Origin of the sequence: Vulcaniibacterium gelatinicum (assembly GCF_008033445.1) — a bacterium.
GTDB lineage: Bacteria > Pseudomonadota > Gammaproteobacteria > Xanthomonadales > Xanthomonadaceae > Vulcaniibacterium_B > Vulcaniibacterium_B gelatinicum.
The window spans coordinates 56,043-167,638 of sequence record NZ_VNKO01000004.1 but is presented as its reverse complement, the minus strand read 5'-3'; the positions used below and the strand labels follow the sequence as shown (position 1 = coordinate 167,638).

Annotated in this window: 106 protein-coding genes, 3 tRNA genes and 1 pseudogene; 71 read left to right on the top strand and 39 right to left on the bottom strand. The window is 71.7% G+C overall.

Annotated features, from left to right (window positions below; translation table 11 throughout):
* The first annotated feature begins 51 nt into the window (after positions 1-51).
* The 3 genes from FPV26_RS04195 to FPV26_RS04185 are packed head-to-tail and all read left to right on the top strand — an operon-like array spanning position 52 to position 4,135.
* Complete coding sequence (locus FPV26_RS04195) at positions 52-1,215, top strand: acyl-CoA dehydrogenase family protein (RefSeq protein WP_147652461.1); 1,164 nt, start codon at positions 52-54, stop codon at positions 1,213-1,215.
* Positions 1,216-1,251: 36 nt separating this feature from the next.
* Positions 1,252-1,812 (top strand): GNAT family N-acetyltransferase, encoded by a 561-nt coding sequence (locus FPV26_RS04190; RefSeq protein ID WP_147652460.1) that lies wholly within the window; start codon positions 1,252-1,254, stop codon positions 1,810-1,812.
* 49 nt (positions 1,813-1,861) lie between these two features.
* Complete coding sequence (locus FPV26_RS04185) at positions 1,862-4,135, top strand: thiamine pyrophosphate-dependent enzyme (RefSeq protein ID WP_147652459.1); 2,274 nt, start codon at positions 1,862-1,864, stop codon at positions 4,133-4,135.
* A gap of 18 nt (positions 4,136-4,153) precedes the next feature.
* Here the strand turns inward: FPV26_RS04185 and FPV26_RS04180 are convergent, their stop codons facing one another.
* The 3 genes from FPV26_RS04180 to ygfZ all read right to left on the bottom strand — a co-directional run bounded on the left by FPV26_RS04180 (position 4,154) and on the right by ygfZ (position 7,622).
* The gene (locus FPV26_RS04180) at positions 4,154-5,599 is read right to left on the bottom strand and encodes an XVIPCD domain-containing protein (protein WP_147652458.1); all 1,446 of its coding nucleotides are present in this window, start codon (positions 5,597-5,599) and stop codon (positions 4,154-4,156) included.
* A gap of 186 nt (positions 5,600-5,785) precedes the next feature.
* Positions 5,786-6,574 carry a hypothetical protein gene (locus FPV26_RS04175; protein WP_147652457.1) on the bottom strand — a complete coding sequence of 263 codons (789 nt, stop codon included), beginning with the start codon at positions 6,572-6,574 and terminating at the stop codon, positions 5,786-5,788.
* Positions 6,575-6,743: 169 nt separating this feature from the next.
* The gene (ygfZ, locus tag FPV26_RS04170; RefSeq protein ID WP_147652456.1) at positions 6,744-7,622 is read right to left on the bottom strand and encodes a CAF17-like 4Fe-4S cluster assembly/insertion protein YgfZ; all 879 of its coding nucleotides are present in this window, start codon (positions 7,620-7,622) and stop codon (positions 6,744-6,746) included.
* Positions 7,623-7,650: 28 nt separating this feature from the next.
* Here ygfZ and FPV26_RS04165 point away from each other — a divergent pair, with 28 nt between their 5' ends.
* The 15 genes from FPV26_RS04165 (at position 7,651) to kdsB (ending at position 20,942) form a co-directional block, all read left to right on the top strand.
* Positions 7,651-7,827 carry a DUF1674 domain-containing protein gene (locus FPV26_RS04165; protein WP_246109199.1) on the top strand — a complete coding sequence of 59 codons (177 nt, stop codon included), beginning with the start codon at positions 7,651-7,653 and terminating at the stop codon, positions 7,825-7,827.
* 72 nt (positions 7,828-7,899) lie between these two features.
* The gene (gene sdhC, locus FPV26_RS04160; RefSeq protein ID WP_147652455.1) at positions 7,900-8,289 is read left to right on the top strand and encodes a succinate dehydrogenase, cytochrome b556 subunit; all 390 of its coding nucleotides are present in this window, start codon (positions 7,900-7,902) and stop codon (positions 8,287-8,289) included.
* Positions 8,286-8,669, top strand: a complete 384-nt coding sequence (gene sdhD, locus FPV26_RS04155; protein WP_147652454.1) for a succinate dehydrogenase, hydrophobic membrane anchor protein — start codon at positions 8,286-8,288, stop codon at positions 8,667-8,669. The genes sdhC and sdhD overlap by 4 nt, the downstream gene beginning before the upstream one ends.
* 4 nt (positions 8,670-8,673) lie before the next feature.
* Complete coding sequence (gene sdhA / locus FPV26_RS04150; protein ID WP_147652453.1) at positions 8,674-10,464, top strand: succinate dehydrogenase flavoprotein subunit; 1,791 nt, start codon at positions 8,674-8,676, stop codon at positions 10,462-10,464.
* Between the two features lie 9 nt (positions 10,465-10,473).
* On the top strand, positions 10,474-11,259 hold the full coding sequence (locus FPV26_RS04145; protein WP_147652452.1) for a succinate dehydrogenase iron-sulfur subunit: 786 nt from the start codon (positions 10,474-10,476) through the stop codon (positions 11,257-11,259).
* Positions 11,260-11,290: 31 nt separating this feature from the next.
* Positions 11,291-11,539 carry an FAD assembly factor SdhE gene (locus tag FPV26_RS04140; RefSeq protein ID WP_147652451.1) on the top strand — a complete coding sequence of 83 codons (249 nt, stop codon included), beginning with the start codon at positions 11,291-11,293 and terminating at the stop codon, positions 11,537-11,539.
* Positions 11,490-11,939: a hypothetical protein gene (locus FPV26_RS04135; RefSeq protein WP_147652450.1), complete on the top strand. Its 450-nt coding sequence runs from the start codon at positions 11,490-11,492 to the stop codon at positions 11,937-11,939. The genes FPV26_RS04140 and FPV26_RS04135 overlap by 50 nt, the downstream gene beginning before the upstream one ends.
* 5 nt (positions 11,940-11,944) lie before the next feature.
* The gene (locus FPV26_RS04130) at positions 11,945-13,186 is read left to right on the top strand and encodes a lipoprotein-releasing ABC transporter permease subunit (protein WP_147652449.1); all 1,242 of its coding nucleotides are present in this window, start codon (positions 11,945-11,947) and stop codon (positions 13,184-13,186) included.
* Positions 13,179-13,889 (top strand): lipoprotein-releasing ABC transporter ATP-binding protein LolD, encoded by a 711-nt coding sequence (lolD, locus tag FPV26_RS04125; protein WP_147652448.1) that lies wholly within the window; start codon positions 13,179-13,181, stop codon positions 13,887-13,889. Before FPV26_RS04130 ends, lolD begins: the two co-directional genes overlap by 8 nt.
* A gap of 1 nt (position 13,890) precedes the next feature.
* On the top strand, positions 13,891-16,272 hold the full coding sequence (locus FPV26_RS04120; protein ID WP_147652447.1) for a DNA internalization-related competence protein ComEC/Rec2: 2,382 nt from the start codon (positions 13,891-13,893) through the stop codon (positions 16,270-16,272).
* 4 nt (positions 16,273-16,276) lie between these two features.
* Positions 16,277-16,981: a MotA/TolQ/ExbB proton channel family protein gene (locus tag FPV26_RS04115; RefSeq protein ID WP_181952547.1), complete on the top strand. Its 705-nt coding sequence runs from the start codon at positions 16,277-16,279 to the stop codon at positions 16,979-16,981.
* Between the two features lie 4 nt (positions 16,982-16,985).
* Positions 16,986-17,423 (top strand): ExbD/TolR family protein, encoded by a 438-nt coding sequence (locus tag FPV26_RS04110; protein ID WP_147652445.1) that lies wholly within the window; start codon positions 16,986-16,988, stop codon positions 17,421-17,423.
* Positions 17,420-19,168, top strand: a complete 1,749-nt coding sequence (msbA, locus tag FPV26_RS04105; RefSeq protein ID WP_147652444.1) for a lipid A export permease/ATP-binding protein MsbA — start codon at positions 17,420-17,422, stop codon at positions 19,166-19,168. Before FPV26_RS04110 ends, msbA begins: the two co-directional genes overlap by 4 nt.
* Positions 19,165-20,181, top strand: coding sequence for a tetraacyldisaccharide 4'-kinase (gene lpxK / locus FPV26_RS04100; protein WP_147652443.1), 1,017 nt, complete (start codon positions 19,165-19,167; stop codon positions 20,179-20,181). The genes msbA and lpxK overlap by 4 nt, the downstream gene beginning before the upstream one ends.
* A complete protein-coding gene (kdsB, locus tag FPV26_RS04095; RefSeq protein ID WP_147652442.1) occupies positions 20,178-20,942 on the top strand; it encodes a 3-deoxy-manno-octulosonate cytidylyltransferase in 765 nt (254 codons plus the stop codon). Before lpxK ends, kdsB begins: the two co-directional genes overlap by 4 nt.
* 48 nt (positions 20,943-20,990) lie before the next feature.
* Here kdsB and asd read toward each other — a convergent pair whose 3' ends face one another.
* Entirely contained in the window at positions 20,991-21,869 is an 879-nt protein-coding gene (gene asd, locus FPV26_RS04090; RefSeq protein WP_147652441.1) for an archaetidylserine decarboxylase, read from the bottom strand.
* Complete coding sequence (locus tag FPV26_RS04085; protein ID WP_147652440.1) at positions 21,866-22,513, bottom strand: SCO family protein; 648 nt, start codon at positions 22,511-22,513, stop codon at positions 21,866-21,868. The genes asd and FPV26_RS04085 overlap by 4 nt, the downstream gene beginning before the upstream one ends.
* Positions 22,514-22,592: 79 nt before the next feature.
* Between FPV26_RS04085 and prmB the strand changes: the two genes are divergently transcribed.
* From prmB to pnp, 36 genes are all read left to right on the top strand, one after another.
* Positions 22,593-23,525: a 50S ribosomal protein L3 N(5)-glutamine methyltransferase gene (gene prmB / locus FPV26_RS04080; RefSeq protein ID WP_147652439.1), complete on the top strand. Its 933-nt coding sequence runs from the start codon at positions 22,593-22,595 to the stop codon at positions 23,523-23,525.
* A gap of 1 nt (position 23,526) precedes the next feature.
* Positions 23,527-24,627 (top strand): chorismate synthase, encoded by a 1,101-nt coding sequence (gene aroC / locus FPV26_RS04075; protein ID WP_147652438.1) that lies wholly within the window; start codon positions 23,527-23,529, stop codon positions 24,625-24,627.
* Between the two features lie 154 nt (positions 24,628-24,781).
* Positions 24,782-25,798 carry an aspartate-semialdehyde dehydrogenase gene (locus FPV26_RS04070; protein ID WP_147652437.1) on the top strand — a complete coding sequence of 339 codons (1,017 nt, stop codon included), beginning with the start codon at positions 24,782-24,784 and terminating at the stop codon, positions 25,796-25,798.
* Between the two features lie 61 nt (positions 25,799-25,859).
* Complete coding sequence (locus FPV26_RS04065) at positions 25,860-27,725, top strand: type IV pilus assembly protein FimV (RefSeq protein ID WP_147652436.1); 1,866 nt, start codon at positions 25,860-25,862, stop codon at positions 27,723-27,725.
* A 14-nt stretch (positions 27,726-27,739) separates the two neighbouring features.
* A complete protein-coding gene (gene truA, locus FPV26_RS04060) occupies positions 27,740-28,522 on the top strand; it encodes a tRNA pseudouridine(38-40) synthase TruA (RefSeq protein WP_147652435.1) in 783 nt (260 codons plus the stop codon).
* On the top strand, positions 28,519-29,172 hold the full coding sequence (locus tag FPV26_RS04055; RefSeq protein ID WP_147652434.1) for a phosphoribosylanthranilate isomerase: 654 nt from the start codon (positions 28,519-28,521) through the stop codon (positions 29,170-29,172). The genes truA and FPV26_RS04055 overlap by 4 nt, the downstream gene beginning before the upstream one ends.
* A complete protein-coding gene (trpB, locus tag FPV26_RS04050) occupies positions 29,150-30,385 on the top strand; it encodes a tryptophan synthase subunit beta (protein WP_147652433.1) in 1,236 nt (411 codons plus the stop codon). Before FPV26_RS04055 ends, trpB begins: the two co-directional genes overlap by 23 nt.
* A gap of 130 nt (positions 30,386-30,515) precedes the next feature.
* Positions 30,516-31,319, top strand: a complete 804-nt coding sequence (trpA, locus tag FPV26_RS04045) for a tryptophan synthase subunit alpha (RefSeq protein WP_147652432.1) — start codon at positions 30,516-30,518, stop codon at positions 31,317-31,319.
* Between the two features lie 47 nt (positions 31,320-31,366).
* A complete protein-coding gene (gene accD / locus FPV26_RS04040) occupies positions 31,367-32,245 on the top strand; it encodes an acetyl-CoA carboxylase, carboxyltransferase subunit beta (protein ID WP_147652431.1) in 879 nt (292 codons plus the stop codon).
* Positions 32,242-33,600 carry a phosphoglucosamine mutase gene (glmM, locus tag FPV26_RS04035; protein ID WP_147652430.1) on the top strand — a complete coding sequence of 453 codons (1,359 nt, stop codon included), beginning with the start codon at positions 32,242-32,244 and terminating at the stop codon, positions 33,598-33,600. Before accD ends, glmM begins: the two co-directional genes overlap by 4 nt.
* A 22-nt stretch (positions 33,601-33,622) precedes the next feature.
* A complete protein-coding gene (locus tag FPV26_RS04030) occupies positions 33,623-34,576 on the top strand; it encodes an isopenicillin N synthase family dioxygenase (RefSeq protein WP_147652429.1) in 954 nt (317 codons plus the stop codon).
* A gap of 66 nt (positions 34,577-34,642) precedes the next feature.
* Entirely contained in the window at positions 34,643-35,398 is a 756-nt protein-coding gene (gene tpiA, locus FPV26_RS04025) for a triose-phosphate isomerase (RefSeq protein WP_147652428.1), read from the top strand.
* Positions 35,399-35,414: 16 nt separating this feature from the next.
* Entirely contained in the window at positions 35,415-35,867 is a 453-nt protein-coding gene (secG, locus tag FPV26_RS04020) for a preprotein translocase subunit SecG (protein ID WP_147652427.1), read from the top strand.
* 48 nt (positions 35,868-35,915) lie between these two features.
* Positions 35,916-36,000, top strand: a tRNA-Leu gene (locus FPV26_RS04015).
* Positions 36,001-36,095: 95 nt separating this feature from the next.
* A complete protein-coding gene (locus tag FPV26_RS04010; protein WP_147652426.1) occupies positions 36,096-36,452 on the top strand; it encodes an NADH-quinone oxidoreductase subunit A in 357 nt (118 codons plus the stop codon).
* Positions 36,443-37,036 (top strand): NuoB/complex I 20 kDa subunit family protein, encoded by a 594-nt coding sequence (locus tag FPV26_RS04005; protein ID WP_147652425.1) that lies wholly within the window; start codon positions 36,443-36,445, stop codon positions 37,034-37,036. Before FPV26_RS04010 ends, FPV26_RS04005 begins: the two co-directional genes overlap by 10 nt.
* Positions 37,033-37,791 (top strand): NADH-quinone oxidoreductase subunit C, encoded by a 759-nt coding sequence (locus tag FPV26_RS04000; protein ID WP_147652424.1) that lies wholly within the window; start codon positions 37,033-37,035, stop codon positions 37,789-37,791. Before FPV26_RS04005 ends, FPV26_RS04000 begins: the two co-directional genes overlap by 4 nt.
* Complete coding sequence (locus tag FPV26_RS03995; protein ID WP_147652423.1) at positions 37,788-39,092, top strand: NADH-quinone oxidoreductase subunit D; 1,305 nt, start codon at positions 37,788-37,790, stop codon at positions 39,090-39,092. Before FPV26_RS04000 ends, FPV26_RS03995 begins: the two co-directional genes overlap by 4 nt.
* Positions 39,089-39,616, top strand: a complete 528-nt coding sequence (nuoE, locus tag FPV26_RS03990; protein WP_147652422.1) for an NADH-quinone oxidoreductase subunit NuoE — start codon at positions 39,089-39,091, stop codon at positions 39,614-39,616. The genes FPV26_RS03995 and nuoE overlap by 4 nt, the downstream gene beginning before the upstream one ends.
* Positions 39,617-39,626: 10 nt before the next feature.
* Positions 39,627-40,988: an NADH-quinone oxidoreductase subunit NuoF gene (gene nuoF / locus FPV26_RS03985; RefSeq protein WP_147652421.1), complete on the top strand. Its 1,362-nt coding sequence runs from the start codon at positions 39,627-39,629 to the stop codon at positions 40,986-40,988.
* Entirely contained in the window at positions 40,985-43,204 is a 2,220-nt protein-coding gene (gene nuoG, locus FPV26_RS03980) for an NADH-quinone oxidoreductase subunit NuoG (protein ID WP_147652420.1), read from the top strand. Before nuoF ends, nuoG begins: the two co-directional genes overlap by 4 nt.
* Positions 43,201-44,253 (top strand): NADH-quinone oxidoreductase subunit NuoH, encoded by a 1,053-nt coding sequence (gene nuoH / locus FPV26_RS03975; protein ID WP_147652419.1) that lies wholly within the window; start codon positions 43,201-43,203, stop codon positions 44,251-44,253. The genes nuoG and nuoH overlap by 4 nt, the downstream gene beginning before the upstream one ends.
* A 7-nt stretch (positions 44,254-44,260) precedes the next feature.
* Positions 44,261-44,749: an NADH-quinone oxidoreductase subunit NuoI gene (nuoI, locus tag FPV26_RS03970; protein ID WP_147652418.1), complete on the top strand. Its 489-nt coding sequence runs from the start codon at positions 44,261-44,263 to the stop codon at positions 44,747-44,749.
* Positions 44,750-44,759: 10 nt separating this feature from the next.
* Positions 44,760-45,410, top strand: a complete 651-nt coding sequence (locus tag FPV26_RS03965; protein WP_147652417.1) for an NADH-quinone oxidoreductase subunit J — start codon at positions 44,760-44,762, stop codon at positions 45,408-45,410.
* On the top strand, positions 45,410-45,721 hold the full coding sequence (gene nuoK / locus FPV26_RS03960; protein WP_425473050.1) for an NADH-quinone oxidoreductase subunit NuoK: 312 nt from the start codon (positions 45,410-45,412) through the stop codon (positions 45,719-45,721). The genes FPV26_RS03965 and nuoK overlap by 1 nt, the downstream gene beginning before the upstream one ends.
* Before the next feature lie 4 nt (positions 45,722-45,725).
* Complete coding sequence (gene nuoL, locus FPV26_RS03955) at positions 45,726-47,846, top strand: NADH-quinone oxidoreductase subunit L (RefSeq protein ID WP_147652416.1); 2,121 nt, start codon at positions 45,726-45,728, stop codon at positions 47,844-47,846.
* Positions 47,847-47,886: 40 nt separating this feature from the next.
* A complete protein-coding gene (locus tag FPV26_RS03950) occupies positions 47,887-49,404 on the top strand; it encodes an NADH-quinone oxidoreductase subunit M (protein ID WP_147652474.1) in 1,518 nt (505 codons plus the stop codon).
* A gap of 18 nt (positions 49,405-49,422) precedes the next feature.
* Positions 49,423-50,871: an NADH-quinone oxidoreductase subunit NuoN gene (gene nuoN, locus FPV26_RS03945; protein WP_147652415.1), complete on the top strand. Its 1,449-nt coding sequence runs from the start codon at positions 49,423-49,425 to the stop codon at positions 50,869-50,871.
* 61 nt (positions 50,872-50,932) lie between these two features.
* Positions 50,933-51,009 (top strand) — tRNA-Met (locus tag FPV26_RS03940).
* A gap of 184 nt (positions 51,010-51,193) precedes the next feature.
* The gene (rimP, locus tag FPV26_RS03935) at positions 51,194-51,751 is read left to right on the top strand and encodes a ribosome maturation factor RimP (RefSeq protein WP_147652414.1); all 558 of its coding nucleotides are present in this window, start codon (positions 51,194-51,196) and stop codon (positions 51,749-51,751) included.
* A gap of 81 nt (positions 51,752-51,832) precedes the next feature.
* Positions 51,833-53,320: a transcription termination factor NusA gene (gene nusA, locus FPV26_RS03930; protein WP_147652413.1), complete on the top strand. Its 1,488-nt coding sequence runs from the start codon at positions 51,833-51,835 to the stop codon at positions 53,318-53,320.
* Between the two features lie 122 nt (positions 53,321-53,442).
* Entirely contained in the window at positions 53,443-56,022 is a 2,580-nt protein-coding gene (gene infB, locus FPV26_RS03925; protein ID WP_147652412.1) for a translation initiation factor IF-2, read from the top strand.
* 7 nt (positions 56,023-56,029) lie between these two features.
* Positions 56,030-56,389, top strand: a complete 360-nt coding sequence (gene rbfA, locus FPV26_RS03920) for a 30S ribosome-binding factor RbfA (RefSeq protein WP_147652411.1) — start codon at positions 56,030-56,032, stop codon at positions 56,387-56,389.
* 4 nt (positions 56,390-56,393) lie between these two features.
* Positions 56,394-57,362, top strand: a complete 969-nt coding sequence (gene truB / locus FPV26_RS03915; RefSeq protein ID WP_425473047.1) for a tRNA pseudouridine(55) synthase TruB — start codon at positions 56,394-56,396, stop codon at positions 57,360-57,362.
* A 131-nt stretch (positions 57,363-57,493) separates the two neighbouring features.
* Positions 57,494-57,754, top strand: a complete 261-nt coding sequence (gene rpsO / locus FPV26_RS03910; RefSeq protein ID WP_147652409.1) for a 30S ribosomal protein S15 — start codon at positions 57,494-57,496, stop codon at positions 57,752-57,754.
* Positions 57,755-57,873: 119 nt separating this feature from the next.
* Positions 57,874-59,973, top strand: a complete 2,100-nt coding sequence (gene pnp / locus FPV26_RS03905) for a polyribonucleotide nucleotidyltransferase (RefSeq protein ID WP_147652408.1) — start codon at positions 57,874-57,876, stop codon at positions 59,971-59,973.
* A gap of 101 nt (positions 59,974-60,074) precedes the next feature.
* Here the strand turns inward: pnp and dinB are convergent, their stop codons facing one another.
* Together dinB and FPV26_RS03895 are read right to left on the bottom strand one after the other, a co-directional pair.
* The gene (dinB, locus tag FPV26_RS03900; protein ID WP_147652407.1) at positions 60,075-61,169 is read right to left on the bottom strand and encodes a DNA polymerase IV; all 1,095 of its coding nucleotides are present in this window, start codon (positions 61,167-61,169) and stop codon (positions 60,075-60,077) included.
* 57 nt (positions 61,170-61,226) lie between these two features.
* A complete protein-coding gene (locus tag FPV26_RS03895; protein WP_147652406.1) occupies positions 61,227-62,090 on the bottom strand; it encodes a pirin family protein in 864 nt (287 codons plus the stop codon).
* Between the two features lie 186 nt (positions 62,091-62,276).
* On the opposite strand from FPV26_RS03895, the gene phaE reads away from it, so the two are divergent.
* From phaE to FPV26_RS03880, 3 genes are read left to right on the top strand one after another with little or no spacing between them, the layout of a single operon-like run.
* The gene (gene phaE, locus FPV26_RS03890; protein WP_147652405.1) at positions 62,277-63,272 is read left to right on the top strand and encodes a class III poly(R)-hydroxyalkanoic acid synthase subunit PhaE; all 996 of its coding nucleotides are present in this window, start codon (positions 62,277-62,279) and stop codon (positions 63,270-63,272) included.
* A 1-nt stretch (position 63,273) separates the two neighbouring features.
* A complete protein-coding gene (locus FPV26_RS03885) occupies positions 63,274-64,344 on the top strand; it encodes a class III poly(R)-hydroxyalkanoic acid synthase subunit PhaC (RefSeq protein ID WP_147652404.1) in 1,071 nt (356 codons plus the stop codon).
* 44 nt (positions 64,345-64,388) lie between these two features.
* The gene (locus tag FPV26_RS03880) at positions 64,389-64,823 is read left to right on the top strand and encodes a hypothetical protein (protein ID WP_147652473.1); all 435 of its coding nucleotides are present in this window, start codon (positions 64,389-64,391) and stop codon (positions 64,821-64,823) included.
* Between the two features lie 235 nt (positions 64,824-65,058).
* On the opposite strand, the gene FPV26_RS12605 is transcribed toward FPV26_RS03880, so the two are convergent.
* The 17 genes and pseudogenes from FPV26_RS12605 to FPV26_RS03800 form a co-directional block, all read right to left on the bottom strand.
* Positions 65,059-65,235, bottom strand: a complete 177-nt coding sequence (locus tag FPV26_RS12605; RefSeq protein ID WP_181952546.1) for a hypothetical protein — start codon at positions 65,233-65,235, stop codon at positions 65,059-65,061.
* Positions 65,232-65,480: pseudogene (locus FPV26_RS12960) on the bottom strand (Txe/YoeB family addiction module toxin); the annotation flags it as partial. The pseudogene FPV26_RS12960 and the gene FPV26_RS12605, both read right to left, overlap by 4 nt.
* Before the next feature lie 45 nt (positions 65,481-65,525).
* Positions 65,526-65,819 carry a hypothetical protein gene (locus tag FPV26_RS03870; RefSeq protein WP_147652403.1) on the bottom strand — a complete coding sequence of 98 codons (294 nt, stop codon included), beginning with the start codon at positions 65,817-65,819 and terminating at the stop codon, positions 65,526-65,528.
* Between the two features lie 215 nt (positions 65,820-66,034).
* A tRNA-Leu gene (locus tag FPV26_RS03865) sits at positions 66,035-66,120 on the bottom strand.
* A 46-nt stretch (positions 66,121-66,166) separates the two neighbouring features.
* Entirely contained in the window at positions 66,167-66,619 is a 453-nt protein-coding gene (locus FPV26_RS03860) for a DUF2214 family protein (RefSeq protein WP_147652402.1), read from the bottom strand.
* A 91-nt stretch (positions 66,620-66,710) separates the two neighbouring features.
* Positions 66,711-67,316, bottom strand: a complete 606-nt coding sequence (locus FPV26_RS03855) for a cysteine dioxygenase family protein (RefSeq protein ID WP_147652401.1) — start codon at positions 67,314-67,316, stop codon at positions 66,711-66,713.
* Between the two features lie 169 nt (positions 67,317-67,485).
* Entirely contained in the window at positions 67,486-68,616 is a 1,131-nt protein-coding gene (gene metX / locus FPV26_RS03850) for a homoserine O-acetyltransferase MetX (RefSeq protein WP_147652400.1), read from the bottom strand.
* Positions 68,613-69,623, bottom strand: a complete 1,011-nt coding sequence (locus FPV26_RS03845; RefSeq protein ID WP_147652399.1) for a tetratricopeptide repeat protein — start codon at positions 69,621-69,623, stop codon at positions 68,613-68,615. Before FPV26_RS03845 ends, metX begins: the two co-directional genes overlap by 4 nt.
* Positions 69,623-70,069: a cytochrome c-type biogenesis protein gene (locus tag FPV26_RS03840; RefSeq protein WP_147652398.1), complete on the bottom strand. Its 447-nt coding sequence runs from the start codon at positions 70,067-70,069 to the stop codon at positions 69,623-69,625. The genes FPV26_RS03845 and FPV26_RS03840 overlap by 1 nt, the downstream gene beginning before the upstream one ends.
* Complete coding sequence (locus FPV26_RS03835) at positions 70,066-70,611, bottom strand: DsbE family thiol:disulfide interchange protein (protein WP_147652397.1); 546 nt, start codon at positions 70,609-70,611, stop codon at positions 70,066-70,068. The genes FPV26_RS03840 and FPV26_RS03835 overlap by 4 nt, the downstream gene beginning before the upstream one ends.
* Positions 70,608-72,590 (bottom strand): heme lyase CcmF/NrfE family subunit, encoded by a 1,983-nt coding sequence (locus tag FPV26_RS03830; protein WP_147652396.1) that lies wholly within the window; start codon positions 72,588-72,590, stop codon positions 70,608-70,610. Before FPV26_RS03830 ends, FPV26_RS03835 begins: the two co-directional genes overlap by 4 nt.
* Before the next feature lie 26 nt (positions 72,591-72,616).
* Positions 72,617-73,084 carry a cytochrome c maturation protein CcmE gene (gene ccmE, locus FPV26_RS03825; protein WP_147652395.1) on the bottom strand — a complete coding sequence of 156 codons (468 nt, stop codon included), beginning with the start codon at positions 73,082-73,084 and terminating at the stop codon, positions 72,617-72,619.
* A gap of 10 nt (positions 73,085-73,094) precedes the next feature.
* The gene (locus tag FPV26_RS03820) at positions 73,095-73,286 is read right to left on the bottom strand and encodes a heme exporter protein CcmD (protein ID WP_147652394.1); all 192 of its coding nucleotides are present in this window, start codon (positions 73,284-73,286) and stop codon (positions 73,095-73,097) included.
* Positions 73,283-74,032 carry a heme ABC transporter permease gene (locus FPV26_RS03815; protein WP_147652393.1) on the bottom strand — a complete coding sequence of 250 codons (750 nt, stop codon included), beginning with the start codon at positions 74,030-74,032 and terminating at the stop codon, positions 73,283-73,285. Before FPV26_RS03815 ends, FPV26_RS03820 begins: the two co-directional genes overlap by 4 nt.
* Positions 74,033-74,059: 27 nt before the next feature.
* Positions 74,060-74,731 (bottom strand): heme exporter protein CcmB, encoded by a 672-nt coding sequence (ccmB, locus tag FPV26_RS03810; RefSeq protein WP_147652392.1) that lies wholly within the window; start codon positions 74,729-74,731, stop codon positions 74,060-74,062.
* The gene (ccmA, locus tag FPV26_RS03805; protein ID WP_147652391.1) at positions 74,728-75,366 is read right to left on the bottom strand and encodes a heme ABC exporter ATP-binding protein CcmA; all 639 of its coding nucleotides are present in this window, start codon (positions 75,364-75,366) and stop codon (positions 74,728-74,730) included. The genes ccmB and ccmA overlap by 4 nt, the downstream gene beginning before the upstream one ends.
* Positions 75,366-75,848: a DUF3293 domain-containing protein gene (locus FPV26_RS03800; protein WP_147652390.1), complete on the bottom strand. Its 483-nt coding sequence runs from the start codon at positions 75,846-75,848 to the stop codon at positions 75,366-75,368. The genes ccmA and FPV26_RS03800 overlap by 1 nt, the downstream gene beginning before the upstream one ends.
* A 50-nt stretch (positions 75,849-75,898) precedes the next feature.
* On the opposite strand from FPV26_RS03800, the gene FPV26_RS03795 reads away from it, so the two are divergent.
* From FPV26_RS03795 to FPV26_RS03780, 4 genes are all read left to right on the top strand, one after another.
* Positions 75,899-77,068 (top strand): pyridoxal phosphate-dependent aminotransferase, encoded by a 1,170-nt coding sequence (locus FPV26_RS03795; protein ID WP_147652389.1) that lies wholly within the window; start codon positions 75,899-75,901, stop codon positions 77,066-77,068.
* Between the two features lie 61 nt (positions 77,069-77,129).
* Positions 77,130-77,927 carry an amidohydrolase gene (locus FPV26_RS03790; RefSeq protein WP_147652388.1) on the top strand — a complete coding sequence of 266 codons (798 nt, stop codon included), beginning with the start codon at positions 77,130-77,132 and terminating at the stop codon, positions 77,925-77,927.
* Between the two features lie 90 nt (positions 77,928-78,017).
* Complete coding sequence (locus tag FPV26_RS03785) at positions 78,018-79,442, top strand: NfeD family protein (protein ID WP_147652387.1); 1,425 nt, start codon at positions 78,018-78,020, stop codon at positions 79,440-79,442.
* Positions 79,439-80,188 carry a slipin family protein gene (locus FPV26_RS03780; protein ID WP_147652386.1) on the top strand — a complete coding sequence of 250 codons (750 nt, stop codon included), beginning with the start codon at positions 79,439-79,441 and terminating at the stop codon, positions 80,186-80,188. The genes FPV26_RS03785 and FPV26_RS03780 overlap by 4 nt, the downstream gene beginning before the upstream one ends.
* A gap of 16 nt (positions 80,189-80,204) precedes the next feature.
* Here FPV26_RS03780 and FPV26_RS03775 read toward each other — a convergent pair whose 3' ends face one another.
* From FPV26_RS03775 to FPV26_RS03725, 11 genes are all read right to left on the bottom strand, one after another.
* Positions 80,205-82,052, bottom strand: a complete 1,848-nt coding sequence (locus FPV26_RS03775; RefSeq protein ID WP_147652385.1) for a carboxypeptidase regulatory-like domain-containing protein — start codon at positions 82,050-82,052, stop codon at positions 80,205-80,207.
* On the bottom strand, positions 82,049-84,247 hold the full coding sequence (locus FPV26_RS03770) for a hypothetical protein (protein ID WP_246109197.1): 2,199 nt from the start codon (positions 84,245-84,247) through the stop codon (positions 82,049-82,051). The genes FPV26_RS03775 and FPV26_RS03770 overlap by 4 nt, the downstream gene beginning before the upstream one ends.
* Positions 84,244-85,413 carry a BatA domain-containing protein gene (locus tag FPV26_RS03765; RefSeq protein WP_147652383.1) on the bottom strand — a complete coding sequence of 390 codons (1,170 nt, stop codon included), beginning with the start codon at positions 85,411-85,413 and terminating at the stop codon, positions 84,244-84,246. Before FPV26_RS03765 ends, FPV26_RS03770 begins: the two co-directional genes overlap by 4 nt.
* On the bottom strand, positions 85,410-86,309 hold the full coding sequence (locus FPV26_RS03760; protein ID WP_147652382.1) for a DUF58 domain-containing protein: 900 nt from the start codon (positions 86,307-86,309) through the stop codon (positions 85,410-85,412). The genes FPV26_RS03765 and FPV26_RS03760 overlap by 4 nt, the downstream gene beginning before the upstream one ends.
* A 10-nt stretch (positions 86,310-86,319) precedes the next feature.
* The gene (locus FPV26_RS03755) at positions 86,320-87,327 is read right to left on the bottom strand and encodes an AAA family ATPase (protein ID WP_147652381.1); all 1,008 of its coding nucleotides are present in this window, start codon (positions 87,325-87,327) and stop codon (positions 86,320-86,322) included.
* A 37-nt stretch (positions 87,328-87,364) separates the two neighbouring features.
* The gene (locus FPV26_RS03750; RefSeq protein ID WP_147652380.1) at positions 87,365-88,072 is read right to left on the bottom strand and encodes a DUF4159 domain-containing protein; all 708 of its coding nucleotides are present in this window, start codon (positions 88,070-88,072) and stop codon (positions 87,365-87,367) included.
* 13 nt (positions 88,073-88,085) lie between these two features.
* A complete protein-coding gene (locus FPV26_RS03745; protein WP_147652379.1) occupies positions 88,086-89,420 on the bottom strand; it encodes a TldD/PmbA family protein in 1,335 nt (444 codons plus the stop codon).
* Between the two features lie 21 nt (positions 89,421-89,441).
* Positions 89,442-91,073 carry a TldD/PmbA family protein gene (locus tag FPV26_RS03740; RefSeq protein ID WP_147652378.1) on the bottom strand — a complete coding sequence of 544 codons (1,632 nt, stop codon included), beginning with the start codon at positions 91,071-91,073 and terminating at the stop codon, positions 89,442-89,444.
* 321 nt (positions 91,074-91,394) lie between these two features.
* Positions 91,395-92,858: a 23S rRNA pseudouridine(2605) synthase RluB gene (gene rluB, locus FPV26_RS03735; protein ID WP_147652377.1), complete on the bottom strand. Its 1,464-nt coding sequence runs from the start codon at positions 92,856-92,858 to the stop codon at positions 91,395-91,397.
* On the bottom strand, positions 92,855-93,634 hold the full coding sequence (gene scpB, locus FPV26_RS03730; protein ID WP_147652376.1) for an SMC-Scp complex subunit ScpB: 780 nt from the start codon (positions 93,632-93,634) through the stop codon (positions 92,855-92,857). The genes rluB and scpB overlap by 4 nt, the downstream gene beginning before the upstream one ends.
* A gap of 109 nt (positions 93,635-93,743) precedes the next feature.
* On the bottom strand, positions 93,744-94,685 hold the full coding sequence (locus tag FPV26_RS03725) for a segregation and condensation protein A (protein ID WP_147652375.1): 942 nt from the start codon (positions 94,683-94,685) through the stop codon (positions 93,744-93,746).
* A 402-nt stretch (positions 94,686-95,087) separates the two neighbouring features.
* On the opposite strand from FPV26_RS03725, the gene FPV26_RS03720 reads away from it, so the two are divergent.
* The 8 genes from FPV26_RS03720 (at position 95,088) to gyrA (ending at position 107,341) form a co-directional block, all read left to right on the top strand.
* Positions 95,088-95,387, top strand: a complete 300-nt coding sequence (locus FPV26_RS03720; RefSeq protein WP_147652374.1) for a YciI family protein — start codon at positions 95,088-95,090, stop codon at positions 95,385-95,387.
* Entirely contained in the window at positions 95,384-95,677 is a 294-nt protein-coding gene (locus tag FPV26_RS03715; RefSeq protein WP_147652373.1) for a BolA family protein, read from the top strand. Before FPV26_RS03720 ends, FPV26_RS03715 begins: the two co-directional genes overlap by 4 nt.
* Positions 95,678-95,861: 184 nt before the next feature.
* A complete protein-coding gene (gene smc, locus FPV26_RS03710) occupies positions 95,862-99,365 on the top strand; it encodes a chromosome segregation protein SMC (protein WP_147652372.1) in 3,504 nt (1,167 codons plus the stop codon).
* A gap of 34 nt (positions 99,366-99,399) precedes the next feature.
* On the top strand, positions 99,400-100,122 hold the full coding sequence (zipA, locus tag FPV26_RS03705) for a cell division protein ZipA (RefSeq protein ID WP_147652371.1): 723 nt from the start codon (positions 99,400-99,402) through the stop codon (positions 100,120-100,122).
* A gap of 3 nt (positions 100,123-100,125) precedes the next feature.
* Entirely contained in the window at positions 100,126-102,204 is a 2,079-nt protein-coding gene (ligA, locus tag FPV26_RS03700) for an NAD-dependent DNA ligase LigA (RefSeq protein WP_147652370.1), read from the top strand.
* Between the two features lie 124 nt (positions 102,205-102,328).
* A complete protein-coding gene (gene epmA, locus FPV26_RS03695; protein ID WP_147652369.1) occupies positions 102,329-103,300 on the top strand; it encodes an EF-P lysine aminoacylase EpmA in 972 nt (323 codons plus the stop codon).
* A gap of 62 nt (positions 103,301-103,362) precedes the next feature.
* On the top strand, positions 103,363-104,406 hold the full coding sequence (gene mtnA / locus FPV26_RS03690; protein WP_147652368.1) for an S-methyl-5-thioribose-1-phosphate isomerase: 1,044 nt from the start codon (positions 103,363-103,365) through the stop codon (positions 104,404-104,406).
* A 337-nt stretch (positions 104,407-104,743) separates the two neighbouring features.
* A complete protein-coding gene (gene gyrA / locus FPV26_RS03685; RefSeq protein ID WP_147652367.1) occupies positions 104,744-107,341 on the top strand; it encodes a DNA gyrase subunit A in 2,598 nt (865 codons plus the stop codon).
* A 76-nt stretch (positions 107,342-107,417) separates the two neighbouring features.
* On the opposite strand, the gene FPV26_RS03680 is transcribed toward gyrA, so the two are convergent.
* Entirely contained in the window at positions 107,418-107,897 is a 480-nt protein-coding gene (locus FPV26_RS03680; protein WP_147652366.1) for a peroxiredoxin, read from the bottom strand.
* Between the two features lie 222 nt (positions 107,898-108,119).
* On the opposite strand from FPV26_RS03680, the gene FPV26_RS03675 reads away from it, so the two are divergent.
* Both FPV26_RS03675 and FPV26_RS03670 read left to right on the top strand, forming a co-directional pair.
* Positions 108,120-108,563 (top strand): Hsp20/alpha crystallin family protein, encoded by a 444-nt coding sequence (locus FPV26_RS03675; RefSeq protein WP_425473049.1) that lies wholly within the window; start codon positions 108,120-108,122, stop codon positions 108,561-108,563.
* A gap of 87 nt (positions 108,564-108,650) precedes the next feature.
* On the top strand, positions 108,651-109,535 hold the full coding sequence (locus tag FPV26_RS03670; RefSeq protein WP_147652364.1) for a DnaJ C-terminal domain-containing protein: 885 nt from the start codon (positions 108,651-108,653) through the stop codon (positions 109,533-109,535).
* Positions 109,536-109,541: 6 nt separating this feature from the next.
* Here the strand turns inward: FPV26_RS03670 and pilH are convergent, their stop codons facing one another.
* From pilH to FPV26_RS03655, 3 genes are all read right to left on the bottom strand, one after another.
* Entirely contained in the window at positions 109,542-109,934 is a 393-nt protein-coding gene (gene pilH, locus FPV26_RS03665; protein ID WP_147652363.1) for a twitching motility response regulator PilH, read from the bottom strand.
* Positions 109,935-110,001: 67 nt separating this feature from the next.
* A complete protein-coding gene (locus FPV26_RS03660; RefSeq protein ID WP_147652362.1) occupies positions 110,002-110,997 on the bottom strand; it encodes a YhdH/YhfP family quinone oxidoreductase in 996 nt (331 codons plus the stop codon).
* Positions 110,994-111,587 (bottom strand): LOG family protein, encoded by a 594-nt coding sequence (locus tag FPV26_RS03655; RefSeq protein WP_147652361.1) that lies wholly within the window; start codon positions 111,585-111,587, stop codon positions 110,994-110,996. The genes FPV26_RS03660 and FPV26_RS03655 overlap by 4 nt, the downstream gene beginning before the upstream one ends.
* Positions 111,588-111,596: the final 9 nt, after the last annotated feature.

Genomic DNA, 111,596 nt, shown 5'->3' with positions numbered 1-111,596 from the left:
GTTCCGGGCCTCCGATAGAATGTCGGGCTTTCCTCCCGACCAGACCGCGCCATGGCCCTGCACCCCTACGACCTCTACGACGTCCGCTCCCTGCTGTCCGAAGAAGAGCGCGCGGTGCAGGACACCGTGGCCCGCTTCACCGACGAGCGGGTGCTGCCGATCATCGGCGACTGCTTCGACGAGGGCCGCTTCCCGAAGGAACTGATCCCGGAGATCGCCGAGCTCGGCCTGCTCGGTTCGTCGCTGCCGGAACAGTACGGCTGCGCCGGCCTCAACGCGGTCAGCTACGGCCTGATCTGCCAGGAGCTCGAGCGCGGCGACTCGGGCATCCGCAGCTTCGTCAGCGTGCAGTCCTCGCTGTGCATGTACCCGATCTACGCCTACGGCAGCGAGGAACAGCGCATGCGCTGGCTGCCGGACATGGCCAAGGGCAAGGTGATCGGCTGCTTCGGCCTGACCGAGCCGCACGGCGGTTCCGACCCGGCCAACATGAAGACCCACGCGCGCCGCGACGGCGGCGACTGGGTCCTCAACGGCGCCAAGATGTGGATCACCAACGGCAACCTGGCCGACATCGCCATCGTCTGGGCGCAGACCGACGAGGGCATCCAGGGCTTCGTGGTCGAGAAGGGCATGGCGGGCTTCGCCGCGCAGGAGATCAAGCACAAGATGAGCCTGCGCGCCTCGGTGACCAGCGCGCTGTACTTCGACAACGTACGCGTGCCGGAGGCCAACCGCCTGCCGAACGTGAAGGGCCTGAAGGGCCCGCTCGGCTGCCTGACCCAGGCCCGCTACGGCATCACCTGGGGCCCGATCGGTGCCGCGATCGCGTGCCTGGACGAGGCCCTGAACTATTCCAGGGAGCGCGTGCTGTTCGGGCGCCCGGTCGCCGCCACCCAGAGCGCGCAGATCAAGCTCGCCGACATGGCGCGCCGGATCACCCTGGCGCAGCTGCTCAGCCTCCAGCTCGGCCGCCTCAAGGACGCCGGCCGGATGCAGCCGCAGCAGGTCAGCCTGGCCAAGTGGAACAACTGCCGCATGGCCATCGACATCGCCCGCGAATGCCGCGACCTGCTCGGCGGCGCCGGCATCACCACCGAGCACGCCGCGATCCGCCACGCCCTGAACCTGGAGTCGGTGATCACCTACGAGGGCACCGAGACCGTGCACCAGCTAGTGATCGGCCGCGAGCTGACCGGGATCAACGCGTTCTGAGCGTCGCGCCCGCGCAGGCGGGCGCCAGGGTGGCCCATGAACGTTCCCGACGTGCAGCTCGAAACCGAGCGCCTGATCCTGCGCCTGCCGCGGATCGAGGATTTCGACCGCTACGCGGAGCTGTTCGCGCATGAAGGCTCGCACCACATCGGCGGCCCGCTCACGCGCGGCGACGCCTGGCGCCGGTTCCTGCAGATGCCGGGGGCCTGGATGCTGCAGGGCTTCGCCATGTTCTCGGTGGTCGAGAAGGCGAGCGGCCTGTGGGTGGGACAGGCCGGGCCGTGGTATCCGGACGGCTGGCCGGGCACGGAAGTGGGCTACGCCTTCCACCCCGACGCCTGGGGCAAGGGTTACGCCACCGAGGCCTGTGCGGCGGCGATGGACTGGGCCTTCGAGGTGCTGGGCTGGATCGAGGTGATCCATTCCATCGCCCCGGACAACCTCGCCTCGCAGGCGGTCGCGCGCCGGCTCGGTTCGCGCCTGCGCGGCCCGGGTCGGCTGCCGGCGCCGCTGGACTCGCACCCGATCGAGATCTGGGGCCAGACCCGCGAGGAATGGCGCGCGCGCCGGGTCCTCGGGGCGACCCGTTCCACCTGATCCACCTTCACCGCAGCCCTCTCCCGCGTCGGGAGAGGGGGAGACCACGATGTTCGCCACCGTTCCGAACCCGATCCCCGCCCGCATGAAGGGCGTCAACCGCGCCGAGATCTGCGACCAGAACTTCGTCGAGTTCGTGAAGGGCTGGAACGGCCCGCGCGACGTCCGTCCGGCCGCGCACGAACCGATCCTGGACGGCAGCGCGCTCGATGCGCAGGGCTTCCGCGAGCTGTTCGAGTCGCAGCTGATCTCGCGCCACCTCGACCTGATGGCGCGCGTGCTGCGGGTGCAGAACAAGGTCTTCTACACCATCGGTTCGAGCGGCCACGAAGGCAACGCGATGGTGGCGCGGCTCACCCGGCACACCGACCCGGCGTTCCTGCACTACCGCTCCGGCGGCTTCATGGCCGAGCGCTTCCGCAAGCTGCCGGGCATGGACCCGATCATGGATTCGGCGCTGAGCTTCGCCGCCAGCGCCGAGGATCCGGCCAGCGGCGGCCGGCACAAGGTGTGGGGCAGCAAGCCGCTGTGGGTGCTGCCGCAGACCTCCACCATCGCCTCGCACCTGCCCAAGGCGCTGGGCACCGCGGTCGCGATCGAGGCCGCGCCGCGCATCGGCCACACCTTGCCGGTGCCGCAGGACAGCATCGTGGTCTGCTCCTTCGGCGACGCCTCGGCCAACCACGCCACCGCCCAGACCGCGTTCAACGCCGCGGCCTGGACCGCGTACCAGAAGCTGCCGGCGCCGGTGCTGTTCGTGTGCGAGGACAACGGCATCGGCATCTCGGTGAAGACGCCCAGCGGCTGGATCGCCAACCGCTTCCGCGACATGGACGGGCTGGACTACTTCTACGCCGACGGCCTGGACCTCGCCGCCGGCTACGGCGACGTGCAGGCCGCGGTGGAGCACTGCCGGCGCACGCGCCGCCCGACCTTCCTGCACCTGCGCACCACCCGGATCATGGGCCACGCCGGCACCGACTTCGAGATCGAGTGGCGCTCGATCGAGGAACTGTGCGCGGTCGAGGCCACCGATCCGCTGCTGCGTTCTGCCGCGATCGCGCTCGAATCCGGGCTGATGTCGAAGGACGAGGTGCTGGCGCTGTACGAGGACATCCGCAAGCGCTGCTTCGCCGCCGCGGAGGAGGCCGACCGCCGGCCGAAGCTGCAGACGCTGGAGGAGGTGGTGGCGCCGCTGGCGCCGCACACGCCGGACGCGGTGGCTGCCGAGGCCGCCCGCGCCGATTACGCCGAGCGCCGGCAGCAGGCGTTCGGCGGCGAGGCGAAACTGCCGGAAAGGCAGCCGCCGCGGCACCTGGCCATCCAGATCAACAACGCCCTGCACGACCTGTTCTGCAAGTACCCCGAGGCGCTGCTGTTCGGCGAGGACGTGGCGCAGAAGGGCGGCGTGTACACGGTGACCAAGGGCCTGTACAAGGCCTTCGGCCCGCGTCGCGTGTTCAACACCCTGCTCGACGAGACCATGATCCTGGGCCTGGCGCAGGGCTACGCCAACATGGGGATGCTGCCGTTCCCCGAGATCCAGTACCTGGCCTACTTCCACAACGCCTGCGACCAGATCCGCGGCGAGGCCTGCTCGCTGCAGTTCTTCAGCAACGGCCAGTACCGCAATCCGATGGTGATGCGCATCGCCTCGCTGGGCTACCAGCGCGGGTTCGGCGGCCATTTCCACAACGACAACTCGATCACCGCGCTGCGCGACATCCCGGGCCTGGTCGTCGGCTGCCCCTCGCGCGGCGACGACGCGGCGCTGATGCTGCGCACGCTGGCGGCGATGGCGAAGGTGGACGGCCGCGTGTGCGCGTTCCTGGAGCCGATCGCGCTGTACATGACCAAGGACCTGTACGAGCCCGGCGACGGCCTGTGGCTGACCGAATACCCGGCGCCGGACCAGGCGATGCCGTACGGCGAGGGCCGGGTGTACGGCGAGGGCGACGACCTGGTGGTGTTCACCTTCGGCAACGGCGTGCCGATGAGCCTGCGCGCCGCGCGCGAGATCGAGCGCAAGCACGGCTGGAAGGTGCGGGTGGTGGACCTGCGCTGGCTGGTGCCGCTCAACGAGGCGTACATCCGCGAGCAGGCCAGCACCGCCAGGCGCATCCTGATCGTGGACGAGGGCCGCCGCAGCGCCGGCGTGGGCGAGGGCATCATCACCGCGATCGTCGAGGGCGGTTACGGTGCGCGTCCGTTCAAGCGCGTGGTCGGCGCCGACACCTACACCCCGCTGGCCGGCGCCGCGTTCCTGGTGATCCCGTCGGAAGCCGACATCGTCGCCGCGGCGGACGAGCTGGCGCGGGCCTGAGGGCGGAGGACTGCCCGGCTACATCCGCCGCCCGTGCCCGCCGCGGGCGAGCTCGTCGGATCCCGGTGCCTGCTGCCATGCCAGCGGCATGGTTTGGGCACGCGCCTGCGCGGCGTTGATGTCCTCGGCCTGCCGATAGCGCATGTCGGCCGGCTGCGACAAGGCCTCCGCCGTGGGCATCCGCGCAAGGTTGGCCGCCGGATCGGCACTGGCGTACGGGCCGGTGCGGGCCAGATGCAGGATCTCGCCGGCCGCGTACCGCTCCGTGGCCCGGTTGCAGGCCAGGTGCAGCTCGTCCCGCGCGGTGAAGCCCATCCGTTTGGCCATGACCAGGGCGCTGGCGGCCAGGCGGTCGCTGTACTCGTCCCAGCCCTTGCCGGCCTGCCGGTCCAGCGCACGCACGTGTACGCGCAGCGTCTCGAGTAGCGCGTGGTCCGGATGGCCGGGGTCGGCGGGGGTGCGCGGATCCACGCGCAGCAAGGTGGTGATTCGGCCGCCCTGGCCGGTCATGTGCAGCTCCACTACCCCGTCACGGGTCCGCACCGACTGCAGATCGTCGGGGTTGATGCGGCTCCACTGGCCGCTGATGTACGCATAGCCCTGCCCGTTCCGGTTCCAGTGCACGAAATCGTTGCCCGACACGTAGTAGCCGGCTTGGCGTCTGCCGTTGCGGATCTGAGGCTCGCCCTCGGACAGCGTGATGCCGCGGTCAAGTGCGCGGATGAAGCGGACGGATGCCTCTGGGGTGAGGAACAGCGAGCGCACCATGTCGTACTCGAAACCGAGGTTCGGGTTCGACTGGTTGGGCATGTGCGCCGCAACCGGTCCGACCAATGGGTTCGCGACCACATTGGCCCATGCCCGTGACAGCGGATTCCTCGGCACCGTATTGCGCAGTGCATTGAACACGTCAATGCCGCGCAGCGCGTTGTCTGCGCCGCTCTGGATGTAATCCGGGCGGCCATTGCGTTGGTTGGGCAACAGGGCATCGATCGCAGCCTTGACCTGATCCACGGATGTCAGCTTTCCGGTCTCGACGCGGCGCATGATGCTGGGCCAGTAGCCGTTGCCGGCCTGGTTCTGCAGCTTCATGAACATGCCGGCGAGCCGCGCCTGATCGTCGTTTGAGGCATTGCGGTAGAGGTCGGTGCGCTGCAGGCGTTCGATGGCGGAATCGCCGTTGCCGCGCGCCGCGTCAACTGCAGTCATTCTGTTGACGTGCTGCGTGTCCAGCCCGTGGACGAAGGTCCGTCCCGCATCGGACGCGAGGAAGCGGTCGAGATTGGTGCGGTCGATGTCAACCGCGCCGGCCGCGCGCATCTCGCGGCCGGTGCGCTGCAGCGCCGTGAGCATGTTGTCGTATGCACCGGGCGCCAGTTCCAGTACGGCGCGATCTGGCTGTTTCGCCGCCCAGTGCCGGTAGCTGTCGAGCGCGCGCCACTTCGGGATGCTGGCCCAGGTCAATCTGCAGCGTTCCGAACGAATATCCGCTGTTGCCCACCGGATCCATGCGCCCGCCGGCCAGCACGTTGCCGGAGAAGCTCAGGCGGTAGGACACGTCGAGGCCGCCGATGCTGCCCTCGGACGTCACGCCGACAGCGAAGTATGCTGCAGCCTTCAGATCTTCCTCTGTCAACGGGGTCGGATTGGTCATGGCACCTCTGCCTGTTCGTTGCCTGCCAGGCAGGCTTGCATCCATGGCGCTTCGGACAGCGCATGCATGTCCGTCGCAGCGTCTTCCGCCCGTTCGAAATCGGCGAAGCACGCACCGTCCTCGCCGTCGAGATCACCGAGTTTCCCGTCGCAAAGACGCAAGGGCCTGTCGATGGCTTCCCACCCCGCCTCGCAGGCAGTGCGGGTTTCGCTGCCAGGGCGGCCGCAAATTCGCGTGCGCCGGGCCTCGGTCGTCGAGAGAGCGCGCCCTACGATCCTGCCTTGGTACAGAGCGCCAGATGCGAAGTAGGACCAGATTCCACAGATGCGTTCGCCGCGTTGCTGCAGCACGTAGCGGCTGCATTGCTCCGGCATCGAGGTATCGTCGCAGGCCTGCCAGACGCCAGCGAACGGGCCGGATGCGTCGGGGAATGGGGCGTCTGTGGCCACCGGCTCTGCGCCAGCCCGGGCTGCCTCGGCCGCAGGCGCGGCGATTCGAAGTTCAGACGCCGGAGGCGAGCTTGCGCACGCGGCAAGTGCCAGTGCAGCGATCATGCTCAAGCTGCACAGCTGCGCCTTCGTTCGTGGGATTGCCGCCAGGGCCACCGCACTGGCGGCGACATCGTAGGCGGTGCCATTCTCGTCCAACGGCTCAGTCGATCCAACTTGCATTTCGGTGACGGGTTCCTCCCTGGAAAGTTGGCCGGAAGACGTCGGCATGGGCGCATGTGCGCAGCCGCCCAGCGCGAGCGAAACGAGAAGAAGGGGAGTATTCCGGGCAGGCATGCGTGTCGTCCTTGCGGCATGGATGGTCTGCGCAGGACTATACAACCCGGGCTCGCGAGGGCTTTGCGTGCGTGCCGGTTTGGCGGCGTGGTCCTCCTGCGGTGGTCCCGTGCGACCGTTCGGCACGGTCTTCCCCGGTTTCGCCCGCAGGCCGTATTCCGACAGTGCGCTAGCGGGCCAGGCCGTCGAACAGCGGGCGTTCGCGCACGGGCACCTCGCCGGCGCGCAGCGCGAGGCCGGGCTCGCGCTCCAGCGGCAGCACCGCCAGGGCGACGGCGTGCGCGTCGGTCTCGACCGCGCTGACCAGGGTACCCAGCGAGCGCTCGCCGTCATGCACCTGTTCGCCGGCGCGCAGCGGCGCGTCGGCCTCGAACAGGACCAGGCCGCGCTTGGCCTGGCCGAGGAAGTGGGTGCGGGCGACGATCTCCTGGCCCGGGTAGCAGCCCTTCTTCACGCTGTAGGCGCGCAGCCGCTCCAGTGAAAGCATCTGTGGCGTCCACTCCTCCGCCTGCGAGGTGGGCAGGCGGGGCAGGCCATGGCGCAGGTCGAACGCGGCCCAGCGCGCGACGGCCTCGGCCGACGGCGGCAGCGCCGGGGCGTCCCCGGTGCGGATCTCGAGCGTGCGCATCCCGCCTTCGGCGGAGAGGTCGAGTTCGACGCCGGCATCGTCGCCGTGCAGTGTCGCCCCCTGCGCCCGCGCGGGCGCGGCGAAGCGGCCGGACACCAGGCAGTCGGTGCGCGGCCGCAACGCGACCTTGCTGCGGAACACGTAGCGCTGCAGCTTCGCCGCCAGCTCCTGCGGATCGGTGTCGGGCAGCAGCAGCCACAGGCGTTCCGGCGCCAGCTTGAGCAGGGCGAACAGCGCGATCACCCGTCCCTTCGGGGTGAGCCAGCCGTTCCACTGCCACTGGCCGACGGGCAGCGCGGCCACGTCGTTCATGAACTGCGCGTGGGCGAATGCCCCGGCGTCGCGGCCCTCCAGCTCGAGCACGCGGTGGTCGGGGAGCGGGAACGGGCCGCCGGGTGCGGCCTGCGGGTTGTCCGGCATCGGGGGCGGGTCTTACACTTTCACGGCTGTGAACCCGCAAATCATAGGCCAATCCACCCCCGCGCCCGGCAGCGACCCGGCCGAGGCTCCCGCGCAGGAGCCGGCCGCGCGTCCCGTGCCCGCGAAGGAGATCGGCGGCCGCGACGGCCCCGACCCGACGCGCTACGGCGACTGGGAGAAGAACGGCCGCTGCATCGATTTCTGATCCGCCGCCTTCCCCGCGGAAGGTCCGACAGCCACGCGGCGCAAGCCGCCCAGCCGGGAGACGACATCGCCCATGGCGCAACGCGAACGTCCCTTGTCGCCGCACCTGCAGGTGTACCGGTGGCAGATCACGATGGTCATGTCCATCCTCCACCGCGCCAGCGGCATCGTGCTCACGCTCGGCGCCTTCGGCCTGGCGTGGTGGCTGCTGGCGATGGCCGCCGGCGGCGGGCAGGCCGCCTTCGCCGCCGAATGCCTGGCTTCGCCGTTCGGCCGGGTGGCGCTGTTCGGCTTCTCGCTGGCGCTGGTCTACCACCTGCTCAACGGCCTGCGGCATCTGCTGTGGGACATCGGCCGGGGCTACGAGATCCCCGACCTGTACAAGTCCGGCTACACCGTCGCCGCGCTGACCGCGGTGTTCACCGCCGCGATCTGGATCGTGGCCCTCGGAGGTGCGGCATGAGCGACCTGCGCACGCCCATCGCCCGCGCGCGCGGGCTCGGCTCGGGCAAGACCGGCACCGACCATTTCTGGTGGCAGCGCGTCACCGCAGTGGCGCTGGCGCTGCTGGTGCCGTGGCTGATCGGCCTGCTGGTGTCGCTGGTCGGCGCCGACGTCGCCACGGTGCGCGAGGCGCTCGCCCGGCCGTGGAACGCGATCCTGCTCTCGGCCTTCGTCGTCGCCCTGTTCTGGCACGCCAGGCTCGGCATCCAGGTCGTGATCGAGGACTACGTGCACGTGCGCGCGGCCGAGATCGCGCTGCACCTGGCCAACACCTTCCTCTGCGCGGTGGGCGCGCTGGCGTCGCTGTACGCCGTGGCCCGCATCGCCCTGACAGCGTGAGCCCATGACGACCGCCTACAAGATCACCGAACACAAGTACGACGTCGTCGTGGTCGGCGCCGGCGGCGCCGGCCTGCGCGCGACCTTCGGCCTGGCCGCCAAGGGCCTGCAGACCGCGTGCCTGACCAAGGTCTTCCCGACCCGTTCCCACACCGTGGCCGCGCAGGGCGGCATCTCCGCCGCGCTCGGCAACATGGGCGAGGACGACTGGCGCTTCCACTTCTACGACACGATCAAGGGCTCGGACTGGCTCGGCGACCAGGACGCGATCGAGTACATGTGCCGCGAGGCCATCCCCGCGATCATCGAGCTCGAGCACTACGGCGTGCCGTTCTCGCGCACCGAGGACGGCCGCATCTACCAGCGCCCGTTCGGCGGCATGACCACGCACTACGGCAAGGGCATCGCCCAGCGCACCTGCGCCGCCGCCGACCGCACCGGCCACGCGATCCTGCATACGCTGTACCAGCAGTCGCTCAAGCACGACGCGCGCTTCTTCATCGAGTACTTCGCCCTCGACCTGATCATGGACGAGGAGGGCGCCTGCCGCGGCGTGCTGGCCCTGGACATGGCCGAGGGCACGCTGCACCTGTTCCGCGCCCACGGCGTGGTGCTGGCCACCGGCGGCTACGGCCGCGCCTACTTCAGCGCCACCTCCGCCCACACCTGCACCGGCGACGGCGGCGGCATGGCGCTGCGCGCCGGCCTGGGCATGCAGGACATGGAGTTCGTGCAGTTCCACCCGACCGGCATCTACGGCGCCGGCTGCCTGATCACCGAGGGCGTGCGCGGCGAGGGCGGCATCCTGCGCAACGCCAACGGCGAGCGGTTCATGGAGCGCTACGCGCCCAACGCCAAGGACCTGGCCTCGCGCGACGTGGTCAGCCGCTCGATGACGATCGAGATCCGCGAGGGCCGCGGCGTCGGCCCGCTCAAGGACCACATCCACCTCGACCTGACCCACCTCGACCCGAAGGACATCCACGAGAAGCTCCCCGGCATCGCCGAGAGCGCGCGCATCTTCGCCGGCGTGGACGTCACCAGGGAGCCGATCCCGGTGATCCCGACCGTGCACTACAACATGGGCGGCATTCCGACCAACTACCACGGCGAGGTGGTGCAGCTGAGGAACGGCGACCCCGACGCGGTGGTGCCCGGCCTGTACGCGATCGGCGAGGCCGCCTGCGTCTCGGTGCACGGCGCCAACCGCCTCGGTTCGAACTCGCTGCTCGACCTGGTGGTGTTCGGCCGTGCGGTCGCCAACCGCTGCGCCGAGACCATCCGCTCCGGCGCGCCGCACAAGCCGCTGGCACGCGACGCCTGCGACAGGTCGCTCGCCAACCTCGACCGCATCCGCAACGCCAGCGGCTCGCTGCCGACGGCGAAGATCCGCCTCGACATGCAGCGCGCGATGCAGGAGGACGCGGCGGTGTTCCGCACTGGCGAAACCCTGGCCCAGGGCGTGCGCCGGATCCGCGAGATCCACGCCTCGTTCGCCGATGTCAAGGTGTCCGACCGCTCGCTGGTCTGGAACTCCGACCTGATCGAGACCCTGGAGCTGCAGAACCTGCTCGCCCAGGCGCTGGCCACCATCGTCTCGGCCGAGAACCGCACCGAGTCGCGCGGCGCGCATGCGCGCGAGGACTACCCCGAGCGCGACGACGCCAACTGGCAGAAGCACACCGTGTGCTGGGTGGACGATGCCGGCAACACCCGCATCGATTACCGCCCGGTACACATGTACACGCTGACCGACGACGTCGAGGTCGTCCCGCCCAAGCCGCGCGTCTACTGAGGACCGTCCATGGCCCAGTTCACCCTCCCGCAGAACTCCAGGATCCAGAAGGGGCGCCACTGGCCCGCGCCGGCTGGCGCGAAGCAGGTGCGCACGTTCAAGGTGTACCGCTGGAACCCGGACGACGGCCTCAACCCGCGCGTGGACACCTACGAGGTGGACGTGGGCGACTGCGGGCCGATGGTCCTGGACGCGCTGATCAAGATCAAGAACGAGATCGATCCCACACTCACCTTCCGCCGCTCCTGCCGCGAGGGCATCTGCGGCTCGTGCGCGATGAACATCGACGGCACCAACACGCTGGCCTGCACCAAGGCGATCAGCGACTGCAGCAAGGACGAGGTGCCGATCTATCCGCTGCCGCACATGCCGGTGATCAAGGACCTGGTCCCGGATCTGACCCACTTCTACGCCCAGTACGCCTCGATCCGGCCCTGGATCCGCACCCAGACCCCGCCGCCGCCGGACCGCGAGCGGCTGCAGTCGAAGGAGGACCGGGCCAAGCTCGACGGGCTGTACGAGTGCATCCTGTGCGCCTGCTGCTCGACGTCCTGCCCGAGCTACTGGTGGAACGGCGACCGCTACCTGGGCCCGGCGATCCTGCTGCAGGCCTACCGCTGGATCGTGGACTCGCGCGACGAGGACACCGGCGCGCGCCTGGACGAGCTCGAGGACCCGTTCAAGCTCTACCGCTGCCACACCATCATGAACTGCGCGCGCACCTGCCCGAAGGGCCTGAACCCCGCGCGCGCGATCGGCGAGATCAAGAAGCTGATGCTCGCCCGCCGCGGTTGATGGTTTGGTGTCCGATCCTCCTGCTGCGCGGATGAGCGACGAAGCCGAGCTGCGCCGCCTGCGCTGGCGCTGCCGCCGCGGCATGCGCGAGCTGGATCAGCTGCTCGAGCGCTGGCTCGACCGCGGCTGGGCGCAGTCTTCCGAAGCCGAGCGCGGCGCTTTCCTACGGCTGCTGGATTGCGAGGACGATAGGCTCTGGCGCTGGTTCCTCGGCCACGAGACGCCCGACGATGACGCCCTCCGCGCGCTGGTCGAACGCATCCGCGCCCTGCCGCATTGAATGGCGGCCCTCGCGGCTGCTCGCCTGCGCGTTGCGCCTGCTGGGCGTCCTGGGCGCGCTGTCGGCGCTGGCCTCGGAGATGCCAGGCGCGTTCGCCTGGCCCGTGGCCGCGGCTGCACTGGCCTGGGTGTCGTTCCTCGCCTGCGCCGAGGCGGCCCGGCCCGCACGTGTGCTGACCTGGCCGGCGACGGGCGCGCCGCTGCTCGACGGCGTGCCGCTCCAGACGGCTTGCCTGCGCTGGCGCGGTCCGCTGGCGTTCCTGCACTGGCGCAGCGCGGACGGCCGCGCCGGACGGCTGGCCTGGTGGCCGGACACGCTCGACCCGGCCGCGCGGCGTGAACTGCGGCTGGCCGCCGAGCGCCATGCCGTTTCGCGGCGCGCGGCCGGGATGCGAGGATAGGGCGGATGTTCAAGCCCATCCCCGTCGCCATCGGCCTGCGCTACCTCCGCGCCAAGCGCCGCAACGGCTTCATCTCCTTCATCTCGCTCGCCTCGATCCTGGGCATTGCGCTCGGCGTCACCGCGCTGATCACCACGCTCGCGGTGATGAGCGGGTTCCAGCGCGAGATCCGCGACCGCATGCTGCAGATGGCCGCGCACGCCACCGTCAGCGGCTACGGCGAGCCGCTGCAGGACTGGCCGCGCGCCGTGCGCGAGGCGCTGACCGACCGGCGTGTGGCCGGCGCGGCGCCGTACATCGAGACCGAGGCGCTGCTGCGCGGGGCCCGCAACCAGCCGGCGATCGTGCGCGGGGTGGTGCCGGCGGAGGAACGCAAGGTGTCGGTGCTGGGGGAGAAGGTGGTCGCCGGCAGCCTCGACAGCCTGCGCCCGGGCGAGTTCAACATCGTGCTCGGCAAGGAGCTGGCGCTGTGGCTGGGCGTGGGCGTGGGCGACAGCGTGATCGTGACCACCGACTTCCAGGCCACGCCGATGGGCGCGGTGCCGCAGCTCAAGCGCTTCACCGTCAGCGGCATCTTCGAGGCCGGCTACAACGAGTTCGACAAGGGCCTGGCCGTGGTCCACCTCGCCGACGCGCAGCGGCTGCTGCGCATGCGCGACGGCGTGACCGGGGTGCGGCTGCGGCTGCACGACATGGACCAGGCGTTCGAGGTCGCGCGCGACCTGGCCCTGCGCCTGCAGGGGCCGTTCCGGGTCAGCGACTGGACCACCGAGAACGCCAACATGTTCCGCGCCCTGAAGATGGAAAAGACGGTGATGGCGATCCTGCTGTCGCTGCTGATCGCGATGGGCGCCTTCAACCTGGTGTCCTCGCAGGTGATGCTGGTGACCGACAAGCAGGCCGACATCGCGATCCTGCGCACCCTCGGCCTGACCCCGCGCGCGGTGATGCAGGTGTTCATGGTGCAGGGCTCGCTGATCGGCGTGATCGGCACCGTGCTGGGGGTGGCGGGCGGGATCACCCTGACCCTGAACCTGCAGCACATCCTGTCCGCGATCGAGGCCGTGTTCGGCGTGACCCTGCTGCCCTCGGACGTGTACTACATCACCGGCCTGCCGACCGAGCTGAAGGCCGACGACGTGCTCGCGATCGCGCTGGTCGCGCTCGGCATGGCGTTCGCGGCCACCCTGTATCCGGCCTGGCGCGCGGCGCGCACGGCCCCGGCGGAGGCGCTGCGCTATGAGTGAGCGGGGGGCGGACGGCGCGGTGATCCGCTGCGAGAACCTCGGCAAGACCTATGCCGAAGGCAGGCTGCGCACGCCGGTGTTCGCCGGGCTCGAGTTCGGCGTCCGTGCCGGCGAGACGGTGGCGATCCTCGGCCCGTCCGGCGCCGGCAAGAGCACCCTGCTGCACCTGCTCGGCGGCCTGGACGTGCCGACCGAGGGCGAGGTGTACGTCACCGGGCAGAAGATGAGCGCGCTGCCGGACGCCGAGCGCGGCCGCCTGCGCAACCGCGCGCTCGGCTTCGTGTACCAGTTCCACCATCTGCTGCCGGAGTTCACCGCGCTGGAAAACGTGATGCTGCCGGTGCTGCTCGCCGGCACCGGGGTGGAGGAGGCGGCGCGCCGCGCGCGTGAACTGCTCGAGGCGGTCGGCCTGGGCCATCGCCTGGAGCACAAGCCCGGCGAGCTCTCCGGCGGCGAGCGCCAGCGCACCGCGGTGGCGCGGGCGCTGGTCAACCGTCCGGCCTGCGTGCTCGGCGACGAGCCCACCGGCAACCTCGACGAGCGCACCGCAGCGAAGGTGTTCGCGCAGATGCTCGAGCTCAACCGCGCCCAGCGCACCAGCCTGGTGCTGGTGACCCACGACCGCGGCCTGGCGCGCCAGCTCGACCGCGTGCTCGAGCTGCACGAGGGCCGGCTCAGGGAACTCGCTCCGGACGAGGTGTGAGATGCAGGCAGCGGCAGGGACGCCGCGATTCGGACCACCGGTGGCGCTGGCATGGCTGGCGGGCACGGGGCTGTGCCTGCTGTTGCCGCGGCTGCCGGGCGGGCCGTGGCTGGTATTGGCCTGCGCAGGCGGGCTTGCGGCCTGGTGGCGGTACGGCGACTGGCGACGCATCGCGGGGGCACTGCTGCTCGGGTTCGGCCTGTGCGGGTTGCACGCGGCAGCCTCGCTGGCGGGACAGCTGCCGCAGCCGCTGGAAGGCGCGGACGTGGTCGTGGCCGGCGGCATCGTCGAGCTGCCGCTGCACGAGACGCGACGCACGCGCTTCCTGTTCCGGGTGGATGGGACGGCCGCGCAGCCGCCGGCGCTGCGCGGACGCCTGCTGCGGCTGGCCTGGTACGACGACGATCCCCGCCCACGTGCCCGGCTCCGGGCCGGATCGCGCTGGCAGTTCACCGTCCGCCTGCGCGCGCCGCGCGGCCTGCGCAATCCCGGCGCCGCGGACGGGGAGAAGCACGCCTTCGCCCAGCGCATCGCCGCCAGCGGTTACGTACGCCAACCGCGGGATGCGCGCCTGCTGGCGCCGCCGGCGGGGGTGGATGCATGGCGCGAGCGAACCTCGGCGCGCATCGCCGCGGCGGTTCCGCTGCCCGCCGCGCGCTTCGTCCGCGCGCTCGCCCTCGGCGACACCCGTGGTCTCGACGACACGGACTGGGAGCGGTTGCGCGCCGCGGGCCTGACCCATCTGATCGCGATCTCCGGCTTCCATGTCGGGCTGGTCGCCGGCTTCGCCGCGTTGCTGGCCGGCGCGCTGTGGTGGCTGTGGCCCCGGCTCGGGTATTGGCTGCCGCGGCAGCAGGGGGCGGCGGTCGCCGGCCTGCTCGGCGCGGCCGGGTATGCGGCCGTGGCCGGTTTCGCGCTGCCGACCGTGCGCACCGTGCTGATGATCGCGGTGGTGGTCGCGGCGCGGCTCGCGCGGCGCAGCCTTTCCACCGCGCAGGCGCTGGCGCTGGCCGCGATCGCGGTGCTCGCGGCCGATCCGCTAGCGGTCCTGGGCGCCGGCTTCTGGCTCAGTTTCGTCGGCGTGGCCTGGCTGCTGTGGTGCCTGCCGCCGGAAGCCGAACGGCGCCCACTGCGCGATCTGGTGTCGGCGCAGGCGGTGGCGAGCCTGGGCTTGTTGCCGCTGACCGCGGCGCTGTTCGGTCAGGCCTCGCTGGCCGGGCCGCTGGTCAACCTGCTGGCGGTGCCGTGGTGGAGCCTGGTGGTGGTGCCGCTGGCGCTGCTCGGCACGCTGCTGGAGACGTTGTGGAGCGGTGCCGGCGAGTGGGCCTGGCGCTGGGCGGCGCAGGCGTTCGAGCCGAGTTGGCGGCTGTTCGGGTGGCTGGCGGAGGGGCCGCTGGCGCTGTGGTGGCTGCCCGAAGCGGGCTGGTTCGCGTTGCCGCTGGCGCTGCTCGGCGCGTTCTGGCTGCTGTTGCCGCGCGGCGTGCCGGGCAAACCGCTCGCGCTGCTGCTGTGGTTGCCGCTGCTGTGGCCGGATCGCGCGCTGCCCGCGCGCGGCGAGGTCGAGCTGGTGGTGGTGGACGTGGGGCAGGGGCTGGCGGTGCTGGTGCGCACCGCACGCCATGCGCTGCTCTACGACATGGGACCGGCGGTGCGTGACGGCTTCGACGCCGGCGAACGCGCGGTCGCGCCGGCGCTGCGCGGCCTCGGCGTGGCGCGGCTGGACATGGCGGTGGTGAGCCACGACGACAGCGACCATGCGGGCGGCTGGCCGGCGGTACGGCGGCAGTTCCCGGTGGCCGCGGTGCTGGCGCCGCCGGACAGCGCCACCCCGGCCACCCGGCGTTGCGTGGCGGGGCAGCGCTGGACCTGGGACGGCGTGGAGTTCCGGGTGCTGCATCCCACGCCGCACTTCCCGTACCTGGAGAACGAATCGAGCTGCGTGCTGCGGGTGCAGGGCGCCCACGGCAGCGCCCTGCTCACCGGCGACATCGGCGAGGTGATCGAACGCATGTTGGTGCGCCGCGATCCCGCCGCGTTGCGCACGGACGTGGTGCTGGCGCCGCACCACGGCAGCCGCGGCTCGTCCGATCCTGCCTTCGTCGCCGCCGCCGGGGCCCGTGTGGCGGTGTTCTCCACCGGCGCCGACAACCGCTTCCGCCATCCGCGTCCGGAGGTGGTGGCGCGCTGGTGCGCATCGGGCGCGGCCGCCTACGACACCGCGCGTTCGGGCGCGCTGCGGATCCGCCTGGGCGCGGACGGGATCGAGGTCGGCGAGCATCGCCGCAGCCGGCGCCGGCTCTGGGACGCCGCGCAGCGGCGCGGACAGGACGCTGGGCTATGCTATCGGCCGGTGGTTCGAACGGCCGTGGAGCCGGGAGTGTAGGGGCGTGCTGGAACTGGTGCGGGCAGGCGGGTGGCCGATGATCCCGCTGCTGCTGCTGTCGGCGATCGCGCTGGCGATCATCGTCGAGCGGTTCTGGAGTCTGCGGCGCAAGGTAGTGCTGCCGCCGGGCCTGGGCGCCGAGGTGCGGGCCTGGGCGGTGCGCGGCCGGCTCGATCCGGCGCACATCGAGTCGCTGCGCCGGACCTCGCCTCTGGGCGCGCTGCTGGCCGCCGCGCTCGACGTGCGCCACCGTCCGCGCGAGGAGATCCGCGAGCGGGTCGAGGACGTCGGCCGCCACCTCGTGCACCGCATGGAGCGGTTCCTGAACACGCTCGGCACCATCGCCGCCGCGGGCCCGTTGCTGGGCCTGTTCGGCACCGTGGTCGGCATGATCCAGATGTTCCTGGGCATCCTCGACCACGGCATCGGCGACGTGAACGAGCTCGCCGGCGGCATCGGCAAGGCGCTGGTGTGCACTGCCACCGGCATGATCGTGGCGATCCCGGCGCTGGTCTTCCACCGCTACTTCCGCGGCCGCATCGCCGAATACATCGTGGACATGGAGCACGAGGCGTTCCAGCTGATGGACGCCATGGATCCGCGTTCGGCCGCGCATCAGCGGCTGGTCGCGGCGGCCGCTGCGCGCGCGGCGGGGAACGCCACCGCTTCCGCGCCGACTCCCGCCGCCCCGGCCCCCGCCGCCGACTGACGCCATGCGCATCCGCGACCATCGCGCCGACGACGAGCCGGAGATCAACCTGGTCCCGCTCATCGACGTGATCCTGGTGCTGATCATCTTCTTCGTGCTCACCACCACCTTCGACGCGCGCTCGGTGCTCAAGCTGCAGCTGCCGCAGGCGCAGGGCGAGCCCGCGCGCGAGCAGGCGCGGGCGCTGAGCGTGCTGGTCAACGCGGAAGGCCGCTACTTCGTCGAGGACCGCGAGGCGTTGCGCACCGACGTCGAGTCGCTCAAGGACACCCTGCGCGAGGTGGCCGGCGACGACCGCGAGCGGCCGGTGCTGCTGCGCGCCGACGCGCGCACCCCGCACCAGGCGGTGGTGACCGCGCTCGATGCGCTCGGCCAGCTCGGCTTCTCCAGGGTCTCGATCGCGACCGCGCCGGAGCAACGCAGCCCCGGGGGTGCACGATGAGCCAGGTCACCCCGGCCTGGCCGATCTACCGCCGCCTGCTCGGCCACGCCCTGCGCTACTGGCCGCTGCTGCTGGCCGCGTTCGCCGGCATGATGGTCGAGGCGGTGGCCGGTGGCGCGTTCGTGCAGTTGATGGAGCCGCTGGTCAACGAGGGGTTCGTGGATCCGAACCCGCGCATGGCGGTGCTGCTGCCGCTGGCGATCGTCGGCCTGTTCCTCGTCCGCGGCCTGGCCACCTTCGTCGTGGACTACGGCATGGCCCGCGCCGGCCGCAGCGTGGTGCGCGACCTGCGCGAGCTGGTGCTGGCCAAGTACCTGCGCCTGCCGAGCGCGCACTTCGACCGCGAGCCGGTGCCGGGCATGGTCAGCCGGCTCAACTTCGACACCGAGCAGGTGGCGCAGGCCAGCTCGGACGCGCTCAAGGTGATCGTCACCGACAGCCTCACCATCGCCTACCTGCTGGGCGTGATGCTGAGCAAGTCGGTGAAGGTGACGCTGGCGATGGTGCTGATCGCGCCGCTGATCGGCGTGATCGTGATGTACGTGGGCCGCCGCTACCGCCGCATCAGCACCGGCATCCAGGAAGGGATGGGGCGCATGGCGCAGGCCGCCGAGCAGTCGCTGGCCGCGCAGCAGGACGTCAAGGTACATGGCGCGCAGGACTACGAGACCTCGCGCTACGCGCGCCTGGCCAACCGCATCTTCCGCCTCAACCTCAAGGTCGAGACCACGCGCGCGGCGGCCTCGGCGCTGGTGCAGCTGCTGGCCGCGGTCGCGCTCGCCGCGATCGTGTGGGTGGCCACGCGCGAGGCGCTGGCCGGGCGGCTCAATGCCGGCGAGTTCGTCGCGCTGATGACGGCGATGATGGGCATCATTCCCTCGCTGCGCCGGATCACCAGCATCCAGAGCGCGATCTCGCGCGGCGTGGCCGCCGCCGAGCGGGTGTTCGCCGTGCTCGATGCCGAGGAGGAGGCCGACCGCGGCACCCGGCCGCTCGCCCGCGCGCGCGGCGAGCTGGTGTTCGACGACGTCGGCCTGCGTTACGCCGGCGCCGACGGCGTGGCGCTGGAAGGGATCAGCTTCGCCGCGCGCCCGGGCACGGTGACCGCGATCGTGGGCCGCTCCGGCAGCGGCAAGACCAGCCTGGTGCGGCTGGTGCCGCGCTTCTACGAACCGACTACGGGCACGATCACGCTCGACGGCGTGCCGCTGCACGAGTACCGGCTGGCCGACCTGCGCCGCCAGATCGCGCTGGTCGGGCAGCGGGTGATGTTGTTCGACGACACCGTGGCGGCCAACATCGCCTATGCCAGCGATGCCGACCCCGCACGCCTGCGCGCGGCGGCCGAGGCGGCCAACGCCTGGGAGTTCATCGCGCGCCTGCCGCAGGGCCTGGACACGCCGGTCGGCGAGAACGGCGCGCTGCTGTCCGGCGGCCAGCGCCAGCGGCTCGCCATCGCGCGCGCGATCCTGCGCGACGCCCCGATCCTGATCCTGGACGAGGCCACCGCCGCGCTCGACAACGAGTCCGAACGGCTGGTGCAGGACGCGCTGGCGCGGCTGATGCCCGACCGCACCACGCTGGTGATCGCGCACCGGCTCTCGACCATCGAGCACGCCGACCAGGTGCTGGTGCTCGACCACGGCCGTCTGGTGGAACGCGGCACGCATGCCGAGCTGCTCGCGCAGGACGGCCTGTACGCGCACCTGTACCGCATGCAATTCCGCGAGGGCGGGGCGGGGTGAGCCGCGGGCGGGAACCGGACTGGTGGTGGCAGGACGGCGCCGTACCGCCGTGGCACGCGCGCGCGCTCGCGGCGGTCTATGGCGGCGTCACCGCGCTGCGCCGGCGCGCCTACGCCGCCAACCTGCTGCGCGCGCGGCGCGTGCCGGTGCCGGTGGTGGTGATCGGCAACCTGATCGCCGGCGGCGCCGGCAAGACGCCGCTGACCATCGCCGTGGTCGAACGGCTGCGCGCGGAGGGTTTCGTGCCGGGCGTGGCCAGCCGCGGCTACGGCCGCGCCGACGCGCGCACCGCGCTGTGGGCCGAGCCCGGCACCGACGCGGCCATGGCCGGCGACGAGCCGGTGCTGATCACGCGCTGCACCGGCGCGAAGGTGCGCGTGGACGCCGACCGCGCCGCCGCCGCGCAGGCGCTGGTCGCAGCCGGCTGCAACGTGGTGGTCTGCGACGACGGTCTGCAGCACTACCGGCTCGCGCGCGACGTGGAGATCGAAGTGGTGGACGGCGCGCGCCGCTACGGCAACCGCCGCCTGCTGCCCGCGGGCCCGCTGCGCGAGCCGCCGGAACGCGCCGCGCGTTGCGACTTCCGCGTGGTCAACGGCGGCGAGGCCGGCTTCGGCGAATGGCCGATGTCGCTGCGCCACGGCGATGCCCAGCCGCTCGGTGGCGGGCGCGCGGTGCCGCTGGCGGCCTTCGCCGGGCAGCGCGTGCACGCGGTCGCCGGCATCGGCCATCCGGAGCGTTTCTTCGCCCTGCTGCGTGCGCACGGCATCGCGGTGGTGCCGCATGCCTATCCCGACCATCACCGCTACACCGCCGCGGATTTCGAGTTCGGCAGCCGCCTGCCGGTGCTGACGACCGAAAAGGACGCGGTCAAGCTGTCGCCCGGCCTGGTGCCGGAGCCGGCCTACAGCATTCCCGTGCGCGCCGAGCTGCCGGAGGCGTTCTGGATCGCGCTCGTCGAGCGCGTGCGCCTGGCGGCCGCGGCGCTCCCCGCCAGATGGAGTCGTGCATGACCGGTTTCGTCGTCGCCATCCCCGCCCGCTACGCCGCCACGCGCCTGCCCGGCAAGCCGCTGCGCCCGCTCGGCGGCGAACCGCTGGTGCTGCACGTGGCGCGGCGCGCGCTCGCCGCCGGCGCGCGCGAGGTGTGGGTCGCCGCGGACGATCCGCGCATCGTCGAGGCGCTGACCGGCAGCGGCGTGCACATCGCGATGACCTCGCCCGACCATGCCTCGGGCACCGACCGCCTCGCCGAATGCGCCCGCATCGCCGGTTGGGACGCGGACACCATCGTGGTCAACCTGCAGGGCGACGAACCCTTCGCGCCGGCATCCGGGATCCGTACCGCGGCCGAAACGCTCGCCCGCAGCGGCGCGGAGATGGCCACGCTGGCCACGCCGGTCGAGGACGCAGCGATGCTGCTCGATCCGAACGCGGTCAAGGTGGTGTGCGCCGCCAACGGCGATGCGCTGTATTTCAGCCGCGCGCCGATCCCGTGGCCGCGCGATGCCTTCGCCCGCAGCCGCGAGGCGCTGCCCGCGGGCGGCCACTGGCTGCGCCACATCGGTCTGTACGCCTACCGCGCCGGCTTCCTGCAGCACTTCGCCGCGCTGCCGCCCGGGCGGCTGGAGCGGATCGAATCGCTGGAGCAGCTGCGCGTGCTCGAGGCCGGCCACCGCATCGCCGTCGCGCTCGCGCCCGAACCGTTCCCGCCCGGCGTGGACACCGAGGAGGACCTCGCCCGCGCCGAGCGCCACCTCGCCACGCTGCGCTGAGCCGGGTCGCTCCGCTGCGTCTGCGCCCGATCCGCGCGCGATCGCCGGTCAGGCCGGAAGCCGCCGCGCCAGCCGCTGCCCCAGCCGCACCGGCGCGCGGGCATACAGGGCTGGATCGAGCTCGGCCACGCCGCGCGGCAGCAGCACGATCACGGTCGAGCCGTAGTTGAAACGGGCCATCTCGGCGAAGCGTTCGAGCGTGATGCCGCGGCCGCGCCAGTCCTTGCGCACCACGTCGCCACCGTAGGGCGGGATCTCCACGCCGCTCCACACCGTCTCCACGCCGGAGACGAGCAGGGCGCCGACCATCACCACGCACATCGGGCCGAAGTCGCAGTCGAAGTGGCACACCAGCCGCTCGTTGCGCGCGAACAGCCGCGATACCGAGCCCACCGCGTCCTCGCCGACGCTGAACAGCCGGCCCGGCACGTGCACGGTCTCGCGCAGGGTGCCGGTCCAGGGCATGTGCACGCGGTGGTAGTCGCGCGGGGAGAGGTACACGGTGGCGAACACGCCGCCGTCGAACGCGGCCGCGGCCTGCGCGTCGGCCAGCAGCTCGGCGGTGGTGAAGCCGCGGCCCTTGGCCTGGAAGATGTGGCCGGCGTCCTCGTGCAGCACGCCTTCGCCGGCGCGGCCGATGTGGCCGCATTCACTGATGTGGCCGTCGGCCGGCATCAGGATCGCGCCGGGATCCGGATCCGGCGTGCGTGCGCCCGGGCGCAGGGCGCGGGTGAAGAAGGCGTTGAAGGTGGGATAGGCGCGCGGGTCGGGCTCGGCGGCCTCGCTCATGTCCACGCCGAAGCGGCGGATCACGGTGTCGATCAGCCACTGCTTGACGCGCGGATGGGTGGAGTACGCCAGCCGCCGCGCGAGCGAGGACAGTAGCCGGTGCGGCAGCGCGTAGGTGAGGGCGGTGACGGGACTCACGGGCGCTCGTCCGCGCGGGTCAGGGCCAGCAGGTCGGCCGCGATCTGCTTCGGCACCAGCGGCGGCGTGATCACCCCGGCCATCCGGCCCTGCGGGTCGAGCACGGCCAGGGCGGCGGAGTGGTCCACGCTGTACTGGTCGGCAGGCGCGCCCGCGGGCGGCGGCACCTTCATGAACACCAGCCCGAGCGCGCGGGTGAAGGCTTCGAGCGCGGGCAGGTCGCCGGTGGCGGCCAGGGTGTCGGGGTGGAAGGCATGGGCGTACTCGCCGGCGCGCTCGGGGGTGTCGCGCTCGGGATCCACCGAGACGAACAGCACCCGCGGCCGCACCGGCTCGGGCAGCGCGCTCCACTGCTTCTGCGCCTGGGCCAGCTCGGCCAGCGTGGTCGGGCAGATGTCCGGGCAGTGGGTGAAGCCGAGGAACACCACCGTCCAGTGCCCCTTGAGTTCGCCCGGCACCAGCGCGGTGCGGTCGGACTGGCGCAGGGAGAAGGCGGGCAGCGGGCGCGGCTGCGGCAGCAGGCGCACCGCCTCGGTCTTCGGCTGCGGCGGCGCGGACGGCGTGAACCAGCGTTGCGCGGCCCACAGGCCCAGGCCGGCGAACAGCGCGGCGACGAGAACGAGCAGGGTGGTGCGGTTGAACATGGCCAGGTCCGGCGGATCCGGCCGGCCATGATAGCGGCCGGCGGCCCTATAATCGCCAGCCTTTCGCCGCATTCCCGCCATGACCGCCGACTCCGCCGCCGCCGAGCTGATCACGATCGTGGACCTGATCCGCTACGGCGCGAGCCGGTTCAACGCCGCCGGCCTGACCTTCGGCCACAGTTACGACAACGCCCTCGACGAGGCCACCCAGCTCGTCCTGCATGCCCTGCACCTGCCGCACGACCTGAGCCCGGTGTACGGCCAGGCGCGGGTGACCGCGGAGGAAAAGGCGCAGGTGCTGGCGCTGTTCGCGCGCCGCATCGAGGAGCGCATCCCGGCCGCGTACCTGACCGGCGAGGCCTGGTTCGCAGGACTGAGCTTCAAGTGCGACCGCCGCGCGCTGGTGCCGCGTTCGCCGATCGCGGAGATGATCGAGCAGGGCTTCCAGCCGTGGCTGGGCGACCGCGAGGTGCATCGTGCGCTCGACCTGTGCACCGGCTCGGGCTGCATCGCGATCGCGATGGCCCACCACCATCCCGACTGGCAGGTGGACGGCGTCGACATCAGCGACGAGGCGCTCGCGCTCGCGGCCGAGAACCGCGAGCGGCTGCACGCGCACAACGTGCGCCTGCTCAAGTCGGACCTGTTCTCGGCGCTCGCGGGCGAGCGCTACGACCTGATCGTGAGCAATCCCCCCTACGTCACCCACGCCGAGACCGACGCGCTGCCGCGGGAATACGCCCACGAGCCCGAGCTCGGCCTGCGCGCCGGCGACGACGGGCTGGACTTCGCCCTGAAGATCCTGCGCGACGCGCCCGGGCACCTGACCGGGGACGGCCTGCTGGTGTGCGAGGTCGGCGAGGCCGAGCGCGCGCTGGTGGAGCTGCTGCCGGAACTGCCGCTGGCCTGGGTCGAGTTCCGGGTCGGGCAGATGGGCGTGTTCGTGGCCGAGCGGTCCGACCTCGTCGCGCATCACGCCCGGATCCGGGCGCTGGCGGACGCGCGCGGGTGAGATGAACACCTTCGGCCAGCTGTTCCGCGTCACCACCTTCGGCGAGAGCCACGGCCCCGCCATCGGCTGCGTGGTGGACGGCTGCCCGCCGGGCATCCCGCTCCAGCCCGCGGATTTCGCCCGCGACCTCGAACGCCGCGCCACCGGCCGCACCCGCCACACCTCGCAGCGCCGCGAGGCCGACGAGGTCGAGATCCTCAGCGGCGTGTTCGAGGGCATCACCACCGGCACCCCGATCGCGCTGCTGGTCCGCAACACCGACGCGCGCAGCCGCGACTACGACGCCATCGCCCGCCAGTTCCGCCCGGGCCACGCCGACTACACCTACTGGCAGAAGTACGGCATCCGCGACCCGCGCGGCGGCGGCCGTGCCAGCGCGCGCGAGACCACCATGCGCGTGGCCGCGGCGGTGATCGCGAAGAAGTGGCTGGCGGAGAAGTTCGGGATCCGCATCCAGGGGCACCTGGCACAGATCGGCGAACTCGTGCCGCGCGCGTTCGACCCGGCCGCGATCGAGGCCAACCCGTTCTTCTGGCCGGACGCCGCGCAGGTGCCCGAGCTCGAGGCCTGGATGGACGCGCTGCGCAAGTCCGGCGACTCGGTCGGCGCGCGCGTCACCATCGTCGCCGACGGCGTGCCGCCGGGGTGGGGCGAGCCGGTGTACGGCAAGCTCGACGCCGAGCTGGCCGCGGCGATGATGTCCATCAACGCGGTCAAGGGCGTGGAGATCGGCGACGGCTTCGCGGCGGTCGCGCAGCGGGGCAGCGAGCACCGCGACGAGATGACGCGGGAGGGGTTCCTGTCGAATCACGCCGGCGGCATCCTCGGCGGCATTTCGACCGGCCAGCGGATCGTGGTCTCGGTGGCGTTCAAGCCCACCTCGAGCCTGCGCCTGCCCGCGCGCGGCGTGGACGTGGACGGCAACGAGGTCGAGGTGGTCACCACCGGCCGCCACGACCCGTGCGTGGGCATCCGCGCCACCCCGATCTGCGAGGCGATGCTGGCGCTGGTGCTGATGGACCAGGCGCTGCGCCACCGCGCCCAGTGCGGCGACGTCGGCGCTGTGCTGCCGCGCATTCCCGCCGATGCGAACAAACCCTAGCGGCCAGTCGCCCAAGGCGTCGCGTGCGCCTGACTGTGCCGCAGAGGCATTTTCCGCCACGGATGGACGCGGATGAACACAGATGACACCGCGGATCGGTCTTTGTATCCGTGTGCATCCGTGGCAAGAACACCAACTTCCGAGAGCTGATTCGATGAACAAGCAAATCAAGGTCGCGGTGGTCGGCGCTACCGGAGCAGTGGGCGAGGCCATGCTCGCCATCCTCGCCGAGCGGAACTTCCCCGTCGGCGAACTCGTCGCCCTCGCCAGCGAGCGCTCCGCCGGGCAGAAGCTCAAGTTCGGCGGGCGCGACGTGGTGGTGCAGGACCTGGCCACGTTCGATCCCGCCGGCGTGGACATCGCCCTGTTCTCCGCCGGCGGTTCGATCTCGAAGGAATACGCGCCGAAGTTCGCCGCCGCCGGCGCGGTGGTGATCGACAACTCCTCGGCGTTCCGCTACGAGCCGGACGTGCCGCTGGTGGTGTCCGAAGTGAACCCGGAGCAGGTGCGCAACCGCCCGCGCGGCATCATCGCCAACCCCAACTGCTCGACCATGCAGATGCTGGTGGCGCTGGCGCCGATCCACCGCAAGGCCGGCATCACCCGCATCAACGTCGCCACCTACCAGTCGGTGTCCGGCGCGGGGCGCTCGGCGCTGGAGGAGCTGGGGCGGCAGACCGCCGGCATCCTCAATTTCCAGGACCCCGATCCGCAGCGCTTCCCGGTGCAGATCGCCTTCAACCTGATCCCGCACATCGACGACTTCCAGGACAACGGCTACACCCGCGAGGAGATGAAGCTGGTCTGGGAGACGCGCAAGATCCTCGGCGACGATGCGATCCAGGTGAATCCGACCGCGGTCCGGGTGCCGGTGTTCTACGGCCATTCCGAGGCGGTCAACGTCGAAACCCGGGAGAAGATCTCCGCCGCCGAGGTGCGCGCGCTGCTGCAGCGGGCGCCGGGTGTGGAAGTGGTGGACGAGCCGAAGGCGGGCGGCTACCCGACCCCGGTCACGCACGCCTCCGGCCGCGACCCGGTGTACGTCGGCCGCATCCGCGACGACTACTCGCACCCGCGCGCGATCAACCTGTGGATCGTCTCGGACAACATCCGCAAGGGCGCGGCCCTGAACGCGGTGCAGATCGCCGAGCTGGTGCTGCAGGAGCGCTGAACCCGGCGCGCATTGCCCGATGGCCTCGCGGCGGGCTAGAGTCCGCCGCGAGGGGAGAACCATGGAACCGGCCGTGAAGCAGATCGCACGAGGTGCGTTGGCTGTGGCGCTGGCGCTGGCCAGCGGGGCTGCGGCGGCGCTGGGCCTGGGCCAGATCCAGGTCCGCTCCAAGGTGGGCGAGCCGCTGCTGGCGGAGATCCCGGTCGTGTACAGCGACCCGTCCGAGCTGGAACAGCTGCGGGCGCAACTGGCCTCGCCGGAGACGTTCCGGCGCATCGGCCTGGAACCGCCCGTGGGCGTCGCCGCCGACCTCCAGTTCACGGTCGCGCTCGACGCGCAGGGCCGCCCGGTGATCCGCGTCACCACCCTGGCCCCGGTGACCGAGCCGATGCTGAATTTCCTGGTCGAGGTGGACTGGGGACAGGGGCGGCTGGTACGCGAGTACTCGGCGCTGCTCGATGCCCCGCGCACCGTGGCCGCGCCGGCGCAACCGCCGATCCAGGCGCCCACGGTCGGGCCCGCCGACACGATCCCGCCGCCTGCCACGCAGGCGCCGGCGCCACAGGCCGCCGACACCACGCCGGAGTCGGTGGCAACGTCCCCCGCGCCCACTCCTGCCCCCGAACCGCTGCCCGAGCCCGAGCCGCAGCCGGACACCGTGGCCACGGCACCGGCCCCCACGTCGGCCGCGGCGCCGGTGGTCGAGCCACCGCCGGCCCTCGCGGCGCCGGGCGAGCTGCCCCCTGTGCAGCCCGGGCAGACCCTGTCCGACATCGCCCGCGGTCTGGAGGCCGGTCGCGGCTACACGCTCGACCAGACCATGCTGGCCCTGCTCCGGGCCAACCCCGAGGATTTCATCGCCGGCAACATCAACCTGCTCAAGGCGGGGGCGGTGCTGCGGGTGCCGCCGGCCGAGGAGATCGCTGCGGTCGGTGCCGCCGAGGCCGCGGTGATCGTGCGCGACCAGATCGCGCAGTGGCGACAGGCGCGGCAGGCGGTGCCGCAGCCGGCCGCGATCGCCGCGGGCGAGGGCGAAGCCACCGCGGCGGCGACCACCGTCGCCACGCCGCGCGCCGCCGCGCCGCGCGTGGCCGAGGCGCGGCTCGAGATCATGCCGCCGGGAGGCGGCACCCGGCCGGGAACACGATCCGGCGTCAGCGCCGGAGGCGAGGGCGAGATGCTCCGACAGGAACTGCAGCAGACGAAGGAAGACCTGGCCGCGCGCAATGCCGAGGTCGAGGAACTCAAGGCCCGCGTGGCCGAGCTGGAACAGCTGCAGAAGCAGCAGCAACGGCTGATCGAGATGAAGGACGCCGAGCTGGCGGCGGCGCAGCAGCGCCTGGCCGCGGCGCGCCAGGCCGAGACCGCAGCGCCTGCCCAGCCGGCGCAGCCGACGGCCCCGGCCCAGGAAGCGGGCGGGCTGACCTGGCTGTGGGGCGGGCTCGGCCTGCTCGGCGCGGCGGCGCTGGCCTGGTGGCTGGTGCGCCGGCGCAAGCCGGAACCGGCGCCGGTCCGCCGCGGGTACGACACCGCGACGCTCGCCGCGGGTCTGCCGACCGCGGCGATGGCCCGCGAACCGGCGGGCGATCCCGCCGGGGATCTGTTCGCCGCCGACCAACCCGAGCGCGAGGCCATGGCCGACACCGCCGCCGAGGAGCCGGCAGTGGAGGTCGCCGCCGTGCCGGCCGCTGCCGACGACGATCCGGCCCCGATCGGCGCCGCGCCGACCTGGCACAACGGCACGGCCGGCAACGTCGAGCCGATCGCCGCCGCAATCGCCGGCAGCCGGCAGCAGCTCGAGCTGGCCCGCGCCTACCTCGACCTCGGCGACGACGATGCCGCGCGTGCCGTGCTGCGCGAGGTGCTCGACGGCCGCGATCCCGCCGCCCGCGCCGAGGCCGCGCGCATGCTGCGCGAACTGGGGTGAGCGCGGAGCCGGCGATGCGCTATGCGCTGGGCGTCGAATACGACGGCAGCGACTTCCTCGGCTGGCAGCGGCTCACCGCGCCCGGCGTGCCCGGCGCGCAGACGCTGCAGCAGGCGCTGGAAACGGCGCTGAGCCGGGTCGCCGACGCACCGATCGAGACCGTCTGCGCCGGCCGCACCGACGCCGGCGTGCACGCGCAATGCCAGGTGGTGCATTTCGACAGCGACGCCCGCCGCGAGCCGCGCGGCTGGATGCTGGGCGTGACCACGCTGCTGCCGCCGGCCATGTGCGTGCGCTGGTGCCGGCCGGTGGCGGCGGATTTTCACGCCCGCTTTTCCGCCCGCGCCCGACGCTACCGCTACCGGCTGCTCAACCGCCCGGTGCGCCCCGCGCTCGGCCGCCAGTACCTGGCCTGGGAGCGGCGCCCGCTCGATGCCGGGGCGATGCACCGCGCCGCGCAGGCGCTGCTCGGCGAGCACGACTTCTCCGCCTTCCGCACCGTGCACTGCCAGGCCCCGCATGCGCGCCGCGAGTTGCAGGAGATCCGGGTCGCGCGCGAGGGCGACGAGGTGGCGATCGAAGTCCAGGCCAACGCATTCCTGCACCACATGGTGCGCAACATCGTCGGTTCGCTGCTGATGGTCGGCGCCGGCGAACGCCCGGAGCCGTGGATCGCCGAGCTGCTCGCCAGCCGCGACCGCACCCGCGCCGGGCCTACCGCGCCGGCGCAGGGCCTGACCTTCCTCGGCCCGAGATACCCGGCCGAATGCGGCCTGCCCGCGGAAGTGACCCTGTGACCCGCGCCGTGTTCCGCACCCGGATCAAGTTCTGCGGCATGACCCGGGCCGAGGACCTGCGCCTGGCCGGCGAGTTCGGCGTGGATGCGGTCGGCTTCGTGTTCGTGCCGGGCAGCCCGCGCCGGCTGGAACCGGCGCAGGCGCGCGACCTGCGCGAGGGGCTGATGCCGCTGGTGGACGTGGTCGCGCTGTTCATGGACAGCCCCGCCGAATACGTGCACGAGGTGGTGCGCCAGGTACGGCCCGATCTGCTGCAGTTCCACGGCGGCGAGGACGACGCCTACTGCCGCAGCTTCGGCCTGCCGTACCTGAAGGCGATCGCGATGGGCGACGGCCGGTGCGAGAGCGCGGCCGCGCTGCAGGCGCGCCACCCCGGCGCCAGTGCGTTCCTGTTCGACAGTCACGGCACCGGCGCGCACGGCGGCAGCGGCCGCAGCTTCGACTGGTCCGCCCTGCCGGCGGGCCTGGAGCGCCCGTTCATGCTCGCCGGCGGGCTGGGCCCGGACAACGTGTTCGACGCGGTCCGGCGCACCCGTCCCTGGGGGGTGGACGTCTCCAGCGGTATCGAGCGCGCCCCCGGGGTCAAGGACGGCGATAAGATGCGTCGTTTCGTCGAAGAAGTCCGCCGTGCCGACTGCCACACCGACTGAACCCGCCAGCGCGCTCGACTACCACGCCTTCCCGGACGCGCATGGCCATTTCGGCCGCTACGGCGGCCGCTTCGTGGCCGAGACCCTGATCGGCCCGCTGCAGGAGCTGGCCGCGGCCTACGACGCCGCGCGCGCCGATCCGGCCTTCGTCGCCGAGTTCGAACACGATCTCGCCCACTACGTCGGCCGCCCCAGCCCGATCTACCACGCCGAGCGCCTCAGCCGCGAGGTCGGCGGCGCGCGCATCCTGCTCAAGCGCGAGGACCTCAACCACACCGGCGCGCACAAGATCAACAACACCATCGGCCAGGCACTGCTGGCGCGGCGCATGGGCAAGCGCCGGATCATCGCCGAGACCGGCGCCGGCCAGCACGGCGTGGCCAGCGCCACGGTGGCGGCGCGGCTGGGGCTCGAGTGCGTGGTGTACATGGGCGCCACCGACATCGAGCGGCAGAAGATCAACGTCTACCGGATGAAGCTGCTGGGCGCGACCGTGGTGCCGGTGACCAGCGGCTCGGCCACGCTCAAGGACGCGCTCAACGAGGCCATGCGCGACTGGGTGACGAACGTGCACGACACGTTCTACATCATCGGCACCGTCGCCGGCCCCGATCCGTACCCGCGCATGGTGCGCGACTTCAACGCCGTGGTCGGACGCGAGGCGCGCGCGCAGATGCTGGCCGAGTACGGCCGGCTGCCGGACGTGGTGACCGCCTGCGTCGGCGGCGGCAGCAACGCGATCGGCATCTTCCACGCCTTCCTCAACGACCGCGGCGTGCGCCTGGTCGGCGCCGAGGCGGCGGGCTTTGGGCTCGCCACCGGGCACCACGCCGCCTCGCTCGCGGCCGGCCGCCCCGGCGTGCTGCACGGCAACCGCACCTACGTGCTGTGCGACGACGACGGCCAGATCATCGAGACGCATTCGGTGTCCGCCGGCCTGGACTATCCCGGCGTCGGCCCCGAGCACGCCTTCCTCAAGGACACCGGCCGCGCCGAATACGTCGGCGTCACCGACGCCGAAGCGCTGGCCGCGTTCCACCAGCTCGCCCGCACCGAGGGCATCCTGCCGGCGCTGGAGTCGAGCCACGCCATCGCCCAGGCGGTCAAGCTCGCGCGCGAACTGCCCCGCGACGGCCTGGTGCTGTGCAACCTCTCCGGCCGCGGCGACAAGGACGTGCACACCATCGCGGCGCGCGAGGGTTTGAAGTTATGAGTTTTTTGCCACGGATTTGCACTGATGGACACGGAGGGAGCAAGAACGCTTCTTGTTCAAAAGCTTTTGTCTTGTCCGTGTCCATCCGCGTAAATCCGTGGCAAAGACGCTTCCAGGCCAGACACCCGAAATGAACCGGATAGACCGACGCTTCCAGGCCCTGCGCGCGGGCGGACGCAAGGCGCTGATCCCCTTCGTGACTGCCGGCGATCCGTCGCTGGAGGCCACGGTGCCGGTGATGCACGCGCTGGCGGAGGCCGGGGCCGACGTGATCGAGCTCGGCGTGCCGTTCTCCGACCCCATGGCCGACGGCCCGACCATCCAGCGCAGCTCCGAGCGCGCGCTGGCGCGCGGCGCGGGGCTGGGCTACGTGCTCGATTGCGTGCGCGCGTTCCGCGCGCGCGACGCCGACACGCCGGTGGTGCTGATGGGCTACCTCAACCCGGTCGAGATCCGCGGCGCGGCGCGCTTCGCCGCCGAGGCCGCGGCGGCGGGGGTGGACGGCGCGCTGCTGGTGGACCTGCCGCCGGAGGAGGCCGCCGAGTTCCGCGAGGCCTTCGCCGCGCACGGCCTGCACCTGATCCTGCTCGCCTCGCCGACCACCACCGACGCGCGCCTGGACGCGCTGTGCGCGCAGGCCGGCGGCTACCTGTACTACGTCAGCTTCGCCGGCGTGACCGGCGCCGACCGCCTCGACGCCGAGGCCGCGGGCGAGCGCCTGCGCCAGGTCCGCGCCCGCGCCGGGGTGCCGGTGGTGGCCGGCTTCGGCATCCGCGACGCGGCCGGGGCCGCGGCGATGGCGCAGGCCGCCGACGGCGTGGTGGTCGGCAGCGCGCTGGTGGCGGCGCTGGCCGGGGCGGCCGACGCGCCGGCCGCGGCAAGGGCCTTCCTCGCCCCCCTGCGGGCGGCGCTGGACGGCGGGGCCGTGGGCTAGACTGTCACGCTCGGCCGCGTCCGGCCCGAACGAGATCGAAACCGCGCATGACCTGGCTCAAGAAACTGATGCCGCCGCGCATCCGCACCGAGGGCGGCAGCAAGCGCAGCGTTCCCGAAGGCCTGTGGGAGAAGTGCGAAGGGTGCGGCGCCATCCTCTACCGCCCCGAGCTCGAGGAGAACCTCGAGGTCTGCCCCAAGTGCGGCCACCACATGCCGATCCGCGCCCGTGCGCGCCTGGCGGCGCTGTTCGACCCGGGCCCCACGCGCGAGATCGCGGCCGAACTCGCGCCGGTGGACGTGCTCCGGTTCAAGGACCAGAAGAAGTATTCCGACCGGATCAAGGCCGCGCAGAAGGCCAGCGGCGAACGCGACGCGCTGGTCGCGATGGAGGGCCGGCTCAAGGGCCGCGACCTGGTCGCCTGCGCCTTCGACTTCGCCTTCATGGGCGGCTCGATGGGCTCGGTGGTGGGCGAGCGCTTCGCCCGCGGCGTGGAGCGCGCGATCGAGCTGCGCTGCCCGTTCGTGTGCTTCTCCGCCAGCGGCGGCGCGCGCATGCAGGAGAGCCTGTTCTCGCTGATGCAGATGGCCAAGACCTCGGCCGCGCTGGGCCGCCTGCGCGCGGCGCGCCTGCCGTACGTCTCGGTGATGACCCATCCCACCACCGGCGGCGTCTCGGCCTCGTTCGCGATGCTCGGCGACATCAACATCGCCGAGCCCAAGGCCCTGATCGGCTTCGCCGGGCCGCGCGTGATCGAGCAGACCGTGCGCGAGAAGCTGCCGGAGGGCTTCCAGCGCGCCGAGTTCCTGCTCGAGCACGGGGCCATCGACATGATCTGCGACCGCCGCGAGCTGCGCGACCGGCTGGCCGAGCTGTTCGCGCTGCTGATGAAGCAGCCCGCCCCGCGCGCGGAGGAAGCGGCTTGAGCCGGAAGTACTTCGGCACCGACGGCATCCGCGGCCGGGTCGGCGAAGGCCCGATCTCGGCCGATTTCGTGCTCCGCCTGGGCAACGCCTACGGCCACGCCCTGCCGCGCAACCCCTGGCGCAAGCCGCTGGTGATCATCGGCAAGGACACGCGCATCTCCAACTACATGTTCGAGGCCGCGCTCGAGGCAGGCCTGGTCGCCGCCGGCGTGGATGTGCAGCTGATGGGGCCGATGCCGACCCCGGCCGTGGCCCATCTCACCCGCTCGCTGCGCGCCGACGGCGGGATCGTGATCTCGGCCTCGCACAACCCGCACTACGACAACGGCATCAAGTTCTTCTCCGCCGCGGGCGAGAAGCTCGACGACGCCACCGAGCTCGCGATCGAGGCCGCGCTCGAGCAGCCGTTCCGGACCGTGGCCTCCGACGCGCTCGGCAAGGCGCTGCGCACCCGCGATGCGGTCGGCCGCTACGTGGAGGCCTGCAAGAACTCGGTGCCGAAGGGCTTCGACCTGGCCGGCATGCGCATCGCGATGGACTGCGCCAACGGCGCCACCTACCAGATCGGCCCGCTGGTGCTGCGCGAGCTCGGTGCGCAGGTGGACGCGATCGGGATCGAGCCGAACGGGCTGAACATCAACGACGGCGTCGGCTCCACCCACCCCGAGGCGCTGGCCGCGCACGTGCGCGCCACCGGCGCCGACCTCGGCATCGCCTTCGACGGCGACGGCGACCGGGTCCTGTTCGTGGACGCCGAAGGCGCCGTGCGCGACGGCGACGACCTGCTGTACCTGCTCGCCTGCGACTGGCAGGAGAGCGGCCGCCTGCGCGGCCCGGTGGTCGGCACGCTGATGAGCAACTACGGCCTGGAGCGTGCGCTCGCCGGGCGCGGCATCGGCTTCGTGCGCGCCAGGGTCGGCGACCGCTACGTGCACCAGCAGTTGCTGGCCCACGACGGCGTGCTCGGCGGCGAGACCTCCGGCCACCTGTTGTGCCTGGACCGGGCCAGCACCGGCGACGGCATCGTCAGCGCGCTGCAGGTGCTGGAAGTGCTGCGCCGGCGCGGCGTGACCCTGCGCCAGGCCCTGGCCGGGCTGCACAAGCTGCCGCAGAAGACGGTCAACGTGCGTTGCGCGGTGGGGGCGGCGAAACCGGCCGAGGCCGCTTCCGTGCAGGCCGCCCTTGCCGAGGCGCAGCGTGCGGTCGAAGGCCGCGGCCGCGCCTTCCTGCGCCCCTCCGGCACCGAGCCCGTGGTGCGCGTGACCGTCGAGGCCGACGACGAGGCGCTGATGCAGCGCACCCTCGACGCGCTGGCCGAGGCGGTGCGCGCCGCGGCCACGGCCACCACCGAATGACACCCGAATCGTCCTCCCTTCCATGACCTCCCGGATCCCGACCCTCGACATCCGCCGCTTCACCGATGCCGCCGGCGCCGCCGACCGCGCCGCCTTCGTCGCCGAGCTCGGCGCCGCCTACCGCGAGTGGGGTTTCGCCGGCATCCGCGGCCACGGCATCGCGCAGTCGCTGATCGACGCCGCCTACGACGCTTTCCGCCGCTTCTTCGCCCTGCCCACCGAGGTGAAGATGAAGTACCACGTGCCCGGCGGCGGCGGCGCGCGCGGCTACACGCCGTTCATGGTCGAAACCGCCAAGGACTCGCTGTACCCGGACCTCAAGGAGTTCTGGCACATCGGCCGCGAGATCCCGCACGACTCGAAGTACGCCGACGTGATGCCACCGAACCTGTGGCCGGAGGAGGTGCCGGAATTCCGCGAGGTCGGCTACGGCCTGTACACCGCGCTCGACCGGCTCGGTTCGACCGTGCTCTCCGCGCTCGCGCTGCACATCGGCCTGGCGGAGGATTTCTTCGCCGACAAGACCGACTGCGGCAACTCGATCCTGCGCCCGATCCACTATCCGCCGATCACCACGCCCGAAATCCCGAACGTCCGCGCCGGCGCGCACGAGGACATCAACCTGATCACGCTGCTGGTCGGCGCGAGCAGCGAGGGCCTGGAAGTGCTCTCGCGCAAGGGCGAGTGGGTGCCGTTCACCGCCGACGCCGACACCATCGTGGTCAACATCGGCGACATGCTGCAGCGCCTGACCAACCACGTGTACCCGTCCACCACCCACCGCGTGGTCAACCCGCCGGGCGAGAAGGCGCGCCAGCCGCGCTACTCCACGCCGTTCTTCCTGCACCCCAATCCGGATTTCCTGATCGACGTGCTGCCCTCGTGCGTCACGCCGGACAATCCGAACCGGTACCCGCAGCCGATCACCGCCCAAGGCTACCTCGAGGAGCGCCTGCGCGAGATCCGGCTCAAGTAGCCGCCGCGGCGGCGGGGGAGGGCTGCGCTAAACTGCGCGCCCTCGCCCCCCACGGAGTCGAAACGGATGCGCCGCAGGATCGTCGCCGGTAACTGGAAGCTGCATGGCTCGCGCCGCTTCGCCGAGCAACTGCTCGACGAGGTGGTGGCGGTCGAACCGCCGCCCGGGGTCGAGCGCATCATCCTCCCGCCGCTGCCGTTCCTGGGCGAGCTGGTCGAGCGCTACGGCCGGCGCGGGCTGCAGTTCGGCGCCCAGGACGTCAGCGCCAACCGCCAGGGCGCCTTCACCGGCGAGGTCTCGGCGGCCATGTTGGTGGACGTGGGCGCGCGCTACGGCCTGGTCGGCCACTCCGAGCGCCGCCAGTACCACGGCGAGAGCAGCGAGCTGGTCGCGATCAAGTTCGAGGTGGCCAAGGAGGCCGGCCTGACCCCGATCCTGTGCGTCGGGGAATCCCTGCACGAGCGCGAGGCCGGCCAGACCGAGTGGCGGATCGAAGAGCAGCTGGCCCCGATCTTCGAGCGCCTGGGCGACCGGGCCTTCGAGGGTGCGATCGTGGCCTACGAGCCGGTCTGGGCCATCGGCACCGGCCGCAACGCCACCCCGGAGCAGGCCCAGGCCGTCCACGCCTTCATTCGTGGCGAGATCGGGGCCCGGGATGCTACGATTGCGGGCTCGCTGCCGATCCTCTACGGGGGCAGCGTGAAGCCCGACAACGCCGCCGCGCTGTTCTCGCAGCCCGACGTGGACGGCGGGCTGGTGGGCGGCGCCTCGCTCGTCGCCCGGGATTTCCTGGCCATCGTCGCGGCTGCCGCGCGGGCCTGACCGAAGAGCAGTCCAGATGCTGTTGATCATCCTCAACGTGGTGTACGTGCTCGTCGCGATCGCGATGGTCGCGCTGATCCTGATGCAGCGTGGCGCGGGCGCGCAGGCCGGTTCCGGCTTCGGCGCCGGCGCTTCGGCGACCGTGTTCGGCGCGCGCGGCGCGGGCAACTTCCTGTCCAAGAGCACCAAGTGGCTCGCGATCGTGTTCTTCGCGATCAGCCTGTTCATGGCCTGGTACGCCACGCACCGCGCCACCGCGCCGGCGCCGGCAGCCCAGGATCTCGGCGTGATGGGCCAGGCGCCCGCTGCGCCGGCGCCTGCCGTGCCTGCGGCGCCGGCCGCGACCGTGCCGTCGGCCGCGCCGGTTCCGGAAGCGGCGGCTCCCGCCGCGCCTGCCGCCGGCCAGCAGCCGGAGCAGCCGCCGTCGCAGCCGCAGCAATCGCCGCAGACGCCTACGCAGGGCGGCTGATCCGGCTTACAATACGCAACTCCGCGGCGCTTCTTTCGCGGAACCATTGCCCAGGTGGCGGAATTGGTAGACGCACTACCTTGAGGTGGTAGCGACGAAAGTCGTGGGGGTTCGAGTCCCCCCTTGGGCACCAATCCCTCCGGAACGCGGCGTGCAGCGCGCGCCGCGTTCATGGCGCGACAACGCCGAGCCAAGCCGCGGCGACGCGGCATAGCCGAGAGAACGCAAGTGCTGGCCGAATACCTGCCGTCCCTGCTGTTCCTGATCGTCGCAACGGGGATCGGCGTCGCGCTGATCCTCATCGGCAACGTCCTCGGGCCCAAGCGCCCCAGTGCCGAGAAGCTCTCGCCGTACGAATGCGGCTTCAACGCGTTCGAGGACGCGCGCATGCAGTTCGACGTGCGCTACTACCTCATCGCGATCCTGTTCATCGTCTTCGACCTCGAGATCGCCTTCGTCTTCCCGTGGGCGCTGGTGTTCCGCGAGCTCGGCATCTTCGGCCTGATCGAGATGGGCGTGTTCCTCGGCCTGCTCCTGATCGGCTTCGTGTACGTCTGGAAGAAGGGTGCGCTCGAATGGGAGTGATTCAGACCGTCTCGGGCCTGATGCACAACCCGCTGCCGGAAGGGCGGGTGGACGACATCCTGCGTCCCGAGGGCGACAACCCGCTGCTCGAGCACGGCTTCGTCACCACCAGCCTGGACGCGCTGTGGAACTGGGCGCGCACCGGCTCGATGTGGCCGATGACCTTCGGCCTGGCCTGCTGCGCGGTGGAGATGATGCACGCCGGCGCGGCGCGCCTCGACCTTGACCGCTACGGTGTGGTGTTCCGTCCCTCGCCGCGCCAGTCGGACGTGATGATCGTGGCCGGCACCCTGGTCAACAAGATGGCGCCGGCGCTGCGCAAGGTCTACGACCAGATGCCCGACCCGAAGTGGGTGATCTCGATGGGCAGTTGCGCCAACGGCGGCGGCTACTACCACTACTCGTACGCGGTGGTGCGCGGCTGCGACCGGGTCGTGCCGGTGGACATCTACGTGCCCGGCTGCCCGCCCACCGCCGAGGCGCTGGTGTACGGCATCCTGCAGCTGCAGAAGAAGATCCGCCGCACTGCGCAGAACCCGTTCACCGGCAAGGCGCGCGAGACCGCGGGAGGCGCTGCCGCATGAGCGAGACCGCTACCGCCTTCGCCGCGCGCCTGCGCGCACGTTTCGCCGACGGCGAAGTCCAGGTCGCCGAGCCGCGCGGCGAGGTCACCCTGGTGGTGCCGGCCGCGCAGTGGCGCGGGGCCTGCCACGCATTGCGCGACGAGTTCGGCTTCGAGCAGCTCACCGACCTGTGCGGCGTGGACTACCTCGGTTACGGCTGCGACGAGTGGGACACCGATGTGTCCTCCGAGGGGTTCTCGCGCGGCGTGGAGGGCAAGGGCCCGGGCCGCTTCGCCTGGGGCCAGCGCCCGACCGCGCAGGCCGAGCAGGGCGAGGCGCCGATCGAGAAGCCCGCGCGCCGCTTCGCCGTGGTCGCGCACCTGCTGTCGCTGCAGCACAATCGCCGCCTGCGCGTGCGCTGCTTCGCCGAGAACGACGAACTGCCGGTGGTGGATTCGGTCACCGGCGTGTGGCCCGGTGCCAACTGGTTCGAGCGCGAGGCGTTCGACCTGTTCGGCATCGTGTTCGAGGGGCATCCGGACCTGCGCCGGATCCTGACCGACTACGGCTTCGTCGGCCATCCGTTCCGCAAGGACTTCCCGCTGATCGGCAACGTCGAGGTGCGCTACGACCCCGAGAAGCAGCGCGTGGTGTACGAACCGGTGACCTCGGTCGAGCCGCGCGTCGGCGTGCCGCGCGTGATCCGCGACGATGCCCGCTACCGGACTGCCGCCGGCGAGCGCGCCGATTCGAGGCAGGCGGAGGTGAAGAAGTGAGCGCCCGGCTGCAGAAGGATGCGGTGGTGAACACGTCCGGCCTGAACAACGCCGAGATCCGCAACTACACCCTGAACTTCGGCCCGCAGCATCCGGCCGCGCACGGCGTGCTGCGCCTGATCCTGGAGATGGACGGCGAGGTCGTGCAGCGCGCCGACCCGCACGTGGGCCTGCTCCACCGCGGCACCGAGAAGCTCGCCGAGAGCAAGCCGTTCAACCAGTCCATCGGCTACATGGACCGGCTGGATTACGTCTCGATGATGTGCAACGAGCACGCCTACGTGCGCGCCATCGAGACCCTGCTCGGGATCGAGGCGCCCGAGCGCGCGCAGTGGATCCGCACGATGTTCGACGAGATCACGCGGATCCTGAACCACCTGATGTGGGTGGGCTCCAACGCGCTCGACCTGGGCGCGATGGCGGTGTTCCTGTACGCGTTCCGCGAGCGCGAGGAACTGATGGACGTGTACGAGGCGGTGAGCGGCGCGCGCATGCACGCGGCCTACTACCGCCCGGGCGGCGTGTACCGGGACCTCCCTGACCGCATGCCGCAGTACCGCGAGTCGCCCTGGCTGAAGGGGAAGAAGCTCAAGCGCTTCAACGAGTGGCGCGAGGGCTCCATGCTCGACTTCCTCGAGCGCTTCACCGAGGACTTCCCGCGGCGCGTGGACGAGTACGAGACGCTGCTGACCGACAACCGGATCTGGAAGCAGCGCACCGTCGGCATCGGCGTGGTCTCGCCCGAGCAGGCGCTGGCCTGGGGCATGACCGGCCCGATGCTGCGCGGCTCCGGCATCGCCTGGGACCTGCGCAAGAAGCAGCCGTACGCCAAGTACGCCGAGGTGGACTTCGACATCCCGGTCGGCGCCAACGGCGACTGCTACGACCGTTACCTGGTGCGCATCGCCGAGATGCGCCAGTCCAACCGCATCATCCGCCAGTGCGTGGAGTGGCTAAAGGCCAATCCGGGCCCGGTGATGGTGGACAACTACAAGGTCGCGCCTCCCTCCCGCGAGGAGATGAAGGACGACATGGAAGCGCTGATCCACCACTTCAAGCTGTTCTCCGAGGGCTACTGCGTGCCGGCCGGCGAGACCTACGCCGCGGTCGAGGCGCCTAAGGGCGAGTTCGGCTGCTACCTGGTCAGCGACGGCGCCAACAAGCCGTTCCGCGTCAAGCTGCGCGCGCCCGGCTTTGCCCACCTGTCGTCCATGGATGCGATCGTCAAGGGCCACATGCTGGCCGACGTGGTGGCGATGATCGGGACCTATGACGTCGTCTTCGGCGAGATCGACCGATGAAAGCAACCGGCAACTTCGAGGCCTGCCGCAACGTGGATCCGATGGTGGTGCTGTCGGAGAAGACGCGCGCGCACATCGACCACTGGCTGACCAAGTTCCCGCCGGACCGGAAGCGTTCGGCGGTGCTGCAGGGCCTGCACGCGGCGCAGGAGCAGAACGGCGGCTGGCTCACCGACGAACTGATCGCGGCGGTGGCCAGGTACCTGGACCTCCCGCCGGTGTGGGCCTACGAGGTCGCCACCTTCTACTCGATGTTCGAGACCCGGCCGGTCGGGCGCCACAACGTGGCCTTCTGCACCAACATCAGCTGCTGGCTCAACGGCGCCGAGGAACTGGTCGCGCACGCCGAGAAGAAGCTCGGCTGCAAGCTGGGCGAGTCCACCGCCGACGGCCGCATCTACCTCAAGCGCGAGGAGGAGTGCCTGGCCGCGTGCTGCGGCGCGCCGATGATGGTGATCGACGGGCATTACCACGAGAAGCTCACGGTCGAGAAGGTGGACGAACTTCTCGACGGGCTGGAGTGAGGCGGACGCCATGGCGCACCACGATTATTCGCAGCCGACGGGCCCCGTCGGCCCGGCTCCGCAGGAGCACAACGTCGTCTACACGACGCTGCATTTCGACCGGCCCTGGGCCTACGAGAACTACCTCAAGGTCGGCGGCTACAGCGCGCTGCGCAGGATCCTGACCGAGAAGATCCCGCCCGAGCAGGTCATCGAGTGGGTCAAGCAGTCGGGCCTGCGCGGCCGCGGCGGCGCGGGCTTCCCGACCGGCCTGAAGTGGAGCTTCATGCCCAAGGGCAACGTCGGCCAGAAGTACATCCTGTGCAACTCGGACGAGTCCGAGCCGGGCACGTGCAAGGACCGCGACATCCTGCGCTACAACCCGCATTCGGTGATCGAGGGCATGGCCATCGCCTGCTACGCCACCGGCGCCACCGTGGCCTACAACTACATGCGCGGCGAGTTCCATCACGAGCCGTTCGAGCGCATGGAGCAGGCCCTGAAGGAGGCCTACGCGCACGGCTGGCTCGGCAACGACGTCCTGGGCAGCGGGGTGGACATCCACATCCACAACGCGCTCGGCGCCGGCGCCTACATCTGCGGCGAGGAAACCGCGCTGATGGAGTCGCTGGAGGGCAAGAAGGGCCAGCCGCGCTACAAGCCGCCGTTCCCGGCCAACTTCGGCCTGTACGGCCGCCCGACCACGATCAACAACACCGAGACCTACGCCTCGGTGCCGGCGATCGTGCGCAACGGCCCGGAGTGGTTCCTCAACCTCGGCAAGCCGAACAACGGCGGGCCGAAGGTGTTCTCCGTCTCCGGCCACGTGAACCGGCCGGGCAACTACGAGATCCGCCTCGGCACGCCGTTCTCCGAGCTGCTGCAGATGGCCGGGGGCGTGCGCAACGGCCACCGGCTCAAGGGGGTGATCCCGGGCGGCTCCTCGATGCCGGTGCTGCCGGGCGAGGTGATGATGGGCTGCACGATGGACTACGACTCGATCCAGAAGGCCGGCTCCGGCCTCGGCTCGGGCGCGGTGATCGTGATGGACGAGACCACCTGCATGGTCCGCGCCTGCCAGCGCATCGCGCGTTTCTACTTCAAGGAAAGCTGCGGCCAGTGCACGCCGTGCCGCGAGGGCACCGGCTGGATGTACCGCATGCTGACCCGCATCGTCGAGAAGCAGGCCACGCTCGACGACCTGCACATGCTGCGCGCCGCGGCCGGCCAGATCGAGGGCCACACCATCTGCGCCTTCGGCGAGGCCGCCGCGTGGCCGGTGCAGGGCTTCCTGCGCCACTTCTGGGACGAATTCGAGTACGCGATCGTGAACAAGCGGTTCCTGGTGGACGACCAGCGCGCCGGCACCGTGGCAGGAAAGGTGGCCGCATGAGCGCGCAGCCGGTGAATCCGAACCTCCCGCCCGACCACGTCACCGTCTTCATTGACGGCGTCGAGCTGGCCGCGCCCAAGGGCTCGATGATCATCCAGGCCGCCGACAAGGCCGGCATCCCGATCCCGCGCTTCTGCTACCACGACAAGCTGAGCGTGGCGGCGAACTGCCGCATGTGCCTGGTCGAGGTGGAGAAGATGCCGAAGCCGGCGCCGGCCTGCGCCACGCCGGTGATGGACGGCATGCGCGTGCAGACGCGCAGCGACAAGGCGCTGAAGTCGCAGCGCAACGTGATGGAGTTCCTGCTGATCAACCATCCGCTCGACTGCCCGATCTGCGACCAGGGCGGCGAGTGCGAGCTGCAGGACCTCTCGCTTGGTTACGGCCGCTCGGTCAGCCGTTTCGCCGAGCGCAAGCGCGTGGTCCCGGACGAGGACCTCGGCCCGCTGGTCGCCACCGAGATGACCCGCTGCATCCAGTGCACGCGCTGCGTGCGCTTCACCGCGGAGATCGCCGGCACCTACGAGCTCGGCGGCATGATGCGCGGCGAGAACCTGCAGATCGGCACCTACGACGGCAAGCCGCTGACCACCGAGCTGTCCGGCAACGTCATTGACGTGTGCCCGGTGGGCGCGCTGACCAACAAGGTGTTCCAGTTCCGCGCGCGGCCGTGGGAGCTGATCGCGCGCGAGTCGCTGGGCTACCACGACGCGCTGGGCTCGAACCTGTTCCTGCACGTCCGCCGCGGCGAGGTGCTGCGCACCGTCCCGCGCGACAACGAGGACGTCAACGAGTGCTGGCTGTCCGACCGCGACCGCTACTCGCACCAGGGCCTGTACGCCGAGGACCGCGCGCAGCGGCCGATGGTGCGCGAGGACGGCCAGTGGCGCGAGGCGAGCTGGGAGGAGGCGCTGGCCAAGGCCGCCAAGATCCTGCGCGACCACGCCGGCGACGCCCTCGGCGTGCTGGTGCACCCGGCCGCCACCAACGAGGAGGGCGCGCTGCTGGCGCGCCTGGCCGAGGGCCTGGGCTGCGGCAACCTCGACCACCGCATTTCCCAGCTCGACCTGTCCGACGCCGCCGTGGCCGAGCCGTTCGCGGTGCCGGTGGCCGCGGTCGAGCAGGCCGACGCGATCGTGATCGTCGGTTCCAACCTGCGCCACGAAGTGCCGCTGCTGCACCAGCGCGTGCGCAAGGCGTTCCGCCGCGGCGCCCGGGTGCATGTGGTCAATCCGGTGGACTTCGAGTTCGCCTTCGACGTCGCGTCGAAGCGGATCGTGCCGCCGTCGCGGCTGGCCGAGGCGCTGGCCTCGGTGGACCTGGCCGGCGCCACCCGCGCGGTGCTGATCGTGGGCGGGGTGGCCGAGAACGGCCCGCACGCCGCCGCGATCCGCGCCGCCGCGCGCGCCTTCGCCGCCCGCACCGGCGCTGCGCTGTGCCGCATCCCGCAGGGCGCCAATGCGGTCGGCCTGGCCCGCCAGGGCGTGCTGCCGGCCGCGCGCGACGCACGCGCGATGCTGGCCCAGCCGCGCGGCGCCTACCTGCTGTACGGCATCGAGCCCGGGCTCGATTTCGGCGACGCGGCGCTGGCGATGCAGGCCCTGGGCCAGGCGCAGGTGGTGGCGTTCAGTCACTACGCCTGCGACTCGACCCGGCGCGTGGCCGACGTGATCCTGCCGATCGGCCTGCTGCCCGAGGTGGATGGCAGCCTGACCAATCTCGACGGCCGCACCCAGGCCGCGGTCGCCGGCGGCAAGCTCCCCGGCGAGGCTCGCGCCGGCTGGCGCGTGCTGCGCGCGCTCGGCGCCGAGCTCGGCCTGCCGGGCTTCGACTTCGCCGACTTCGACGGCGCGCGCGCCGCGCTCGCCGAGCGCATGGTGCGCGTGGCGGCCTCGGCCGCCCCGGCTGCCGCCGGCGCCGGCCTGGAGGTCGCCGCCTCGCAGGCGATCTACCGCAGCGACGCCGTGGTGCGCCGCGCCGCCGCGCTGCAGGCCCATCCGCTCACCGTCGGCCCGCGCCTGGTGCTGCATCCGGACGACGCCGCGCGCCTCGGCCTGCGCGCCGGGGCGATGGCGAAGGCGGCCAATGCGGCGGGCACGGCCGCGCTGCCGGTCGAGGTCAGCGACAAGGTCGCGGCCGGCTGCGTCTGGATCGAATCCGGCTACGGCGCCACCGCGCCGCTGCCGGCCGGCCACCTGGAGGTACGCCCGGCATGATCTTCGACCCGTTCCGCGACTGGCTGCTCTCGTTCGGTCCCGCCGGCGTGATCGCCTGGATCGTGCTCAAGATCCTGGCCGTGGCCGTGCCGGTGATCCTGGCGGTCGCCTTCTACGTGGTGTGGGAGCGCAAGCTGATCGGCTGGATGCACGTGCGCCACGGGCCGATGTACGTCGGCCGCGGCGTGCTGCAGGCCTTCGCCGACGTGTTCAAGCTGCTGTTCAAGGAAGTGGTGCAGCCGACCGTGGCGCACCCGTTCCTGTACCGCATCGCGCCGCTGCTGGCGCTGGCGCCGGCGTTCGCCGCCTGGGCAGTGGTGCCGTTCGACGCCAAGGTGGCGCTGTCCAACGCCAATGCCGGCCTGCTGTACCTGCTGGCGATGACCTCGATGGGCGTGTACGGCATCGTGCTTGCCGGCTGGGCCTCGAACTCCAAGTACGCCTTCCTCGGCGCGATCCGTGCCGCGGCGCAGGTGGTGAGCTACGAGATCGCGATGGGCTTCGCCCTGGTCGGCGTGCTGATCGCGGCCGGCAGCCTGAACCTGACCGAGATCGTGATGGCGCAGTCCGGCGACGGCGGCTTCACCGAATGGTTCATGTGGCCGCTGCTGCCGCTGTTCGTGGTCTATTTCATCTCCGGCGTGGCCGAGACCAACCGCGCCCCGTTCGACGTGGTCGAGGGCGAGTCGGAGATCGTGGCCGGCCACATGGTCGAGTACTCCGGCTCGCAGTTCGCGCTGTTCTTCCTGGCCGAGTACGCGAACATGATCCTGGTCAGCTTCCTGACCTCGATCTTCTTCCTCGGCGGCTGGCTGAGCCCGTTCCACGGCTGGGGCATCCCGCTGCTGTCGGCGGACGGCTGGTGGTGGCTGTTCGCAAAGGTGTTCTTCTTCGCCAGCGCCTTCATCTGGTTCCGCGCTTCGTTCCCGCGCTACCGCTACGACCAGATCATGCGCCTGGGCTGGAAGGTGTTCATCCCGATCACCCTGGCCTGGATCTGCGTCGCCGCGCTGCTGGCGTACTTCAACGTGTTCACGCCGGGGCAGTGAGTCCGACATGAGCCGCATCGTCGCCTACTTCAAGAGCCTGCTGCTGCTCGAGCTCGCGCAGGGACTTTGGCTCACGCTGAAGTACCTGTTCCGGCCGAAGTACACCCTGATGTACCCGATGGAGAAGTTCCCGCAGTCGCCGCGCTTCCGCGGCCTGCACGCGCTGCGCCGCTACCCGAACGGGGAGGAGCGCTGCATCGCCTGCAAGCTGTGCGAGGCGGTGTGCCCGGCGCTGGCGATCACCATCGACTCGGCGCCGCGCGCGGACGGCACCCGCCGCACCACGCGCTACGACATCGACCTGTTCAAGTGCATCTTCTGCGGGTTCTGCGAGGAGTCGTGCCCCGTGGACTCGATCGTGGAGACGCACATCCACGAGTACCACTTCGACCGCCGCGGCCAGAACATCGTCACCAAGCAGCAGCTGCTGGCGATCGGCGACCGCTTCGAGGCCGAGATCGCCGCGCGCCGCGCGGCGGACGCGCCGTACCGCTGACGGGGGCTCCATGGATTTCGCCTTGCTCGCCTTCTACGCCTTCTCCGCCGTGGCCGTGGCCTCGGCGATCGGCGTGATCAGCATCCGCAACCCGGTGTACGCCGTCCTGCTGCTGGTGCTGACCTTCTTCTCCGTGGCCTGCACCTGGATCCTGGCCGGCGCCGAGTTCCTCGGCATCGCCCTGGTGCTGGTGTACGTGGGCGCGGTGATGGTGCTGTTCCTGTTCGTGGTCATGATGCTGGACATTGACGTGGCCCCGCTGCGCGAGGGCTTCGTGCGCTACCTGCCGCTCGGCTTGCTGGTGGCGGTGGTGATGCTGGCCGAGATCCTGACCCTGATCGGGATCGGCGCCCACGTGCAGACCGGGTTCCCGGCCAACGCCGCCGCCGGCGCCGAGGTGCCCAACACCGTGTGGCTGGCGCGCGCGCTGTTCACCGACTTCCTGCTGCCGTTCGAGGTGGCCGCGGTGATCCTGACCGTGGCCGTGGTCGCGGCGGTGATGCTGACCTTGCGCCGGCGCGTGGGCGTCAAGCACCAGGATCCGTCCGCGCAGAGCCGGGTGCGCGCGCAGGACCGCCTGCGCATGGTGTCCATGCCGGCCGAGCGCCCGGCCCCGGCCGCGCCGCAGACGGAAACCGCCAACGAGGAGGTGCGCCCGTGATCGGACAGCTCGCCCTGGGCCATTACCTGGCGCTCGGCGCCGCGCTGTTCTGCATCAGCGTCGCCGGCCTGTTCCTCAACCGCAAGAACGTGATCGTGCTGCTGATGTCGCTGGAGCTGATGCTGCTGGCGGTGAACATCAATTTCGTCGCGTTCTCGCGCCAGTTCGGCGACGCCGCCGGCCAGGTGTTCGTGTTCTTCATCCTGACCGTGGCCGCGGCCGAGGCCGCGATCGGGCTGGCGATCCTGGTCACGCTGTTCCGCAACCGGCGCACGATCAACGTCGCCGAAATCGACACGCTGAAGGGTTGAGCCGATGCCGGGCGTCGAACACGCAATCTCAAAGACCGTCCTGATCTGGGTGGTGCTGGCGCCGCTGCTCGGCGCGATCGTGGCCGGCCTGTTCGGCCGCCGCATCGGCCGCGCCGGCGCGCACACGGTGACCATCGCCGGCGTGGCGACGAGCTGCGCGCTGTCGGTGTACGTGCTGTGGCAGCTGGTCGGGCAGGGCGCGCCGCCGTTCAACGAGAACGTGTACACCTGGTTCCAGGTCGGCGGGCTGCAGGCCCACGTCGGCTTCATGGTGGACAAGCTGACCGCGATGATGATGGTCGTGGTCACGTTCGTGTCGCTGCTCGTGCATGTCTACACGATCGGCTACATGCACGACGACCCGGGCTACCAGCGCTTCTTCAGCTACATCTCGCTGTTCACCTTCTCCATGCTCATGCTGGTCATGAGCAACAACTTCATGCAGCTGTTCTTCGGCTGGGAGGCGGTGGGCCTGGTTTCGTACCTGCTGATCGGCTTCTGGTACAAGCGCCCGAGCGCGATCTTCGCCAACCTCAAGGCGTTCCTGGTCAACCGCGTCGGCGACTTCGGCTTCCTGCTCGGCATCGCGGCGGTGCTGTACTGGTTCGGCACCCTCGACTACGCCACCGTGTTCGCCAACGCCGCGCCGGTGCTGAACGACGCGGTGGTCAGCATCGTCCCCGGCCAGACCTGGCAGGTGGCGACGCTGATCTGCGTGTGCCTGTTCATCGGCGCGATGGGCAAGTCGGCGCAGGTGCCGCTGCACGTGTGGCTGCCGGATTCGATGGAAGGCCCGACCCCGATCTCGGCGCTGATCCACGCCGCGACGATGGTGACCGCCGGCATCTTCATGGTCGCGCGCATGTCGCCGCTGTTCGAGCTGAGCGAGACCGCGCTGAACTTCGTCCTGTTCACCGGCGCCACCACCGCGTTCTTCACCGGCCTGATCGGCATCGTCCAGAACGACATCAAGCGGGTGGTGGCGTACTCGACCCTGTCCCAGCTCGGCTACATGACCGTGGCCCTGGGCGTGTCGGCGTACTCGGCGGCGGTGTACCACCTGATGACCCACGCCTTCTTCAAGGCGCTGCTGTTCCTGTCGGCGGGGTCGGTGATCATCGGCATGCACCACGAGCAGGACATGCGCTACATGGGCGGCCTGCGCAAGTACATGCCGATCACCTACATCACCTGCCTGGTCGGCACCCTGGCGCTGGTGGGCACGCCGTTCCTGAGCGGCTTCTACTCCAAGGACACGATCATCGAGGCCGCCGCGCACCACGCGCACCAGGCCGACAACTGGGTCGCGGTCTACGGCTACTGGGCGGTGCTGCTGGGCGCGTTCGTGACCTCCTTCTACAGCTTCCGCCTGCTGTACCTGACCTTCCACGGCAAGGAGCGCTTCCACGAGAAGCACGAAGCCGACTACGTGATGCCCGAGGCCGACTCGTCCGAGCACGAGCAGGCGCTCGCGCACGAGCACGAGGCGGCCGACGACCACGGCCACGGCCATGCGCACGTGCCGCACGAGTCGCCGTGGGTGGTGACGCTGCCGCTGATCCTGCTGGCGATCCCGTCCGTGGCGGTCGGCTTCCTCACCGTCGGGCCGATGCTGTTCGGCACCGACGTGCTCGGGCACGAGAAGGTGCTGCCGTTCTTCCTCGGCGCGATCGAGGTGCTGCCGCAGCACGACACCATCGCCGAGCTGGCCAAGGAGTTCCACGGCCCGGTGGCGTTCGCGCTGCACGGCTTCCAGGCGCCGGCGTTCTGGCTGGCGCTGGCCGGCTTCGCCCTGGCCACGGTGATGTACCTGTGGAAGCCGGAGCTGCCGGCCAAGGCCGCGCGCGCGCTCGCCTGGCCGGTGCGCGTGCTGCAGAACAAGTACGGCTTCGACGACCTGTGGATCGGCGGCTTCGCCGGCGCCGGCCTGGTGCTGGGCAAGCTCTCGCGCTGGACCGACAGCCGCCTGATCGACGGCGTGGTCGTCAACGGCAGCGCCCGGGTGGTGGATTTCGTCGCCGGCATCGTGCGCCGGATCCAGACCGGGCACCTGTACCACTACGCCTTCGCCATGATCCTGGGCCTGATCGCGCTGCTCGCGGTGCTGGTCAGGTTGTGGACCTGAGCCTGCCGCCCCTTCTGACGGAACCGATCGCGTGCAGAACGTGACCCTCCAGAGCCTGCCCCTGCTGAGCCTGCTGATCTGGCTGCCGATCCTCGGCGGCGCGCTGACCCTGATGCTGGGCAATGCCCGCGCCCAGGCCGCGCGCTGGCTGGCGCTGGCCACCGCACTGGCCACCTTCGCCCTGAGCCTGCCGCTGCTGACCGGCTACGACCCGGCGGTGCCCGGCATGCAGTTCGTCGAGTCGAAGGCGTGGATCCCGGCCTACGACATCCGCTACGCGCTCGGCGCGGACGGCATCTCGATCGCCCTGATCGTGCTGACCACGCTGACCACGGTGCTGGTGCTGATCGGCGCCTGGGGCTCGATCGACCGGCGCGTGAGCCAGTACGTGGCCGCGTTCCTGTTCCTGGAAGGCCTGATGGTCGGCGTGTTCTCCGCGACGGACGCGATGCTGTTCTACGTGTTCTTCGAGGGCATGCTGATCCCGATGTTCATCATCATCGGCGTCTGGGGCGGCCCGCAGCGCGTGTACGCCTCGCTCAAGTTCTTCCTCTACACCTTCCTCGGCTCGGTGTTCATGCTGGTCGGGCTGGTGTACCTGTACCTGAAGGGCGGCAGCTGGCAGCTCGCGGACATGGCCGCGATGCCGCTGTCCATGGCCGAGCAGACCTGGCTGTTCTTCGCCTTCCTGGTGGCGTTCGCGGTCAAGGTGCCGATGTTCCCGGTGCACACCTGGCTCCCCGACGCGCACGTGGAGGCGCCGACCGGCGGCTCGGTGATCCTGGCCGCGATCATGCTGAAGATCGGCGGTTACGGCTTCCTGCGCTTCTCGCTGCCGATCGTGCCCGACGCCAGCCACGAGTTCGCCTGGTTGGTGATCGCGCTGAGCCTGATCGCGGTGGTGTACATCGGCCTGGTCGCGCTGGCCCAGGACGACATGAAGAAGCTGATTGCGTACTCGTCCATCTCGCACATGGGCTTCGTCACGCTCGGCACCTTCATCGCCTTCGCCCTGGTGCGCGAGCAGGGCAACACCGATGCCGCGCGCCTGGGCCTGCAGGGCGCGATGGTGCAGATGATCAGCCACGGCTTCATCTCCGGAGCGATGTTCTCGTGCGTCGGCGTGCTCTACGACCGCATGCACACCCGCATGATCCGCGACTACGGCGGGGTGGTGAACGTGATGCCCTGGTTCGCCGCCTTCGTGGTGCTGTTCGGCATGGCCAACGCCGGCCTGCCGGGCACCTCCGGCTTCGTCGGCGAGTTCATGGTGATCCTGGCCAGCTTCCAGCAGCACCCGCTGCTGGCGTTCACCGCGGCCACGACCCTGATCCTGGGCGCGGCCTACACGCTGTGGATGGTCAAGCGGGTGATCTTCGGCGAGGTCGGCAACGCCCACGTGGCCGAGCTGGAGGACCTCAACCCGCGCGAATGGATCGTGCTCGCCAGCTTCGCCGCCGGCGTGCTGCTGATCGGCGTGTGGCCGAAGCCGCTGACCGACCTGCTGGAGCCCTCGATCGCGCAGCTGGCCAGCCAGCTCGCGGCGAGCAAGCTCTAGTCCGAGGAATTGTTGCCCATGACTCCGACCATGCCCCCCGTCACCGACCTGCTGCCGCTGCTGCCCGAGCTGTGGCTGGTCGGCGCCGCGTTCGCGCTGCTCATGCTCGACCTGTTCCTGGACGAGCGCCACCGCGGGCTCACCCACTGGCTGTCCATCGCCGCGCTCGTGGCCACCGCGGCGCTGATCGGCGCCGGCGCGGGCGGGCAGGGCACGGTGCTGGGCGGCATGTTCGTGCGCGACACCGCGGCCGACGTGCTCAAGTTCGTGACCTGCGTGGTCTCGGCGCTGTCGCTGCTGTACGCCTGGTCGTTCCTGCGCGAGCGCGGGCTGTACAAGGGCGAGGTGCCGGTGATGGTGCTGTTCGCCACCGCCGGCATGATGCTGCTGGTGTCGGCCGGCAGCCTGGTGATGGTGTACCTGGGCCTGGAGATGCTGGCGCTGTGCTCCTACGCGCTGGTGGCGATCGACCGCGACAGCCCGCTCGCCTCCGAGGCCGCGATCAAGTACTTCGTGCTCGGCGCGCTGGCCTCGGGCATGCTGCTGTACGGCCTGTCGCTGACCTACGGCGCGACCGGCACGCTCGACCTGGCCGGGATCCGCGAGGCGATCGCGCTCGGCGGCGCCACGCCGATGCTGCTCACCGGCATGGTGTTCGTGGTCGCCGGCATCGCCTTCAAGTTCGGCGCGGCGCCGTTCCACATGTGGCTGCCGGACGTCTATCACGGCGCGCCCACGCCGATCACCCTGTTCATCGGCTCGGCGCCCAAGCTGGCCGCGTTCGGCATGGCCTACCGCCTGCTCGAGGCCGGCGTCGGCCCGCTCGACGAGCAGTGGCGGCTGCTGGTGGCCGGGCTCGCGGTGGCCTCGCTCGCGATCGGCAACCTGATCGCGCTGATGCAGGCCAACCTCAAGCGCCTGCTCGCGTACTCGACCATCTCGCACGTCGGCTTCCTGTTCCTGGGCCTGGCCGGCGGCGGCGCGCAGGGCTACGCCGCGGCCATGTTCTACGCGATCAGCTACGCGCTGATGACCACCGCCGCGTTCGGCGCGATCGTGGTGCTGGCGCGGCGCGGGTTCGAGGCCGACCGGATCGAGGACTTCAAGGGCCTGAACGCGCGCAACCCGTGGATGGCGGGGCTGGTGCTGTGCGTGATGGCGTCGCTGGCGGGCGTGCCGCCGTTCCTGGGCTTCTGGGCCAAGCTGGCGGTGCTGCGTGCCGCGCTCGAGGGCCAGATGCTGTGGCTGGCGATCGTGGGCGTGGTGTTCGCGGTGATCGGTGCCTTCTACTACCTGAAGGTGGTCAAGGCGATGTACTTCGACGAACCGACCGTGGCCGAGGTCGCGCCGCGCGACGACCGCGCGCTGCAGGTCGCCTTCGGCGCCAACGCCCTGTTGCTGCTGGTGCTGGGCGTGTTCTGGAACCCGATCATGGCCTGGTGCCAGTACGCCTTCGCCGGGATCTGAACGCTGCGTCCGCGCCCAGGCTTGCGGAAGGCGCGGCCGGCCGTTATATTTGTCCGCCTGCTGCGGGGTGGAGCAGTCTGGCAGCTCGTCGGGCTCATAACCCGAAGGTCGCAGGTTCAAATCCTGCCCCCGCTACCAGCCTTATCGCTGGCGAAAAAGGCTCCTCGTGAGCCTTTTTTGTTTCGCGAAGGTCGGGCCTGGCAGCCGCGTCCCGGGACGCGGTCGCCGCCGAAATCCAGCGCACCATGCTGGAATTTTGACAAGGGGCCCGACGGGCCCCTTGTTGTTTTTCGGGACGGATGCTGCACGGAGGGCCGCCGGCATGACCGACAAGGCGACGGAAATCTCGGCGCTGCTCGCGCCCACGGTCGAGGCCGTGGGGCTGGCGCTGCTCGGGGTCGAATACCTGCCCGCGCCGGGCGGCGCGGTGCTGCGCCTGTACATCGACGTGCCGGAAGGCGCGGGCGAGGGTCGCGCGGTCGGCATCGATGATTGCGAGACGGTCAGCCGCGAGGTCTCGGCCCAGCTCGACATCGCCGACCCGATCAGCGGCAACTACACCCTCGAGGTGTCCTCGCCGGGCCTCGACCGGCCGTTGTTCACCCCGGCGCAGTTCGCGCGCTTCGCCGGCGAGACCGCCAAGGTCTCGCTGAAGCTGCCGCAGGACGGGCGCCGCCGGTTCAGCGGCCGGATCGCCGAGGTGCAGGGGGACACCATCGTGTTCGAGGTCGAGGGCGCCGGCCTGGCCGTCGCCTTCGACAACATCGACAAGGCGCGGCTGGTGCCCGACTGGGCGGCGCTGGGGCTGGCCCCGGCCCGGCCCGGGGGCGGCCGCGACGGCAGGCCGGGCCGGCCGAAGAAGGGTGGCCGGCCGGCGTGAGCGCCGGGGCGGCAGGACGGAACAGACAGGGCCCGCGGCGGCCCGCAGCGAGATGAACCGGTTTTCCAGAGGTTTTCGAGAATGAGCAAGGAACTGTTGCTGGTGGTGGACGCGGTCGCCAACGAGAAGGGCGTGCCGGAGTCGGTGATCTTCGAGGCGATCGAGGCCGCCCTGGCGTCGGCCGCCAAGAAGCGCTACCCCGACCAGGACGTGCTGGTGCGGGTCCAGATCGATCCCAAGGACGGCAGCTACCAGACCTTCCGCCGCTGGGAGGTGGTCGCCGACGACGCGGTGATGGAGTCGCCCGATCGCCAGATCCGGCTGATGGACGCGATCGAGGAGGCCGAGGGCGTCGAGGTCGGCGACTACATCGAGGAGCAGATCGAAAACCCCGAGTTCGGCCGCATCGCCGCCCAGGCCGCCAAGCAGGTGATCGTGCAGCGCGTGCGCGAGGCCGAGCGCCAGCAGGTGGTGGACGCGTGGAAGGACCGGGTCGGCGAACTGGTCACCGGCGTGGTCAAGCGCGTCGAGCGCGGCAACGTGTACGTGGACCTGGGCGGCAACGCCGAGGCCTTCATCCCCAAGGACAAGGCGATCCCGCGCGACGTGCTGCGTCCGGGCGACCGCGTGCGCGGCTACCTCTACGACGTGCGCTCCGAGCCGCGCGGCCCGCAGCTGTTCATCAGCCGCGCCGCGCCGGAATTCATGATCGAGCTGTTCAAGCTCGAAGTGCCCGAGGTGGCCCAGGGCCTGGTCGAGATCAAGGCCTGCGCCCGCGACCCGGGCGACCGCGCCAAGATCGCAGTGCTCGCCCACGACACCCGCACCGACCCGATCGGCGCCTGCATCGGCATGCGCGGCTCGCGCGTGCAGGCGGTGACCAACGAACTCAACGGCGAGCGCGTGGACATCGTGCTGTGGTCGGACAACCCGGCCCAGTTCGTGATCAACGCGATGGCCCCGGCCGAGGTCCAGTCCATCATCGTGGACGAGGAGAAGCACTCGATGGACCTGGCGGTGGCCGAGGACAAGCTCGCCCAGGCGATCGGCCGCGGCGGCCAGAACGTGCGCCTGGCCAGCCGCCTGACCGGCTGGCAGCTCAACGTGATGACCGCCGAGCAGGTGCAGGCCAAGAGCGAGGCCGAACAGGCCGCGGCGCGCCAGCTGTTCATGGACAAGCTCGAGGTGGACGAGGAGATCGCCGGCATCCTGGTGTCGGAGGGCTTCACCACGGTCGAGGAGATCGCCTACGTGCCGGTGGCCGAGCTGCTGGCGGTCGAGGGCTTCGACGAGGACATCGTCGAGGAGCTGCGCGACCGCGCCCGCGACGCGCTGCTGAACGAGGCGCTGGCGGTCGAGGAGGAGCTCGAGGAGCACCAGCCCGCCGAGGACCTGCTCTCGCTGCCCGGCATGGACGAGGCCACCGCCTACGTGCTCGCCTCGCGCGGGATCCGCACCCGCGAGGACCTGGCCGAGCAGGCCGTGGACGACATCCTGGACATCGAGGACATGGACGCCGAGCGTGCCGCGGCACTGATCATGGAGGCGCGCAAGCACTGGTTCGAATGAGCCGACCGGACGGCGGGCCCGCGCCCGCCGTCCGGAAGACGTTGTCCGGCGGGCCGGAGCCCGCCCTACAATCGCCATCCCCAGCCCGGGCCCCTGGCCCCGGGACCTGAAACGGAAACGGAATGACGCAGCAAACCACCATCCGCAAGCTGGCCGAGCTGGTGAACACGCCGGTCGAGAAACTGCTGGAGCAGCTGGCCGAGGCCGGCATGAGCTTCAGCGGCCCCGACCAGGTCGTGACCAGCGCCGAAAAGCTGAAGCTGCTCGGCTTCCTCAAGCGCGCCCACGGCAAGACCGAGAAGGCGGCGAGCGAGGTTGCGCCCAAGAAGATCACGCTCAACCGGCGCAAGGTGCAGGAGATCACCGTCGCCGCCGGCCGCACCAAGAGCACGGTCGCGGTCGAGGTGCGGCAGAAGCGCACCTACGTCAAGCCCGCCGAAAGCCTCGAGTCCCACCCCGCCCCGGCGCCGGCGGCGCACGACCCCGAGCGCGAGGAGATCCTGCGCAAGCTCGAGGAGTCGCGCCGCCGCAACCTGGAGGAGCAGCGCCGCCTGGAGGAGGAGGACCGCCGCCGCGCCGAGGAGGAAGCCGAGCGCCGCCGCCGCGAGGAGGAGGAAGCCGAGCGCCGCCGCCGCGAGGAGGTGGTGACCGAGGTCGTGGCCGAGGAGGAGGCGCCCCGGCACAAGCCCGTCCATGGCCACGCCAAGCCCGCCGCGCGCGAGGAGAAGCCGCACAAGCCCAAGCCGCACCGCGGCTCGCATGTCATGGTCACCTCGCTCGAGGACGACGACACCACCGCCCGCTTCGCCGGCCAGCTGCACCTGACCGACTCCGAGCGCGCGCGCCGCTCCAGCGCCCGGTCGAAGCCGAAGGGCAAGCGGCCGCTCGAGCCGGTGCGTGCCGGCAGCGGCCAGCACGGCTTCTCCCGCCCCACCGCGCCGATCGTGCGCGAGGTGGCGATCGGCGACGCGATCACCGTGGCCGACCTGGCGCAGAAGCTCGCGCTCAAGGGCGGCGACGTGGTCAAGGCGCTGTTCAAGATGGGCGTGATGGCGACCATCAACCAGACCATCGACCACGACACCGCGGTGCTGGTGACCGAGGAGCTCGGCCACAAGGCCGTGCGCGCCGAGACCGCCGACGCCGAATCGGCGCTGCTCGCCCAGGTCGAGGAGGTGCAGGGCGAGAAGCTGCCGCGTCCGCCGGTGGTCACGATCATGGGCCACGTGGACCACGGCAAGACCTCGCTGCTGGACTACATCCGCCGCACCAAGGTCGCCGCGGCCGAGGCCGGCGGCATCACCCAGCACATCGGCGCCTACCACGTGGAGACGCCGAAGGGCGTGATCAGCTTCCTCGACACGCCGGGCCACGCCGCCTTCACCCAGATGCGCGCGCGCGGCGCCAAGCTCACCGACATCGTGGTGCTGGTGGTCGCCGCTGACGACGGCGTGATGCCGCAGACGGTGGAGGCGATCCAGCACGCCAAGGCCGCCGGCGTGCCGCTGATCGTGGCGATCAACAAGATCGACAAGTCCGACGCCGACCCGCTGCGGGTCAAGAACGACCTGCTCGCCCACGGCGTGGTCGCCGAGGAGTTCGGTGGCGACACCCAGATGGTGGAGCTGTCGGCCAAGACCGGCCAGGGCGTGGACGACCTGCTGGATGCGATCTCGCTCCAGGCCGAGGTGCTGGAGCTGCGCGCGGTGCGCGACGGCCGGGCGATGGGCGTGGTGATCGAGTCCGCGCTGGACAAGGGCCGCGGCCCGGTGGCGACCGTGCTGGTGCAGCAGGGCACGCTGCGCAAGGGCGACTACCTGGTGTGCGGCGTGCACTACGGCCGCGTGCGCGCGCTGTTCGACGAGAGCGGCCGCCAGGTGCCGGAGGCCACGCCGTCCATCCCGGTGCAGGTGCTCGGCCTGTCGGGCGTGCCCGACGCCGGCGACGATTTCGTCGTGGTCGAGGACGAGCGCCTGGCCAAGGACGTGGCCCAGCAGCGCGACGCCAAGCGGCGCGAGTCGCGCCTGGTCGCCCAGGCCGGCAACCGCATGGAGGACGTGCTGGCGCAGATGGGCCAGGGCGAGGGCCAGCAGACCCTCAACCTGCTGGTCAAGGCCGACGTGCATGGCTCGATGCAGGCCCTGCGCGAGGCCCTGACCGGCCTGTCCAACGACCAGATCCGGATCAACGTGATCGGCGCCGGCGTCGGCGGCATCACCGAGTCCGACGCGATGCTCGCGGCCACTTCCAAGGCCACCGTCATCGGCTTCAACGTCCGCGCCGACGCCTCGGCGCGCAAGGTGATCGAGAACCACGGCGTGGACCTGCGCTACTTCTCGATCATCTACGACGTGATCGACCAGGTGAAGCAGATCGCCTCCGGCGTGCTCGGCAAGGAAGTGCGCGAGGAGATCATCGGCATCGCCGAGGTCCGCGACGTGTTCCGCAGCTCCAAGTTCGGCGCGGTCGCCGGCTGCATGGTGGTCGAGGGCGTCATCCGCCGCGGCAAGCCGATCCGCGTGCTGCGCGACAACACGGTCATCTTCGAGGGCGAGCTGGAATCGCTGCGCCGCTACAAGGAGAACGTGGACGAGGTGCGCAACGGCATGGAGTGCGGCATCGGCGTGAAGGCCTACAACGACGTCAAGGTGGGCGACCACATCGAGTGCTACGAGCGCATCGAGGTCCAGCGCACGCTGTGAGCCGGCCGTGAGGAAATCCTTCCACCGCACCGACCGCCTGTCCGCCCAGTTCCGCAAGGAGCTGGGCGCGCTGGTGCACGCGCTGGTGCGCGAGGAAGGGCTGCCGATGGTCAGCGTCTCCGACGTCGAGGTCACGCGCGACCTGGCCCATGCGAAGGTGTTCGTCACCGCGCTGCAGCCCGAGCGTGGGCAGGAGGCGGTGAAGGCGCTGCAGACCCATGCCGGCGAGTTCCGGCGCGAGCTGGGGCGGATGCTGAAGATCCGCCAGGTGCCGGAACTGCGCTTCCACTACGACGATTCGGTGGACCGCGGCGAGCGCATAGATGCGTTGCTGCGCGACCTCTCGCACGACGACCCGTCCGCCTGAGCCCTTGAAGCGCGCATTCCGCAAGCTCGACGGCCTGTTGCTGCTCGACAAGCCGCGCGGCATGAGCTCGAACCAGGCCCTGCAGCGGGTGCGCCACCTGTTCCGTGCCGAGAAGGCCGGACACACCGGCAGCCTCGATCCGCTCGCCACCGGCCTGCTGCCGGTGTGCTTCGGCGAGGCGACCAAGATCGCCGGCGGCCTGCTCGGCGCACGCAAGGCCTACGAGACCGTGGCCCGGCTCGGCATCGTCACCGATACCGACGACGCCGAGGGCCAGCCCCTGCGCGAGCGGCCGGTGCCGGAACTGAACGTGGGCGCGATCGATGCCGCACTGCGCCGGCTCACCGGCACTCTGCGCCAGCGCCCGCCGGTGTACTCCGCGCTCAAGCGCGGCGGCGAGCCGCTGTACGCCAAGGCCCGGCGCGGGGAAACGGTGGAGGTCGAGGAGCGCGAGGTCGAGGTGCACGCCTTCGAGCTGATCTCGGCCGCCGACCTGCTGCGCGGCGGCGAGCCGGTGCTGCGCCTGTACGTCGAATGCGGGTCGGGCACCTACGTGCGCAGCCTGGTGCGCGACCTGGGCGAGCTGCTCGGCTGCGGGGCGCACGTGGCCGAGCTGCGGCGGCTGTGGGTGGACCCGTTCCGCGAGCCGCGGACGTGGACGCTCGAGGCCCTGGACGACCTGGCCGCGCGCGGCGAGCGGGTGCTCGACGCCTGCCTGCTGCCGGTCGAGGCCGGCATGGTGTCCTGGCCGGCCGTGCGGATCGGCGAGGCGCAGGCGCGGCGGCTGGGGCAGGGGCAGACCCTGGCCGGCCCGTTCCGGCCGGCCGGCAGCGTGGCGGTGTTCGACGAACATGGCCGCGCGCTCGGGCTCGGCGAGGTGGACGGCAACGGCCGGTTGCGCCCGCAGCGCCTGTTCAGTTGGGCCACGGTGGGGCCCGCGCCGTCCGGCGGCGCGGCTGCGCCTTGTCCGTAAACCCCCGCGCGGGCTACAATTCCGCGGCTCACCCGAGCACTTGCGCAGTTTCCACACCCCAACCGGCGGGCCAGGCGGTGCGGTCCGGGAGATCCCGGCGTTCCTGCAGGCCGCGCATCACGAGGCATTCCATGTCCATTGACACCGGCAAGATCATCAACGAATTCAAGCGCGGCGAGAGCGATACCGGCTCGCCCGAGGTCCAGGTGGCCCTGCTCACCGCGCGCATCGAGCAGCTGACCGAGCACTTCAAGGTCCACAAGCAGGACCACCACAGCCGGCGTGGCCTGCTGATGATGGTCAACCGCCGCCGCAGCCTGCTCGACTACCTCAAGCGCAAGGACGGCGAACGCTACAAGGCCCTGATCGAGAAGCTCGGTCTGCGGCGCTGAACCCCACCCGCCGCGGCGCAGCGATGCGCCGCGGCTTTTTTGGGCCCATGGCCTGCACTTCATCGCCGCCGGAGCAGGGGCTCCGTGCGGCCGGCATCGAACCGAAGGAAATCACCAACGTGGCAAAAATCACCAAGAGCTTCCAGTACGGTCAACACACCGTGACCCTCGAGACCGGCGAGATCGCCCGCCAGGCAGGCGGCGCCGTGCTGGTCAACGTGGATGGGACCGTGCTGCTGGTCACCGCGGTCGCGGCCAAGACCGCGCGCGAGGGGCAGGACTTCTTCCCGCTCACCGTGGACTACCAGGAGAAGTTCTACGCCGGCGGCCGCATTCCCGGCGGCTTCTTCAAGCGTGAGGGCCGTCCGACCGAGAAGGAGACGCTGACCGCGCGCCTGATCGACCGCCCGATCCGCCCGCTGTTCCCGGAAGAGTTCAAGAACGAGGTCCAGATCATCGCCACGGTGATGTCGCTGAACCCGGAGATCGACGGCGACATCCCGGCCATGATCGGCGCCTCGGCCGCGCTCGCGCTCACCGGCTGCCCGTTCCAGGGCCCGATCGGCGCGGCCAAGGTCGGCTACAGGAACGGCCAGTACATCCTCAACCCGACCACCTCGCAGCTCGCCGAATCCGAGCTCGAGCTGGTCGTCGCCGGCACCAGGGACGCGGTGCTGATGGTCGAGTCCGAGGCCAAGGAGCTGCCGGAAGACGTGATGCTCGGCGCGGTGGTGTTCGGCCACCAGGCGATGCAGGTGGCCATTGACGCGATCAACGCCCTGGTCGCCGAGGCCGGCAAGCCGAAGTGGGACTGGCAGCCGCCGGCCAAGAACGAGGCCATGATCGCCGCGCTCAAGGCCCAGATCGGCGACCGCCTCGCCCAGGCGTTCCAGATCCGCGACAAGCTCGAGCGCCGCGACGCGATCGCCGCGCTGAAGAAGCAGGTGCTGGAGGCGCTGGCGCCGCAGGCCGAGGCCAACGGCTGGAACCCGGCCGAGATCGCCAAGGAGTTCGGCGAGCTCGAGTACCGCACCATGCGCGACGCGGTGCTGCAGACCAAGGTGCGCATCGACGGCCGCGCGCTCGACACCGTGCGTCCGATCACCGCCAAGGTCGGCGTGCTGCCGCGCACCCACGGCTCGGCGCTGTTCACCCGCGGCGAGACCCAGGCGCTGGTGGTGGTCACCCTCGGCACGGCGCGCGACGGCCAGATCATCGATGCGATCTCGGGCGAGTACCGCGAGCACTTCCTGTTCCACTACAACTTCCCGCCGTACTCGGTCGGCGAGGCCGGGCGCATGATGGGCCCGAAGCGCCGCGAGATCGGCCACGGCCGCCTGGCGCGCCGCGGCGTGCAGGCGGTGATGCCGACGATGGAGGAGTTCCCGTACACCATCCGCGTGGTGTCGGAGATCACCGAGTCGAACGGCTCCTCGTCCATGGCCTCGGTGTGCGGCTCCTCGCTGGCGCTGATGGACGCCGGCGTGCCGGTCAAGGCGCCGGTGGCCGGCATCGCCATGGGCCTGGTCAAGGAAGGCGACCAGTACGTGGTGCTGAGCGACATCCTCGGCGACGAGGATCACCTCGGCGACATGGACTTCAAGGTCGCCGGCAGCGAGCGCGGTGTGACCGCGCTGCAGATGGACATCAAGATCCAGGGCATCACCGAGGAGATCATGCGCACCGCGCTGGCCCAGGCCAGGCAGGGGCGCCTGCACATCCTCGGCGAGATGGCCAAGGCGATCACCGCGCCGCGCGCCGAGCTGTCCGAGTACGCGCCGCGCCTGCTGACCATGAAGATCCACCCGGACAAGATCCGCGAGGTGATCGGCAAGGGCGGCGCCACGATCCAGGCGATCACCAAGGAAACCGGCACCCAGATCGACATCCAGGACGACGGCACCATCGTCATCGCCTCGGTCAACGCCGCCGCGGCGCAGGCCGCCAAGGCGCGCATCGAGCAGATCACCTCGGACGTCGAGCCCGGTCGCGTGTACGAGGGCAAGGTCGTCAAGATCATGGACTTCGGCGCGTTCGTGACCATCCTGCCGGGCAAGGACGGCCTGGTGCACGTCTCGCAGATTTCCAACGAGCGGGTCGAGAAGGTCTCCGACAAGCTCAAGGAAGGCGACGTGGTGAAGGTCAAGGTGCTGGAAGTGGACAAGCAGGGCCGCATCCGCCTGTCCATCAAGGCGGTCACCGAGGACGCCGTCGCCTGACCGGCGCGGCGACCGCGGCGCATCCGGAAAAAGCGGGCTTCGGCCCGCTTTTTTCATGCGCGTTCCGGCCGCAGGCGGCGAGGGGCGCCTGGCGGCCGGGGTCAGCCGCCGCCGAACAGGTCGCGCTGCGCCTCCAGCCGCGCCTCGTCGGCGAATCCGGACAGACCCACGCCGGCCAGGCGGTAGCGCGTCCGCGGCGGCAGGTCCACGCGCTCGCGCAGCGCGCAGGCGATCCCGGCCAGCTCCTGCGCGCTGCGCGGGCGTTCGGGCGGGGTCAGGCTGCGGCTGAGGATGCGGAAGTCGGAGGTCTTCAGTTTCAGCACCACGGTGCGGGCGACGCGGTGCGGGTCGCGCCGGCGCTCGTCCTCGTAGTGTTCCCAGGTCCTGGCCGCGAGCCGGCGGATGTGCGGTTCGAGTTCGGCCAGCAACAGGTCGTGCTCGAAGGTGTCCTCGCTGGAGAGCTGCATCGTCGGCCGCTCGGTCACCACCGGGCTGTCGTCGAGCCCGCGCGAGAGTTCGTGCAGGCGCAGGCCCCAGCGGCCGAAGCGGCGTTCCAGTTCCGCCGCGCCGCAGGCGCGCAATTCGCCCACGGTGGTGATGCCGAGCTCGGCCAGGCGGCGTTCCATCACCTTGCCCACGCCCGGCAGGCGCGCGACCGGCAGCGGAGTGAGGAAGGCCTCCGCCTGCTGCGGCCGGATCACGAACAGCCCGTCGGGCTTGTTCCAGTCGCTGGCGATCTTGGCCAGGAACTTGTTCGGCGCCACGCCGGCGGAGGCGGTGAGCCCGGTCTCCTCGCGGATCGCGGCGCGGATCGCCTGCGCGGTGGCGGTCGCGCTCGGCAGGCCGCTCCTGGTCACGGTCACGTCGAGGTAGGCCTCGTCGAGCGAGAGTGGTTCGATCAGGTCGGTGTGGCGGGCGAAGATCTCCCGCACCTGCCGCGACACGGCCTTGTAGCGCGGGAAGTCCGGCGGCACGAACACCGCCTGCGGGCACAGCCGCTCGGCGCGCACCGCGGGCATCGCCGAACGCACGCCGAACCGGCGCGCCTCGTAGCTCGCCGCGCACACCACCGAGCGCGGCCCGCGCCAGGCGACGACCACCGGCCGGCCGCGCAGCGACGGATCGTCGCGCTGCTCCACCGACGCGTAGAACGCGTCCATGTCCACGTGGATGATCTTGCGCGGCGCTGCGGTCACGCCGCCGATTCTAGGCCGTAGCCGGGCAACGGCCCGCCGTGCGTGCGTGACGATCCGTCAGCCCAGACGACCGAACCGGCCGCTGTTGAAGTCGGCGATCGCCTGGCGGATCTCCTCGACCGTGTTCATCACGAACGGGCCGTAGCCGACGATCGGTTCGTCGAGCGGCTCGCCCGAGAGCACCAGCACGGTGGCGTCGTCGTTGGCCTCGATCTCGAAGCCGCTGCCGGCGCGGTCGAGGATCACCAGCTGCATCTGGCGTGCGACGTGCTGGCCGTTGACCAGCACGGTGCCGTGCAGCACCGCCAGCGCGAGCGTGCGCCCTTCGGCGATGTCGAAGCGCGCCTTGCCGCCGGTGGCCAGGCGCAGGTCCCACACGTCCATCGGCGTGAAGGTGCGCGCAGGCCCGCGCCGGCCCGCGTATTCGCCGGCGATCACGCGCATCCGGCCGGCGCCGTCGGGCAGGTCCACCACGGGGATGTCGGCGGCGAGCAGGGTCTGGTAGCCGGGGGACGCCATCTTGTCGCGCGCCGGCAGGTTCACCCACAGCTGCACCATCTCCATGGTGCCGCCGTTGCGGGTGAACTCCTGCGAATGGAACTCCTCGTGCAGGATGCCCGAGGCCGCGGTCATCCACTGCACGTCGCCGGGGCCGATCTTTCCGCCCGCACCGGTGGAGTCGCGGTGTTCCAGCTCGCCCGAGTACACGATGGTCACGGTCTCGAAGCCGCGGTGCGGATGCACGCCCACCCCGCGCGGCCGCGCGGCCGGCTCGAACCGGGTCGGCGCGGCGTAGTCCAGCATCAGGAACGGGCTGATCTGGCGCGCGAGGTTGTCGTAGGAGAACAGCGAACGCACCGGGAAACCGTCGCCGACCCAGTGCTGGGGCGCGGCGGTGTGGATGCCGAGGACCTTCTTCATGGGCTCTCCCGATCGGGGGGCACGGGAACGTGCCATGCGCGACACGATGGGCTCCCTGAGGCGATTGCGGTAGTGCGGCCGGCCGCCCCCAGCGTTCCACCCCCGGAACGACGGGCCGACCCCGCCCGCATGGCACTGCCACATTCAGCCCGCTAGCATGCGCGGACGGATGCAGGAGGCCGCACGATGACCAGCGGACAGCAACAGGATTTCGAGGCGCTCGCGCGCCAGTTCTGGAACGCGTGGGGCCAGACCCTGCGCAGCCAGGCCAGCGGCGAGGCGATCACCGCCGGGGTGCAGGCCTGGCACGAGGCGGTGGACTGGTGGACCCAGCTCGCCCGCAGCGGCCGGGCCGAGGCCAACGCCGCGGTGGAGCGCTTCAACACCCTGGCGCGCGACTGGTACGGCGCGGCGCAGCAGGTCTCGGCCCGGTTCGCCGGCCAGGAGGCGGGCGCGGCCGAGATCGCGCGGGCCTGGAAGCAGGCGCTGGGCGCGGTCGGTGAGAACCCGTTCCCGGAGATGTTCCGGAGCATGCGCGGCCAGGGCCAGCAGGGCCTGGACCAGTGGATGGAGGCGGTCTCGCCGTGGCTGGAGTCCTGGCAGCGCGAGACGCGCGGCCTGCTGGGCCTGCCCGCGTTCGGCTTCGCCCGCGAGCACCAGGAGCGCTGGCAGAAGCTCGCCCAGGCCCAGCTCGACTACCAGCAGCGCCTCAACGACTACAACGCGCTGATGCTGAAGGCGGGCCAGCGCGCATACGAGATCTTCGAGCTGCGCCTGGCCGGGCGCGGCGACGGCGCGCCGCGGATCGGTTCGGCGCGCGCGCTGTTCGACCTGTGGGTGGACGCGGTGGAGGAGGCCTGGGCCGAGGTCGCGCTCTCGCCCGAGTACCGCACGGTGTACGGCGCGCTGGTCAACGCGCAGATGCGCGTGCGCGCCGGCGTGCAGAAGGAAGTGGAGCTGTTGTGCGGCCAGTTCGGCATGCCCACCCGCACCGAGGTGGATGCCGCGCACCGCAAGATCACCGAACTGGAGCGCGAGGTGCGGCGCCTGCGCGAGGCGTTGCGCACGGCCGCGGACACGCCCGCGGCCGCCGGCGCGCGCAAGCCTGCCGCAGCACGCAAGACCGCCGCCGCGCCGGCCCGCAGGAAGGCCGCATCGTCCCGCACCGGGAAGGAGCACTGACATGGACACGCCGCTCGATCTCACCCCCGCCGCCCTCGCCGAGGAGGCATTGCACCTGCAGCGCAAGCTCGCCGCCGGACTGCAGACCCTGCGCGAGGTGGACGACGTGGACTACGGCGCCACACCGAAGGAGGCCGTCTGGCGCGACGGCAAAGTGGTGCTGTACCGCTACCGCGGCGAGCGCCCGCCCACCGCGAAGGTGCCGCTGCTGATCAGCTACGCGCTGGTCAACCGGCCGTACATGGTGGATCTGCAGGAGGATCGTTCGATCGTGCGCGGCCTGCTTGCGCGCGGCGAGGACGTGTACATCATTGACTGGGGCTACCCCGACCGCTCCGACCGCTTCCTCACCCTCGAGGACTACATCGAGCGCTTCCTCGGCGGCGCGGTGGACCACCTGCGCCAGGCGCACGGCCTGGACGCGATCAACCTGCTCGGCATCTGCCAGGGCGGCGCGTTCTCGCTCTGCTACGCCTCGCTCCACCCCGGGAAGATCCGCAACCTGGTCACGATGGTCACCCCGGTGGACTTCCACACCCCGGACAACATGCTCTCGCACTGGACGCGCGAGCTGGACGTGGACCTGTTCGTGGACACGCTCGGCAACGTGCCCGCCGACCTGATGAACTGGTGCTACCTCACCCTCAAGCCGGCGCGCCTGTTCGTGCAGAAGTACATGGGACTGGTGGACATCCTCGACGACCGCAAGGCGGTGGAGGACTTCCTGCGCATGGAGAAGTGGATCTTCGACTCGCCCGACCAGGCCGGCGAGGCGTTCCGGCAGTTCATCCGCGACTTCTACCAGCGCAACGGTTTCGTCAACGGCGGCATCCGCATCGGCGGGCGCGAGGTGCACCTGGGCATGATCGAGATGCCGGTGCTCAACATCTTCGCCGAGCAGGACCACCTGGTCCCGCCGTCCGCCTCGCGCGCGCTGCGCGGGCTGATCGGCACCGACGACTACACCGAGCTCAGCTTCCGCGGCGGCCACATCGGCATCTACGTCTCCGGCCGCGCGCAGAAGGAAGTGCCGCAGACCATCCACGATTGGCTCGCCGCGCGCGCGCCGTGACTGCGCCGGTGCGCGGATCGCGCGTCGCGCTGGCGCTGGCCGGCATGCTGTGGACGCTGCCGAACACCGCGCTCGGCCTGCTCGCGGGCGCGCTCGGGCTGGCGTTCGGCGCGCACGCGCAACTGCGCCGCCGCGAGCTGGCGCTGGTGTTCCAGCGCTGGCCCTGGGGGCCGGGCGGCGCGATCACCTTCGGCAACGTGATCCTGCACACCGGCCACAGCCTCGACACCGAGTGCGTGACCTACGCCCACCGCGCCGGCCACCGCCACGACCCCGCGATCCGCCTCGCCGACCACGAACGCGCGCACGTGTACCAGTACATGGCGCTCGGCCCGCTGTTCCTGCCGCTGTACCTGCTGTGCGGCGGCATCAGCGCCCGCAACCGCTTCGAACGCGCCGCCGACCGCTACGCCCTCACCGGGCGCGGATGGTGGCCCTGGGCCTCCGACGAGCGGCGCCCGGGACGCGCGCCCGGTTAACCGGTTCCTAACACCCGTCCGGGTATGGTGGCGGCGTCGGAGAAAAATCGGCACGGCCTGAAAACCGGTCGAAATCGCTCCGGCGAAGAAGGTCCAGTCCCCTCCGGGATCCACGACAATCCCGTGAGACTGGGCCTTCCTTTTTGTGCGGCGCGCAAACGATGACGCCCGCGCTGCCGCCGCGGGCAGACGATCCAGGGCACGAACAGCCACTCCCCTCGGCCGGGAGGAGGGCCTATTGCTCCGGCAACCGTTGGCGCTTCGAACGTCTGGTGTTGGCCCGCCGGATCTCCCTGTCGGTGACCAAGAACAGCCAGCGGAAGAAGGCGAGGGCAGGAGCGAGGTAGCCCCTCGGGGTTTCGCGGAGGCCCTGCGCCGCACCTTCGAGGAAGCCCTTGAAGAAGACCCTCATGGCTGACTCCTTTTTCTGCCAAGCCGGGCCACGAAGCGGTGTCGGCTTGGACGAGTTGTTGGCTGCTGCTCGTAGTGTGTCCACATTCGCAGCACCTTGACCACGCGTTCCGCTTCCAGCACCTGATGCACCAGCCGATGCTGGATGTTGATGCGGCGCGAGTAAGCCCCTGCCAGGTCGCCGACCAGTTTCTCGTAGGGGGGCGGTGTCTGGAACGGACCCTGGGCCAGGATCGCCAGCAGTGCCTGCGCCTTGGCAAACCGGGGGCAGCCAACACCTCCGTGATGCCGCTATGGCTCGTCACGTGCATGCGGGGCGGCCTCTCCGGTGGTGCCGGTCTGCGCCGCGAGATAGGCCTCGATGGTCGCGGCAGCGCGCTCGGCCTCTTCCACCGACGTGAACGGAAGGACCACGCCCTCCGGAGGCGGAGAACGCGTCACGCCGCCGACGTACAGGGTTTCGTGGAAGTGGGTCAGGGCCATGAACAGCACTTCGTCCGGGGTGGCCCTGAGCGCCGCGCACAGCGCGCGCATGTGCTCCGGCGACCAGCGGACGGTGTATTCGGCGGTGAACGGCGTTTTCATGGCATGTCTCCTCCGCGCCGAAGAGCGCGGTTCGCAAACACGACCATGAAACTCGCAAGTCAACGTACCACATCGGCAGCCGTGCGAAAAATGCCGCTTGCCGAGGCGGGCCGCTGATTTCCGTACCGCCGGGGCCAACGGCGCCACCGCGAGACTGGGCCTTCCTTTTTGCGCGGTCCAAAAACGACGACACCCGCGCGAGGGCGGGTGCGGGGTGGTGCCGGCGGAGAGACTCGAACTCTCACGATGTCGCCATCGGCGGATTTTGAGTCCGCTGCGTCTACCGTTCCGCCACGCCGGCAGCGGGGGGGGGCAGTATAGCGAACCCCGCCAGGCGGCTCGGTGCGTCAGAAGCCGCCGTGGCGCGCGGTCGCGGCGGCGAGGGCGAAGATCGCGCCGAGCAGGACCAGTTCGATGCGGACCATGCGGCGGGTGCGGGCGACCTCGTCGGGGGCGGGGCGCCAGGCGGGGTCGGTGCGCAGGGCCTTGCGCCAGCGCAGGAAGCGCAGGGTGGGGGCGATCGAGAGCAGGCCGACCAGCAGGAACACGCCGAGCTTGGCGTGGAACCAGGGGTTGTGCAGGTAGAAGTCGTCGCCCTTCACGCCCATGCCGACACGGGCGAAGCCCACGGCCAGCAGCGCGAGCGCGCTCAGGCCGTAGCCGGCGTCCAGCCGCGCCAGGCGCGGCACGGTGTCGGCGGCGAGCGGGCCGCGCAGCAGGACGGCTTCGGCCACGAGCATCGCGGCCAGGCCGAACACGAGCAGGTGGTGCAGGATGGCGAGGATGAGGTCGGTGAGCATGGGCGTCAGGTCGGCATGCGTGCCCGGCCCCGGCCTGCGCCGGGGTCGCGGGCGGATCGTGTCGGTAACGGCATGCGCGGCATGCGCGCGTTCAGGCCGCGGCGTCCACGGCGAGCGTGGCGGATTCGCGCACGTACCACTCGCCCGTCAACGGGGCGAACTTGGAGCAGCACTGCATCGGCGCCTGGTAGATGTGCAGCGAGACCGCTACCGCGTCGGGGCTGGCGTTGCGGATCAGGTGGTACTCGTGCGGCGGGATCAGGCTGCCGGCGCTGCCGGGGCCGGCGCGCATGCCGCCGGCGGCGCGGAAGCGGTAGCGCTCGCCGTCGCGCTCGAGCAGCTCGTACTGGACGATCTCCAGTTCGCCGTCCCACACCCCTTCCACGCACCACAGGCCGGAGTGGTCGTGCACCGGGGTGCCCTGGCCGGGGCCCCAGGTCATGGCCACCACGCTGTAGCCGTGGCGCGGGCTGCGGTACAGCTCGCGGCGGGCGTAGTGGTCGGCGATCGGCTCGTGCACGCAGGCCGGCAGTTGCACGTCGCGGTCGCGGATCAGCCGGCACAGGGCCGAGCGCAGGGCGGCGGTGACGGCGTGCTCGTCGCCGCAGGTCACGGCGGCGTCGAGGGCGGCCACCAGCTTGTCCCGGCCGGGGAAGTCCACGGGCGGCGGGCAGTCGCCCTCATGCGCGTTCGTCATGTCCATATGCCCGATTGTAGCGGGCGGGGCGCGGGATCGAAGCGGGGGCGGCCCCTCCCGGCCTCCCCCGCAAGCGGGGGAGGGGTCTCGAACTGCCCGGATCACGGCTGACGGTGCGGTGGCCTCCTCCACAAGCGGGGCAGGGGGTCGGGCACGGTGACCGGGTGGGTCAGAGGGTGTCCAGGAAGCCCTGCACCGCCGGCCCGAAGCGGGCGATGTCCACCAGGAAGGCGTCGTGCCCCTGGGGGGAGTCCAGCGGCAGGAAGCGGGCGTCCGCGCCGCCGGCGCGCAGGCCCTCGGCGATCTGCTCCTGCTGCTGCAGCGGGAACAGGATGTCGGTGTGTACGCCGATGGCCAGGGCGCGCTCGACCCGGATCCTGGCCAGGCCGCGCATCACCGCGTCCTCGTCCTGGCCGCCGCCGGCGTATTCGGCCAGGTCGAACCAGTCCATGGACCGGCTCAGGTACAGGTAGCAGTTGGGGTCGAAGCGGCGCACGAACCGGCGCGCGTGGCCTTCGAGATAGCTCTCGACCTCGAACTCCATGCCGAAGGGGTCGTCGCCGGGGCGGCGGTCGGAATCCAGCCGCACCCGGCCGAAGCGGCCGTCCCACTCCAGCGCCGAGCGGTAGGTGATCACGCCCAGCTTGCGCGCCATGCGCATGCCCGCTTCCGGGTAACGCGCGTCGTCGTAGCGGCCCTGGTTCCAGTTCGGGTCCAGGCGGATCGCCTCGCGCTGCAGCGAGCGGATCGCGATCGAGAACGGCAGCGCGCGCGGCGCGCCGGAGATGTTGATGTGGGCGCGCGCCGCGCCGGGGTGCAGCAGCAGGTAGGCGAGCGCGCTCATCCCGCCCATCGAGTTGCCGATCACGCAGGCCAGGCGTTCGATGCCCAGCCCGCGCACGGCTTCGAACGCGGCGTTGGCGATGTCCTCGATGGACAGCGGCGGGAAGTCGAGACGCCACGGCTCGCCGGTTTCGGGATTGATCGAGGCCGGCCCGCTCGAGCCCTTGCAGCTGCCGAGCGAGTTCACGCAGATCACGAACCAGCGCGTGGTGTCTATCGGCTTGCCGGGGCCGACCATCGCCTCCCACCAGCCTGGCTCGGGGTTGGCCGCGCTGGCCGCCGCGTGCGCGTCCGGCGACAGCCCGGTCAGGATCAGCACCGCGTTGTCGCGGGCGGGGCCGAGCACGCCCCAGGTCTCGTACGCCACGCGCCCGCCGCGCAGTGCGCCGCCGCGCTTCATCGGGAACGGCGAGGGCAGCTCGAAGAAGCGCGTGGCGGGCGGGATGAACTCGGTCATTCGCGGATCCTTGCAATGGTGAGTTCGACCGGCGCGGCGGCCGGCAGGCGCACGCGCACCGGTGGCGATTCGAGGTCGCCGGGCTGCGGCGTGGCGTCGCCGCTGCGCGAGACGCGGGCGACCACTTCGACTTCGGCCAGTGCGGACAGCCTGGCGGTCGGCATCGGGCTGTCGCGGTCATCGAGGCTCGCCTGGAGCGGCAGCTCGCGCAGGGTGCGGCGCTCGACCGCGACCGGCATCGGCGGGCCGGCGGCGGCGCGGGCGATCACGAACACGGTGGCGTCGTCGGGCAGGCGCGCGCGCGCGGCGAGGGCGGGATCGAGGCGCACCTGCACCGTCAGCGCGGGGGCGGCGGGCGTCGCCGCGGCGGCGGGCAGCGGCGGCAGGCCGGCGGCCTGGCGCGCGGCATCGATCTGCGGGCGCAGGCTGGCCGCGACCTGCGCGTCCACCTGCGGCAGCAGCGCTTCCCAGACCCGCGCGGCCTCGGCGTTGCGGCCGGCCTGGCGGTGGGCGATGCCGAGGAACCAGCGCGCGCGCTGGTGTGCGGGTTGCAGCGTGACCGCGCGCTCCAGCATCGCCACCGCGCGTGCGTCGAAGCGGCGCTCGGGGGCGGCCAGCGCGCGTGCCTGCGCGGCCTCGACCAGCACGTCGGGGTTGTCGGGCGCCAGTTCGGCGGCCTTGGCATAGGCCTCGCGCGCGGCTTCGGCGCGGCCTTGCGCGGTGTAGGCCTCGCCGAGCAGGCGCCAGCCGTCGGGCTGGCGCGGGTCGCGGGCGAGTTCGGATTCGAGCCGGGCGACGGCTTCCTCGAGCGTGTCCGGCGCCTCCAGCGCCTGCGCATCGAGCGCGGCGGGCGTGCCGACCAGGCGGTACAGCGCGGCCGCCGAGATCGCGAGGGCCGCGGCGATGCCGAGCGCCAGGCCGCGCGCGTTGCCGCGCCACAGCGGCGCCAGCAGCACGGCCGAGACGGCCAGGACGAGCGCGGCGGCGAGGACCAGGAACCCGGCCATCACCACTCCTGCGCGTCGTCGGCCGGCACCTGCGCGGCGCGGCTGCGCCGGCGCACGATCCGCACCAGGACCACGCCGCCGGCGAGCAGCAGCAGCCCCGGGCCGAGCCACAGCAGCCAGGTCGCGCCGCGCACCGGCGGCCGGTACAGCACGAACTCGCCGTAACGCGCGACCAGGTAGTCCTTGATCTCGGCGTCGGAACGGCCGCTGCGCATCAGCTCGAGCACCTCGCGCCGCAGGTCCACCGCGATCTGCGCGTTGGAGTCGGCCAGCGACTGGTTCTGGCACATCACGCAGCGCAGCTCGGAGACGAGGGCGTGGAAGCGGCGTTCCTCGGCCGCGTCCCGGAATGCCAGCGGCGCGGGATCCTTCACGACCTGCGCCGGGACCGGCGCGGACAGGGCCGCCAGCAGCGCCAGCAGGCAGGCGAGGAGCGGATGCCTCATCGCCCCTCCTCGATCCGTTCCAGCGCGGGGATCAGTTCCTCGGCCACGATCTCGTCGGTGAGCGCGCCGACGTGCTTCCATCGCACCACGCCGCGGGCGTCCACGAGGAAGGTCTCGGGCGCGCCGTAGATGCCCCAGTCGATCGCGGTCTGGCCTTCGAGGTCGGCGACCACCAGCCAGTAGGGATTGCCGAACTGCTCCAGCCAGCGCAGCGCGTCGGCGCGTTCGTCCTTCCAGTTGTAGCCGACCACGCGCACGCGCTTGCTCTCGGCGAAGCGGGTCAGCACCGGATGCTCGACCTGGCACTCCGGGCACCAGCTGCCCCAGACGTTGAGCACGAACGGCGCACCGCGCAGGTCGGCGAGGGTGACGGTGCGCTCCGGCTCGTGCAGCACCGGCAGGGCGAAGTCGGGGGCGGGCTTGCCGATCAGCGGCGAGGGCAGGGCCTCGCGGTTCGGGTCGCGGCTCAGCCACACGCCGGCGGCGAGCAGCACTGCGAGCGCGCCGAACACGGCGAGCGGCAGCCAGCGGCTGGTCTTCATGCGGGGGCTTCTCCTGGCGCGGCGTCGCGGCCGGCGATCGCGTCGGGACGGGAAGCGGGCGCGGCGACGGTGGCGCGCACGTTGCGGAAGCGGCGGTCGGCGGCGGTGACGAACCCGCCCAGCGCCATCAGCAGCGCGCCGAGCCAGATCCAGCGCACGAACGGCTTGACGTGCACGCGCACCGCCCAGGCGCCGTTGCCGAGCGGTTCGCCGAGGGCGACGTAGAGGTCGCGGGTGAAACCGGGCGCCAGGCCGGCCTCGGTCATCACCTGGCCGCCGACGTAGCGCCGCTTCTCCGGATGCAGCGTGACCACCGGCGCGCCGTCGCGCAGCACGGTCACGGTGCCGTAGTCGGACAGGTAGTTCGGGCCACGGCGCTGCTCGACGCCGTCGAAGCGGAACGCATAGCCGCCGAGTTCGATCCGCCCGCCGGGCGTCATCGCCAGCTCGCGCTGGGTGTTGAGCCCTTCCACCAGCAGCGCGCCGGCCAGGAACACCGCGATGCCCGCGTGCGCCAGGGTCATGCCCAGCATCTCGAGGGTGAAGCGGCCGCCCTGCGTGCGCAGCCGGCTCCAGACGAAGCGCAGGGTGCCGGCCGCGACCCAGGCCGCGCCGGCCACGCCCGCGGCCACCTTCCAGGGCGACTGCGGGGCCAGGAAGAACGCGGCCACGCCCAGCGCCAGCCCCAGGCCCAGCCACGGCAGCAGCAGCGCCAGCGGACGCGAGGCCTGCTCGCGCTGCCAGCGCGTCAGCGGCCCGAACGGCAGCAGCAGCACCAGCGGCGTCATCAGCACGAAGAACATCAGCGCGAAGTAGGGCGGGCCGACCGAGATCTTGCCCAGCTCCAGCGCGTCGGCGAGCAGCGGGTACAGGGTGCCGAGCAGGACCATCGCGCAGGCGGTGGTCAGCAGCAGGTTGTTGGCCAGCAGCAGGGTCTCGCGCGAGGTGGCGGCGAACGGCGCACCGTCGTCGTCGGCCGGCGCGCGCAGCGCGTACAGCAGCAGCGAGCCGCCGACGACCAGGCCCAGGAACACCAGGATGAACACGCCGCGCGCCGGGTCGGCCGCGAACGCGTGCACGCTGGTGAGCACGCCCGAGCGCACCAGGAAGGTGCCGAGCAGCGAGAGCGAGAAGGCCGCGATCGCCAGCAGCAGGGTCCAGCTGCGGAACGAGCCGCGCTTCTCGGTGACCGCCTGCGAGTGCAGCAGCGCCGCACCGGCGAGCCAGGGCATGAAGCTCGCGTTCTCGACCGGATCCCAGAACCACCAGCCGCCCCAGCCGAGTTCGTAGTAGGCCCACCACGAGCCGAGCGCGATGCCGATGGTGAGGAACGCCCAGGCGACGTTGGTCCACGGCCGCGTCCAGCGCAGCCAGCGCGCGTCCACGCGGCCGTCGAGCAGCGCCGCGATCGAGAACGCGAATGGCACCGAGAACCCGACATAGCCCATGTACAGCATCGGCGGGTGCAGGATCATGCCCGGGTCCTGCAGCAGCGGGTTGAGGTCGCGCCCTTCGGCAGCGGCCGGCAGCAGGCGTTCGAACGGATTGCTGGTGAAGATCAGGAAGGCCAGGAAGCCCGCGCTCACCAGCCCCATCACCCCGAGCACGCGCGCGACCACCTCCGGCGGCAGCCGGCGCGAGAAGCGCGCCACCGCCGCAGTCCACAGCGCCAGGGTCAGCACCCACAGCAGCAGCGAGCCTTCGTGCGCGCCCCACACCGCGGTGTAGCGGTAGATCACCGGCAGCAGCGAGTTGCTGTTCTCGGCCACGTAGCGCAGCGAGAAGTCCTGGACCACGAAGCCGTGGGTGAGGATCGCGAATGCGAGCCCGACCAGCGCCAGTTGCAGGTAGGCGCCCGGACGGGCCAGCGCCATCCAGGGGCCGATGCCGCGCTGCGCGCCGGCGAGCGGCAGCGCCGCCTGCAGCAGCGCCGCCAGCAGGGCGAGGATCAGGGCGAGTTGGCCGAGTTCGGGCAGCAAGGCGATGGGGCGTCCGGTGGCGGGCGTCAGGGCTCGGCGGCGTCCTGCGCCGGCACCTGCACGTTGTGCTTGCGGTGCGCGACGCCCATCTTGTCCGCCACTTCCTTCGGCATGTAGGTCTCGTCGTGCTTGGCCAGCACCTGCTCGGCCACGAACACGCCGTCCCGCATGCGGCCGGTGGCGACCACCGCCTGCTTCTCGCGGAACAGGTCGGGCAGGATGCCGGTGTACACCACCGGCAGGCGCGCGTCGCCGTCGTCCACCTCGAAATGCACTTCGAGCGAACCCGGCTCGCGCCGGAACGACCCCTCCGCGACCATGCCGCCGAGGCGGAAGCGCGCCTGGCCGCCGGCCTCGCCGCGCAGCACCTCGCTCGGCGTGTACAGGTAGGCGACGTTGCGCTGCAGGGCGAGGGCGACCAGCGCGGTGGCGACCGCGGCAGCCACGGCCAGCGCGAGGATCAGGAACAGGCGGCGTTTGCGGGTCGGGTGCATCGTGTCGTCGTCACATCGCGTTCCGGTCGTGGCCGGCGACGCGTTCCAGCGTGGGGACGGCCGGGCGTGCGGCCGCGCGCGCCGCGCGCAACCGCGCCGTGCGCAGCTGCTGCCGGATCTGCAGGCGCGGGGCGAGATAATCCCACGCCAGCACCAGCACGAACACCGCGTAGGCGGCCACGACGTATTCCAGGTAGCTCATCGCCGCCCCTCCGCGTGCCGCAGCACCCAGTCCTTGCCGGCTTCGCGGCGCAGGTTGTCGGCGCGCGCCCGGGCCAGCAGCGAGCCGACGAACCACAGCTTGGTGCCCACCACCATCGCGACCAGCGGCGGGAGCATGCTCGGGTCCATCGAGGACTCGCCGAACACGCGGATCGTCTGGCCCTGGTGCAGCGAGTTCCACCACACCACCGAGTAGCGGATCACCGGCAGCAGCGCCACGCCCACGATCGCCAGCAGCCCGGCGGCGCGCGCGGCCTGGCGGCGGTCGTCAATGGCGTTGTACAGGCCGATCACGCCCAGGTAGAGGAACAGCAGGATCAGTTCGGTGGTCAGGCGCGGATCCCAGTCCCACCAGGTGCCCCACATCGGCTTGCCCCAGATCGAGCCGGTGGCGAGCGTGATCACGGTGAAGGCGGCGCCGATCGGGGCGCAGGCCATCGCCAGGATCTCGCACAGCTTGATCCGCCAGATCAGGGCGATGGCCGCATACAGCGCCATCAGCGCGAACACGAACAGGCTCATCCACGCGCTCGGCACGTGGATGTAGAGGATGCGGAAGCTGTCGCCCTGCTGGTAGTCGGGCGGAACCTGGAACAGCGCGCTCCAGGTGCCGTAGGCCATCACCAGCAGGCCGAGCGCGTACGCCACCGGCGCCCAGCGCGCGGCGAAGCGGTCGAAGTAGGGCGGCGAGCCGAGTTGGTGGAACCAGCGCAGGAGGGGATTCATCGGTCGGTCTTCGGTCCCGGCGCGGCCTCAGTTCAGGGCGATCCGGATCGCGGCGGCAGCGGCGAGCGGGGCCAGCACCAGCGCCACCGCCAGGCCCGCGCCCAGCAGCAGCAGCGCGCCGGTGGCATCCAGCCCCTGGGCCGCGGCCGCCACGCTGCCGGCGCCGAACACCAGCACCGGCACGTACAGGGGCAGGGCGAGCAGCGCGACAAGGATACCGGAGCGGCGCATGCCCACGGTCAACGCCGCCACGACGGCGCCGAGCAGGCTCAGCAGCGGCGTGCCCAGCGCCAGCGAGGCCAGCAGCACCGGCAGCTGCGCCGGCGGCAGGTGCAACAGCTCGCCGAGCAGCGGCGCGGCCAGCAGCAGCGGCAGGGCGGTGGTGGCCCAGTGCATGAAGGTGCGCACCAGCACCAGCCAGGCCAGCGGCACCGGGGCCAGCATCCATTGCTCCAGCGAGCCGTCCTCGGCATCGCCGCGGAACAGGGTGTCCAGGGCCAGCAGGCCGGCCAGCAGCACCGCCAGCCACAGCACCGCCGAGGCGACCTTGCCCAGCGCCTGCGGTTCGCCGCCCAGCGCGAGCGCGAACAGCACCACCACCAGCACCGCGAACAGCACCGGCTGCAGGGCGTCGCCGCGCCGGCGCCAGAGCAGGCGCAGGTCGCGGGCGAGCAGGGCGCGGGCGGCGGAGGCCATCATGCGCGCCGCTCCAGGACCAGCATCCGGGTCCGCACCGGCGGCGCCGCGTAGGCGCCGTGGGTGGTCAGCAGGGCCGCGCCGCCGGCGCGCAGGTGCGCCTGGACCATGCGGTTGACCAGGGTGATGCCTTCCAGGTCGAGGTTGGCGTAGGGCTCGTCGAGCAGCCACAGCGGTGCCGGCGAGAGCCACAGCCGGGCCAGCGACAGCCGCTTCCTCTGCCCGGCCGAGAGCTGGCGGGCGAGAGTGTCCTCGTAGCCGGCCAGGCCGACGATGGCCAGCGCGTCGGCCGGTAACTGTCCGCGCCGGCGCCCGTGCAGGCCGCACAGGAAATGCAGGTTCTCGAGCGCGGTCAGGTCCGCCTTCAGCGCCGGCAGGTGGCCGAGGTAGGCCATCGCGCGCGCGCGCAGCGAGGCTTGCGCGGCGCGGCCGTCCACGGCCACGTCGCCGGCCTCGGCAGGCAGCAGGCCGGCCAGCACCCGCAGCAGGGTGGTCTTGCCGGCGCCGTTGTCGCCCTGCACCAGCAGGGCCTCGCCCGCGTGCACATCGAAGTCGAGCGGGCCGAACACCGGCTGCTCGTTGCGGGAGAAGCGCAGCCCGTGTGCGGCCAGCAGGGGCGGGGCGGCGGTCTCGGCCATCACGCCCCGACCCAGTCCACCCATGGGTGCGAGCCGCTGCCCGCGGGCGGGTGGGCGTACATCCGCAGCCGCACCGGCCCGCCGCGGACGGCGTAGAGCGTGCTGAGCTGGCCGAAGCGGCGGGCGAGGGCGTCGAACTCCGGGAGCGGGATGCCGGCCACCAGCCAGCCCGGCTCGCGCCAGGTGCGGTTGCGGGCCCGGGCGAAGGCGGGACGGTGCGGCCAGCCGCCGGCGTCGAGCAGCGCCCGCAGTTCGTCGTCGGCGCGCCGGTTGATCGCTTCCGGACGTTCGACCGAATGCGGGTTCCAGGCCGTGAGCAGGCCGAAGCCCGGCGCCTGGGGGTATTCGGCCTCCAGCACCGGCGCCGGCTCGCCCAGCGCGAACACGTGCCAATGCCCGCCCCGCTCCCAGCGGTAGTCCGCGGCGAGATAGGCGTGCAGGAGGGCGACAAGGCGTGCGTCGGCGTCGTGGCTGGGGATCACGCGGGGGCCGTGCTACAAAGACCGCCCATTCTACCCGCCCCCTCCCCGCGATGTCCGGATCCCCCCTCGCTCCGCTCCTGCAGACCAAGCTGCCGAAGGTCGGCACCACCATCTTCACGGTGATGTCGCAGCTCGCGGCCGAGCACGGCGCGGTCAACCTGGGGCAGGGCTTCCCCGACTTCCCGGTGCCCGAGCGGCTGGTCCAGGAACTGGAGCGCGCCATGCGCGCGGGCCACAACCAGTACGCGCCGATGACCGGGATCCCGGCGCTGCGCGAGGCGATCGCGGACAAGACCGCGCGCTGCTGCGGCTGGCGGCCGGATCCGGACCGCGAGGTCACCGTGACCTCGGGCGCGACCGAGGCGATCTTCGACGCCATCCACGCCGTGGTCCGCCCCGGCGACGAGGTGGTGGTGCTCGATCCCTGCTACGACTGCTACGAGCCGGCGATCGAGCTGGCCGGCGCGCGCGCGGTGCACGTGCCGCTGGACCCGGCCGGCTTCGCCCCGGACTGGGCGCGGGTCCGCGCCGCGATCGGCCCGCGCACCCGGATGCTGATGATCAACAGCCCGCACAACCCCTCCGGGGCGATGCTGACCGCGCAGGACATGGCGACGCTGCAGGACCTGCTGGCCGGCACCGGGATCTGGCTGCTGTCGGACGAGGTGTACGAGCACATCGTCTTCGACGGCCGCCGGCACGAGTCGGTGCTGCGCCACCCGGCGCTGCGCGAGCGCGCGTTCGTGGTCTCGAGCTTCGGCAAGACCTACCACTGCACCGGCTGGAAGGTCGGCTACTGCATCGCCCCGCCGGCGCTGTCGGCCGAGTTCCGCAAGGTGCACCAGTACAACGTGTTCTGCACCTTCGCCCCGGCGCAGCACGCGTTCGCGGCGATGATCCGCGCCGAGCCGGAGCACTACGACACGCTTGGCGCGTTCTACCAGCGCAAGCGCGACCGTTTCCGCGAGCAGCTGCGGACCACGAAGCTGGTGCCGCTGCCGGTGCCGGGCGGCTACTTCCAGCTGGTGGACTACTCGGCGGTCAGCGACCTCGACGACCTGGCGTTCTGCCGCTGGCTCACCGTCGAGCACGGCGTGACCGCGATCCCGCTGTCGCCGTTCTACGAGGCCCCGCCCGCGGGCCAGCGCCTGGCGCGGCTGTGCTTCGCCAAGAACGAGGCGACCCTGGACGCGGCGATCGAGCGCCTGCGCAGGCTCTGAGCGCCGCCGTGCCCGCATCCCGCCCCTCGCCCGCAGGCGGGGGAGCGGGCAGAATGCGCGCATGAACGATCTGCGCATCACCCTGGTCCAGGGCGACACCCGCTGGCTCGACCCGGCCGGCAACCGCGAGTATTACGGCGAACTGATCGCACCGCTGCACGGCGCCACCGACCTGGTGCTGCTGCCGGAGACCTTCACCAGCGGCTTCTCCAACGAGGCCATCGCCCAGGCCGAGACCATGGACGGCCCGACCGTGGCCTGGCTGCGCGAGCAGGCGCGCACGCTCGACGCCGCGGTCTGCGGCAGCGTGCAGATCCGCGACGGCGGGCAGGTGTACAACCGGCTGCTGTTCGTGACCCCGGACGGCAGCGTGCGCAAGTACGACAAGCGCCACCTGTTCCGCTACGCGCGCGAACACGAGCGCTACGCCGCCGGGCGCGAGCGGCTCACGGTCGAGTGGCGCGGCTGGCGGATCTGCCCGCTGGTCTGCTACGACCTGCGCTTCCCGGTGTTCTCGCGCAACCGCTACGACGTCGAGCGCGCGAACGGCCTGGACTACGACCTGCTGGTGTACGTGGCCAACTGGCCTTCCGCGCGCGCCTACGCCTGGAAGACCCTGCTGCGCGCACGGGCGATCGAGAACCTGTGCTTCGTCGCCGGGCTCAACCGCGTCGGCACCGACGGCAACGGCCTGCACTACGCCGGCGACAGCGCGGTGATCGACTTCCTCGGCCATCCGCTGAGCGAATGCGGCGAGCTGCCGGTCACCGTCACCACCACGCTCCCGGCCGCGGAGCTGCTGGCGCACCGCGAGCGGTTCCCGGCGATGCTCGATGCCGACGGCTTCGTCCTGACCTGAACGACCGGCGCCGGCCGGACGGCGCTGCCGCGGCCTTAACACGCCCCCGTCCACTATCGGATTCAGGTCGCGATACCGGTCGGAGTGGCGATGACATTGGACTGGCGCGGATGGCGCGTGGCGTGCGGGCTGGCGCTCGGCCTGGTCGTGGGCGCGCTGGCGGCGGCCGCGGCGCCGGCACCGCGGCCGCAGGCAGGGGCGGGCGGCGGCGAGGTCCTGCTGTTGGCGATCGAGGGCGGGATCGGCCCGGCCACGCGCGATTACGTCGAGCGCGGGCTCGAGCGCGCGGCGCGCGAGCGGGCCGCCGCGGTGGTGTTGCGGTTGGACACGCCGGGCGGGCTGGATGCCGCCACCCGCGACATCGTGCAGGCGATCCTGGCCTCGGAGGTGCCGGTGATCGCGTGGGTCGCGCCGGAAGGCGCACGCGCGGCCAGCGCCGGCACCTACATCGTCTACGCGAGCCACCTGGCGGCGATGGCGCCGGCCACCTCGCTCGGCGCGGCCACGCCGGTGGCGCTGGGCGCGCCCGGGGGCGGGCCGCGGCAGGCGCCGAAGGAGCCGGAGGAACCGGCGGAGCAGGACAGGCAGACCAAGCCGCCGCGCGAGGCCCCGCCCCCGGGCGACGCGATGAGCCGCAAGGCGGTCAACGACGCCGTGGCGCACCTGCGTAGTCTGGCCGAGCTGCGCGGGCGCGACACCGCCTTCGCCGAGGCCGCGGTGCGCGAGGCCGCCACCCTCACCGCCAGCCAGGCGCACGCGCGCGGCGTGGTCGAGATCCTGGCCGCCACGCTCGAGGATCTGCTGCGCCAGGCGCACGGCCGCAGCGTCAGGCTCGGCGAGCGCACGCACACGCTGCAACTGCAGGGACGCAGCGTGACGCCGGTGACGCCCGACTGGCGCGCGCGGGTGCTGGCGGTGATCACCGAGCCGACGGTGGCCTACCTGCTGCTGCTGATCGGCCTGTACGGCCTGCTGTTCGAGGGCTACAACCCCGGCGCGGTGCTGCCGGGCGTGGTCGGCTCGATCTGCCTGCTGCTGGCGCTGTACGCGTTGCAGGTACTGCCGGTGAACTACGCCGGTGTGGCGCTGATCGTGCTCGGCGTGGGGCTGATGACCGCGGAATTCGCGGTGCCCAGCTACGGCGCGCTCGGCGTGGGCGGGGTGATCGCCCTGGTCGCCGGGTCGCTGATCCTGTTCGACGAGGAAGTGCCCGGCTTCGGCGTGCCGGGGCGGCTGGTCCTGGGCATCGGTGTGGCCAGCGCGCTCGCCTTCATGGGCGTGATCTGGCTCGCCGCGCGCGCACGGCGGCGGCCGGTGGTGACCGGAGTGGAGGAACTGGTCGGGCACGAGGCGGTGGCGGTCGAGGATTTCGAGCGCCAGGGCCAGGTGCGGATCCGCGGCGAGGTCTGGCAGGCCGAGTCGAACGTGCCGGTGCGCAGCGGCCAGCGCCTGCGCGTGCACGCGCTGGACGGGCTGGTGCTGCGGGTGAGTCCGAAGGAGGGAGGTGAGCCATGAACCTGGTGCTGTATTTCCCGTTGCTGCTGCTCGGCGCGCTGCTGCTGGCCAGCTCGGTCCGGATCCTGCGCGAGTACGAGCGCGGGGTGGTGTTCCAGCTCGGCCGCTTCTGGAAGGTGAAGGGGCCCGGGCTGATCATCCTGATCCCGGTGGTGCAGCAGATGGTGCGCGTGGACCTGCGCACGATCGTGATGGACGTGCCCTCGCAGGACCTGATCTCGCACGACAACGTCTCGGTGAAGGTCAACGCGGTGGTGTACTTCCGCGTGGTGGACCCGCAGAAGGCGATCATCAACGTCGAGCACTTCTACGAGGCCACCAGCCAGCTGGCGCAGACCACGCTGCGCTCGGTGCTCGGCCAGCACGACCTGGACGAGATGCTGGCCGAACGCGAGAAGCTCAACCACGACATCCGCGCCATCCTCGACGCGCAGACCGACGCCTGGGGGATCAAGGTCGCCAACGTCGAGATCAAGCACGTGGACCTCAACGAGTCCATGGTGCGGGCGATCGCGCGCCAGGCCGAGGCCGAACGCCAGCGCCGCGCCAAGGTGATCCACGCCGAGGGCGAGCGCCAGGCGGCGGAGACCCTGGTCGAGGCCGCGCGCCTGCTCGGCGCCGATCCGCGCGCGATCCAGCTGCGCTATCTGCAGACGCTGACCGAGATCGCCGGCGAGAAGAGTTCGACGATCGTGTTCCCGCTGCCGATCGACGTGCTGAGCACGCTGCGCGAGGGCCGGAGCTGAGCGGACGCCGCGCGCTTCACGCCGCGGGCGCGGGCGATGCCACCCGCCGCCCGAGCCGCGCGCGTTCCAGCCACCACAGCGCGGCCGCCAGCAGCAGCCAGGCCAGGCACCACGGCCAGCGCGGGCCGGGCACGGTTTCGGGCGCGGCGCGCGCGGCGGTCGCCGGCTGCGCGGCGAGCACGAGGCGTTCGGTCGCCTCGCGCAGTTCCCGCGCGCGCAGGCCGGGGGCCTCGTTCGGGCCGCGGACGTAGAACGGCTCGCGTACCTCACCCGTTTCCAGCGCGTGCCAGCCCGCCGCCTGCGGCCAATAGCCGGCGCAGCGGGCCTCGCCGGCGGCGGGATCCACGAACAGCCGGGTCGTGCGGCCGTCGGGCGCGCGCACACGCGCGCCGTCGGCAAGACCGCACAGCAGCGCGCGTTCGCCGGTGCGCGCCTCGTGCGGCAGCGCCGGCGCCTGCGGCAGGCGGGCGCGGGCGAGCGTGGCCAGGGCCTGCCGCCACAGTTCGGCGTGCAGGTCCGGTCGGCCGGCGAGCACCAGTTGCCAGGTATCCAGCGGCAGCCACACGCCGATCCGGCCGCGCCCCGCCGCGCGCCAGGCGGCCACCGGCGTGCCGGTGTCGTCGTGCAGCAGCGTGCGCGCGTCGGCGGCGACGATGCGCAGCGGCAACCGCGTCAGCAGCGGCAGGCGCGTGGGCAGGTCGGCGGCGACCACCGGCGCATCGGCGCTGCCGGGGCCGAGGCGCGCGGCGGCGTGTTCGACGTCGGCGACGGCCGCCGGCAGGGCGAAGCCCTGCGGCGACCGCGTCTCCTGCAGCCGCCAGCCGAGCGCCTGCAGGCCGCGCCGGCCTTCGGCCGACAGCGGCCCGCCGATGCGCAGCAGCAGGCCCAGGCCATCGCGCGCCGCGGCCGCGAGCGCGCGCCGTCCGCCTGCGCCGAGGCCGTTCCAGCTGCGTTCGTCGAGCACGACGAGGTCGAAGCGGGCGAGGGTGTCGGGATCCAGCCGCACGGGCGGATCGCCGATCTGCACCCCGCCGCCGAGGCTGATCTGCGTGTGCATCCGCACCCCGGCGTCCAGCGCCCAGCGGCGCAGGTACTTCAGTTCCGGATCGGGGCCGCCGGCGAGCACGAGCATGCGCGGTGGAACCGGCGCCTGCACATGCACCGGCACCGCGACTTCTTCGACCACGCGCGAGGCCGCATCGCGCAGGCGCAACCGGAACGTCGTCGGTCCCGGTCCGCGCGCGGCGCCGAGCAGCGCGAAACGACCGTCGGCGGCGAGCGGCTGCCGGTCCACGCGCTGGCCGGCGGGATCGAGCAGTTCGGCCCGGCCGCCGCGCAGGCCCTGGGCGCGGCCGTGCAGGCGGACATCGCCGCCGGCGGTCGCCTGCGCGGGCACGGCGAGTTCGACCAGCCCGCGCGGCAGCGGTGCCGGCACGAACTCGAGCGTGCGGCCGTGCGCCGCGTCCCGGTCGCGTGCGGTCAGGCCGGCGCCGACGATGCGCACGCGCGCCGTGGCCGGATACCGGCGCAGCGCGGTGGCCAGGTCGGGCACGGGTTCGGCCGCGCGCAGCGGCGGCGCCTCGGGCAGCGCGACCAGCCGCTCGTGCGCGCCCACGCGCAGCGCGCGCGGTTCGGCCCCTGCGGTGGCCACCACCAGTGTGTCGCGGCCGGTGACCAGCGCCGGCGGCAGCAGGGTGCGGTAGAGCAGGAACGCCAGCAGCGGCTGCGCGAGGAGCAGGAGCGCGAGCCGCCAGGCGTGCGGACGCTGCGGCGTCGGCGTGCGCAGGAAGCGCAGCAGCAGCCGGGCGCAGGCCAGCGCGGCCGCGAGTGCGAGCAGGGCGGCGAGCAGCGAGGGCGCGCTCATCGGACGGCTCCGGTGTCGGGCGCGTCGAGCGCGTCGAGGTAGGCGCGACCGGCACGGTCCGGGGCCGTGCGCGGTGCCGGTGCCGCCGGCGGGCGCGGCAGGATCGGCCACAGCCGCGCGCGCAGCTCGCGCCGGCAGGCGGCGCAAGCAGGCTCGCGCCGCACGGCATCGAGCGCAGCGATCGCGCCCAGCGCATCGGGCAGGCGGTGTTCGTTGGCACGCAGCCAGCGGTCGACCGCATCGAGGTCGGCGGGCGCCGCCGCCACGCCCGGTGCGTCGCCGAGCGCCTGCCACAACGCGACCACCGGTGCCGGGGCCGAGATGACCGCCGCGACCAGCGGATCGCGGCCGGGCGCGATGCCCTCGCGCTTTCCGGTCAGGCGCCGGCTCTGGTCGATCGGCGGCAGCTCGGGGCCGGTGCGGGCGAGGTAGATGCGGCCGGCCTGCTGCACCTGCTTGATCAGGTCGAGCGCCTTGTAGGCATGCGGCAGCGCCTGTTCGGGACGGCCGCTGCGCAGTTCGCGTTCGGAATCCCACATCCGGTCGAGCGCGGCCTTCAGCGTGGCGCGCGTCTCCGGATCGAACAGGGTCGCGGCCTCGGAGTCGTCGTGGGTGTGGCCGTAGTCCTCGAGCACGTCCTCGGCGCGGCCGAAGGCCGGGGTTGCCGGCGGGGTCGGCTCGTGCGCGTGCGTGTCGGCCTGCGCCTGCGGCGGTTCCGCGGTCTGCGCATGGTCGTCGGCGTGCGCGGCGTCCTCCGCTTCGGCATCCGCGGTCGGCAGCAGCCGGCGCGGCGCGCCTTCGCTCTCCTCGCCGAGGAACTGGCCATAGCGCAGGCGCAGCACGCGCTGGTCCACGCCGATCGCGTCGGAACGCGCCAGGAAGGCATCGGCGTCGAGCCTGCGACGCTGCGCGATCAGCGCCTCGGCGTCCATGATGATCTGGCGCTGACTGCGGAAGTAGGCCGGCAGCGCCTGCCGCACCAGGCCGTCGAGGCCACCGGCCTCCTCGCCCGTGTCCTGCGGACGGCGCAGCAGGTAGCTGGCGCTGCGCACGGTGTGCGGGCGCCCGGCGCGGTTGTCCGACACGCTCAGCTGCACCACCAGGTCGTCGCCGGGCGCGAGCGCGAGCGGGGCCAGGTCGAGTGTGTGCGCGTAGCGCCGGCGCGTGGCCGTGCCCTGGCCGGCGACGGCGAGCGTGCGGCTGTGGAAGGTGACCTGCTCGCCGCTGCCCTGGGCGAGGGTGAGCTGCAGGGTTGCGGTCGCGGCCAGGCCGTGGTCGTCGTCGGCCTCGAATATCAGCGACCACACGCGCTGGCCGGCGCGGTACAGGGTGAGCGTGTCCTGCGGCGCGATGGTGCGCAGGTTCGGCGGCTGGTCGGCGACGACGTCGAGGCGGTGCAGGCGGTCCGGCTGCAGCGGCGGCGCACCGTCCGGCACGATCCGGTACAGCGACGGTCGTGCGATGCGCAGGCGGCCGGTCCAGGCGTCGCCCTCGCGCGTGAGCGCGAGCGTGCGGCCATCGTGGAAGCGCAGCGCGACCGCGGACGGCTGCGGCGCGAAGCGCAGCGTCCAGCGCAGGGTCGCGCCTTCCGGCACGCGCGCATCGAGGGTCTGCTCGCGGCGCGCGGGCAGGCGTGTGTAGGCGGGCGGGACGATGTCCAGGCGCTGCGACAGCAGCCGGGTCCGGGCCGGTGCGTCCGTGCCGACGGGCGTGACCTGCACCGGGCGCGATCCCGGTGCAGGCGTGCCGGCGGGCCAGAGCACCACGAGCGTGGCGATGGCGATTGCCGCCGCGCTGCCCGCGAGCAGCGCGCGCCGCGGCCACGGCGGGCGCAGGTCGGGCGGCGCCTGCGCCTCGATCCGGCGTTGCAGCCGCGCCCGCTGCAGGCGCGCGAGCGCGGACAGATCGCGCTCGCGTGCGAACAGCAGCGCCGCGCTGTCCTCCATGCGCGGGTCGGCGGCGTCCAGGCGGCGCGCGAGCCAGCGCGGCCCGATGCGACGGGCTGCACGCCAGGCGGCCAGGCCGCCGAGGCCGAGGCCGGCGAGCAATGTCGCCAGCAGCGCCAGCGTGCCGCCGAGCCGCCAGGCGAGGGCGGCGGACGGCAGCAGCGCCAGGGCGACGAACGCGGCCACGCGCGCGACCGCGCGCAGGCGGCAGGCACGCAGCAGCGTCTGCAGGCGCGCGGCGGCGGTCATGCCCGGCCTCCCGTGCGCCGGCCGCTGGCGAACCAGCGTTCGAGCAGGAACAGCGCGGCGATCAGCCACCACAGCCACGGCTGCAGATCGCGCGCGGGTTGCGGCCAGGTGCGCGTGCCCTCGCGCGGGGCGTAATCGGCGGCGGCGACGCGTGTCGGCGCGGGGGCGGGTGCGGCGAACAGCGCCCGCAGGCGTTCGGGGAATTCCGCTTCGAGCAGTACCGGCAACGCTTCCGGCGCCAACGGCCGGGTCCACTGCAGCAGCCGGCCGCGGCCGAGCGTGGCGGCCCGCACCAGGACATCGCCGGCCTCGTCGCGCCACAGCGGCACCGCGCGTGCGAGTTCCGGCGCCTGCGCATCGTGCGCCACCAGCGCGGTGCCGCCGCCCTCGATCCACGCGCGCAGCGTGGCCGGCAGCGGGCCGCGCGCCAGCCACAGCAGCGGACGTTCGCGCGGCGGCAACGCGGCGTCGGTGCCGGCGGCGTCGAAGACCTCGGCGACGGCGGGCGCGGGTTCGCGCCCGGTGTGCCAGGCGATCGCGGCCGCGCGCAGATAGCGCACCGCCGCGGCGTGTTCCGGCGCGTGCCGCAGCGACAGCGGCGGGCGTGCGGGCGGGCGCGGCGCGGCGGCGGACGGCATCGCGCCCGCGACCACCCGCCACTGCACCGGCCGGCCCAGCACCGGGCGCTCCGCGTCGGCGCCGGACACGACGCTCGGCACCACCACGGTGAGCGGCGTTGCGGGCGGCAACGAGGCATCGAGTTCGCGCAGCAGGCTGCCGAGCGGGACCGGCGCGGCCGGCGCGGGCGCGTCCAGCGCGGGAAACCCGGGCGCCAGCCAGCGTCGTTGCGCGTCACCCGCCGCCAGGTCGTCCGGCAGCACGGCGTCCGGCGCGACCACCACCCACGCCTCCGGTTCCGTCGCGCCCTGCAGCACCGGCCGCGCGAGCAGCAGCGCGAGCGCGGCGAGCAGCAGCAGGCGCAGCGCCAGCAGCGGCCATTCCTCCAGCCGCAGGCGCCGCTGCGGTCGCGGCCGCGCCTGCAGCCAGCGCAGCGCGGCGAACACGGTGACCTGGCGCTGCTCGTGCCGGTGCAGGTGGATCAGCAACGGCAGCAGCCACGCCGCGAGCGCCGCCAGGCCGAGCGGGAACAGCAATGCCAGGCTCATGCCGTCTCCACGTCGGCGCGGGTGGAGGCGAGGCGGCGCAAGGGCAGGTCGAGCGGCTCGTCGAGCACGTACTCGACCTGGCGGATGCCGCTGGCGGCGAGCCGGGCCGAGAGTTCGCGCCGCGCCTGGCCGAAGCGGGCCAGGAACGCGGCGCGCAGCGTGGCGCCGTCGCCCGGCACTTCCTCGCCGGTCTCCGGATCCACGAAGCGATGGCCGCCGCGGAACGGGAAGTCGCGCTCCTCCGTGGTCAGGATCCGGATCGCGAGCACTTCGCGCCGCGCCGCGGCGAGCCGCTCGCAGAACGCCGTGGCCTGTTCGTCGAGCCCGTCGCCGAGCGCCACGACCAGCGCGCCCGGGCCGATCCGCTCCCACAACGGGCGCAGCGCCGGTTCGGCGGGCCAGCGTCCTTCCGCGCGCAACGCGCGCAGCGCGAGCAGGCAACGGTCGCGATGGCGCGGGCCGGCGCCGGCGGGCGTGACCTGCAGCCCCGTGCCGCCGACCGAAGCCAGCCCGAAGCGGTCGCCCTGGCGCAGTGCCACCTCGATCGCGCATGCGGCCAGTCCGCGGGCGGCGTCCAGGCGCGTCCACTCCGGGCGCGCGGCGTCGGCCTGGGTCATCGAGGCGGTGGCGTCGAGCAGCAGCCACACGGTCAACGGGCTGTCACGCTCGGATTCGCGCACGAAGAAGCGGTCCGAACGCGCGTACAGCTTCCAGTCCACCTGGCGCAGCTCGTCGCCGGGCTCGTAAGGGCGGTACTGGGCGAACTCCAGCCCCGCGCCGCGGCTGCGGCTGTGGTGCAGGCCGAAGCCATGCTGCCCGGCGGCGCGGCGCGGCAACAGCCGCACCTCGCGCAAGCGCGCGCGCACCTCGGGCGGGATGAAGTCCGGCGCGGCCATCGCCCGGCGGTCAGGCAGGGAAGGGCACCGCGCGCAGCAGCGCGGCGATCACGTCGTCGGTGGTCTTCTGCTCGGCCTCGGCGGCGAACGAGAGCAGGATGCGGTGGCGCAGCACCGGCGCGGCGAGCGCGCCCACGTCCTCGCGCGTGGCCGACAGGCGCCCATGCAGCAGCGCGCGCGCCTTCGCCGCCAGCACCAGCGACTGTCCCGCGCGCGGGCCCGCGCCCCACTTCACCCATTGCCGCACTTCCGCCGGCGCGTCGGCGGCGGGCCGGGTGGCGCGCACCAGGCGCGTGATCCAGGCCAGCAGGTCCTCGCCGAGATGGATCCCGCGCACCAGCGCCTGCAGCGCCACCACTTCCTCGCCGCGCATCACCCGCGGCACCTCGGCGTGCTGCGTGCCGGTGGTCAGGGCCAGGATGCGGCGCTCCTCGGCCTCGTCCGGATAGTCCACGCGGATGTGCAGCAGGAAGCGGTCGAGCTGCGCCTCCGGCAGCGGATAGGTGCCGGCCTGTTCGATCGGGTTCTGGGTGGCGAGCACGAAGAACGGCCGCGCCAGCGCATGGGTCACGCCGGCGTAGCTGACGGTGCGTTCCTGCATCGCCTCCAGCAGCGCGGCCTGGGTCTTGGGCGGAGTGCGGTTGAGCTCGTCGGCCAGCAGCAGGTTGGTGAACACCGGCCCGGGCTGGAACTTGAAGTGGCGGCGGCCGGTGCCATGGTCCTCCTCCAGGATCTCGGTGCCGAGGATGTCGCTCGGCATCAGGTCGGGCGTGAACTGGATGCGGCGGAACGCCAGGTCCAGGGCCTGGCCGAGCGAGCGCACCAGCAGGGTCTTGCCCAGGCCCGGCACGCCCTCGAGCAGGCAGTGGCCGCCGGCGAGCAGGCCGATCAGCAGCTGCTCGACCACCTCCTCCTGGCCGACGATGGCCTGTGCCAGCGCGGCGCGCAGCTCACCCAGCCGGGCGATGCGGGCGGAGAGGTCGGATTCGTTCAATGCGGCGCTGGAATCGGCGTTCATGGAAAGCGGGGAGTGCGGGGGAGGGGAAGGGCGCGGATCACGCGGTCAGCGCGTAGATGGCGATGTTGACCGCGAACCGGGTGTTGTCCTCGGCGAGGAAGCGCTTGTTGCGCCAGTCGTAGTCCCATTCGCAGCCGTAGTCCTTGTTGCTGTAGAGCACGCCGAGGCGGCCGTTGACCGTGATGCCCTTGAGGTAGTCGTGGACCAGGTCGTCGCCCCAGCCGTTGAGCTCGAGCGCGGTCGGCGGCGGGCCGTCGAAGCGGAAGAAGCAGCGGTACAGCGGATGGTCGTTGGGCAGCTTGCGCAGCGCGTCGGCGCCGAAGATCGCCGCCATCTGCGCCTCGAAGGAACGCGCGAACAGGCCGTCTATGTCGTGGTTGCAGTCGTCCACGAACACGAAGCCGCCGTTGCGCACGTAGCGCTCGAAGTTGCGGCGCTCGGCCGGGTTGAACTGGACCAGGCGGTGCCCGGCCAGGTAGCAGAACGGCGCCGAGAGCATCTTCGGGTCGGACAGCGCGACCACGTGCTCCTTCGGGTCCACGCGCAGGCCGGTGTAGTCGATCAGCGCGGTGATCATGTTGGCCGGCATGCGCTGGTCCACGTCCCAGTCGCCGGACTCGTACTTCAGGCGCGTGAACCAGAAGTCGTAGCCGGCGCCGGCCGCGCGCAGCGGGCGCGGCAGCTGGGCGAGCGCCGCGCCGGCGACGCCGCCCACCAGCAACCGCAGGAACTGCGCGCGGTTCATGCCGCGCCCGGCCTCACACCGCGTCGGACAGGGAGGTGAAGGTGAAGTCCCGCAGCCGCATCGGCGGGATCACCATCGTGAACGGCGACTCGTCCCCGCTCAGCCGCACCGGCTTGCCCAGCTCGTCGATGTTGTTGAGCATGATCACCGGCGACTCGTTGAAGCGGAAGTTCTTGATCGGGTACTTGATCTGCCCGTTCTCGATGTAGAACGTGCCGTCGCGGGTCAGGCCGGTCAGCAGCACGGTCTGCGGATCCACCATGCGGATGTACCAGGTGCGGGTGACCAGCACGCCGCGCTCGGTCTCGCGGACCAGGTCGGCGGTGGACTTGGTGCCGCCGGCCATGATCAGGTTGCCCGGCTGGCCGATGGCGCGCTTGCCCTGCTTCTGCGCCCAGTAGCGCGAGTACTGCAGGTAGGCGACCTTGCCCTTGTCGATGATCGGGGTCTTCTCGCGCGGCAGGCCCTCGCCGTCCCACGGCAGCACCGCGGCCTCGGGGTCCCACGGATCGGCCCAGATGCTCACGCGCGGGTCGTACACCTGCTCGCCGAGCTTGTTGCCGCCGCCCTTCTTCGACAGGAAGCTGCGGCCCTCGTCGGCCTGGCGCGCGTCGAAGAAGAACATCATGAACGAGATCAGCCCCGCCGCCGCGGCCGGCTCCAGGATCACGGTGTACTTGCCCGGCTCCAGCGCCCTGGCGTCCGCCGAGTCCTTGGCCTTGCGGATCGCGGTGCGGATCTCGCGCTTGGCGTCGAAGCGGCCGACGTCGCGCAGGTTGCGCCCGACCCAGCCCGAGCCGCGGCCGTCCTCGGTGCGCACGGTGCAGGTGTAGTCGAGGTTGGTGGACTGCTGGTAGCCGAAGTTGCCGTTGCTGTTGGCGATGGCGAAGAAGCTGTGGCTGTCGTTGAGGAAGCCGGCCGCAATCAGGCCGTCGGCGCGGCACGGCTCGATGGAGTCGGCCGCGACCTGGGCCCGGTATTCCGGGGTGATCGCCGCGGTGCCGGCGTCGAAGGTCGGGGTCGGCTTGTAGGCCTGCTTGCCGATCGCGGGCATGAACTCCGGGTTCTCCGGCGCCAGCCGCGCCAGGTCCTCGGCGCGGCGCACCACGCGCTCGAGCGAGGCGTCGTCGAAGGAGTTGATGGTGGCGGTGCCCACGCGCTTGCCGAACGCGACCTGCACCGCGAGTTCGACGTTGTCCACCACGCCGCTGGTGGTGACGTTGTTGAGGGCGAAGCGGACGTTGCCGTCCACGGTGCCGGAGAGGGTGGCGGTGCACTCGTCCGCCTTGGACAGGCCGACGACCTTCTCGAGGATGGCCTTGGCTTCGGCTTCGGTGAAGATGCTCATGGAAGTCTCTCCTTGCCCCGGTCAGCCGAGCGAACGGGCGGTGTTGATGACGTTGATGCCGTTGAAGCGCGCCGTGGCCGAGCCGTGCGAGACCGCCGACACCTGGCCGGGCTGGCCCTTGCCGTCGAAGAACGAGCCGCCCAGGCGGTAGTCGCTCTCGTCGCAGATCGCCACGCAGGCGTTCCAGAACTCCGGCGTGCGGATCTGGTAGGCCACGTCCTCGATCATCTGCGTGATCTTGCCGTTCTTGATCTCGTAGAACAGCTGGCCGCCGAACTGGGCGTTGTAGCGCTGCTGGTCAATGGAGAACGAGCCGTCGCCGATGATGTAGATGCCGTTCTCGACGTCCTTGATCATGTCGGCGACGCTGAGCTTCTTCTTGCCCGGCGCCAGCGAGACGTTGGCCATGCGCTGGAACTGCACGCTCGACCACGAATCGGCGTAGCAGCAGCCGTCGGACTCGGTCTTGCCCAGGATGTGGGCCTGGTCGCGGATGGTCTGGTAGTCCACCAGGATGCCGTCGCGGATCAGGTCCCAGCGCTTGGTCTTCACGCCCTCGTCGTCGTAGCCGACCGCGCCCAGGCTGCCGGGCTGGGTCTTGTCGGCGAACACGTTCACGATCTCGCTGCCGTAGCGGAACTTCCCCTTCAGCTTGTCGAGCGTGGCGAAGCTGGTGCCGGCGTAGTTGGCCTCGTAGCCGAGCACGCGGTCGAGCTCGAGCGGATGGCCGATGGATTCGTGGATGGTCAGCCAGGTGTGCGAGGGATCGAGCACCAGGTCGTACTTGCCCGGCTTGACCGACGGCGCCTTCAGCTTCTCGCGCGCCTGCCTGGCCGCGGCCACCGCGTCCTCGATCATGTCGTAGGACATGCCGTAGTTGACCACGCCGTTGGGCGAGACCACCTTGCCCGAAGCGTCGCCGTCGAGGTACTCGAAGCCCATCCCCATCGGCGCCGAGAGGCCGTCGCGGGTGCGGAACTTGCCGGTGGTCTTGTCCACCGCGGTCACGGTGAACGGCGCCCAGATGCGGTGCACGTCCTGGTCGATGTAGGAGCCGTCGGTCGAGGCGAAGTACTTCTGCTCGTTGACCAGGAACAGCATCGAGTTGACGAAGTCGGCGCCGGCCTTCATCGCCGCGGCGTTCACGCCGAGCAGCAGGTCCACCTTGTCCTTGACCGGCACTTCCATCGAGTTCTTGCGGATCGGCGTGCGCCACGCCACCTCGCCGAACGCCGGCGCCGGCGCGAGCCGCACCGGCTCGGTGCGGGTCCTGGCGTTGGCCTTGGCGATCGCCGTGGCCCGCCGCGCCGCCTGCACCACGCCCTTGGGCGTGAGGTCGTTGGTGGCGGCGAAGCCCCACGCGCCGTTGGCGATCACCCGGATGCCCACGCCGGTGGACTCGGTGTTGACCACGTTCTGCACCTTGTCCTCGCGGGTGATCACGAACTGGCGCAGGTAGCGGCCGATGCGCACGTCGCAGTAGCTCGCGCCCGCCTCGCGCGCGGCCTGCAGTGCCGCGTCGGCGATGGTCTTCTTCATGCCGACGTCGAGGCTGGTGAGCAGCTCCTCGGCGGAAATCGCGCGGCCGTAGAACGGCAGCGTCAGACCTGCCAGGCCGAGGCCGGACACTTTCAGGAAGTCGCGTCTATGCATTGCAGTGCTCCGCCGTTGGATCGTCCCCGAGCGCGTCGCGCGGTGCCGGTGGGACGAGGGAAGTGGAAGGAAACCCCGCACGGACTGTGCTGTCCGCAGACAGAGCGGTCAACATGACCTTTGGGCTAGCACGTCATGGAATGTGCTCCATCTCCCGCAAAAACGCGGTCGTCCCGGCGGGGCGTGGATGGGCCGGCGCGGCGTTGTGCGCTTGACGCACACGAACATGAACGCGACGCGCGCGTCGGTGCCGGCGCGTGAAAGACGAAGGGCGCCTTGCGGCGCCCTTCGTGGCGGTGATCTGCGGAGAGGGGGCGGCGTTCAGCCGCCGCGCTTGCCGCCGCTGCGCGGGCCGCGGGGCTTGCCGGCGAACGGCCTGGCGCCCGGGGTGGCGTGGTCCGACGGGAAGCTCGGCGCGCCGGCCGGATGGCCGTAGGGTGCGCGCTGGCCCTTGCCCTGGCCGCCGCCTTGCGCCTTGCGCGCCTGTCCCTGGCCGTGTCCCCGGCCCTGGCCTTGTCCCTGGCCCTGCGCGCCGCGGCCCTTGAACGGCTTGCGCCCGCGCGGGGCGTCCGGATTGCGGTGGCCGCTGGGGCCGGTGTCCACGCCCTCGGGCACGTACCAGGTGCGGAACGCGGCGGCGTTCTCGTGCGGCGGATGCGGCTGGCCCTTGCCGCGCTTGATCTTCTGCCCGGGCTGGCGCGGGCCCTTGAGCTTGAGCTTGCGGTCGCGCTGCTTGGCGGCGGCCTCGCCGGTGACGGTGAGGCCGGCATGCGCCTTGCGGCCGCCGCGCCGGTCCTCGCGCACGTGGTCGAAACGGCGCAGCTCGCGCCCCTCGTCGGCGGTGTTCTGTCCGTTGACGTAACCGTGCGCGCGCTGCCCGCCCAGATGCAGGGTGGCCTTGGCCGCCTTGCGCTGGCCGATCACCGGCTGCAGCGTCAGGGCGGACGGCGTGCCTTCCTCCAGGCCGAGCTTGCGCCGCAGCGCCTCGACCTTGTCCGTCGGCAGTTCCTGCGACTGCCCGCGCAGCAGCGACTGCGGCAGGGCGACGTCGCCGTAGCGGATGCGCTTGAGCCGGCTGACCTGGCAGCCCTGCGACTCCCACAGCCGGCGCACCTCGCGGTTGCGGCCTTCCTTGACCACCACCCGGAACCAGTCGTGCGAATCGCTGCCGCCGATGCGCTCGATCTCGTCGAACTTCGCCGGGCCGTCCTCCAGCGCCACGCCGCGGCGCAGGCGGTCCACCAGCTTGTCGGAGACGTGGTCCTCGCCCTCGGGCGGACGCACGCGGCAGACGTACTCGCGTTCGACCTCGAACGAGGGATGCATCATCGCGTTGGCCAGCTCGCCGTCGGTGGTGAGCAGCAGCAGGCCGGTGGTGTTGATGTCGAGGCGGCCGATCGCGATCCAGCGCGCGCCCTTGAGCGCGGGCAGCGAGTCGAACACGGTCGGGCGGCCTTCCGGATCCTCGCGCGTGGTCACCTCGCCCTCGGGCTTGTTGTACATCAGCACGCGCGCCGGCTCCGTCAGCGCGGTGGCGACGAAGGTCTTGCCGTCGATCTCGATCTTGTCGCCGCCGGTGACGCTCATGCCGACGGTGGCGACCTCGCCGTTGACCTTGACCAGGCCGTCGGCGATGCGCTGCTCGAGCGCGCGGCGCGAGCCCAGGCCGGCCTGGGCGAGGACCTTGTGCAGGCGTTCCTCGAGGCGGGGGGCGCTCTTCTCCGCATCGCCGCGCTTGAGCGTCAGCGTGCGCGGGCTCCGGACAGGGGTGTGGGATTCGGTCATGGGGTCTGCTCCGACGAGGCCGCGACGGACTCGTCTTCTTCGTTGTCTTGTTCGTTGTCTGCTTCGGGGGCGGACATCGCGCCGGCGTCGTCCATGGCGGGCGCGGCGTCGTCCGCGGCGGCGACCGGCGTCGCATCCGCGGCTTCGCCGGCATCGGCTGCCGCCTCCGGCGCCTGCGCCGGCTCGCCCAGGGCGATGTCGCCGAGCACGCCAGGCGCCGCGTCGAAATCCAGCTGCGGCTCGAGCTCGCCGATGTCCTTGAGTTCCGACAGCGGCGGCAGCTCGTCCAGGCGCTTGAGGCCGAAATAGTCGAGGAACGCCTTGGTGGTGCCGTACAGCGCCGGCTTGCCGGGCACGTCGCGGTGGCCGACCACGCGGATCCACTCGCGCTCCTCCAGCGCCTTGATGATGTTGCTGCTCACCGCCACGCCGCGCACCTGTTCGATCTCGCCGCGGGTGATCGGCTGGCGGTAGGCGATCAGCGCCAGCGTCTCGAGCGTGGCGCGGGTGTAGCGTGTCTGGCGCTCGGTCCACAGCCGCGCCACCCAGGGGTGCACGTCCTGCCTGACCTGGAAGCGGAAGCCGGAGGCCACCTCGACCAGTTCGATGCCGCGCCCCTCGCAGCCTTCGCGCAGCGTCTCCAGCGCGCGCTCGATGGCGCCTTCCGGCACCGGTTCGTCCACCGTGAACAGGGCGCGCAGCTGCGCCAGCGACAGCGGCTGGTTGGCCGCGAGCAGCGCGGCCTCGACGATGCGGGTGATGAGGTTCTGGTCCATGCGTGTCTTGCCGGAACTGTTGCCTTCGTCCGTCACTCCCGCGGCGGCGGGGATCCGGTGTCTGGGATGTACGGTCGCATGCGTCGCAGTGGAGCCGATGCAGGCGGGGTCAGCGGTCGTCGTCGTTGGCCGCGGCCGCGTCGTCGTCGAATTCGCTCGACAGCTCGAGAGACTCGGTGCCGCGCTCGGTCGCCAGCGACTTGACGTAGATCGGCGCCAGCGGCGCGCGCTCGCCGGCGTGCGGCGGCTCGGTGTGCTCCTGCACCACCTCGACCAGCTGCTCCTTGGCCAGGGTCAGCAGGGCGAGGAAGGTCACCACCACGCCGAGCCGGCCCTCGCGCGGCTCGAACAGCGACTCGAAGCGGTGGAAGCGGCCGTCGCCCAGGCGCTCGAGCAGCTCGCCCATGCGCTGGCGCACGCTGAGCGCGTCGCGCCGGATCGCGTGCTGCGAGAACAGCTCGGCGCGCTTGAGCACGTCGCGCAGCGCCAGCAGCATCTCGCGCAGGTCCACCGGCGGCGGCAGCCGCACCGCGGCGCGGTCGGGCACGTAGGCGGCGGCCGGCGCGGTGTCGCGGTCCATGCGGGGCAGGGCGTCGAGGTCCTCGGCGGCCTGCTTGAAGCGCTCGTATTCCTGCAGCCGGCGCACCAGGTCGGCGCGCGGGTCCTCCTCGATCCCTTCCTCGTTGGCCGGCCGCGGCAGCAGCATGCGCGACTTGATCTCGGCCAGGATCGCGGCCATCACCAGGTACTCGGCGGCCAGCTCGAAGCGCATCTCGTGCATGGCCTGGATGTAGTCGATGTACTGGCGGGTGATCTCCGCAACCGGAATGTCGAGGATGTCCAGGTTCTGGCGCCGGATCAGGTACAGCAGCAGGTCGAGCGGGCCCTCGAAGGCGTCGAGGATCACCTCCAGCGCGTCCGGCGGGATGTACAGATCCTGCGGGATCTGCAGCACCGGCTGGCCGAGCACCACCGCCAGCGGCATTTCCTGCTGCTGCGGTGCCTGCGACGGGTTGTGCGGATGCGCTTCGGGCGCGTTGTTGGCGGTCATGCGCTGGCGGCCCCTCCGGGCCACTCGGTCTTGCGGTGGGCGTGCGCGAGCGGGCGCTACGCCGGTCTGGCAACGGTACGGCGGTGTTGCTGGCGGGCCCGGGCGTCGCACGCCGCGCGCGCCGCGATCCGGCGGCGATGGGCGTGGAAAGGCATCGGGCGTGGGCCGGTGCGGGCAGCGGGTCGGTCGGGGGCGGCTCCGGGCCGGGAACGCGACGGGCCGCTGCAGCCGGCCTCGAACTCACCGACAGGGTACGGGGTGGCGTTGCGGCTGTCCAGCCGTGCGTCGGCAAGCCGTGATGCCGTTCAGCCGGGCGCGACGCGATTGGGCGGAGCGGCCCGGGCGACTTATCCTGTGCCGCCGTCCGCGCATCTCGCGGACCTGCGCAGGAACGGCTCCGCCATGTGGTACGCCATCGCCGGCTACGACGCTCCCGACACCCTCGACCGCCGACTCGCCGCGCGGCCGGAGCACCTCGCACGCCTGAACGCGCTGCGCGACGCCGGCCGTCTGCTGCTGGCCGGGCCGTGTCCCGCGATCGACGCCGAGGATCCGGGCCCGGCGGGCTACACCGGCAGCCTGGTCGTGGCCGAGTTCGCCTCGCTGGAGGACGCGCGGGCCTGGGCCGAGGCCGATCCCTACCTCGCCGCCGGCGTGTACGCGCGGGTCGAGGTGCGTCCCTTCCGTCCGGTGCTGCCATGAACGCCGAGCGTGTCGAGCGGATCCGCGCCGCGCTGGAGGATGCATTCGCGCCGTGCGCGGTGCAGGTGGCGGACGAAAGCCATCGCCACGTCGGCCATGCCGGCGCGCGCGACGGTCGCGGCCACTTCGCGGTCGAGATCGTCAGCGCCGCGTTCGCCGGCATGGCGCCGCTGGCGCGCCACCGCGCGGTGTACGCCGCGCTCGGCACGCTGATGCAGACCGACATCCACGCCCTGGCGATCCGCGCCCTGACCCCGGAGGAGGCGCACGCCGCGGCCTCCCGCGGCTAGCCGTGCCGCCCGCCGACGGCCGCCCACCGCCGCCCCGGGCCTGTCGCTATACTGCCCGATGACCGCGATGCCTCCGGCATCGAGTCTGCAAGCCGATCAATGGCTTGCGGGGTAAATCTCAGAATCCTTCTCAGCAAGGTGGGGCCCGCCCGCGCGGCGCCACCCCGGGGCCGATCCACGCCGCATGCGCCTGTCCACGATCAAGCTGTCCGGCTTCAAGTCCTTCGTTGACCCGACCACGCTGCACCTGCCGACCAACATGACCGGCATCGTCGGTCCGAACGGCTGCGGCAAGTCCAACATCATCGACGCGGTGCGCTGGGTGATGGGCGAGAGCTCGGCCAGCCGCCTGCGCGGCGATTCGCTCACGGACGTGATCTTCTCCGGCAGCTCGGCGCGCAAGCCGGTGTCGCAGGCCACGGTCGAGCTGATCTTCGACAACTCCGACCGCACCATCACCGGCGAGTACGCCGCCTACAACGAGATCTCGGTCAAGCGCACCGTCGGTCGCGACGGCCAGAGCAGCTACTACCTCAACGGGGTCAAGTGCCGCCGGCGCGACATCACCGACCTGTTCCTCGGCACTGGCCTGGGCCCGCGCAGCTACTCGATCATCGAGCAGGGCATGATCAGCCAGATCATCGAGGCCCGCCCCGAGGATCTGCGCATCTACCTGGAGGAGGCCGCGGGCATCTCCAAGTACAAGGAGCGGCGCAAGGAGACCGAGACCCGCATCCGCCACACCCGCGAGAACCTCGACCGCCTCAACGACCTGCGCGAGGAAGTCGGCAAGCAGCTCGAACACCTCAAGCGCCAGGCGCGCCAGGCCGAGCAGTACCAGGCGCTGCAGGCCGAGCGCCGGGTCAAGGACGCGGAGTGGAAGGCGCTCGAACACCGTGCCCTCGACACGCAGCTGCAGTCCATGCGCGAGCGGCTGATGCAGGAGGAGACCCGGCTCGAGCAGCTGGTCGCCGAACAGCGCGAGGCCGAGCGCCTGCTCGAGACCGGCCGCGTGCGCCGCGAGGCCGCCGCCGAGGCGCTGAACAAGGCGCAGGCCGAGAGCTACGAGGCCAGCGGCACGCTGGCCCGGATCGAACAGCAGATCGCGCACCAGCGCGAGCTGGCCCAGGGCCTGCTGCGTGCGCGCCAGGAGGCCGAGCAGGCGCTGGCGGAGCTCGGCCAGCACATCAGCGGCGACGAAGCCAGGCTCGGCGTGCTGCGCGCCGCGATCGCCGAGGCCGAGCCGGCGCTGGCCCGCCTGCAGGCCGAGGACGGCGCGCGCCAGGACGCCCTGCGCGAGGCCGAGACCCGTCTGAACGACTGGCAGCAGCGCTGGGACGCGCATGCCCGCGCCCAGTCCGAGGCCGCGCGCGCGGCGGACGTCGAGCGTACCCGCATCGAGCACCTCGACCGGCAGACGCTCGACGCCGAGCGCCGCCGCGAGCAGCTCGCCGCCGAGCGCGCCGGCCTGGACCTGGCCGCGCTCGCCGCCACCTTCGAGCAGCTGCAGGCGCAGCACGACCAGCAGAAGGGTGCGCTCGACGCGCTCGCCGCCGAGGTCGAATCGCGCAAGCAGGCCGTGGCCGCCCTGCAGGAGCGGCAGCGCGCGACCCAGAACGAACTGGCCGAGGTCCGCAAGCAGGCCCAGGCCGCGCGCGGCCGCCTGTCCTCGCTGGAAACCCTGCAGCACGCCGCGCTCGGCCAGGAACAGGGCGCGGCGATGGCCTGGCTGCGCGCACGCGGGCTGGATTCGGCCGCGCGCGTGGGCGAGGTCCTGCGGGTCGAGGCGGGCTGGGAGAACGCGGTCGAAGCCGCGCTCGGCCAGCTCATCGAAGGCGTGCTGGTCGAATCGCCCGAGGCGCTGGTGGAGGCGCTGGCCGAACTCGGCGAGGGCCGCCTGACCCTGGTGGACCCGCACAACGACGCGGTGACGTTCGCGCCGACCTCGCTGGCCTCGAAGGTCACCGGCCCGATCGCGATCCGGCGCCTGCTCTCGCGCCTGCACGCGGCCGACACCCTGGCCGAGGCGCGCGCACTGCTGCCGCGCCTGGGCGCCGACGAGTCGGTGATCACCCGCGCCGGCGAGCGCCTCGGCGCCGGCTGGGTGCGGGTGGTGCGCTCGGGCGCGGCCAAGCAGGGCGCGCTGCTGCGCGAGAAGGAGATCCAGGCGCTGCGCGCCGAGATCGACCGGCTGCAGCGGCGCGAGCAGGAACTCAACGATGCCGTGACCGCGCTGCGCGACCAGGCGCTGGCGGCCGAGCAGGCGCGCGAGGACGCGCAGCGCTCGCTGTACCTGGCGCACCGCGGCGTGTCGGAACTGGCCGGCCAGTTGCAGGGCCAGCAGGGCCGGCTCGATTCCGCCCGCGGCCGCATCGAACGCATTGACGCCGAACTGGCCCAGCTCGCGACGACCCTCGAGTCCAGCCGCGAGCAGGCGCGCGAGGCGCGCACGCGGCAGGAACAGGCCGTGGCCCGCATGGCCGAGCTGGAGCAGGCGCGGCAGGCGCTGGAGGCCGAGCGCCGCACCCTGGCCGAGGCCCGCGACGCCGCCCGCAACGCCGCGCGCGAATCGCGCGACGCCGCGCATGCGCTGGCACTCACGCTCGAGTCGCAGCGCGCGCAGGTGGTGGCGCTGGAACAGGCCCTGCAGCGGATGGGCGGCCAGCGCGGCCAGCTCGACGCGCGCCTGGGCGAACTGGCCGCGCAGCTGGCCGACGGCGACGCCCCGGTGCGCGACCTGGAAGCCCAGCGCCAGGCCGCGCTCGAGGAACGCGTGCGCGCCGAGAAGGCGCTGGCCGCCGCGCGCTCGGCCCTGGAAGGCATCGACAACGAACTGCGCGGCTACGAGCAGACCCGCCACCAGCGCGACGAACAGGCGCTGGCCCAGCGCGAGCGGATCGCGCAGCGTCGGCTCGATCAGCAGGCGCTGGCGATCAAGGCCGAACAGCTCGCCCAGGCGGTGGCCGAGGCCGGCTTCGCGCTCGACGAGGTGACCGCCACGCTGCCCGCCGAGGCCGAGCCGCAGGCCTGGGAGAAGGCCGTCTCCGACCTCGACGCGAAGATGCGCCGCCTGGAGCCGGTCAACCTGGCCGCGATCACCGAGCACGCCGAGGCCGCGCAGCGCAAGGAATACCTCGACGCCCAGCACGCCGACCTGACCACCGCGCTGGAGACGCTGGAGGACGCGATCCGCAAGATCGACCGCGAGACCCGCGGCCGCTTCAAGGACACCTTCGACCGCGTCAACGCCGGCCTGCAGGAGCTGTATCCGCGCCTGTTCGGCGGCGGCCACGCCTACCTCGAGCTCACCGGCGAGGATCTGCTCGACACCGGCGTTGCGATCATGGCGCGTCCGCCGGGCAAGCGCGTGTCCAACATCACGCTGCTGTCCGGCGGCGAGAAGGCGATGACCGCGGTGGCCCTGGTGTTCGCGATCTTCCGCCTCAACCCCGCGCCGTTCTGCCTGCTCGACGAGGTGGACGCGCCGCTGGACGAGGCCAACGTCGGCCGCTTCTGCCAGATGGTCACGGAGATGAGCGAACAGGTACAGTTCCTGTTCGTCACCCACAACAAGGCCACGATGGAAGCCGCGCACCAGCTGTCCGGCGTGACCATGCGCGAACCGGGCGTCAGCCGCCTGGTCTCGGTGGACCTGGCCGAGGCCGCGCGCCTGGCCGGCGCGGCGTGAACGCGAACGCGAACGTTCCGGGGAGAACACCGCGATGTCCGATACCGACCTGCTCCGCCTCTCCATCCTCGTCGCCGGCCTGCTGCTGATCGCGGCGATCTACTTCTTCGGCCGGCCGCGCAAGCCGGGGCAGGGGCGGCGGGTGGAGGAGGAACGCGGGCGGGTCGAGCCGGTGCTCGGCGCGACGCCGGAAGCGGGCTCCGGGCCCGCGCCGGAGGAAGGCGCCGTGCAGCCCGAACTCGCGCTGGATGCGCCGGCGGCCTCGGCGACGGCGACCAGCGAGCTCGGCAAGCGCCGCGAGGAGAGCTTCGAGAAGATCGTCACCCTGTACGTGGCCGCGCGCGCCGGGCAGGTGCTGCGCGGCCCCGACATCGTGGTCGCGGCCGAGAAGGCCGGCCTGGTGTACGGCCACATGCAGATCTTCCACCGCCTGGTGGACGGCCATCCGGACCGCGGCCCGGTGTTCTCGGTGGCCAACATCCGCAAGCCGGGCGGCTTCGACATGGCCACGATCCAGGAACTGGAGACGCCCGCGGTCGCGTTCTTCCTCACCCTGCCGGCGCCGATCCCCGCGCTCGACGCCTGGGAGAAGATGCTGCCCACCGCGCAGCGCATGGCCGAGCTGCTCGACGGCGTGGTCCTGGACGAATCGCGCAACGCCCTCGGCCGCCAGCGCATCGCCCACATCCGCGAGGAACTGCGCGCCTGGGACCGGCAGCACGAGGCGCCGCCGCTGACCAAACCCCCCCGCTGGTAAGGCATGGGCAAGCCCGCGCAACGCGTCGCCGAGCTGCGGCGGCTGATCGAGGACGCCAACTACCGCTACTACGTCCTCGACGAACCCAGCATCCCGGACGCCGAGTACGACCGCCTGCTGCGCGAGCTGCAGGCACTGGAGGCCGCGCATCCGGAGCTGGCCGATCCCAACTCGCCCACGCAACGGGTCGGCACCGCGCCGTCCGCCGGCTTCGCCGAAGTCCGCCACGCGGTGCCGATGCTATCGCTGGCCAACGCCTTCAGCGACGAGGAGGTGGCCGAGTTCGTGGCCCGGATCACCAGGGAGACCGGCGATGCCGAGCCGGTGTTCTCGGTCGAGCCCAAGATAGACGGCCTGGCGATCAGCCTGCGCTACGAGCATGGTGCGTTCGTGCGCGGCGCCACCCGCGGCGATGGCGCCACCGGCGAGGATGTGACCGCCAATCTGCGCACCGTGCGCGCGATCCCGCTGCGCCTGCGCGGCAACGCGCCGGCGGTGCTGGAAGTGCGCGGCGAGGTGTACATGCCCAAGGCCGAGTTCGAGCGCTACAACGCCTGGGCGCGCGAGCACGGCGAGAAGACCCTGGCCAACCCGCGCAACGGCGCCGCCGGCTCGCTGCGCCAGCTCGACCCGCGCGTGACCGCGAAACGCCCGCTGAGCTTCTTCGCCTACGCCCTGGGCGAGGTCGAAGGCGCGACGCTGCCGCCGACCCATTCGCAGACCCTGGCCTGGTTGCGCGAGCTCGGCTTCCCCGTCTGTCCGGAGACCGACACCGCACGCGGCCTGGACGGGCTGCTGGCCTATTACCGCAAGCTCGGCGCACGTCGCGAGGCGCTGCCGTACGAGATAGACGGCGCGGTGTACAAGCTCGACCGCTACGACCGGCAGCGCGCGATGGGCTTCGTCTCGCGCGCGCCGCGCTGGGCCATCGCCCACAAGTACCCAGCGCAGGAAGAGGCGACCGTGGTCGAGGCGATCGACGTCCAGGTCGGCCGCACCGGTGCGCTCACGCCCGTGGCGCGGCTCCGGCCGGTGCAGGTGGGCGGCGTCACCGTCACCAACGCCACCCTGCACAACGCCGACCAGGTCGCGCGCCTGGACGTGCGCGTGGGCGACCACGTGATCGTGCGCCGGGCCGGCGACGTGATCCCGGAAGTCGTGCGCGTGATCCCCGAGCGCCGCTCGCACGATGCGAAGGGACGGCCGCTGCATCCGCCGTACCGGCTGCCGGACAAGTGCCCGGTGTGCGGCTCGGCGGTCGAGCGCGAGGAGGGCGAGGTGGTCGCGCGCTGCACCGGCGGACTGTACTGTCCGGCGCAGCGCGTGCAGGCGCTGCACCATTTCGCCTCGCGCCGGGCGATGGACATCGAGGGACTGGGCGAGCGTTTCATCACCGCCCTGGTCGAGTTCGGCTACGTGCGCACGGTGGCCGACCTGTACCGGCTCACGGTCGAGGATTTCGTCGAGATGAAGCGCCGCGCCGACGAGCGCGACGGCACCGTCCCGGAGACCGTCAAGGCCGGCAGGATCGCGACCAAGTGGGCCGAGAACCTGGTCGCGGCCATTGATGCCAGCCGCAACACCACGCTCGAACGCCTGCTCTACGCGCTCGGCATTCGCGACGTTGGCGAGAGCACGGCGAAAACCCTGGCGCGGCATTTCGGCGCGCTCGACCCGATCATGCACGCGGACGAGGAAACGCTGCAGGCGGTGCCCGACATCGGCCCGGTGGTCGCCGCACGCATCGCCCACTTCTTCGCCGAGCCGCACAACCGGGAGGTGATCGCCGCGCTGCGCAAGGCCGGCGTGCACTGGCCGGAGGGCCCGCCGCGGCGCAGCGAGGAGGGCCCGCTCGCCGGCAAGACCGTGGTGCTGACCGGCGGCCTGGCCTCGATGACCCGCGAGGAGGCGGGTGCGCAGCTCGAAGCGCTGGGCGCGAAAGTCTCCGGCAGCGTGTCGAAGAAGACCTCGTTCGTGGTCGCCGGCGAAGCCGCCGGCAGCAAGCTGGCCAAGGCGCAGGAACTCGGCATCGAGATCTGGGACGAGGCGCGCCTGCTCGCCTTTCTTCGGGAGCATGCGTGAGGGGGAAGCTTTTTTGCCACGGATGAACACGGATAAAGCTTTTTCAATTTTTTACTTGTTCTGCCTTATCCGTGTTCATTTGCTTTGATCCGTGGCAAAAAGCGCTTTCAAGACACGCCCATCCATGACCGACTGGCAGCCCACCGCAGGCATTGACGCGTTGCGCTTGCGCGCGCGCCTCTACGCGCTGGTGCGCGGGTTCTTCGCCGAGCGGGGGGTGCTCGAGGTCGAGACGCCGGTGCTCTCGCGCGCCGGCAACACCGATCCGAACATCGCCTCGTTCTCGCTCGAGTTCTCGGGCCGCACCGATGGCGCGCCGCGCACGCGCTGGCTGCGCACCTCGCCCGAATATCCGCTCAAGCGCCTGCTCGCGGCCGGCGTGGGCGACTGCTACGAGCTGGGCCGGGTGTTCCGCGACGGCGAGGCCGGCGGCCGCCACAACCCCGAGTTCACCATGCTCGAGTGGTACCGGGTGGGCTGGGACCACCGCCGGCTGATGGACGAGGCGGCGGAGCTGGTGCAGCGCGCGCTGGCGCTGGTCGGGCGGCGCGCGGCGCGCACCGACACGAGCTTCCGCGCGCTGTATCGGGAGCGGCTCGGCCTCGACCCCTTCACCGCGGACGAAGCCGCGCTGCGCGCCGCGCTCGGCGAGGTGCGCATCGCGCCGGAAGGGCTCACCCGCGACGACTGGCTCGACCTGCTGATGACCCATCGCCTGCAGCCGTCGTTCCCGTCCGACCAGCTGCTGGTCGTCTACGACTATCCCGCCTCGCAATGCGCGCTGGCGCGGATCCGTCCGGACGATCCGCCGGTGGCCGAACGCTTCGAGCTGTACCTGGGGCCGCTCGAGCTGGCCAACGGCTACCACGAGCTGGCCGACGCGGCCGAGCAGCGCGCGCGCTTCGAGCGCGACCGTGCCGTGCGCGCGCAGCGCGGCCAGCCCGTGCCGCCGCTGGACGAAGCCCTGCTCGCCGCGCTCGCCCACGGATTGCCCGGTTGCGCCGGCGTCGCGCTCGGCGTGGACCGGCTGCTGATGGCCATGCTCGGCACCGACCGCATCGCCGACGTGCTGGCGTTCGACTTCTCGCACGCCTGAAGCCCAGTGCGGCGAGCAGCGCGTACTAAGCTATCCGCCTCCTGCCGGGATTGACGCCGATCATGGATTTCGACCGCTACGACCGCATCCGCCCCATCCGCTGGACCGGGGATCGACTGGAACTGCTCGACCAGCGCCGGTTGCCGTTCGCGGTCGAATACCTGGCGTGCACGACCAGCGACGAGGTGGCCGAGGCGATCCGCACGCTCGCGGTGCGCGGCGCGCCGGCGATCGGCATCGCCGCCGCCTGGGGCGTGGTGCTGGCCGCGCGCACGATCGAGGCACCGGACGGGGCGGAAGCGGTGCACAAGCTGGAGCCGGCGATGGATCGGCTGAACGCCGCGCGGCCGACCGCCGTCAACCTGGCCTGGGCGCTGGCGCGGATGCGGGAGGCGCTGGGCACGGCGGGGCCGGACTGGCGCGAGGTGATCGAGCGCGAGGCGCGGGCGATCGAGGCCGAGGATCTGGCCGCCAACCGGCGCATGGGCGCGCTGGGCGCCGCGCTGATCGCGCCCGGCAGCGGCGTGCTGACGCACTGCAACACCGGTTCGCTGGCCACGGCCGGCTTCGGCACCGCGCTCGGGGTGATCCGGGCCGGCGTGGCCGAGGGACGCATCCAGCGCGTGTTCGCGGGCGAGACGCGGCCGTGGCTGCAAGGGGCACGGCTGACCGTGTGGGAGCTGCAGCAGGACGGGATCGCGGCCACCCTGATCGCCGACGCGGCCGCGGCCTACCTGATGCAGTCGGGCAAGGTGCAGTGGGTGGTGGTCGGCGCCGACCGGATCTGCGCGAACGGCGACACGGCGAACAAGATCGGCACCTATCAGCTCGCGATCGCGGCGCGCCACCACGGGGTGCAGTTCATGGTGGTGGCGCCGTCCTCGACGGTGGACATGGCCACGCCCTCGGGCGATGCGATCCACATCGAGGAGCGCGATCCGGGCGAACTCCACGGTGTGGGCGGCGTGCGCACCGTGGCCGAGGGCATCCCGGCCTGGAACCCGGTGTTCGACGTCACCCCGCACACGCTGATCGACGCGATCGTGACCGAGAAGGGCGTCATCGAACGCCCCGATGCGGAGAAGATGCGCGCGGCGTTCGGTTGATCCGCCGGCATGCCCGCCGTGTGGTGCGGGCGCGTACGCGTGTCATCGCTTCGTTGCCGTCGTGCCGGCGCAAGCCGGGGCCCATGTGGCTGTTGCTTTCCCGGCAAGCACCCAGATACCCCCGCGCACCGGATCCGGGCCGGGCACCCTGGAAAGACCCGAACCCGCCCCGCATAAGTCATTGAACGAACGAACAAATCAGGCGGCCTGAGCAGCGCCTGCGTGGTATCATTTCACGTCGTCTCGACAGGCCCGGAAGACCCGCCCGCCGCCCGCTTCCCGGGCGCCCGCGACGGATCCCCGGAAGCCCCCGCACACCGCCCAGCACGGAACCCCGATGGCCGAACTCGCCAAGGAAATCATCCCCGTCAACCTCGAAGACGAGATGCGCCGCAGCTACCTCGATTACGCCATGAGCGTGATCGTCGGCCGCGCCCTCCCGGACGTCCGCGACGGCCTCAAGCCCGTGCACCGGCGCGTGCTGCACGCCATGAACGAACTCGGCGCGCACAGCAACAAGCCGTACTACAAGTCCGCGCGCATCGTCGGTGACGTCATCGGTAAGTACCACCCCCACGGCGACGCCGCCGTGTACGACACCCTGGTCCGCATGGCGCAGCCGTTCTCGCTGCGCTACCTGCTGGTGGACGGGCAGGGCAACTTCGGCTCGATTGACGGCGACAACCCCGCCGCCATGCGCTACACCGAAGCGCGCATGTCGCGCCTGGCGCACGAGCTGCTGGCCGACATTGACAAGGAGACGGTGGACTTCCAGCCCAACTACGACGAGAAGGAACTCGAACCCACCGTCCTGCCCACGCGCGTCCCCAACCTCCTGGTCAACGGCTCGGCCGGCATCGCGGTCGGCATGGCCACCAACATCCCGCCGCACAACCTCGCCGAGGTCGTGGACGCGACCATCGCCCTGATCGACAACCCGCAGATCGACGTGGACGGGCTGATGGACCACATCCCCGGCCCCGACTTCCCCACCGCCGGCATCATCAACGGCACCGCCGGCATCGTCGCCGCCTACCGCACCGGCCGCGGCCGCGTGCGCATGCGCGCCCGCGCCGAAATCGAGACCGACGACAACGGCCGCGAGGCGATCGTCGTCACCGAGATCCCGTACATGGTCAACAAGGCCCGGCTGATCGAGAAGATCGCCGAGCTGGTGAAGGAAAAGAAGCTCGAGGGCATCGCCGAGCTGCGCGACGAGTCCGACAAGGACGGCATGCGCATCTACATCGAGGTCAAGCGCGGCGAGTCGGCCGAGGTGGTGCTGAACAACCTCTACCAGCAGACCCAGATGGAGTCGGTGTTCGGCATCAACATGGTCGCGCTGGTGGATGGCCGGCCGCGGCTGCTGAACCTCAAGCAGATCCTCGAGGCCTTCGTCCGCCACCGTCGCGAGGTGGTGACCCGGCGCACCATCTTCGAGCTGCGCAAGGCCCGCGCCCGCGCCCACATCCTCGAGGGCCTGACCGTCGCGCTGGCCAACATTGACGAGATGATCGAGCTGATCAAGACCTCGGAGAGCCCGCAGGTCGCCAAGGAGCGCATGCTGGCGCGCACCTGGGCGCCGGGCCTGGTCGGCGCGCTGCTCGCCGCCGCCGGCGCCGAGGCCTCGCGGCCGGAGGATCTGCCGCCCGGCGTGGGCCTGGTGGACGGCGCCTACCAGCTCACCGAGACCCAGGCCAGGGAGATCCTGGAGATGCGCCTGCACCGCCTGACCGGGCTGGAGCAGGAGAAGCTCACCGAGGAATACCGGCAGCTGCTCGACACCATCGCCGGCCTGATCCGCATCCTCGAGGACCCGGACGTGCTGCGCGAGGTGATCCGCACCGAGCTGCGCAACCTCAAGGAGGAGTACGGCGACGCGCGCCGCAGCGAGATCCGGCAGAGCGAGGAGGACCTGGACATCCTCGACCTGATCGCGCCCGAGGACGTGGTGGTCACGCTCTCGCACGCCGGCTACGCCAAGCGCCAGCCGGTCAGCGCCTACCGTGCGCAGCGCCGCGGCGGCCGCGGCCGCACCGCGGTGGCGACCAAGGAAGAGGATTTCATCGACCAGCTGTGGCTGGTCAACACCCACGACACGCTGCTGGCCTTCACCAGCGCCGGCCGCGTGTTCTGGCTGCCAGTGCACCTGCTGCCGGAGGCCGGCCCGAACGCGCGCGGCCGCCCGATCGTCAACTGGATCCCGCTCGAGGACGGCGAGAAGGTGCAGGCGGTGCTGCCGGTGCGCGAGTACGAGGAAGGCCGCTACGTGTTCTTCGCCACCCGCAACGGCACGGTGAAGAAGACCCCGCTGACCGAGTTCGCCTACCGCCTGCAGCGCGGCAAGATCGCGATCAACCTGGAGGCGGGCGACGCGCTGGTCGGCGTGGCGCTCACCGACGGGCAGCGCGACATCATGCTGTTCGCCAGCAACGGCAAGGCGGTGCGCTTCGACGAGGCCGAGGTGCGCGCGATGGGCCGCACCGCCACCGGCGTGCGCGGCATGAAGCTGGCCGAGGGCGAGCAGGTGATGAGCCTGATCGTGCTGGAGGGCGAGGGCGACATCCTCACCGCCACCGAGCACGGCTACGGCAAGCGCACCCCGGTGGCCGAGTATCCGCGCAAGGGCCGCGGCACCCAGGGCGTGATCGCGATCCAGACCAGCGCCCGCAACGGCAGGCTGGTCGGGGCGGTGCAGTTGTCCGACCACCACGAGGTGCTGCTGATCTCCGACGGCGGCACCCTGGTGCGCACCCGCGCGGCCGAGATCTCGCAGGTCGGCCGCAATACCCAGGGCGTGATGCTGATGCGCCTGGCGGAAGGCGAGTCGCTGCAGGCGATCGAGCGCCTGGACGCCTCGCTCGACGACGAGGCGGATGCGGCGATGGCGGTGGCCGAGGCCGGCACGACGGCGGGCTTGCAGCCGCAGGCGTAAGCAGGCGGTTGCCCCCACCCCAGCCCTCCCCCGCGTGCGGGGGAGGGCTGGGGTGGGGGGCGGGCGGCAGGCCGCCTCAGCCCAGGGCTTCCAGCACGTGCTCCGCCGAGGACACCCGGTACTCCCCCGGCGCCTCGACGAAGAGCTGCCTGACCACCCCGTCCTGCACCACCATCGCGAAACGCCGCGAGCGGATGCCCATGCCGTAGGCGCTGGCGTCCATCTCCAGCCCCAGCGCGCGGGTGAAGTCGGCGTTGCCGTCGGCCAGCATCTGCAGCCCCTCCGGCACGTTCTGGCTCCTGGCCCAGGCCTGCATCACGAAGGGGTCGTTGACCGCCAGGCAGGCGACCTCGATGCCGCGTTCCCGGAACTCGTGGAAATGCTGGATGTAGCTGGGCAGGTGCCGCTCCGAGCAGGTCGGCGTGAAGGCCCCCGGCACCGCGAACACGACCACGGTCTTGTCCTCGAACAGGGTCCGGGTATCCACGGTTTCCACGCCCTGCCGGATGCGCTTGAGGGTCACTTCCGGCACCCGGTCTCCCACCTTGATCGTCATGGCCGTCTCCCGATTAACGAAATCTGCACGCACGGCGCCCCGCCGTCGGTCGGCGCCCGCGGGCGCTTGAAATTCCCGCAGGCGGAGCCTACCTGACGGGCGGAGACATGGCGCGTCCCATGTCCCGGTCAGGCAGTTCCACCGCTTCAGGGAGAGTGTCCGATGAACATCGTTCATTACCGCCGCTGGCCCTCGAGCATGTTCCCGGCCGAGTTCCGGCAGATGTTCGAGCGGCTTTTTGACGACAACCTGTTCGAACAGGCCCAGGCCGACGAGAGCTCGGTGGTCACCAGCCAGTGGGTGCCCGCCGTGGACGTGAAGGAGGAGAACGACCGGTTCGTGCTGTACGCCGACCTGCCGGGTGTGGACCCCGAGCAGATCGAGGTCTCCATGGACAAGGGCATCCTGACGATCCGCGGTGAGCGCCGCAGCGAGAGCTCGAACGAGACCGAGCGTTACTCGCGCATCGAGCGCCGCTATGGCAGCTTCCATCGCCGCTTCGCGCTGCCCGACAGCGCCGACCCGAACGGGATCCAGGCGCGCGGCCACAACGGCGTGCTCGAGATCGTGATCCCCAAGCGCCCCGAGACCGCGCCGCGCCGCATCCAGGTCAACCGCGTCGAGAACGACCGCCAGACCATCGACGCGCCCAAGACCCAGCAGTGAAGGCTTGACGGCCGGTTCCGCGTCGGGCCAGTGTCCGGCCTGCGGCGCATGCGTCGCAGGCCTTTTTCTGCCAGCCGGTAGCCGCTCATGGAATTCAAGGATTACTACGCCACGCTCGGTGTCGAGCCCAGCGCCGGCGAGGCCGAGATCAAGTCGGCCTATCGCCGCCTGGCGCGCAAGTACCACCCGGACGTGAGCAAGGAGCCGGGTGCCGAGGAGAAGTTCAAGGCCGTCAACGAGGCCTATGAGGCGCTGCGCGATCCGCACAAGCGCGCGGCCTACGACCAGCTCCGCACGCGCGGCTACCGCCCGGGCGACGAGGTGCGGCCGCCGCCGGGCGGGTTCGGCGAGGGCCTGGATGATTTCGATTTCGAGGAGATCTTCGCCGGCGGCGGCGCGAGCGGGGGCTTCAGCGATTTCTTCGAGTCCCTGTTCGCCCGCCAGCGTGGCCACGGCGGCGCCAGGACCCGCGGCCACACCCGCGCCAAGCTCGCGGTACCGCTGGAGGCGGTGTATGCAGGCAGCAGCGTGCGCATCGGTCTGGGCGGCCGCACCCTGGACGTGCGCGTGCCCAAGGGCGTGCGCCCCGGCCAGCGGATCCGGCTCGCGGGGCAGGGCAGCGGCGGCGGCGACCTGATCCTGGAGATCGAATACGCGGCCCACCCGCAGTTCGAGGTGGACGGGCGCAACATCATCTACGTCCTGCCCGTGGCGCCGTGGGAGGCCGCGCTCGGGGCCAGGGTCAGCGTGCCCACCCTGGGCGGCCCGGTGGAAGTCACGATCCCGCCCGGCTCCGAGGCGGGGCAGCGCCTGCGTCTGCGCGGTCGCGGCCTGCCGGGCACCGGGGGGCACCCCGACGGCGACCAGATCGTGGAACTGGAGGTGCTGGCGCCGCGGCCGCAGACCGAGGCCCAGCGCGAGGCCTATCGGCGCATGCGCGACGCCTTCGGCCAGGATTGGCGCCGCGCTTGAGCGCGCTTACGCCTCCGGCGCCGGCGCGCCGGGGTCGTTGCCCAGCATCTGCTGGATCATGTCCGCCAGCTCGTTCTCGCTGAAGGGCTTGGTGATGTAGGCCTTCGCGCCCTGGCGCATGCCCCAGACCCGGTCGGTGTCCTGGTCCTTGGTGGTGACCAGCACCACGGGGATGTGCTTGGTGGCCGGGTCGCGGGTGATGGTGCGGGTGGCCTGGAACCCGTTGAGGTTGGGCATCACCACGTCCATCAGGATCAGGTCCGGCAGCTCGCGCTTGGCCGCCTCGACGCCGGCGGCGCCGTCCTCGGCGGTCAGCGCCTCGTGGCCGAGCTTCTCGACGATCCGCCGGATGCCCATCAGCTGCGAGGGCGAATCGTCCACGATCAGGATGCGCGCCATGTCGGAGTCCCCAGTGGTCGAGCGATTGTAGCGGCGGCGGCGCGGGGCGCAAACCGGGCCGCGGGCCTCACAGCCGCACCAGCGTGCGGCCGAGGGAACCGCCTGCCAGCATCCGGTCGAACACCGTGGGCAGTTCCGCCAGCGTGACCTCGGCGGTGCAGATGCGGTCGAGGTGGCGCGGCTTCCAATCGTCGGCGAGGTGCTGCCAGATCCGCTCGCGGATCTCGCGCGCGGTGCCGGCCGAGGCCACCCCGAGCAGCGATACGCCGCGGATGATGAAGGGCATCACCGTGGCGTGCAGTTCGGCCGAGGCGGCCAGGCCGGCGCTGGCGACGTTGCCGTAGGGGCTGGTCTGCGCCAGCAGGCTGGCCAGCATCGGCCCGCCGACGTTGTCCAGGCCGCCGCCGAAGCGCGCCGACTCCAGCGGTCGCGTCGTCGCCAGCGCCTCGCGGCCGAGCACTTCGCGTGCGCCGAGCGACTTCAGATAGCCGGCATGCTCGGCCTTGCCGCTGATCGCATGCACCTCGAAGCCGGCACGGCTGAAGATGTCCACCGCCAGCGAGCCCACGCCGCCGGTCGCGCCGGTGACGGCGAGCGGCCCCAGCGCCGGCGTCTGCCGGTTCTCCAGCATGCGGAACAGGGCCAGGCCCGCGGTGAAGCCGGCGGTGCCCAGGATCATGCTTTCGCGCAGGTCCAGCCCGGCCGGCAGCGGGATCGCCCACTGCGCCTCCAGGCGCACGTATTCCGAATACCCGCCGTCGCGGGTCTCGCTCAGCCCGCAGCCGGTGACCAGCACCGCATCGCCTTCGCGAAACCGCGGGTCGGTCGAGGCGACCACGTGGCCGGCGACGTCAATGCCGCCGACGAGCGGAAACCGGCGCAGGATCTTGCCCTTCCCGGTGCCGGCCAGCGCGTCCTTGTAGTTGACCGACGAGTACGCGGCTCGGATCACCAGCTCGCCGGGCGAGAGCGCGTCGAGCGACAGGCGCTCCAGGCCGCTGCGGTAGCCCGCCGCGTCGTCGTGGATCCGGAAGGCGTCGAAGGTGGCGGGAATGGTCGTCATCGCAGTGCGTTGCGCCGTCTCTCGTCAATCCACTTGCTGGCCTGTGCCGGGCGGTAGGCGCGCATCCAGGCCAGCAGTCCGTCGAGATCCTCGCCGTGCCAGAGGTCGCGGCGCTGGTCGGGGTGCAGGAAACGCTCGGCGACCATGCGGTCGAGCATCGCCAGCAGCGGGTCGTAGAAGCCCTCCACGTCGAGGAAGGCGCAGGGCTTGTCGCCCAGGCCGAGCTGGCGCCAGGTCAGCATCTCGAACATCTCGTCGAGCGTGCCGAAACCGCCGGGGAGGGCGATGAACGCATCGGCGAGGTCGAACATGCGCGCCTTGCGCTCGTGCATGTTGGCCACGACCTCCAGGCGGGTGAGCCCCTGGTGGGCGACTTCCCACTCCACCAGCTGCTCCGGGATCACGCCGATCACCTCGCCGCCGGCCTCGAGCGCCGCATCGGCGAGCAGCCCCATCAGGCCGACGTTGCCGCCGCCGTACACCAGGGTGAGCCCCTCGCGCGCCAGCCGGGTGCCGAGCGCGATCGCACGCTCGGCGTAAGCCGGCCTGCTGCCGGTGTTGGAGCCGCAGTAGACACAGATGGAACGCATCAAGCCGAT

Bases quoted from the DNA above. Each gene is read 5' to 3' on its own strand.
- FPV26_RS03895 (WP_147652406.1), bottom strand. From the start codon at position 62,090: ATGAAGAAGGTCCTCGGCATCCACACCGCCGCGCCCCAGCACTGGGTC.
- nuoH (WP_147652419.1), top strand. From the start codon at position 43,201: ATGATCTTCGACCCGTTCCGCGACTGGCTGCTCTCGTTCGGTCCCGCC.
- FPV26_RS03820 (WP_147652394.1), bottom strand. From the start codon at position 73,286: ATGAGCTACCTGGAATACGTCGTGGCCGCCTACGCGGTGTTCGTGCTG.
- prmB (WP_147652439.1), top strand. From the start codon at position 22,593: ATGACCGCCGACTCCGCCGCCGCCGAGCTGATCACGATCGTGGACCTG.
- FPV26_RS03750 (WP_147652380.1), bottom strand. From the start codon at position 88,072: ATGAACCGCGCGCAGTTCCTGCGGTTGCTGGTGGGCGGCGTCGCCGGC.
- FPV26_RS03785 (WP_147652387.1), top strand. From the start codon at position 78,018: ATGACATTGGACTGGCGCGGATGGCGCGTGGCGTGCGGGCTGGCGCTC.
- smc (WP_147652372.1), top strand. From the start codon at position 95,862: ATGCGCCTGTCCACGATCAAGCTGTCCGGCTTCAAGTCCTTCGTTGAC.
- sdhA (WP_147652453.1), top strand. From the start codon at position 8,674: ATGACGACCGCCTACAAGATCACCGAACACAAGTACGACGTCGTCGTG.
- FPV26_RS03860 (WP_147652402.1), bottom strand. From the start codon at position 66,619: ATGCTCACCGACCTCATCCTCGCCATCCTGCACCACCTGCTCGTGTTC.
- kdsB (WP_147652442.1), top strand. From the start codon at position 20,178: ATGACCGGTTTCGTCGTCGCCATCCCCGCCCGCTACGCCGCCACGCGC.
- FPV26_RS03870 (WP_147652403.1), bottom strand. From the start codon at position 65,819: ATGAAAACGCCGTTCACCGCCGAATACACCGTCCGCTGGTCGCCGGAG.
- FPV26_RS04065 (WP_147652436.1), top strand. From the start codon at position 25,860: ATGGAACCGGCCGTGAAGCAGATCGCACGAGGTGCGTTGGCTGTGGCG.
- FPV26_RS04145 (WP_147652452.1), top strand. From the start codon at position 10,474: ATGGCCCAGTTCACCCTCCCGCAGAACTCCAGGATCCAGAAGGGGCGC.
- nuoI (WP_147652418.1), top strand. From the start codon at position 44,261: ATGAGCCGCATCGTCGCCTACTTCAAGAGCCTGCTGCTGCTCGAGCTC.
- nusA (WP_147652413.1), top strand. From the start codon at position 51,833: ATGAGCAAGGAACTGTTGCTGGTGGTGGACGCGGTCGCCAACGAGAAG.
- truA (WP_147652435.1), top strand. From the start codon at position 27,740: ATGCGCTATGCGCTGGGCGTCGAATACGACGGCAGCGACTTCCTCGGC.
- FPV26_RS04190 (WP_147652460.1), top strand. From the start codon at position 1,252: ATGAACGTTCCCGACGTGCAGCTCGAAACCGAGCGCCTGATCCTGCGC.
- FPV26_RS04185 (WP_147652459.1), top strand. From the start codon at position 1,862: ATGTTCGCCACCGTTCCGAACCCGATCCCCGCCCGCATGAAGGGCGTC.
- FPV26_RS03855 (WP_147652401.1), bottom strand. From the start codon at position 67,316: ATGACGAACGCGCATGAGGGCGACTGCCCGCCGCCCGTGGACTTCCCC.
- FPV26_RS03770 (WP_246109197.1), bottom strand. From the start codon at position 84,247: ATGACCGCCGCCGCGCGCCTGCAGACGCTGCTGCGTGCCTGCCGCCTG.
- FPV26_RS04070 (WP_147652437.1), top strand. From the start codon at position 24,782: ATGAACAAGCAAATCAAGGTCGCGGTGGTCGGCGCTACCGGAGCAGTG.
- FPV26_RS03780 (WP_147652386.1), top strand. From the start codon at position 79,439: ATGAACCTGGTGCTGTATTTCCCGTTGCTGCTGCTCGGCGCGCTGCTG.
- epmA (WP_147652369.1), top strand. From the start codon at position 102,329: ATGACCGACTGGCAGCCCACCGCAGGCATTGACGCGTTGCGCTTGCGC.
- FPV26_RS03675 (WP_425473049.1), top strand. From the start codon at position 108,120: ATGTTCGAGCGGCTTTTTGACGACAACCTGTTCGAACAGGCCCAGGCC.
- metX (WP_147652400.1), bottom strand. From the start codon at position 68,616: ATGACCGAGTTCATCCCGCCCGCCACGCGCTTCTTCGAGCTGCCCTCG.
- ccmE (WP_147652395.1), bottom strand. From the start codon at position 73,084: ATGCACCCGACCCGCAAACGCCGCCTGTTCCTGATCCTCGCGCTGGCC.
- FPV26_RS03655 (WP_147652361.1), bottom strand. From the start codon at position 111,587: ATGCGTTCCATCTGTGTCTACTGCGGCTCCAACACCGGCAGCAGGCCG.
- mtnA (WP_147652368.1), top strand. From the start codon at position 103,363: ATGGATTTCGACCGCTACGACCGCATCCGCCCCATCCGCTGGACCGGG.
- FPV26_RS12605 (WP_181952546.1), bottom strand. From the start codon at position 65,235: ATGAGGGTCTTCTTCAAGGGCTTCCTCGAAGGTGCGGCGCAGGGCCTC.
- pilH (WP_147652363.1), bottom strand. From the start codon at position 109,934: ATGGCGCGCATCCTGATCGTGGACGATTCGCCCTCGCAGCTGATGGGC.
- FPV26_RS03840 (WP_147652398.1), bottom strand. From the start codon at position 70,069: ATGAGGCATCCGCTCCTCGCCTGCCTGCTGGCGCTGCTGGCGGCCCTG.
- ligA (WP_147652370.1), top strand. From the start codon at position 100,126: ATGGGCAAGCCCGCGCAACGCGTCGCCGAGCTGCGGCGGCTGATCGAG.
- FPV26_RS04120 (WP_147652447.1), top strand. From the start codon at position 13,891: ATGCAGGCAGCGGCAGGGACGCCGCGATTCGGACCACCGGTGGCGCTG.
- gyrA (WP_147652367.1), top strand. From the start codon at position 104,744: ATGGCCGAACTCGCCAAGGAAATCATCCCCGTCAACCTCGAAGACGAG.
- FPV26_RS03715 (WP_147652373.1), top strand. From the start codon at position 95,384: ATGAACGCCGAGCGTGTCGAGCGGATCCGCGCCGCGCTGGAGGATGCA.
- FPV26_RS03670 (WP_147652364.1), top strand. From the start codon at position 108,651: ATGGAATTCAAGGATTACTACGCCACGCTCGGTGTCGAGCCCAGCGCC.
- FPV26_RS03790 (WP_147652388.1), top strand. From the start codon at position 77,130: ATGAACGATCTGCGCATCACCCTGGTCCAGGGCGACACCCGCTGGCTC.
- FPV26_RS03965 (WP_147652417.1), top strand. From the start codon at position 44,760: ATGGATTTCGCCTTGCTCGCCTTCTACGCCTTCTCCGCCGTGGCCGTG.
- FPV26_RS04195 (WP_147652461.1), top strand. From the start codon at position 52: ATGGCCCTGCACCCCTACGACCTCTACGACGTCCGCTCCCTGCTGTCC.
- FPV26_RS03885 (WP_147652404.1), top strand. From the start codon at position 63,274: ATGGACACGCCGCTCGATCTCACCCCCGCCGCCCTCGCCGAGGAGGCA.
- msbA (WP_147652444.1), top strand. From the start codon at position 17,420: ATGAGCCAGGTCACCCCGGCCTGGCCGATCTACCGCCGCCTGCTCGGC.
- infB (WP_147652412.1), top strand. From the start codon at position 53,443: ATGACGCAGCAAACCACCATCCGCAAGCTGGCCGAGCTGGTGAACACG.
- FPV26_RS04130 (WP_147652449.1), top strand. From the start codon at position 11,945: ATGTTCAAGCCCATCCCCGTCGCCATCGGCCTGCGCTACCTCCGCGCC.
- FPV26_RS04005 (WP_147652425.1), top strand. From the start codon at position 36,443: ATGGGAGTGATTCAGACCGTCTCGGGCCTGATGCACAACCCGCTGCCG.
- tpiA (WP_147652428.1), top strand. From the start codon at position 34,643: ATGCGCCGCAGGATCGTCGCCGGTAACTGGAAGCTGCATGGCTCGCGC.
- ccmB (WP_147652392.1), bottom strand. From the start codon at position 74,731: ATGATGGCCTCCGCCGCCCGCGCCCTGCTCGCCCGCGACCTGCGCCTG.
- FPV26_RS03815 (WP_147652393.1), bottom strand. From the start codon at position 74,032: ATGAATCCCCTCCTGCGCTGGTTCCACCAACTCGGCTCGCCGCCCTAC.
- sdhD (WP_147652454.1), top strand. From the start codon at position 8,286: ATGAGCGACCTGCGCACGCCCATCGCCCGCGCGCGCGGGCTCGGCTCG.
- nuoE (WP_147652422.1), top strand. From the start codon at position 39,089: ATGAAAGCAACCGGCAACTTCGAGGCCTGCCGCAACGTGGATCCGATG.
- FPV26_RS03775 (WP_147652385.1), bottom strand. From the start codon at position 82,052: ATGAGCGCGCCCTCGCTGCTCGCCGCCCTGCTCGCACTCGCGGCCGCG.
- FPV26_RS03725 (WP_147652375.1), bottom strand. From the start codon at position 94,685: ATGACCGCCAACAACGCGCCCGAAGCGCATCCGCACAACCCGTCGCAG.
- FPV26_RS04030 (WP_147652429.1), top strand. From the start codon at position 33,623: ATGACCTCCCGGATCCCGACCCTCGACATCCGCCGCTTCACCGATGCC.
- FPV26_RS03880 (WP_147652473.1), top strand. From the start codon at position 64,389: ATGCTGTGGACGCTGCCGAACACCGCGCTCGGCCTGCTCGCGGGCGCG.
- scpB (WP_147652376.1), bottom strand. From the start codon at position 93,634: ATGGACCAGAACCTCATCACCCGCATCGTCGAGGCCGCGCTGCTCGCG.
- FPV26_RS03660 (WP_147652362.1), bottom strand. From the start codon at position 110,997: ATGACGACCATTCCCGCCACCTTCGACGCCTTCCGGATCCACGACGAC.
- rluB (WP_147652377.1), bottom strand. From the start codon at position 92,858: ATGACCGAATCCCACACCCCTGTCCGGAGCCCGCGCACGCTGACGCTC.
- FPV26_RS04085 (WP_147652440.1), bottom strand. From the start codon at position 22,513: ATGTTCAACCGCACCACCCTGCTCGTTCTCGTCGCCGCGCTGTTCGCC.
- FPV26_RS03720 (WP_147652374.1), top strand. From the start codon at position 95,088: ATGTGGTACGCCATCGCCGGCTACGACGCTCCCGACACCCTCGACCGC.
- FPV26_RS03755 (WP_147652381.1), bottom strand. From the start codon at position 87,327: ATGAACGCCGATTCCAGCGCCGCATTGAACGAATCCGACCTCTCCGCC.
- FPV26_RS04000 (WP_147652424.1), top strand. From the start codon at position 37,033: ATGAGCGAGACCGCTACCGCCTTCGCCGCGCGCCTGCGCGCACGTTTC.
- aroC (WP_147652438.1), top strand. From the start codon at position 23,527: ATGAACACCTTCGGCCAGCTGTTCCGCGTCACCACCTTCGGCGAGAGC.
- FPV26_RS03740 (WP_147652378.1), bottom strand. From the start codon at position 91,073: ATGCATAGACGCGACTTCCTGAAAGTGTCCGGCCTCGGCCTGGCAGGT.
- rimP (WP_147652414.1), top strand. From the start codon at position 51,194: ATGACCGACAAGGCGACGGAAATCTCGGCGCTGCTCGCGCCCACGGTC.
- nuoG (WP_147652420.1), top strand. From the start codon at position 40,985: ATGAGCGCGCAGCCGGTGAATCCGAACCTCCCGCCCGACCACGTCACC.
- FPV26_RS03745 (WP_147652379.1), bottom strand. From the start codon at position 89,420: ATGAGCATCTTCACCGAAGCCGAAGCCAAGGCCATCCTCGAGAAGGTC.
- FPV26_RS03835 (WP_147652397.1), bottom strand. From the start codon at position 70,611: ATGAAGACCAGCCGCTGGCTGCCGCTCGCCGTGTTCGGCGCGCTCGCA.
- secG (WP_147652427.1), top strand. From the start codon at position 35,415: ATGCTGTTGATCATCCTCAACGTGGTGTACGTGCTCGTCGCGATCGCG.
- FPV26_RS03680 (WP_147652366.1), bottom strand. From the start codon at position 107,897: ATGACGATCAAGGTGGGAGACCGGGTGCCGGAAGTGACCCTCAAGCGC.
- FPV26_RS03760 (WP_147652382.1), bottom strand. From the start codon at position 86,309: ATGGCCGCGCCGGACTTCATCCCGCCCGAGGTGCGCGCGCGCTTGCGC.
- FPV26_RS03765 (WP_147652383.1), bottom strand. From the start codon at position 85,413: ATGAGCCTGGCATTGCTGTTCCCGCTCGGCCTGGCGGCGCTCGCGGCG.
- nuoN (WP_147652415.1), top strand. From the start codon at position 49,423: ATGACTCCGACCATGCCCCCCGTCACCGACCTGCTGCCGCTGCTGCCC.
- trpA (WP_147652432.1), top strand. From the start codon at position 30,516: ATGAACCGGATAGACCGACGCTTCCAGGCCCTGCGCGCGGGCGGACGC.
- ccmA (WP_147652391.1), bottom strand. From the start codon at position 75,366: ATGGCCGAGACCGCCGCCCCGCCCCTGCTGGCCGCACACGGGCTGCGC.
- zipA (WP_147652371.1), top strand. From the start codon at position 99,400: ATGTCCGATACCGACCTGCTCCGCCTCTCCATCCTCGTCGCCGGCCTG.
- accD (WP_147652431.1), top strand. From the start codon at position 31,367: ATGACCTGGCTCAAGAAACTGATGCCGCCGCGCATCCGCACCGAGGGC.
- FPV26_RS04140 (WP_147652451.1), top strand. From the start codon at position 11,291: ATGAGCGACGAAGCCGAGCTGCGCCGCCTGCGCTGGCGCTGCCGCCGC.
- nuoL (WP_147652416.1), top strand. From the start codon at position 45,726: ATGCCGGGCGTCGAACACGCAATCTCAAAGACCGTCCTGATCTGGGTG.
- phaE (WP_147652405.1), top strand. From the start codon at position 62,277: ATGACCAGCGGACAGCAACAGGATTTCGAGGCGCTCGCGCGCCAGTTC.
- rpsO (WP_147652409.1), top strand. From the start codon at position 57,494: ATGTCCATTGACACCGGCAAGATCATCAACGAATTCAAGCGCGGCGAG.
- lolD (WP_147652448.1), top strand. From the start codon at position 13,179: ATGAGTGAGCGGGGGGCGGACGGCGCGGTGATCCGCTGCGAGAACCTC.
- FPV26_RS03845 (WP_147652399.1), bottom strand. From the start codon at position 69,623: ATGGCCGGGTTCCTGGTCCTCGCCGCCGCGCTCGTCCTGGCCGTCTCG.
- sdhC (WP_147652455.1), top strand. From the start codon at position 7,900: ATGGCGCAACGCGAACGTCCCTTGTCGCCGCACCTGCAGGTGTACCGG.
- ygfZ (WP_147652456.1), bottom strand. From the start codon at position 7,622: ATGCCGGACAACCCGCAGGCCGCACCCGGCGGCCCGTTCCCGCTCCCC.
- nuoF (WP_147652421.1), top strand. From the start codon at position 39,627: ATGGCGCACCACGATTATTCGCAGCCGACGGGCCCCGTCGGCCCGGCT.
- FPV26_RS04135 (WP_147652450.1), top strand. From the start codon at position 11,490: ATGACGCCCTCCGCGCGCTGGTCGAACGCATCCGCGCCCTGCCGCATT.
- FPV26_RS04110 (WP_147652445.1), top strand. From the start codon at position 16,986: ATGCGCATCCGCGACCATCGCGCCGACGACGAGCCGGAGATCAACCTG.
- FPV26_RS03795 (WP_147652389.1), top strand. From the start codon at position 75,899: ATGTCCGGATCCCCCCTCGCTCCGCTCCTGCAGACCAAGCTGCCGAAG.
- FPV26_RS04175 (WP_147652457.1), bottom strand. From the start codon at position 6,574: ATGCCTGCCCGGAATACTCCCCTTCTTCTCGTTTCGCTCGCGCTGGGC.